This is a genomic window from Vulcanococcus sp. DEBay_Sum29NL08_54 (genome assembly GCF_017859255.1).
Lineage (GTDB): Bacteria > Cyanobacteriota > Cyanobacteriia > PCC-6307 > Cyanobiaceae > Vulcanococcus.
In genome coordinates this window covers 1-107236 of record NZ_JAFMNJ010000002.1, presented here as the reverse complement: position 1 = coordinate 107236, position 107236 = coordinate 1, and the positions used below count along the sequence as shown (strand labels likewise).

129 protein-coding genes and 2 tRNA genes (1 of these 131 cut by a window edge) are annotated in these 107236 nt (G+C 63.3%); 56 read left to right on the top strand and 75 right to left on the bottom strand.

Annotated features, from left to right (window positions below; translation table 11 throughout):
• A protein-coding gene (locus tag QZ186_RS01620; RefSeq protein WP_296415365.1) for an exodeoxyribonuclease V subunit gamma crosses the window boundary here: on the bottom strand, window positions 1-1663 show its 5' portion. It extends 1589 nt beyond the left edge of the window; the window shows 1663 of its 3252 coding nt (coding positions 1-1663); the start codon lies at window positions 1661-1663; its stop codon lies beyond the left edge, outside the window.
• A 3-nt stretch (window positions 1664-1666) separates the two neighbouring features.
• Entirely contained in the window at window positions 1667-2305 is a 639-nt protein-coding gene (locus tag QZ186_RS01615) for a metallophosphoesterase (RefSeq protein ID WP_296415364.1), read from the bottom strand.
• A gap of 104 nt (window positions 2306-2409) precedes the next feature.
• Between QZ186_RS01615 and QZ186_RS01610 the strand changes: the two genes are divergently transcribed.
• Complete coding sequence (locus QZ186_RS01610) at window positions 2410-2769, top strand: hypothetical protein (protein WP_247479025.1); 360 nt, start codon at window positions 2410-2412, stop codon at window positions 2767-2769.
• 2 nt (window positions 2770-2771) lie between these two features.
• Here QZ186_RS01610 and QZ186_RS01605 read toward each other — a convergent pair whose 3' ends face one another.
• On the bottom strand, window positions 2772-3092 hold the full coding sequence (locus QZ186_RS01605) for an MgPME-cyclase complex family protein (RefSeq protein ID WP_010317828.1): 321 nt from the start codon (window positions 3090-3092) through the stop codon (window positions 2772-2774).
• Window positions 3089-3838: a pyridoxine 5'-phosphate synthase gene (locus tag QZ186_RS01600; protein ID WP_296415361.1), complete on the bottom strand. Its 750-nt coding sequence runs from the start codon at window positions 3836-3838 to the stop codon at window positions 3089-3091. The genes QZ186_RS01605 and QZ186_RS01600 overlap by 4 nt, the downstream gene beginning before the upstream one ends.
• 132 nt (window positions 3839-3970) lie before the next feature.
• Here QZ186_RS01600 and QZ186_RS01595 point away from each other — a divergent pair, with 132 nt between their 5' ends.
• From QZ186_RS01595 to grxD, 4 genes are read left to right on the top strand one after another with little or no spacing between them, the layout of a single operon-like run.
• Window positions 3971-4690 (top strand): 1-acyl-sn-glycerol-3-phosphate acyltransferase, encoded by a 720-nt coding sequence (locus QZ186_RS01595; protein WP_247479021.1) that lies wholly within the window; start codon window positions 3971-3973, stop codon window positions 4688-4690.
• Window positions 4691-4692: 2 nt separating this feature from the next.
• Window positions 4693-5244 (top strand): hypothetical protein, encoded by a 552-nt coding sequence (locus QZ186_RS01590; protein WP_010317825.1) that lies wholly within the window; start codon window positions 4693-4695, stop codon window positions 5242-5244.
• 47 nt (window positions 5245-5291) lie between these two features.
• Window positions 5292-5525 (top strand): BolA family protein, encoded by a 234-nt coding sequence (locus tag QZ186_RS01585; RefSeq protein ID WP_010317824.1) that lies wholly within the window; start codon window positions 5292-5294, stop codon window positions 5523-5525.
• Window positions 5526-5541: 16 nt separating this feature from the next.
• Complete coding sequence (gene grxD, locus QZ186_RS01580) at window positions 5542-5865, top strand: Grx4 family monothiol glutaredoxin (RefSeq protein ID WP_010317823.1); 324 nt, start codon at window positions 5542-5544, stop codon at window positions 5863-5865.
• Between the two features lie 36 nt (window positions 5866-5901).
• On the opposite strand, the gene QZ186_RS01575 is transcribed toward grxD, so the two are convergent.
• A complete protein-coding gene (locus tag QZ186_RS01575) occupies window positions 5902-6168 on the bottom strand; it encodes a DUF6761 family protein (protein ID WP_010317822.1) in 267 nt (88 codons plus the stop codon).
• 105 nt (window positions 6169-6273) lie between these two features.
• On the opposite strand from QZ186_RS01575, the gene QZ186_RS01570 reads away from it, so the two are divergent.
• Window positions 6274-7026: a response regulator transcription factor gene (locus QZ186_RS01570; protein WP_156797984.1), complete on the top strand. Its 753-nt coding sequence runs from the start codon at window positions 6274-6276 to the stop codon at window positions 7024-7026.
• Here QZ186_RS01570 and QZ186_RS01565 read toward each other — a convergent pair.
• Window positions 6986-7537, bottom strand: coding sequence for a hypothetical protein (locus QZ186_RS01565; RefSeq protein ID WP_247479017.1), 552 nt, complete (start codon window positions 7535-7537; stop codon window positions 6986-6988). The two genes, QZ186_RS01570 and QZ186_RS01565, sit on opposite strands and share 41 nt — an antisense overlap.
• On the bottom strand, window positions 7534-7803 hold the full coding sequence (locus tag QZ186_RS01560; RefSeq protein WP_296415351.1) for a hypothetical protein: 270 nt from the start codon (window positions 7801-7803) through the stop codon (window positions 7534-7536). The genes QZ186_RS01565 and QZ186_RS01560 overlap by 4 nt, the downstream gene beginning before the upstream one ends.
• 31 nt (window positions 7804-7834) lie before the next feature.
• Here QZ186_RS01560 and QZ186_RS01555 point away from each other — a divergent pair, with 31 nt between their 5' ends.
• On the top strand, window positions 7835-9217 hold the full coding sequence (locus QZ186_RS01555; RefSeq protein ID WP_296415349.1) for a glycoside hydrolase family 13 protein: 1383 nt from the start codon (window positions 7835-7837) through the stop codon (window positions 9215-9217).
• On the opposite strand, the gene crtH is transcribed toward QZ186_RS01555, so the two are convergent.
• The 4 genes from crtH to QZ186_RS01535 form a co-directional block, all read right to left on the bottom strand.
• Complete coding sequence (crtH, locus tag QZ186_RS01550; protein WP_296415346.1) at window positions 9214-10755, bottom strand: carotenoid isomerase; 1542 nt, start codon at window positions 10753-10755, stop codon at window positions 9214-9216. The genes QZ186_RS01555 and crtH overlap by 4 nt on opposite strands.
• A 28-nt stretch (window positions 10756-10783) precedes the next feature.
• Complete coding sequence (gene trmFO, locus QZ186_RS01545) at window positions 10784-12154, bottom strand: FADH(2)-oxidizing methylenetetrahydrofolate--tRNA-(uracil(54)-C(5))-methyltransferase TrmFO (protein WP_296415343.1); 1371 nt, start codon at window positions 12152-12154, stop codon at window positions 10784-10786.
• A gap of 58 nt (window positions 12155-12212) precedes the next feature.
• Entirely contained in the window at window positions 12213-12335 is a 123-nt protein-coding gene (locus QZ186_RS01540) for a photosystem II protein Y (protein WP_010317814.1), read from the bottom strand.
• A gap of 86 nt (window positions 12336-12421) precedes the next feature.
• A complete protein-coding gene (locus QZ186_RS01535; protein ID WP_010317813.1) occupies window positions 12422-12940 on the bottom strand; it encodes a gamma carbonic anhydrase family protein in 519 nt (172 codons plus the stop codon).
• Between the two features lie 130 nt (window positions 12941-13070).
• Between QZ186_RS01535 and QZ186_RS01530 the strand changes: the two genes are divergently transcribed.
• Window positions 13071-13142, top strand: a tRNA-Lys gene (locus tag QZ186_RS01530).
• Between the two features lie 526 nt (window positions 13143-13668).
• On the opposite strand, the gene QZ186_RS01525 is transcribed toward QZ186_RS01530, so the two are convergent.
• Window positions 13669-14235, bottom strand: coding sequence for a PAP/fibrillin family protein (locus QZ186_RS01525; protein WP_296415340.1), 567 nt, complete (start codon window positions 14233-14235; stop codon window positions 13669-13671).
• On the bottom strand, window positions 14235-14906 hold the full coding sequence (locus tag QZ186_RS01520; RefSeq protein ID WP_296415339.1) for a hypothetical protein: 672 nt from the start codon (window positions 14904-14906) through the stop codon (window positions 14235-14237). The genes QZ186_RS01525 and QZ186_RS01520 overlap by 1 nt, the downstream gene beginning before the upstream one ends.
• Window positions 14907-14987: 81 nt before the next feature.
• On the opposite strand from QZ186_RS01520, the gene QZ186_RS01515 reads away from it, so the two are divergent.
• On the top strand, window positions 14988-16130 hold the full coding sequence (locus QZ186_RS01515) for a fatty acid desaturase (protein ID WP_296415338.1): 1143 nt from the start codon (window positions 14988-14990) through the stop codon (window positions 16128-16130).
• Between the two features lie 22 nt (window positions 16131-16152).
• On the opposite strand, the gene QZ186_RS01510 is transcribed toward QZ186_RS01515, so the two are convergent.
• The 5 genes from QZ186_RS01510 to QZ186_RS01490 form a co-directional block, all read right to left on the bottom strand.
• Entirely contained in the window at window positions 16153-16464 is a 312-nt protein-coding gene (locus tag QZ186_RS01510; RefSeq protein WP_296415334.1) for a hypothetical protein, read from the bottom strand.
• Between the two features lie 9 nt (window positions 16465-16473).
• On the bottom strand, window positions 16474-16890 hold the full coding sequence (locus tag QZ186_RS01505) for a sigma factor (RefSeq protein WP_247478998.1): 417 nt from the start codon (window positions 16888-16890) through the stop codon (window positions 16474-16476).
• Window positions 16891-17423: 533 nt separating this feature from the next.
• Window positions 17424-18119, bottom strand: a complete 696-nt coding sequence (locus tag QZ186_RS01500) for a DNA-binding response regulator (protein ID WP_247478997.1) — start codon at window positions 18117-18119, stop codon at window positions 17424-17426.
• Between the two features lie 67 nt (window positions 18120-18186).
• The gene (locus QZ186_RS01495; protein WP_296415330.1) at window positions 18187-18795 is read right to left on the bottom strand and encodes a sigma factor; all 609 of its coding nucleotides are present in this window, start codon (window positions 18793-18795) and stop codon (window positions 18187-18189) included.
• Window positions 18796-18829: 34 nt separating this feature from the next.
• Window positions 18830-20233, bottom strand: a complete 1404-nt coding sequence (locus QZ186_RS01490) for a glycosyl hydrolase family 57 (protein WP_296415329.1) — start codon at window positions 20231-20233, stop codon at window positions 18830-18832.
• A gap of 1018 nt (window positions 20234-21251) precedes the next feature.
• Here QZ186_RS01490 and cfa point away from each other — a divergent pair.
• Together cfa and QZ186_RS01480 are read left to right on the top strand one after the other, a co-directional pair.
• Window positions 21252-22457 (top strand): cyclopropane fatty acyl phospholipid synthase, encoded by a 1206-nt coding sequence (gene cfa / locus QZ186_RS01485; RefSeq protein ID WP_296415328.1) that lies wholly within the window; start codon window positions 21252-21254, stop codon window positions 22455-22457.
• Window positions 22458-22506: 49 nt separating this feature from the next.
• Window positions 22507-23349, top strand: coding sequence for a sigma-70 family RNA polymerase sigma factor (locus QZ186_RS01480; protein WP_296415326.1), 843 nt, complete (start codon window positions 22507-22509; stop codon window positions 23347-23349).
• Window positions 23350-23419: 70 nt separating this feature from the next.
• On the opposite strand, the gene QZ186_RS11710 is transcribed toward QZ186_RS01480, so the two are convergent.
• Both QZ186_RS11710 and QZ186_RS01475 read right to left on the bottom strand, forming a co-directional pair.
• A complete protein-coding gene (locus QZ186_RS11710; protein ID WP_363155625.1) occupies window positions 23420-23650 on the bottom strand; it encodes a hypothetical protein in 231 nt (76 codons plus the stop codon).
• Window positions 23651-23824: 174 nt separating this feature from the next.
• Window positions 23825-24472 (bottom strand): hypothetical protein, encoded by a 648-nt coding sequence (locus QZ186_RS01475; protein ID WP_296415324.1) that lies wholly within the window; start codon window positions 24470-24472, stop codon window positions 23825-23827.
• A gap of 659 nt (window positions 24473-25131) precedes the next feature.
• Here QZ186_RS01475 and QZ186_RS01470 point away from each other — a divergent pair.
• On the top strand, window positions 25132-26097 hold the full coding sequence (locus QZ186_RS01470) for a sensor domain-containing diguanylate cyclase (RefSeq protein ID WP_247478990.1): 966 nt from the start codon (window positions 25132-25134) through the stop codon (window positions 26095-26097).
• A gap of 57 nt (window positions 26098-26154) precedes the next feature.
• Here the strand turns inward: QZ186_RS01470 and QZ186_RS01465 are convergent, their stop codons facing one another.
• Window positions 26155-26610 carry an Hsp20/alpha crystallin family protein gene (locus QZ186_RS01465; protein ID WP_247478989.1) on the bottom strand — a complete coding sequence of 152 codons (456 nt, stop codon included), beginning with the start codon at window positions 26608-26610 and terminating at the stop codon, window positions 26155-26157.
• Window positions 26611-26785: 175 nt separating this feature from the next.
• Here QZ186_RS01465 and QZ186_RS01460 point away from each other — a divergent pair, with 175 nt between their 5' ends.
• From QZ186_RS01460 to QZ186_RS01450, 3 genes are all read left to right on the top strand, one after another.
• A complete protein-coding gene (locus QZ186_RS01460; RefSeq protein WP_296415319.1) occupies window positions 26786-28024 on the top strand; it encodes an RtcB family protein in 1239 nt (412 codons plus the stop codon).
• A 716-nt stretch (window positions 28025-28740) separates the two neighbouring features.
• Window positions 28741-28878: a hypothetical protein gene (locus QZ186_RS01455; RefSeq protein ID WP_247478983.1), complete on the top strand. Its 138-nt coding sequence runs from the start codon at window positions 28741-28743 to the stop codon at window positions 28876-28878.
• A gap of 87 nt (window positions 28879-28965) precedes the next feature.
• A complete protein-coding gene (locus QZ186_RS01450) occupies window positions 28966-29112 on the top strand; it encodes a chlorophyll a/b-binding protein (protein ID WP_247478981.1) in 147 nt (48 codons plus the stop codon).
• Between the two features lie 831 nt (window positions 29113-29943).
• Here the strand turns inward: QZ186_RS01450 and QZ186_RS01445 are convergent.
• On the bottom strand, window positions 29944-30084 hold the full coding sequence (locus QZ186_RS01445; RefSeq protein WP_296415378.1) for a hypothetical protein: 141 nt from the start codon (window positions 30082-30084) through the stop codon (window positions 29944-29946).
• Window positions 30085-30374: 290 nt separating this feature from the next.
• On the opposite strand from QZ186_RS01445, the gene QZ186_RS01440 reads away from it, so the two are divergent.
• Window positions 30375-30998 (top strand): response regulator transcription factor, encoded by a 624-nt coding sequence (locus QZ186_RS01440; protein ID WP_296415314.1) that lies wholly within the window; start codon window positions 30375-30377, stop codon window positions 30996-30998.
• Here QZ186_RS01440 and QZ186_RS01435 read toward each other — a convergent pair.
• From QZ186_RS01435 to ppsA, 14 genes are all read right to left on the bottom strand, one after another.
• Entirely contained in the window at window positions 30931-32052 is a 1122-nt protein-coding gene (locus QZ186_RS01435; RefSeq protein WP_296415312.1) for a HAMP domain-containing sensor histidine kinase, read from the bottom strand. The genes QZ186_RS01440 and QZ186_RS01435 overlap by 68 nt on opposite strands.
• A gap of 1297 nt (window positions 32053-33349) precedes the next feature.
• The gene (hypE, locus tag QZ186_RS01430; protein ID WP_296415309.1) at window positions 33350-34381 is read right to left on the bottom strand and encodes a hydrogenase expression/formation protein HypE; all 1032 of its coding nucleotides are present in this window, start codon (window positions 34379-34381) and stop codon (window positions 33350-33352) included.
• Window positions 34382-34384: 3 nt separating this feature from the next.
• Entirely contained in the window at window positions 34385-35437 is a 1053-nt protein-coding gene (gene hypD / locus QZ186_RS01425; RefSeq protein WP_296415308.1) for a hydrogenase formation protein HypD, read from the bottom strand.
• 16 nt (window positions 35438-35453) lie between these two features.
• Entirely contained in the window at window positions 35454-35645 is a 192-nt protein-coding gene (locus tag QZ186_RS01420; RefSeq protein ID WP_010317651.1) for a HypC/HybG/HupF family hydrogenase formation chaperone, read from the bottom strand.
• A gap of 60 nt (window positions 35646-35705) precedes the next feature.
• Window positions 35706-38012: a carbamoyltransferase HypF gene (gene hypF, locus QZ186_RS01415; protein ID WP_296415304.1), complete on the bottom strand. Its 2307-nt coding sequence runs from the start codon at window positions 38010-38012 to the stop codon at window positions 35706-35708.
• Window positions 37996-38691, bottom strand: coding sequence for a hydrogenase nickel incorporation protein HypB (gene hypB, locus QZ186_RS01410; RefSeq protein WP_296415302.1), 696 nt, complete (start codon window positions 38689-38691; stop codon window positions 37996-37998). The genes hypF and hypB overlap by 17 nt, the downstream gene beginning before the upstream one ends.
• The gene (locus QZ186_RS01405) at window positions 38691-39032 is read right to left on the bottom strand and encodes a hydrogenase maturation nickel metallochaperone HypA (RefSeq protein WP_296415300.1); all 342 of its coding nucleotides are present in this window, start codon (window positions 39030-39032) and stop codon (window positions 38691-38693) included. Before QZ186_RS01405 ends, hypB begins: the two co-directional genes overlap by 1 nt.
• Window positions 39025-39492 (bottom strand): hydrogenase maturation protease, encoded by a 468-nt coding sequence (locus QZ186_RS01400; protein ID WP_296415298.1) that lies wholly within the window; start codon window positions 39490-39492, stop codon window positions 39025-39027. The genes QZ186_RS01405 and QZ186_RS01400 overlap by 8 nt, the downstream gene beginning before the upstream one ends.
• Window positions 39489-40961, bottom strand: coding sequence for a Ni/Fe hydrogenase subunit alpha (locus tag QZ186_RS01395; RefSeq protein WP_296415296.1), 1473 nt, complete (start codon window positions 40959-40961; stop codon window positions 39489-39491). The genes QZ186_RS01400 and QZ186_RS01395 overlap by 4 nt, the downstream gene beginning before the upstream one ends.
• Entirely contained in the window at window positions 40954-41514 is a 561-nt protein-coding gene (locus tag QZ186_RS01390) for an oxidoreductase (protein WP_296415294.1), read from the bottom strand. The genes QZ186_RS01395 and QZ186_RS01390 overlap by 8 nt, the downstream gene beginning before the upstream one ends.
• Window positions 41511-42227, bottom strand: a complete 717-nt coding sequence (gene hoxU, locus QZ186_RS01385) for a bidirectional hydrogenase complex protein HoxU (protein WP_247478959.1) — start codon at window positions 42225-42227, stop codon at window positions 41511-41513. Before hoxU ends, QZ186_RS01390 begins: the two co-directional genes overlap by 4 nt.
• Complete coding sequence (locus QZ186_RS01380) at window positions 42224-43780, bottom strand: NADH-ubiquinone oxidoreductase-F iron-sulfur binding region domain-containing protein (RefSeq protein WP_296415291.1); 1557 nt, start codon at window positions 43778-43780, stop codon at window positions 42224-42226. The genes hoxU and QZ186_RS01380 overlap by 4 nt, the downstream gene beginning before the upstream one ends.
• The gene (locus QZ186_RS01375) at window positions 43777-44214 is read right to left on the bottom strand and encodes an NAD(P)H-dependent oxidoreductase subunit E (RefSeq protein WP_296415288.1); all 438 of its coding nucleotides are present in this window, start codon (window positions 44212-44214) and stop codon (window positions 43777-43779) included. The genes QZ186_RS01380 and QZ186_RS01375 overlap by 4 nt, the downstream gene beginning before the upstream one ends.
• A gap of 57 nt (window positions 44215-44271) precedes the next feature.
• Window positions 44272-46662: a phosphoenolpyruvate synthase gene (ppsA, locus tag QZ186_RS01370; protein ID WP_367268111.1), complete on the bottom strand. Its 2391-nt coding sequence runs from the start codon at window positions 46660-46662 to the stop codon at window positions 44272-44274.
• Window positions 46663-47174: 512 nt separating this feature from the next.
• On the opposite strand from ppsA, the gene QZ186_RS01365 reads away from it, so the two are divergent.
• Complete coding sequence (locus QZ186_RS01365) at window positions 47175-47363, top strand: hypothetical protein (RefSeq protein ID WP_247478956.1); 189 nt, start codon at window positions 47175-47177, stop codon at window positions 47361-47363.
• Window positions 47363-47593: a hypothetical protein gene (locus QZ186_RS01360; RefSeq protein ID WP_010317676.1), complete on the top strand. Its 231-nt coding sequence runs from the start codon at window positions 47363-47365 to the stop codon at window positions 47591-47593. The genes QZ186_RS01365 and QZ186_RS01360 overlap by 1 nt, the downstream gene beginning before the upstream one ends.
• A 130-nt stretch (window positions 47594-47723) precedes the next feature.
• Here QZ186_RS01360 and QZ186_RS01355 read toward each other — a convergent pair whose 3' ends face one another.
• Window positions 47724-47897, bottom strand: coding sequence for a hypothetical protein (locus QZ186_RS01355; protein ID WP_010317678.1), 174 nt, complete (start codon window positions 47895-47897; stop codon window positions 47724-47726).
• Window positions 47898-48086: 189 nt separating this feature from the next.
• A complete protein-coding gene (locus QZ186_RS01350; protein WP_296415283.1) occupies window positions 48087-48590 on the bottom strand; it encodes an MliC family protein in 504 nt (167 codons plus the stop codon).
• Window positions 48591-48994: 404 nt separating this feature from the next.
• On the opposite strand from QZ186_RS01350, the gene QZ186_RS01345 reads away from it, so the two are divergent.
• From QZ186_RS01345 to QZ186_RS01335, 3 genes are all read left to right on the top strand, one after another.
• Window positions 48995-49150 (top strand): hypothetical protein, encoded by a 156-nt coding sequence (locus tag QZ186_RS01345; protein WP_296415281.1) that lies wholly within the window; start codon window positions 48995-48997, stop codon window positions 49148-49150.
• Between the two features lie 49 nt (window positions 49151-49199).
• Window positions 49200-49463: a hypothetical protein gene (locus tag QZ186_RS01340; protein ID WP_010317684.1), complete on the top strand. Its 264-nt coding sequence runs from the start codon at window positions 49200-49202 to the stop codon at window positions 49461-49463.
• A gap of 62 nt (window positions 49464-49525) precedes the next feature.
• Window positions 49526-49702, top strand: coding sequence for a hypothetical protein (locus tag QZ186_RS01335; protein ID WP_010317686.1), 177 nt, complete (start codon window positions 49526-49528; stop codon window positions 49700-49702).
• Between the two features lie 149 nt (window positions 49703-49851).
• Here QZ186_RS01335 and QZ186_RS01330 read toward each other — a convergent pair whose 3' ends face one another.
• The 3 genes from QZ186_RS01330 to QZ186_RS01320 are packed head-to-tail and all read right to left on the bottom strand — an operon-like array spanning window position 49852 to window position 50765.
• Window positions 49852-50298, bottom strand: a complete 447-nt coding sequence (locus tag QZ186_RS01330) for a hypothetical protein (RefSeq protein ID WP_247478949.1) — start codon at window positions 50296-50298, stop codon at window positions 49852-49854.
• Between the two features lie 16 nt (window positions 50299-50314).
• Window positions 50315-50461, bottom strand: a complete 147-nt coding sequence (locus QZ186_RS01325; RefSeq protein ID WP_010317690.1) for a hypothetical protein — start codon at window positions 50459-50461, stop codon at window positions 50315-50317.
• A gap of 4 nt (window positions 50462-50465) precedes the next feature.
• Window positions 50466-50765: a hypothetical protein gene (locus tag QZ186_RS01320; RefSeq protein ID WP_029626373.1), complete on the bottom strand. Its 300-nt coding sequence runs from the start codon at window positions 50763-50765 to the stop codon at window positions 50466-50468.
• 111 nt (window positions 50766-50876) lie between these two features.
• On the opposite strand from QZ186_RS01320, the gene QZ186_RS01315 reads away from it, so the two are divergent.
• The 4 genes from QZ186_RS01315 to QZ186_RS01300 are packed head-to-tail and all read left to right on the top strand — an operon-like array spanning window position 50877 to window position 52764.
• Complete coding sequence (locus QZ186_RS01315; RefSeq protein WP_296415275.1) at window positions 50877-51539, top strand: L,D-transpeptidase; 663 nt, start codon at window positions 50877-50879, stop codon at window positions 51537-51539.
• A complete protein-coding gene (locus QZ186_RS01310; protein WP_296415273.1) occupies window positions 51520-51975 on the top strand; it encodes a hypothetical protein in 456 nt (151 codons plus the stop codon). The genes QZ186_RS01315 and QZ186_RS01310 overlap by 20 nt, the downstream gene beginning before the upstream one ends.
• 19 nt (window positions 51976-51994) lie before the next feature.
• Window positions 51995-52333 (top strand): phenylpyruvate tautomerase MIF-related protein, encoded by a 339-nt coding sequence (locus QZ186_RS01305; protein ID WP_247478947.1) that lies wholly within the window; start codon window positions 51995-51997, stop codon window positions 52331-52333.
• A 5-nt stretch (window positions 52334-52338) separates the two neighbouring features.
• Entirely contained in the window at window positions 52339-52764 is a 426-nt protein-coding gene (locus tag QZ186_RS01300; RefSeq protein WP_247478946.1) for a hypothetical protein, read from the top strand.
• 4 nt (window positions 52765-52768) lie between these two features.
• Here the strand turns inward: QZ186_RS01300 and QZ186_RS01295 are convergent, their stop codons facing one another.
• Both QZ186_RS01295 and QZ186_RS01290 read right to left on the bottom strand, forming a co-directional pair.
• On the bottom strand, window positions 52769-53065 hold the full coding sequence (locus QZ186_RS01295; protein WP_010317705.1) for a hypothetical protein: 297 nt from the start codon (window positions 53063-53065) through the stop codon (window positions 52769-52771).
• Window positions 53066-53090: 25 nt separating this feature from the next.
• Window positions 53091-53522, bottom strand: coding sequence for a secondary thiamine-phosphate synthase enzyme YjbQ (locus QZ186_RS01290; protein ID WP_296415271.1), 432 nt, complete (start codon window positions 53520-53522; stop codon window positions 53091-53093).
• Between the two features lie 45 nt (window positions 53523-53567).
• Here QZ186_RS01290 and QZ186_RS01285 point away from each other — a divergent pair, with 45 nt between their 5' ends.
• Window positions 53568-54086: a hypothetical protein gene (locus QZ186_RS01285; protein WP_296415269.1), complete on the top strand. Its 519-nt coding sequence runs from the start codon at window positions 53568-53570 to the stop codon at window positions 54084-54086.
• Here QZ186_RS01285 and QZ186_RS01280 read toward each other — a convergent pair.
• Both QZ186_RS01280 and QZ186_RS01275 read right to left on the bottom strand, forming a co-directional pair.
• Window positions 54083-54265 (bottom strand): hypothetical protein, encoded by a 183-nt coding sequence (locus QZ186_RS01280; RefSeq protein ID WP_010317708.1) that lies wholly within the window; start codon window positions 54263-54265, stop codon window positions 54083-54085. The genes QZ186_RS01285 and QZ186_RS01280 overlap by 4 nt on opposite strands.
• Window positions 54262-55254, bottom strand: a complete 993-nt coding sequence (locus QZ186_RS01275) for a lysozyme (protein WP_296415267.1) — start codon at window positions 55252-55254, stop codon at window positions 54262-54264. Before QZ186_RS01275 ends, QZ186_RS01280 begins: the two co-directional genes overlap by 4 nt.
• Window positions 55255-55360: 106 nt before the next feature.
• On the opposite strand from QZ186_RS01275, the gene QZ186_RS01270 reads away from it, so the two are divergent.
• From QZ186_RS01270 to QZ186_RS01245, 6 genes are all read left to right on the top strand, one after another.
• Window positions 55361-55540 (top strand): hypothetical protein, encoded by a 180-nt coding sequence (locus QZ186_RS01270; RefSeq protein WP_247478938.1) that lies wholly within the window; start codon window positions 55361-55363, stop codon window positions 55538-55540.
• Window positions 55541-55631: 91 nt separating this feature from the next.
• Window positions 55632-55868 carry a hypothetical protein gene (locus QZ186_RS01265; RefSeq protein WP_010317711.1) on the top strand — a complete coding sequence of 79 codons (237 nt, stop codon included), beginning with the start codon at window positions 55632-55634 and terminating at the stop codon, window positions 55866-55868.
• Window positions 55869-56297: 429 nt separating this feature from the next.
• The gene (locus QZ186_RS01260; protein WP_247478937.1) at window positions 56298-56543 is read left to right on the top strand and encodes a DUF1651 domain-containing protein; all 246 of its coding nucleotides are present in this window, start codon (window positions 56298-56300) and stop codon (window positions 56541-56543) included.
• A 334-nt stretch (window positions 56544-56877) separates the two neighbouring features.
• Entirely contained in the window at window positions 56878-57111 is a 234-nt protein-coding gene (locus QZ186_RS01255; protein WP_247478936.1) for a hypothetical protein, read from the top strand.
• A gap of 325 nt (window positions 57112-57436) precedes the next feature.
• Complete coding sequence (locus QZ186_RS01250) at window positions 57437-59611, top strand: cation:dicarboxylase symporter family transporter (protein WP_296415263.1); 2175 nt, start codon at window positions 57437-57439, stop codon at window positions 59609-59611.
• A gap of 107 nt (window positions 59612-59718) precedes the next feature.
• Complete coding sequence (locus QZ186_RS01245) at window positions 59719-59862, top strand: chlorophyll a/b-binding protein (protein ID WP_010317717.1); 144 nt, start codon at window positions 59719-59721, stop codon at window positions 59860-59862.
• A 79-nt stretch (window positions 59863-59941) separates the two neighbouring features.
• Here the strand turns inward: QZ186_RS01245 and QZ186_RS01240 are convergent, their stop codons facing one another.
• Window positions 59942-60616, bottom strand: coding sequence for a hypothetical protein (locus QZ186_RS01240; RefSeq protein WP_296415259.1), 675 nt, complete (start codon window positions 60614-60616; stop codon window positions 59942-59944).
• A gap of 61 nt (window positions 60617-60677) precedes the next feature.
• Between QZ186_RS01240 and QZ186_RS01235 the strand changes: the two genes are divergently transcribed.
• Both QZ186_RS01235 and QZ186_RS01230 read left to right on the top strand, forming a co-directional pair.
• A complete protein-coding gene (locus QZ186_RS01235; RefSeq protein ID WP_010317719.1) occupies window positions 60678-61844 on the top strand; it encodes a sirohydrochlorin chelatase in 1167 nt (388 codons plus the stop codon).
• Window positions 61845-62211: 367 nt separating this feature from the next.
• Window positions 62212-62565, top strand: a complete 354-nt coding sequence (locus QZ186_RS01230; protein ID WP_367268110.1) for a DUF2811 domain-containing protein — start codon at window positions 62212-62214, stop codon at window positions 62563-62565.
• A gap of 8 nt (window positions 62566-62573) precedes the next feature.
• Here QZ186_RS01230 and QZ186_RS01225 read toward each other — a convergent pair whose 3' ends face one another.
• Window positions 62574-64208 (bottom strand): GMC oxidoreductase, encoded by a 1635-nt coding sequence (locus QZ186_RS01225; RefSeq protein ID WP_296415255.1) that lies wholly within the window; start codon window positions 64206-64208, stop codon window positions 62574-62576.
• 44 nt (window positions 64209-64252) lie between these two features.
• Window positions 64253-64329 (bottom strand) — tRNA-Met (locus tag QZ186_RS01220).
• A gap of 73 nt (window positions 64330-64402) precedes the next feature.
• On the opposite strand from QZ186_RS01220, the gene QZ186_RS01215 reads away from it, so the two are divergent.
• Window positions 64403-65050, top strand: coding sequence for a transaldolase family protein (locus QZ186_RS01215; protein WP_029626377.1), 648 nt, complete (start codon window positions 64403-64405; stop codon window positions 65048-65050).
• Here the strand turns inward: QZ186_RS01215 and QZ186_RS01210 are convergent.
• From QZ186_RS01210 to QZ186_RS01195, 4 genes are read right to left on the bottom strand one after another with little or no spacing between them, the layout of a single operon-like run.
• On the bottom strand, window positions 65047-66021 hold the full coding sequence (locus QZ186_RS01210; RefSeq protein ID WP_010317723.1) for an asparaginase: 975 nt from the start codon (window positions 66019-66021) through the stop codon (window positions 65047-65049). The two genes, QZ186_RS01215 and QZ186_RS01210, sit on opposite strands and share 4 nt — an antisense overlap.
• A 1-nt stretch (window position 66022) precedes the next feature.
• Window positions 66023-66535 (bottom strand): CGLD27 family protein, encoded by a 513-nt coding sequence (locus QZ186_RS01205; protein WP_247478925.1) that lies wholly within the window; start codon window positions 66533-66535, stop codon window positions 66023-66025.
• A 12-nt stretch (window positions 66536-66547) separates the two neighbouring features.
• Complete coding sequence (rsfS, locus tag QZ186_RS01200) at window positions 66548-66976, bottom strand: ribosome silencing factor (RefSeq protein ID WP_247478923.1); 429 nt, start codon at window positions 66974-66976, stop codon at window positions 66548-66550.
• Entirely contained in the window at window positions 66969-67604 is a 636-nt protein-coding gene (locus QZ186_RS01195) for a DUF3318 domain-containing protein (RefSeq protein ID WP_010317727.1), read from the bottom strand. Before QZ186_RS01195 ends, rsfS begins: the two co-directional genes overlap by 8 nt.
• 125 nt (window positions 67605-67729) lie before the next feature.
• On the opposite strand from QZ186_RS01195, the gene carB reads away from it, so the two are divergent.
• Entirely contained in the window at window positions 67730-71023 is a 3294-nt protein-coding gene (gene carB, locus QZ186_RS01190; RefSeq protein WP_296415250.1) for a carbamoyl-phosphate synthase large subunit, read from the top strand.
• A 4-nt stretch (window positions 71024-71027) separates the two neighbouring features.
• On the opposite strand, the gene QZ186_RS01185 is transcribed toward carB, so the two are convergent.
• Both QZ186_RS01185 and QZ186_RS01180 read right to left on the bottom strand, forming a co-directional pair.
• Window positions 71028-71330, bottom strand: coding sequence for a HigA family addiction module antitoxin (locus QZ186_RS01185; protein ID WP_296415249.1), 303 nt, complete (start codon window positions 71328-71330; stop codon window positions 71028-71030).
• Window positions 71330-71608 carry a type II toxin-antitoxin system RelE/ParE family toxin gene (locus tag QZ186_RS01180; RefSeq protein WP_296415248.1) on the bottom strand — a complete coding sequence of 93 codons (279 nt, stop codon included), beginning with the start codon at window positions 71606-71608 and terminating at the stop codon, window positions 71330-71332. Before QZ186_RS01180 ends, QZ186_RS01185 begins: the two co-directional genes overlap by 1 nt.
• 142 nt (window positions 71609-71750) lie before the next feature.
• Here QZ186_RS01180 and QZ186_RS01175 point away from each other — a divergent pair, with 142 nt between their 5' ends.
• Together QZ186_RS01175 and QZ186_RS01170 are read left to right on the top strand one after the other, a co-directional pair.
• Window positions 71751-72428 (top strand): DUF3386 domain-containing protein, encoded by a 678-nt coding sequence (locus QZ186_RS01175; protein ID WP_247478921.1) that lies wholly within the window; start codon window positions 71751-71753, stop codon window positions 72426-72428.
• Window positions 72429-72477: 49 nt separating this feature from the next.
• The gene (locus tag QZ186_RS01170; RefSeq protein ID WP_247478920.1) at window positions 72478-73809 is read left to right on the top strand and encodes a sodium:alanine symporter family protein; all 1332 of its coding nucleotides are present in this window, start codon (window positions 72478-72480) and stop codon (window positions 73807-73809) included.
• Here QZ186_RS01170 and QZ186_RS01165 read toward each other — a convergent pair.
• On the bottom strand, window positions 73806-74513 hold the full coding sequence (locus QZ186_RS01165; RefSeq protein ID WP_296415245.1) for an SDR family NAD(P)-dependent oxidoreductase: 708 nt from the start codon (window positions 74511-74513) through the stop codon (window positions 73806-73808). The genes QZ186_RS01170 and QZ186_RS01165 overlap by 4 nt on opposite strands.
• Window positions 74514-74517: 4 nt before the next feature.
• Window positions 74518-75879: a glutathione-disulfide reductase gene (gene gorA, locus QZ186_RS01160; RefSeq protein ID WP_296415244.1), complete on the bottom strand. Its 1362-nt coding sequence runs from the start codon at window positions 75877-75879 to the stop codon at window positions 74518-74520.
• 93 nt (window positions 75880-75972) lie between these two features.
• Between gorA and QZ186_RS01155 the strand changes: the two genes are divergently transcribed.
• The gene (locus tag QZ186_RS01155; RefSeq protein ID WP_029626378.1) at window positions 75973-77229 is read left to right on the top strand and encodes a glutathione S-transferase family protein; all 1257 of its coding nucleotides are present in this window, start codon (window positions 75973-75975) and stop codon (window positions 77227-77229) included.
• Window positions 77230-77235: 6 nt separating this feature from the next.
• Here QZ186_RS01155 and QZ186_RS01150 read toward each other — a convergent pair whose 3' ends face one another.
• Window positions 77236-77409: a hypothetical protein gene (locus QZ186_RS01150; protein ID WP_010317739.1), complete on the bottom strand. Its 174-nt coding sequence runs from the start codon at window positions 77407-77409 to the stop codon at window positions 77236-77238.
• An 82-nt stretch (window positions 77410-77491) separates the two neighbouring features.
• Here QZ186_RS01150 and QZ186_RS01145 point away from each other — a divergent pair, with 82 nt between their 5' ends.
• Window positions 77492-78058, top strand: a complete 567-nt coding sequence (locus QZ186_RS01145) for a DUF2808 domain-containing protein (RefSeq protein ID WP_010317740.1) — start codon at window positions 77492-77494, stop codon at window positions 78056-78058.
• On the opposite strand, the gene QZ186_RS01140 is transcribed toward QZ186_RS01145, so the two are convergent.
• The gene (locus QZ186_RS01140; protein ID WP_296415243.1) at window positions 78039-79640 is read right to left on the bottom strand and encodes an NCS2 family permease; all 1602 of its coding nucleotides are present in this window, start codon (window positions 79638-79640) and stop codon (window positions 78039-78041) included. The two genes, QZ186_RS01145 and QZ186_RS01140, sit on opposite strands and share 20 nt — an antisense overlap.
• A 24-nt stretch (window positions 79641-79664) precedes the next feature.
• On the opposite strand from QZ186_RS01140, the gene QZ186_RS01135 reads away from it, so the two are divergent.
• The 3 genes from QZ186_RS01135 (at window position 79665) to QZ186_RS01125 (ending at window position 80736) form a co-directional block, all read left to right on the top strand.
• Complete coding sequence (locus tag QZ186_RS01135) at window positions 79665-79943, top strand: DUF427 domain-containing protein (RefSeq protein ID WP_247478913.1); 279 nt, start codon at window positions 79665-79667, stop codon at window positions 79941-79943.
• A gap of 73 nt (window positions 79944-80016) precedes the next feature.
• Entirely contained in the window at window positions 80017-80187 is a 171-nt protein-coding gene (locus QZ186_RS01130) for a hypothetical protein (protein ID WP_156797969.1), read from the top strand.
• 129 nt (window positions 80188-80316) lie between these two features.
• Window positions 80317-80736, top strand: coding sequence for a helix-turn-helix domain-containing protein (locus QZ186_RS01125; RefSeq protein WP_247478910.1), 420 nt, complete (start codon window positions 80317-80319; stop codon window positions 80734-80736).
• Here the strand turns inward: QZ186_RS01125 and QZ186_RS01120 are convergent.
• A complete protein-coding gene (locus tag QZ186_RS01120) occupies window positions 80733-81158 on the bottom strand; it encodes an SgcJ/EcaC family oxidoreductase (RefSeq protein ID WP_247478909.1) in 426 nt (141 codons plus the stop codon). The two genes, QZ186_RS01125 and QZ186_RS01120, sit on opposite strands and share 4 nt — an antisense overlap.
• A gap of 42 nt (window positions 81159-81200) precedes the next feature.
• Between QZ186_RS01120 and QZ186_RS01115 the strand changes: the two genes are divergently transcribed.
• Together QZ186_RS01115 and QZ186_RS01110 are read left to right on the top strand one after the other, a co-directional pair.
• Complete coding sequence (locus QZ186_RS01115; RefSeq protein WP_010317746.1) at window positions 81201-81860, top strand: ParB-like protein; 660 nt, start codon at window positions 81201-81203, stop codon at window positions 81858-81860.
• Window positions 81861-81893: 33 nt separating this feature from the next.
• Window positions 81894-82364, top strand: a complete 471-nt coding sequence (locus QZ186_RS01110) for a universal stress protein (RefSeq protein WP_296415237.1) — start codon at window positions 81894-81896, stop codon at window positions 82362-82364.
• Here the strand turns inward: QZ186_RS01110 and QZ186_RS01105 are convergent.
• Window positions 82361-83860: a peptide ligase PGM1-related protein gene (locus QZ186_RS01105; RefSeq protein WP_296415234.1), complete on the bottom strand. Its 1500-nt coding sequence runs from the start codon at window positions 83858-83860 to the stop codon at window positions 82361-82363. The genes QZ186_RS01110 and QZ186_RS01105 overlap by 4 nt on opposite strands.
• A gap of 90 nt (window positions 83861-83950) precedes the next feature.
• Between QZ186_RS01105 and QZ186_RS01100 the strand changes: the two genes are divergently transcribed.
• On the top strand, window positions 83951-85315 hold the full coding sequence (locus QZ186_RS01100) for a DUF2252 domain-containing protein (protein WP_296415232.1): 1365 nt from the start codon (window positions 83951-83953) through the stop codon (window positions 85313-85315).
• On the opposite strand, the gene QZ186_RS01095 is transcribed toward QZ186_RS01100, so the two are convergent.
• The 4 genes from QZ186_RS01095 to QZ186_RS01080 form a co-directional block, all read right to left on the bottom strand.
• Window positions 85299-86540: a carbohydrate porin gene (locus tag QZ186_RS01095; protein ID WP_296415230.1), complete on the bottom strand. Its 1242-nt coding sequence runs from the start codon at window positions 86538-86540 to the stop codon at window positions 85299-85301. The two genes, QZ186_RS01100 and QZ186_RS01095, sit on opposite strands and share 17 nt — an antisense overlap.
• A gap of 97 nt (window positions 86541-86637) precedes the next feature.
• Complete coding sequence (locus QZ186_RS01090; RefSeq protein ID WP_363159443.1) at window positions 86638-87684, bottom strand: phycobilisome rod-core linker polypeptide; 1047 nt, start codon at window positions 87682-87684, stop codon at window positions 86638-86640.
• A 109-nt stretch (window positions 87685-87793) separates the two neighbouring features.
• Entirely contained in the window at window positions 87794-88894 is a 1101-nt protein-coding gene (gene pyrC / locus QZ186_RS01085; protein WP_296415228.1) for a dihydroorotase, read from the bottom strand.
• Window positions 88895-88921: 27 nt separating this feature from the next.
• Entirely contained in the window at window positions 88922-89491 is a 570-nt protein-coding gene (locus QZ186_RS01080; protein ID WP_010317753.1) for a YqhA family protein, read from the bottom strand.
• Between the two features lie 146 nt (window positions 89492-89637).
• On the opposite strand from QZ186_RS01080, the gene QZ186_RS01075 reads away from it, so the two are divergent.
• The 5 genes from QZ186_RS01075 (at window position 89638) to selD (ending at window position 95758) form a co-directional block, all read left to right on the top strand.
• Complete coding sequence (locus QZ186_RS01075; protein WP_296415227.1) at window positions 89638-90702, top strand: amino acid ABC transporter substrate-binding protein; 1065 nt, start codon at window positions 89638-89640, stop codon at window positions 90700-90702.
• Window positions 90702-91658 carry an ABC transporter permease subunit gene (locus tag QZ186_RS01070; protein ID WP_296415226.1) on the top strand — a complete coding sequence of 319 codons (957 nt, stop codon included), beginning with the start codon at window positions 90702-90704 and terminating at the stop codon, window positions 91656-91658. Before QZ186_RS01075 ends, QZ186_RS01070 begins: the two co-directional genes overlap by 1 nt.
• Window positions 91658-92869, top strand: coding sequence for an amino acid ABC transporter permease (locus tag QZ186_RS01065; RefSeq protein WP_296415225.1), 1212 nt, complete (start codon window positions 91658-91660; stop codon window positions 92867-92869). The genes QZ186_RS01070 and QZ186_RS01065 overlap by 1 nt, the downstream gene beginning before the upstream one ends.
• Window positions 92870-92876: 7 nt before the next feature.
• Entirely contained in the window at window positions 92877-93620 is a 744-nt protein-coding gene (locus QZ186_RS01060) for an amino acid ABC transporter ATP-binding protein (protein WP_296415223.1), read from the top strand.
• Between the two features lie 83 nt (window positions 93621-93703).
• Window positions 93704-95758, top strand: a complete 2055-nt coding sequence (selD, locus tag QZ186_RS01055) for a selenide, water dikinase SelD (RefSeq protein WP_296415221.1) — start codon at window positions 93704-93706, stop codon at window positions 95756-95758.
• Here the strand turns inward: selD and QZ186_RS01050 are convergent.
• The 5 genes from QZ186_RS01050 to QZ186_RS01030 form a co-directional block, all read right to left on the bottom strand.
• Window positions 95755-96561, bottom strand: a complete 807-nt coding sequence (locus QZ186_RS01050; RefSeq protein ID WP_296415220.1) for a hypothetical protein — start codon at window positions 96559-96561, stop codon at window positions 95755-95757. The genes selD and QZ186_RS01050 overlap by 4 nt on opposite strands.
• A gap of 7 nt (window positions 96562-96568) precedes the next feature.
• Entirely contained in the window at window positions 96569-96853 is a 285-nt protein-coding gene (locus tag QZ186_RS01045; protein WP_247478889.1) for a 2Fe-2S iron-sulfur cluster-binding protein, read from the bottom strand.
• Between the two features lie 45 nt (window positions 96854-96898).
• On the bottom strand, window positions 96899-97585 hold the full coding sequence (locus tag QZ186_RS01040) for a response regulator transcription factor (RefSeq protein WP_010317762.1): 687 nt from the start codon (window positions 97583-97585) through the stop codon (window positions 96899-96901).
• A gap of 179 nt (window positions 97586-97764) precedes the next feature.
• Window positions 97765-98004 (bottom strand): DUF3136 domain-containing protein, encoded by a 240-nt coding sequence (locus QZ186_RS01035; protein ID WP_296415216.1) that lies wholly within the window; start codon window positions 98002-98004, stop codon window positions 97765-97767.
• A gap of 4 nt (window positions 98005-98008) precedes the next feature.
• Complete coding sequence (locus tag QZ186_RS01030) at window positions 98009-98227, bottom strand: CP12 domain-containing protein (RefSeq protein ID WP_296415214.1); 219 nt, start codon at window positions 98225-98227, stop codon at window positions 98009-98011.
• A gap of 91 nt (window positions 98228-98318) precedes the next feature.
• Between QZ186_RS01030 and QZ186_RS01025 the strand changes: the two genes are divergently transcribed.
• Complete coding sequence (locus tag QZ186_RS01025) at window positions 98319-98867, top strand: hypothetical protein (protein WP_296415212.1); 549 nt, start codon at window positions 98319-98321, stop codon at window positions 98865-98867.
• Complete coding sequence (locus QZ186_RS01020; RefSeq protein ID WP_247478883.1) at window positions 98867-99220, top strand: hypothetical protein; 354 nt, start codon at window positions 98867-98869, stop codon at window positions 99218-99220. The genes QZ186_RS01025 and QZ186_RS01020 overlap by 1 nt, the downstream gene beginning before the upstream one ends.
• Here QZ186_RS01020 and arsJ read toward each other — a convergent pair.
• A complete protein-coding gene (gene arsJ, locus QZ186_RS01015; RefSeq protein ID WP_296415210.1) occupies window positions 99217-100440 on the bottom strand; it encodes an organoarsenical effux MFS transporter ArsJ in 1224 nt (407 codons plus the stop codon). The two genes, QZ186_RS01020 and arsJ, sit on opposite strands and share 4 nt — an antisense overlap.
• Window positions 100437-101450: an ArsJ-associated glyceraldehyde-3-phosphate dehydrogenase gene (locus QZ186_RS01010; RefSeq protein ID WP_296415207.1), complete on the bottom strand. Its 1014-nt coding sequence runs from the start codon at window positions 101448-101450 to the stop codon at window positions 100437-100439. The genes arsJ and QZ186_RS01010 overlap by 4 nt, the downstream gene beginning before the upstream one ends.
• 85 nt (window positions 101451-101535) lie before the next feature.
• Between QZ186_RS01010 and QZ186_RS01005 the strand changes: the two genes are divergently transcribed.
• From QZ186_RS01005 to QZ186_RS00995, 3 genes are all read left to right on the top strand, one after another.
• A complete protein-coding gene (locus QZ186_RS01005) occupies window positions 101536-101832 on the top strand; it encodes a helix-turn-helix transcriptional regulator (RefSeq protein WP_232197326.1) in 297 nt (98 codons plus the stop codon).
• Window positions 101833-101922: 90 nt separating this feature from the next.
• Window positions 101923-102903, top strand: a complete 981-nt coding sequence (gene pstS / locus QZ186_RS01000) for a phosphate ABC transporter substrate-binding protein PstS (RefSeq protein ID WP_247478877.1) — start codon at window positions 101923-101925, stop codon at window positions 102901-102903.
• A 116-nt stretch (window positions 102904-103019) separates the two neighbouring features.
• Entirely contained in the window at window positions 103020-103643 is a 624-nt protein-coding gene (locus QZ186_RS00995; protein ID WP_296415198.1) for a Crp/Fnr family transcriptional regulator, read from the top strand.
• 3 nt (window positions 103644-103646) lie between these two features.
• Here QZ186_RS00995 and QZ186_RS00990 read toward each other — a convergent pair whose 3' ends face one another.
• The 4 genes from QZ186_RS00990 to QZ186_RS00975 form a co-directional block, all read right to left on the bottom strand.
• Window positions 103647-104786: a cell wall metabolism sensor histidine kinase WalK gene (locus QZ186_RS00990; protein WP_296415197.1), complete on the bottom strand. Its 1140-nt coding sequence runs from the start codon at window positions 104784-104786 to the stop codon at window positions 103647-103649.
• Between the two features lie 3 nt (window positions 104787-104789).
• Window positions 104790-105494 carry a response regulator transcription factor gene (locus QZ186_RS00985; RefSeq protein WP_296415194.1) on the bottom strand — a complete coding sequence of 235 codons (705 nt, stop codon included), beginning with the start codon at window positions 105492-105494 and terminating at the stop codon, window positions 104790-104792.
• 52 nt (window positions 105495-105546) lie between these two features.
• Window positions 105547-105717 carry a hypothetical protein gene (locus tag QZ186_RS00980; RefSeq protein WP_247478871.1) on the bottom strand — a complete coding sequence of 57 codons (171 nt, stop codon included), beginning with the start codon at window positions 105715-105717 and terminating at the stop codon, window positions 105547-105549.
• Between the two features lie 127 nt (window positions 105718-105844).
• On the bottom strand, window positions 105845-107236 hold a 1392-nt coding region (locus QZ186_RS00975), incomplete at its 5' end, for an iron uptake porin (RefSeq protein WP_296415191.1).

Below are 107236 nucleotides of genomic sequence, written 5' to 3'. Positions count from 1 at the left end.
CCCGCCGCGCCTGGGCGAACCAGCGCAGGCTGCTGAGCAGTTGCCGCAACAGGCCAATCCAGCGGCCCTGCTGCTCGAGGCTGCCGCCCAGGGCCATCGGCGCGGTGTCCCCGAGGGCCAGGCCCGGGAGATCCGGGAGCACCAGGCCCAGCACGAGCCGATCGATCGCCCAACCCAGGCTGTGGCTGGGGTCCCCGCCCCGGTCTCGTCCATCCAGTCCCCAGCGGAACCCCGCCCGCTGCAGCAGGGCCGTGAGCTCGCCGGCGTCGCCGGCTTCGAGCTGTTGGGCCGCCAGCAGGGGCCCGCAGCAGAGCACGTTCTCCAGGGCACTGGCCGTCAGGCGTTCGCCGCCGAGTTGCAGCAGGGTGAGCAGTCCTTGGGCAATCCCCGCCTCGCTCTGTTGGCTGCGGTCCGTCAGACGCCAAGGCAGGCGCACCCCGGTGGCCTCGGCATCACCGAAGACCGCCGGTACCAGCGGGGCGAAGGCCTCCACCTGGGGCGTCATCACCAGGATGTCCCGCGGCTCGAGGCTGGGGTCCGCGGCCAGCAGCTGCAGGATCTGATCGCGCACCACCTGGAGTTGGCGCAGCCGGCCCGGGCAGGCGTGGAATTCCAGGGAGCGATCCTGCGGGTCCCGATGCAGGGGTTGATCGGCCTCCGGTTCGCCGCAGACCAGCTGCTCCTGCAGTTGCTCCAGAAGGGACGGTTCCCGCTGCTCGTGTCGGGCGACGGTGGCGGGGGCAAAGAACAGATCCCCCTCCTGCCATTGGCCCAGTTGGCTCTCGCCGGTTCCCTCGAGCAACTGCTGAAATTCCGCCCCAAGCCGGCCAAAGCGGGCCTCCAGGCTCGGCACGCTCAGCAACCAGTCCGCCGCCAGGGGATCACTGAGGGCCGCCGGGCCGCTGCGCTGCCAGAGATCGCGGCAGGGGGTGAGCATGTAGAGCTCCACCTGGCGCACCGCCGAGAGGGCCTGCAGCAGTTCCACCTGCACCGGGGCCAGGCTGCTTAAGCCGAAGAGCCGCAGCGGTTGCGCGCTGGTCAGCTCCGGTCTCCAGCCGGCCTCGAGCCGGCGAATCAGCTGCCGTGCCCGCACGCCAAAGGGCAGGCAGCCCAGGCGTTCGACCAAACGGCGCAGCAACTCCGGCTGCCACTGCAACCCCTCCGGCAGCGTCTGGGGTTGCTCGCTCAGCCAGGCCTCGAGCATCGCCGGGCGATAGAGGCCGTAGTCGTCGATGGCATCGGCAATCGCTCGGGCCAATTGCCAGAGGGCCTGATCGAGTCGGTCCAGTCCGGAGGAGCGAACGGCCAGCCATTGGCGCAGGGGCTGAGCCGTTGGGCTTTGCAATAGCTCCGGCAGCAACTCCAGCAACGGCCAGACCAGGTTCTGGGCGCGCCAGGGATCGGGGCCGCTCTGCGGTGGGGCGTCCTCCAGCCATTGGTTGACCAACTGCCGCAGCAGGCTGCTGGGGAAGGGGAAGCGCAGGTTCGCCGCGATGCCGGCGGGGTTGGCCAGGGCCAGTTGCTCCCCCAGCCAGCGGCTGGTGGGCCAGGTGTTCACCACCACCTGGGCCTCCTCGAGCAGCCCCGGCGGATGCAATTGCAGGTTGGTGGCCAGGACGCGAGCCAGCAGCTCAGCGCGATTGCTGCGGTAGACCGTGAGCAAGGCTCAGACGGGGCTCAGGCTGGGCGACTGCAGGCTATGGGCAAGACCCGGAACTGACACCACCTCGCGGCTCTCGGGGCAGTAGGCGCTGAGGTCGCCGCCGTAGCAGGCGCCGGTGTCGACCATGACGATGTTGGGCAGGCGGCGGACGTTCGGGCCGGGGGTGTGGCCGATCACCACATCGCCAAAGCGTCCGTCGTACTGCTCCCAAAACCCCATGCGCACCCGTAGGTCCGGTTGCCAGGTGCTGGGGTTGAAGCCGGCATGGGTGGCCACCCAACCTTCGCCCCAGTAGGCCAAGGGCAGCTGCTCCAGGCGTTTGAGCCAAAGGGCGCAACCGTCACTGCCGAGTTGACGGCGGGTCTCGGCGCCGGCCTGTTTGTTGGCCCCTTCATCGCTGCGCAGGGCCTCGATCAGATCCTGCTCGTGGTTGCCCCGCAGCCAGATGGCGCGGCCGCTCTCCACCAGGCCCCAGATGCGCTCCATCGTCGCGGGGGTGTCGGGGCCGCGGTTGATGGCGTCGCCGCAAAAAATCAGACGGTCACCCGTCGGGAGTTGCGCCAGCAGGCGCTCGAGGGATCCCGAGCAGCCATGCACATCACCGATGACCCAGTGGCGGGCTTTGCGACTGACGGTCGTCATATCTCCCACTTTGGCTGGAGCCTTGACGATCTGTCAGCCCCTTTTGCGCATCCCCTCGCAGAGGTTGAAAACGGGATAACGTCCCCTTAACCACGCCCCTCTGGATGGACAGCCAGACCCCGGAGAGCCCCAAGCCGGTTGATCCGCGCAGCCTCTCGGTGGGTCGGCGGGTGGAGATTCTGGTGAAAGCCCTCGATGGGGCGAAGCGCACCAATGAGGCCCTAGCCAAGTGCGCCAACGGCGACGAGATGGTGGAGGTGCTCCTCAACGCCTCCTCCAAGTTGGGTCTGGGGCTGACCCAGGCGGAACTCACCCGCACCCCGCCGATCCGCGACTGGATCTGGTGGAAGAACAAAGAAGCGGTGCTCACCATTGGTGATGCCAAGCCCCGCTACCAGCAGGACGGAGCGCAGGGCCGATCCGATGGGGATGAGCCCCGCAAGAAGTTCCTCGGTCTCTTCTGAGCTCAGGCGGCGCTGGCCAGGGCGTCGGGGATGGAGCTGGAGGGCGCCTCAAAGCTGCCCTTGGCCACGAACTCCAGACGCAGCTTCATGAAGTCGATGAACTTCGGATCGGTGGAGACCACCGCGGCGGCGGGCTGGGGGACCTGCTCGGCAATGGCCTTGAGCTCGGGGGCCTGGAGGAAGGCGGGGCGCTTCACCAGCCAGAAGTCGATGGCTTTGCCCTGCTCGCCGTAATTACGGACACGCTCGCGCAGCACCTCATCGAGGGGCTCCTCCACGGTGAGGAAGGCCTCACTGGCGGCCACGAAGTGGTACTGGGTCATGAACTGGTGCTGCCGAAGAGGGGTTCCCGGCGGGGATTCTGGACCAAAGCCTTCATCTGCCGCACGGCCTCCTCCAGGCCCACCGCGAGGGCCCGGGCGACGATGGTGTGACCGATGTTGAGCTCCTCCATCCCCTCGATGGCGGCGATCGGCTCCACGTTTTGGTAGGTCAGGCCATGGCCAGCGTTGACCCGCAGGCCCAGGCTGCGGGCAATGAAGGTGCCCTCGGTGATGCGCGCCAGTTCCTTGGCCTGCTGCTGCCAGTTCGCCTCGGCATAGGTGCCGGTGTGCAGTTCCACCCAGCGGGCGCCGCTGGCCTGGCAGGCCTCCAGCTGGGCGGCCTCGGCGTCGACAAACAGGCTGACCCCGATGCCGGCGTCCTGGAGACGGCCCGAGATTCCTTTGATCGTGCTGAGCTGCGAGGCCACATCCAGCCCCCCTTCTGTGGTGACCTCCTCGCGCTTCTCCGGCACGAGGGTGACCATGTCGGGCTTGATCCGCAGGGCGATGGCCTCCATCTCGGCGGTCGCGGCCATCTCCAGGTTCAGGCGGCTGCGCACCACCTGACGCAACAACTCCACATCGCGGTCCTGGATGTGGCGCCGGTCCTCCCGCAGGTGCACGGTGATGCCATCGGCGCCGCCGAGCTCAGCCAGCAGGGCGTAGCTCACCGGGTCGGGCTCAACCGTGCGGCGGGCCTGGCGCACATTGGCGATGTGATCGATGTTGACGCCAAGGCTCGCCATGGCAATCGCTGCTTCTAGGCGGATCCTATGGATGGCGCCGCCAGGCCCGCTCGATCAACTGCCTGCTTGAGGGGCTTTCGGCAGGGGATCGCCCTTAGGTTGCCGGGACTTCAGGTCAGGGTGTTCAGTCCGATGGCGGCGGCAGGCACGGCATCGGTGGCCCTGACGGAACGGGAAAAGAGTCTCTGCAACGGCATCAACCCCTGGCTGGCGCCGGTGGCGATGGTGCTCACCCAGGACGTTGCCCTGAAGGGATTTTTTGGTGGTGGCCTGAGGGTCCTTGGCCGCGAGAACTTGCCCCATGAGGGGCCGGTGCTGCTGGCGCCGACCCACCGCTCCCGCTGGGATGCGCTGATGCTCCCCTATGCGGCCGGGCGCCGGGTGAGCGGACGGGACTGCCGCTTCATGGTCACCAGCGATGAGATGACCGGTCTGCAGGGCTGGTTCCTGCATCGCCTGGGCTGCTTCCCGGTGAATCCGCGCAAGCCGGCCGCCGCCTCCCTGCGCTTTGCCGTCGATCTGCTGGAGAGCGGCAATCAATTGGTGATGTTCCCGGAGGGGAAGATCAACCAGGACGATCCAGCCATGCGGCTGATGCCTGGGCTGGCGCGGCTGACGGCCCTGGCGGAAGGCCAGGGGGTGGCGGTTCAGGTGGTGCCCGTCGGGATTGCCTACGGCCATGCCAAGCCCCGCTTTGGCGATCAGGCCGCCCTCTGCTTCGGTCAACCCCTGCGTCTGGCCGGCGGGGAACGGGAGCAGATCAAGGCCCTGACGCTGGATCTGACGGAGAAGCTTCAGGCTGCTGAGGCGCTGGCGCGCCAGGCGGTTGGGCGCCCCTTGCAACGCCCGTAGAGTTGCCCCAATTCGCAAGTGCTCCTGTGCGCCGGCAACTCGCCGCCTTCAGCCTCTCCGCCCTGGCGGCGGTTGTCCCTGGTCTGGTCTCGCAATCCGCCCTGGCTCAGGACGCCCAAAAGGTCCTGGCTTCCCCCAGCTCGGGTCTGAACCTCAGTGCCATTGAGGCCAAGGTGGCGGCCGGTGATGCCGCTGCGGCCGCCGGCAATCTGGAGCAGGCCAAAGCCGACTACGACTCGGCCCGTGAAGGCGCCCAGAACCTGACCCGCTTCTATCGCAGCCTCAGCGGTTCCTTCCGCGGCCTCGATGCCCGGATCCCCCGGGAGATGGATGCCAAAGGCCGGGAGGCCCTGGAGCTGCAGGCCAAGATCGACCTGCGGCTGGCGGCGCTGCTGCGCCGGATGAATCAGCCCGCCGCTGCCGTTCCCCTGTTGGTGGAAGTGGTTCAGATCACCACCCCGGCCAACCCCATGGGTCAGAAGGCTTATCAGAGCCTGCTGGAGCTGGGCTTCGTCACCACCCCCTTCGCCGGTGGTTCGGCCGCGGGCAACTGATTCCGCAGTCCGTCTTCTTACAGTCCCAAGCTCACTGATCTGAGGTCATGGTTCATCCCGACCAGGTGAAGGCCGCCATTGGCGTCGCCCTTCCCGATGCCTGCGTTGAGGTGGAAGATCTCACCGGCGGCGGAGACCACCTGCAGGTGAAGGTGGTCTCCTCGGCGTTTGAGGGACTCAGCCGGATCAAGCAGCACCAGCTGGTCTACGGCGCCCTGCGCTCGGAGCTGGCCAGCGAGGCGATCCACGCCCTCGCCCTGCAGACCTCAACCCCCTCCTGATTTCACGATTCGTCCCATGGATTCCGCCCTCAAGCAGCGCCTCGATCAGTTGGTGGGCAGCAGCCCGATCTTCGTCTTCATGAAGGGCAGCAAGTTGATGCCCCAGTGCGGCTTCAGCAACAACGTGGTGCAGATCCTCAACGCCATGGCCGTTCCCTTCGAGACCTTTGACGTGCTCTCCGACATGGAGATCCGTCAGGGCATCAAGGAGTACTCCGAGTGGCCCACGATCCCCCAGGTCTATGTCAACGGGGAGTTCATCGGCGGCTCCGACATCCTGATCGAGATGTACAACTCCGGGGAACTCAAGGAAAAGCTCGCGATTGCCCTCGCCAGCTGAGCTCTCCAAGGGGCCTGAGGGCCCCTTTTTTTGTGCCTAGTTGCGGCCGGTCTCGTAGAGGGTGCTCATGTCGCCGTTGGGGCCGATGAAGCTGGAGGGATCCATGATCCAGCGGTCCACAACCTCCTCGAGGCGGCGCTGGGCCAGGGGGTCCAGCAGGGCCGAGCGCCGCAGGGCGTGCAGGTAGCCATCGGCGTACAGCCGCAGTTCCGAGGGCCCGTGGTAGCGATCCGCCAGGGACTGGCAGGCATCGCAGAGGGACTGGAAATGGCGAATGGCTTCGGGGTGCTGCAGTCCGTTCATGGTTCGGGAAGAGGGCCTCGACCCGGTGGCCAGATATCAAGCAGTGCTTGATACCGATGTGCCTCTGAAATTACCGATAGCGTAGAGAGAATCAAGGAGAAGGGCGTGTCCTCCACACCTCCAAGTCCTGAATCGAATCTGAAACGGGTTCTGGTGGTGGATCCTCACCCCACCCTGCGCACCGTTCTGGCCCAGCGTCTGCGGCAGGACGGTCACCTCACCGCCGCTGTCTCCACCGCCTCAGAGGCCATTGCCCTCTGTGAGGACCTCACCCCCGACCTGCTTGTTGCCGCCGAACTGCTGGAGGAAACCTCAGCCCTGAAGCTGGCCGGTCAGCTGCGCTGTCCGGTGATGGTGCTCACGGCCCGCTCCGGCTCAGAACCGGTGGTCTCCCTGCTCGATGCCGGCGCCGATGACGTCCTGCGCAAGCCCTTTGGCCTGGAGGAACTGGCCGCCCGCTGCCGGTTGCTGCTGCGCCGCAGTGGCACGGGTCTGCAGGAGCGGGTCTGCGTCGGTCCGCTCGAGGTGCATGTCCTGCTGCGCCAGGTGACCCTGCGGGATCAGCCCGTTGAGCTCAGCCCCCGGGAATTCGCCCTGCTCTGCGCCCTGCTGATGCCCCCCGGCATCATCCGCAGCCGCAGCGAACTGCTGCGCATGGCCTGGCCCCCCTTCAGTGGTGGCCCCCGTTCGGTCGACACCCAGGTGCTCACCCTGCGGCGCAAGTTGGAGCAGGCCGGCCTGGGCGAGGGCGGCGGCATCGAGACCGTGCGCCAGCAGGGCTACCGCTTCAGCCTGGACACCATTCCCTCCGATGGCCTCAGCTCAGCGCCGCTGACGGGAGCACCCATCGCCCGCTGAGCAGGGCCCAGCCCACCATCGCCTCAAACACCAGCATCGCCAGGCAGAGCCCCGCCAGGAGCTGATAGGTCCAAGGGGGGCTGATCCGGCCGATGGAGCTGGTGTCCAGGCCCGTCCGCTCGCTGAAGCGGCCCAGGAACTCCTCGAAGGCTTGCACCCGTTGGGGGAGCAGATAGGCCGAGCCGTCCTCCGTTCTGACGTAGAAGACGCGGCCCCCCTGGCTCGTGGCCACAGGCGTCAGGCCCTTGACCTGCTCCCAGGTCAGGGACCAACCGCGGCGCAGCAGCCAGGAGCACCAGCGCGGGTAGCCCACCTGCAGGCCGCCCTCGCCCAGGCTGACCTCCTCGCTCACCAGGGCCCAGACCAGCAGCAGCCCCAGGGGCAGGGCCGCGATCAGCCAGGGCTGGAGGTTGGCCGGGGCCATCCAGGGCAGGGGGAAGACCAGGGCCAGATAGAGGCTGACCAGCGTGAAGCGAATCAGCGGCGCCATCGGGTAGCGCTGGTCGCTCATCGGTCCTCGGGGGAGCCGGGGAGCGGTTCGATCACGCTCGAGGGTTGGTAGCGCCCGCCGAAGACCTCCTGCTCGCGTCCCTTCCAGAACTCACCCAGGCGCATCAGATCGGCGTGGGCCTCGTGGAGTTTCTGCTCGTACTCCTCGGGGTTCATCGTGTCCTTGGCCTCCTTCAGCTTCGTCAGCCGCAGCAGCTGCAGCATCCAGGGTTTGGAGAGTTCGCCCCGCTGCTCGAGGTAGCGGGCCAGCTCCTCGGAAGTCGGCATCTCGGCAGCTTGCGTCAAGAGGGGCCACCCTATGGAGATGGTCTCGGCTTCTGCGAGTTCGGGTTTCTGCCTGCCGCCGGCCTGGGCCGCGGAGGCCGTCGTCTACCAGATCTTTCCGGATCGTTTCTGCCGCAGTGGGCGCTCGCCCCAGCAGAGCGGCCTGCTGCTGGCGCCCTGGGGCTCCGCGCCCGATCCCCATGCCTTTCAAGGGGGTGACCTCTGGGGTGTGCTCGATCGCCTGGACCATCTCCAGGGTCTGGGGGTCAGCTGCCTCTATCTCAACCCGATCTTCAGCTCGGCGGCCAATCACCGCTATCACGCCTACGACTATTTCCAGGTCGATCCGCTGCTGGGCGGTGAGCCGGCCTTTGCGGCGCTGCTGGCCGAACTCAAGCGCCGGGGCATGCGCCTGCTGCTCGATGGGGTCTTCAACCATTGCGGCCGGGGTTTCTGGGCCTTCCATCACCTGCTGGAGAACGGGCCGGCCTCGCCCTACCGCGACTGGTTCATCAGCGAGCACTGGCCCCTGAGGCCCTATCCCGCCGCGGGGGAGTCCTGCGGCTACCACGCCTGGTGGTCTGATCCGGCCCTGCCCAAGTTCAACCACGCCAATCCCCAGGTGCGTGAGCACCTGCTGGCGGTTGGGCGCCACTGGATCGAGCGCGGGATCGACGGCTGGCGCCTGGACGTTCCCGATGAGGTGGAGCCGAGCTTCTGGCTGGAGTTTCGGCGGGAGGTGCGCGCGGCCAACCCCGAGGCCTGGATCGTCGGCGAGATCTGGGGTGAGGCGCGTCAGTGGCTCGGCGGCCAGCACTTCGATGGGGTGATGAACTACCGCCTCGCCTGGGGCACCCTCGGTTGGGTCGCTGCCGGGGCCCTGGCCGATGGGCATCACCGCGAGGCGATTCCCTACCAATGCCTCAGCGGCGAGCGCTATCGCGCGCTGCTGCTCGAGACCCTGGGTTGGTACCGGCCCGAGGTGAACTGCGCTCAGCTCAACCTGCTTGACAGCCATGACGTGCCGCGGGCGCTGCACATGCTCCAGGGGGACCTGGCGGCCCTGAAGCTGGCCCTGGTGCTGCTCTTTGCCCTGCCTGGGGTGCCCTCGCTCTATTACGGCACCGAGGCTGGCCTCGCGGGCGGCGAGGAGCCGGCCTGCCGTGAGGCCTTCCCCTGGGGGGCGCCCCTGGTCTTGGGCGATTTCATCGCTGCTCTGGCCCAGATGCGCCGGGAGCACTCCGCCCTGCGCTCGGCGGAACTGGAGCTGGAGCTCCTTGGTGAGGATGGGCTGCTGCTGATCCGAGGCAGCGGGGCCGAGCGGCGGCGGCTGGTGCTCAACCGCAGCCGGGATTCAGCGCTGGCGCTGCCCGATGGCAGCCAGCTGGCCCCCCAGGACTGGCGGCTCTTGGCCTAGTCCGGCAGGGCCCAGGGGTTCAGGCCCAGGTCCGCGCCGATGCGGTGGGCGCAGGCGAAGCCGCTGAAGGCCACGGCGTTCAGGCCCTGGCCGGGGAAGCAGGAGTCGCCGACGCAGTAGAGGTTCTGCAGCCCCGTGCGGTTGAAGGGCATCGGCAGCAGGCCCGGCAGGCGCAGGGCGGGGATCGGGCCGTAGCTGCCGCCCATGCGCCCGAGGAAGCGGCGGTGGGTGCGGGGCGTGCCGATCTCCTGGTGGCGGATCGCGCCGGCCAGACCCGGCAGGATTGCTTCCAGTCGTTGCACCAGCCGGGCTGCATCGGCGGCCTTCTTGGCCTTGTAGGCGCTTGGACTCAGGTCCTTCCAGGCCTGGATGTCGCTTGGGGTGAAGGTGTGGACGATGTGCCGGCCCTCGGGGGCCAGGGAGGGATCCAGCAGGGTCGGGATCGAGACGAAGATCACCCCCTGCTCGTCCTCCATCGCCGCCCAGTCCTCCAGCAGCAGGTGGTGGCAGTGGAAGCCCTCGGGAATGAGCGAGGCGTCGACCCCCAGATGCAGGGAGAGGAAGGAGGGGGAGGGTTTGTAGCGGCGGCGCCAGGTGCGCTCGGCCTTGGGGGTGTGGGCGGCATCCACCAGGGGTTGGCGCACCGAGCCCTCGCCGGCAAAGGTGTCCCAGCGGGTGGCATTGCTCACCACGCGGCGGGCCTTGATCGTCTCGCCATCGGCCAGCTTCACGCCCACGGCCTGGCCGTTCTCGATCAGCACCTCGGTGACGCGGGCCTTGTAGCGGATCGCGCCGCCATGGCTCTCGAGGCCGGCCACCAGTTTCTCGGCGATCACCCCAACGCCTCCCTTGGGGTAGTTGATGCCGCCGGCATGGCGATCGGAGAAGACCATGCCGGCGTTGATCATCGGCGTGAGGTCGGCCGGCATCACGCTCCAGCAGAAGCACTCCATGTCGATCAGCTTCAGCAGCTGCTCGTCCTTGATGTGCTGGCGGGCCACATCGCCGACGTTGAAGGGCAGCCAGCGGGCCAGCCCCAGGCAGGCCAGGGGCGCCTTGAAGAAGACCTTGGCCAGGTAGGCCGGGTCCTCGAGCGAGAGCAGCGGCATCGCATCGAGGCAGTTGAACACCTGCCAGCAGGTGTCATAGAAGGCGCGGATGCCCTTGGCCTCGTGGGGGAACAGCCCCGACAGACGGGCGATGAAGGCCTCGTAGTCCCGGTCCACCGCCACGTTCAGGCCGCCTGGCAGGTGGTATTCGAGCTGGGCTGGATCGGGCACCGTCTCGCAGTGCTGGCCCACATCGCCCAGGGCCCGGGTCAGCAGATTCGTGTGGCCCTTCTCGCCGAAGCCAAAGATCATCGAGGCGCCCACATCAAAGGTGTAGCCCTCGCGGCGGAAGCTGCCTCCCGATCCCCCGGGGATCAAATAGCGCTCCAGCACCAGGGTCTTGGCGCCCTTGGCCGCCAGCTGGGAGGCGGTCACCAGGCCGCCGATGCCCGAGCCGATCACGATCACGTCCCAGGAGGGCTTGGTCACGGCGGGACTGGCGGAAGCAGCTTGGACCCTAGGCGGCGACTAGGGCCTTCTCGCAGAAGGGCGCCAGATCCTCCAGGGCCCGGTCGCGGTAGGCGCCGTAGCGGCGGCGCTTGTCGCGGATGCGTTCGGGGAGTTCGGGCAGTAGGCCGAAGTTGGGGGGCATGGGCTGGAACTTCTCGCTGGGGGCCTCGGCGATGAAGTGGGTCAGGGCGCCGCTCATGGTGGTGGCCGGCAGGTTGATCGGCTCCAGACCTTGGGCCAGGCGGGCGGCGTTGGTGCCGGCCAGCCAGCCGCCGGCGACGGCCGCGGCGTAGCCCTCGGTGCCGGTGATCTGGCCGGCGGCCAGCAGGGTCGGGCGGCTGCGGAACTGCAGGGTGGGATCCAGCAGCTGGGGCGCCTCCAGGAAGGTGTTGCGGTGCATCACCCCGAAGCGCACGAACTCGGCGTTCTCCAGGCCCGGGATCATCCGCAGCACCCGCTTCTGCTCGCCCCACTTGAGGTTGGTCTGGAAGCCCACCAGGTTCCAGAGGCGGCCGTCCTTGTCCTCCTGGCGCAGTTGCACCACGGCGTAGGCGCGCTTGGCCCGGCGCACGTCCCGGTCGTTGACATCGCCCCAGCGGGGATCCCAGAGACCGATGGGCTTGAGGGGCCCGTAGCGCATGGTGTCCTCGCCGCGGCGGGCGAGCTCCTCAATCGGTAGGCAACCCTCAAAGAAGGTGGCGTTCTCTTTTTCGAAGTCCTTGAGCTCGGCCTGCTCGGCCGCCAGCAGGGCCTCGCGGAAGGCGAGGAACTGCTCTTTGTCCATCGGACAGTTGATGTAGTCGGCGTCGCCCTTGTCGTAGCGGGAGGCGCGGAAGGCGATCGAGAGGTCGATGCTCTCGCCCTCAACGATCGGACTGGCGGCGTCAAAGAAGTGACAGTCCCCCCGGCCGGTGAAGGCGCGCAGGTCCTCGGCCAGGGGTTCGCTGGTCAGGGGGCCGGTGGCCAGCACCGTGATCTGCTCAGGGCCGGGCAGGGCCAGTTGCTCATCGCGCACCACCGTCACCAGGGGGTGCTGCTCGAGGGTTTCCGTCAGGGCGGCGCTGTAGCGGCCGCGGTCCACCGCCAGGGCACCACCGGCGGGGACGGAATGCTGGTCCGCGGTGCCGATCACCAGGGAGCCAAGGCGGCGTAGCTCCTCCTGCAGCAGGCCCGCGGCCCGATCACTGCTGAGGGCTCCGAAGCTGTTGCTGCAGACCAGCTCGGCGAACTCGCTGCTGTGGTGGGCGGGGGAGCGGCGCACCGGCCGCATCTCCACGAGCCGCACCGGGATCCCAGCTCGGGCGATCTGCCAGGCGGCCTCGGTTCCGGCCAGGCCTGCTCCGATCACCAGGACGGATTGGGAGCTGGATTGAGACACGCGAAACCGGCTCCGCCTGAATTGATCAGGCTAGGAGCCGGTGGGTGGGCGCTTGGCCTCAGCCTTGGGCGCGCTTGAGCATCATCTGCAGTTGGCCCACGGCGGCGCGGCCGATGTTGAACACAGCCCAGCCGGCGGCCAGAAGGATCGGGGTCACAACAAGCAGGAGCCGTGCGTCCATGACTGGGGGAAAAGGAGTGCCGAGATCTTACGAACTTCTGTTCCTTGAACTCCGGGAGCTGATCGAATTCGCAGCAATTGGCCTCCTCAGTGGAAACCCAGGTCCGTGGATCGCCCCGCGTGGGCCATGGCCAGCTGGCGGTAGCGCCGGGCGTGCTCGCGCTGCTCGGCAGCTTTCTCCTCAGAGAGCTCCCGTTTGACCTGGGCTGGGGCGCCCATGACCAGGGCCCGGGGTGGCACGTCCTTGGTCACCACGGATCCGGCGGCCACCAAGGCCCCCGCACCGACGGTGACCCCATTGAGGACGATCGCGCCGATGCCGATCAGGCAGCCGTCTTCGAGGGTGGCGCCGTGGACCACAGCGCGGTGGCCGATGGTGACGTCCGCACCGATCAGCACCGGCTGGCCCGGATCGCCGTGGAGCACGGCGCCGTCCTGGACGTTGCTGCCCTCGCCGATGACGATCGGGCAGACATCAGCCCGGGCGACGGCGGTGGGCCAGAGGCTGGCGCCCGCGGCCAGCTGGACGTCGCCAATCAGCACGGCGCTGTCCGCCACCCAGGCGTCGGGATGGACCGATGGCGTGGGCCACGGAGCGCTGGCCATGGGCGTGCTGCAAACGAGGGGTAGGCCCGCATTCTCGGGGGGTTTGAAGGCGGGCACCTCTGGGTGATACGTTCACTCGGTGCCCAGTTTTGGGCGCCCCCCAACAACGGTGTCTAACCTGCGTTCGGGCGGGTCGTTAGCTCAGCGGTAGAGCACTCGGCTTTTAACCGATTGGTCCTCAGTTCGAATCTGAGACGACCCATTTTTTTGAAGGCTCGGTTGCTTCGGCAATCGAGCCTTCGTTTTGTCTGCGCTCAGCTCAGCCAACGGAAGACCAGTTGGAGCAGGGCAAAGCCCAGCAGGCAAAAGCCAGCCAGCAGGGACAGGGTTGGTGCCAATGGCAAGGCCCCAAACCAACCAGGCTGATCGATCTCTGGGACTAGGGCAATGCGTGTAATGGCTGATTGCCTGGCCCCGCCGGCGCGGCGATGCTGTGTCCATCGAACCCAGGAGGCGTCCTCAATGGACGACACGCCACCTCGCTAGCAGCAGAAGCACGCTGACTTCTGGCCCCTGCTCCAACAGTCTTCACCCATTCGTGAGGCAGGTCGTCGGATCGGACACTGATTAGGGACGTCTGAGCCGTCGACACTCCATCTGCACCGCCTGAGGTGCCCCAGGAGCACAAAGCCCCACACCTGGAATGTTCGGCCCCAGGCGCCAAACCAGCCGCTTCAACCAACTGCGCATTCCATCACCCCCGGCCGCTTGGCACGGGGGTTTTTGGTTTAGGGCTTGAGCAATTGATCGACGCTCAACTCCGGCCGCCGCAGCAGGGCAAAGAGGGTGCCGGCATTGCCGCGGCAGATCCTGAGCTCGCGATCGACAACGGTGATGTCCAGCCAGGCCGGGAAGGACTGCTGAACGTCCTGGAGCCACTGGAGACGCTTCCCCCCCAGGTTGGGTCCAACCCAGCCACCGCGGCGAAAGCGCACCTGGACCCGCTGGGCGCGATCGGGGTCCAGGGTCAACTGGGCTTCCACGGTGATGGCGCCCAGGGGCCCGGGTAGGCGCAGCTGGTTGACGCCGCGTCCTTGGGAGGGGGCCAGGCCCTGGAGGTTCTCCAGCCAGGGGGCGACCGTCAGATAGGGCTGCTGGCTGCTGCTCCAGCGCAACTCCCAGACTCCCTCCAACAGCGGCTGGGTATTCGGGTCCGAGAGGTCCGCGGGCTGGGCGCCCTCGAGGACGCCAATGAGCTGCTCGATCCGCTGGCGCTGCCGGTTGGCGCTGCCCCTGGGTTTCTGGCGCAGGAGCTCCAGCAGTTCCCTTCGCTCCGGGGGGCTGGTTTTGCCCATCAGGGCTCCAGCACCTGGGCGCGCGCATTCACGGTCAGGCTCACCTCGGCCTCGGTGTCCACGGTGAAGACGCTCCAGGTGGTCTGGCAAGCGGGCGTTCCTTGGCTGATGCCCCACTCGATCCGTTGGCCGCCGTAGGTCAGGCCGACGCAGGTCAGGCTCTCGTCATCGGCCAGCAGGCTCCAGAGCAGGGCGAGGTGGCTGCGCTCATAGCTCTCGGGGACCTGGCTGGCCCCCTCGGCGGCCACCACACCGGGCTCGAGGCGGAGGGCCAGATCCCGCTGCCAGCTCAGAAAACGACCGTCATGGGTGGGATAGAACCAGCAGGTCTCATTGACGGCGTCCTGAAGCGCAAAGCAATCGATGCAGCGCAGGACGTCTGGATCGCTGCTGCGCTCGTAGACGCCGATGGCGTTCTCCTGGGGAGCAAAGCCGGGGACCACCGCATCACAGATCAGCCTGCGCAGGGATCCACTGCCGCCTGGATCCAACTGGCCGTCCCAGGGCAATTGGGCGAGGCCATCGCTTGGCGTTTCGCCAGCCACAAACAGGCGAAGGGCGAAGCCCCTGCTGGGGCCCTGGTGCTGGAGCGCAACGAGTTCTGCCCAGCTGGTCTCTCCCTGCGGAAGCCCCGTCTGCGGAGCGATCACAAACACCAGGGGATGGTCCATGGCGGGCATTCTGGCCAGGGCGAACCGTCGGTCCATAGATTCTTAAGCAAATCCGAAGGCCGTTGTGTTCCTTTTGACCAGGTGGTCCGTTTGACCGCGGCCGTTTCTTCCCCTTCCCGGCGTTCGATCAGCCCCGCCGATCAGGACTTCCCCAGCAAGGCCGAACTGCTCGGCGCGCTGCCGGAGGAGTTGCTGCGCCATGACCCGCTGAAGTCCTGGGGGAGCCTGGCCCTCTCCTTGGGCCTGTCCCTGTTGGCCTACGGGCTGGGCACCTTGATTCCTTTGAGCTGGGCGGCCCTGCCGCTCTGGCTCGTCTACGGGCTGGGGACCGGCACCGTGGCCATGGGCTGTTGGGTCCTGGCCCACGAATGCGGCCACAACGCCTTCCACCCCAATCGACGGGTCGAGGGTGTGGTGGGCTTTGTGCTGCACAGCCTGCTGCTGGTCCCCTACTACTGCTGGGCCCGCAGTCATGCGGTGCACCACGCCTATTGCAACGAGCTCGAGCGGGGCCAGACCCATGTGCCGCCGCGGGCGAGCTCGCCCATGGGGCTATTCACCGAAGGACTGGCCCGCAAGCTCGGTCGCCCCATGGCGGGCTTGGTGGCCTTGTTCAACCACGTCGTCATCGGCTGGCCGCTCTATCTGCTGTTTGGTGTCACCGGCGGTGAGGCCTACGGCAGTTCGGTCTCCCATTTCCGGATGCCTGAGCAGGGCGTTCCCCTGAAGCGGCCCCTCTTCCCTGCGGCCTTCCGCCGCTGGATGCTGCGCTCCAACATTGGCCTAGTGGTGGTGCTGGCGGCCCTCGTCGTTGCCGCGATTCAGTTCTCGCCGCTGCGGGTGCTGGCGGTCTACGGCCTCCCCTATCTGGTAGTGAATGGCTGGCTGGTGGTTTACACCTGGCTGCAGCACACCGATGTGGAGATTCCCCACTACGACTCCCAGCACTGGACCTGGGTGAAGGGGGCGCTGCAGACCGTTGATCGGCCCTACGGCCCGCTGATCAACCTGCTGCACCACGGCATTGGCTCAACCCACGTCTGCCACCACGTGAACTCGGCCATCCCCCACTACAACGCCTGGCGCGGGACGGCGCTGCTGCGCCAGCGCTACCCCCAGCTGGTGCGCTTTGACCCCACGCCCATCCACAAAGCCCTCTGGCGTGTGGCGACCCGCTGTAAGGCGGTGCGGCAGTCCCCGGTGGATGGGGCCTTCTACTTCTGAGCCTGCAGCACTGCGAGGGTCTTTAGGCCTCGTCGGAGAGGTCCTCCTCCCACAGGCCCATGCGCACGAGCCATTGGTTGGATTGACTGCGCGGCCAGCCGTGGTCGAGCTCGAGCACATCCGCGATGGAGACCATCAGATCGAAGAGCTCGGCTTCAAAACCGCCGCGTTGATCGGCCAGGGCTTTGAGTTCCTGGGCCAGTTGCAGCAGCTCGAGCTCCGCCAGCCAGTCCCCCTGCTCAAAGGAGCGGCGGCGGGGGCTGGGGGCTGGGCGCCGCTGGCTGAAGAGGGGCAGCAGTCCTGTGAGCAGGTGGGTGAGGTCTTGGAGTCGCAAGGGTCCATGTCAAAGGCCCTCAAGGGTTCCGGGGCGCAGTCCGCAGGCCTGGCGGCAGTCCAGCCAGAGGGCCAGGGGCACCCCCAGGCGGATGGCGATCTCGGCGTCGCTGAGGTCCAGCTCGAGCCAGCGGCGGGCCTTGACCCAGAGCTCGCGGTAGCGATGGCTGATGCGCACGGCGAAGCCGGTGTCGCGCAGGTGATGCAGCAGCTCCCCTTTGACCTTGCTGACCAGGTAGCTGGAGGGGCGATAGCCCTTGGCGGCATCGAACTGGGCTGCTCCTTTGCAGAGCCCTTCGTAGGCCGGGCTGAGTAGCTCCTCGATCGGCATGCCCCAGCGCCGCGCATAGCGGTGGGCTTGTTGGTGGGCGAGACCGAGGTGCTGGCAGGCAAAACGGCGTTGCTCGGAGCTGAGGCGAGTGGGCATGGCGTTCAAACAGGTGCGGGAGGCTACCCGCGCCGGCCAATACCGAAAGAAGGCGAAAGACCAGAGCCGTCTGAGCCCGAAAGACTCCAGTGACGTCTGGGCGCTCCCCACAGCTGTGCAACAACGCGCCACGGCTGTGGGCGGCGCCGGGGGCCGGGCAGCAGCCAGAACCGGCCCAGAGAGACCGAAACCCATGGCCACCCAATTGCTGTTGACGGCCCACCACCACCAGGCGATGGCAATCGCCTGTGAACGGGGGATGTGGCTGCCTTTACCCCTGCCGGTGGAGAAGCTGCCAACGCTCTTCTATTTGGCGGCGCTCGCTCCAGCGGCCGAGGCGATCAGCGCCCTCGCTGAGATCAGCTGCTTTGAGCCCTGGTCTGAGGGGCGCTGGCTACCGATCCTGGGGCGGCTGTTGCCATTGCCCCGGCCGGTGCCGCTGGGGGATCGCCAAGTGCTGGCGGAATGGCTCCCAAGCCGGAGCGATCAGTTCAAGCTGCTGGACCTGCTGCCGGTGCTGGAGGCCGGGCGGCTCAGTGATCTGGTGTGCGGCAGGCCAGGTCGCGGGGGCGCACCAGGCCCTGTCCGAGCCCCCAGGCGAGCAAGGCGCGCTGGTCTCGCACACCGACTTTGCGGTACAGCGCACTGAGCTGACGGCGGATGGTGTCGCTGCGGCGTTGCTCCAGCGCCGCGATCTCCCGGCTGTTGAAACCGCGGGCGAGCAGCTCCAGCAGGTGCTGCTCGTTCCCTTGTAGGGGAATCAGCCGCGGTGGTTGCCCGCGCAGCCGCTCCCCCAACAGCGGATCGAGGGATTGCAGCCCGCGCATCAACATCAGCACCGCCTGGAGCAGACGACCGCCGCCGCAGTGCTGGCGGCAGCAGAGTCCCGCAGCGCCGCTGCGCCAGAGCAGGGCCAGACGTTCTTGGGGGATGGCGGCATCGAGGCAGACCAGGACCGTGGCCTGCGGCAGGCGCTGAATCAACTCCAGGGCGCCGCCATCGGCGAGCTCGTCATCACAAATCAGCAGCAACTTCTGCTGCTTGGGCAGCGGCAGGGCCAGCAGTTCTGCGATGGACCCCGCAGCAAAGTCGCAGCGATCGAGCAGTAGGCAGACGATCCCAATCAGCCGTTCATCCGCTGCGCAGACGGCAATGCTCCAGTCCTGCTGCAGAGTGCTGATGGCCCGCTGCAGCGCCTGAATCTGTTGGCGGAGTACAGCCGGATTCACGGCCCCTTGTTCACCCTCTTCGCTCTAGGGACGATGGCTGATGAGGGGCTGATCCTTTGGATTTGACTTAGAAAGCGAAGGCCTCAATTGAGCAGGTCTGGGTGTGATTCCAGCTGCGGATCAAGGCTTCTAATTGCGCTGGAGCGATGGGCTGTTTTCTCGTGCTCAGCTGGGCGGCGAGCCAGCTCAGGCTGGGGCCAATCCCATTGCAGCGCATGCGCTCTTCACTGAGTTGCTCGGCCTTGAGCACCAGCGCGGCCTGCTCGCGGGGGAAGGCAATGCAGCGCCGGTCGCGCTGGCAGAACCGCAGCAATCCGCGGCGGATCCAGAAGCTGGCGTAGGTGGAGAAGCGATAGCCCCGGGTTGGGTCAAATTTCTCTGCGGCCCGCAGCAGATTCAGGGCCGCCTCCTGCAGGGCATCGGCCGTTGCTGCATCCTCAGGGCTCAGGCCGCTGTGTTGCTTTCTCCAGGTGAATCCCACCAGGGCGAGGTTGTGGCGCACCAGTCGATCCCGCGCCCGCAGGCCCCGCTTTTGAATCGCTCTCGGGGCCTGGGCGGGACCGGCTGGATGTTGCTGCCAGCATTGAATCGTGCGGGCCAGCTCCAGCACCGTGCGCTCTGGCAGGGGTGCATGGCGACGGCTGCGCTCAAGCCACTGGCGAACGGATGGATGCATGGGAACACTCCAGCTGGTTGGAGTGTTCCCGCTTTTAGGCGCTCTGGCTGGAGTGGCTCAGCAGCGCCTGGCCGCGGCGATGGAGCTCGCGGGCGTAGTCGGTCCAGGTGCCCTGGCCCCAGTAGCGGAAGCAGCTGGTCTCCAGCAGCAACAGGTGCAGCAGGGCCTGCTGGTAGCTGGGATCACTGGGGAGGGCCGTCGGGTAGCGCTGGTGGAAGGCGGCGCTGAGTTGCTGCATCGGCTCGAGCACGCTCTCGTAGCCCTTGACCCAACTGAGGTCGTTGGTCCAGGAGGCCCCCTCGACGTTGCAGCCGGCCTCGATGCGCTCCTGCAGCTGCTGTGCTGACCAGCGCTCCCCGAGTCCCTGGAGCAGTTCCGCTTGGCCTGCGGCCTGGATCGAGGGGAAGGCGGCGGGGTCGCAATCCAGCAGTTCGAGGTATTCGCTGCCGTTAATGGCGGCGGTGCCCGGCTCAGCGGCGCTGCGCTGGTGGGCCTGGAGGAAGGCCTGGGGGAATTCGTTCATCATCACGCCGCCGTTTTCGCCATCGGCGATCTGGGAGACCAGGGACGGCACGCTGATGTCTCCCAGGGGGAGGCGATCCCGGCTGAGGGCTTCGTAGTAGGGCTGCATCTGGCCCACCAGCTTGGTGTCGGAGCCCTGGGTTTTGATCAAGGCGGTGATCTCGCGGCGCTCGCCCTGGCCATTGCGGGCGATGAGGCGATTGGGCAGATACTTCTGGGCCTCACTGAGGGGGCCGCCAGCGAGGGTCTCGACGCTGTGCTCCTGCAGCAGAACCCAGCGGTAGCCGGCTTGCTGCAGGGCATCGACCAGGGCGAAGAGGGTGTCGGGGTGATTGGGCAGGGCCATCTCCGGTAGGGAGAAGCCGCGCACCCGCTGCAGGGCCTCCAGGCCAAAGGCTGAGGCGAACTGGTGCTGCCAGGCCTCGATCTGCAGCCGTAGATCCGGGATCGGAGTCGAGGGGGCGACGGCATGGCCCCAGAAGGTGCCGAGCCACTCGACGTGCCGTTGCATCAGGGGATCACAGGCCAGGTGGCGCCAGGCATCTGTGATGTCGCTGCGGCCCATCTGCTCGGCCCCCCAGAGCAGATTCCCGGAGATGTCGAGCATGATCCGCGGGCTGCAGCCCTGCTCGATCAGCTGGGGGATCAGATCGGCCAGGCGGCGGTAGCACTGGGCAAAGGGCTCGGCGTTGTGGTTATCGCCCTCCCCCGGGTGCTCAAGCATGTACTGGAGGTGGGAGATCAACTCCCCGCCAGCGCCCGCTGGGATGGTGGGCTGGTGCATGTGCAGCGCGCAGGCAAAGCCCGAGCGCAGCTGATCGAGCTGCAGGGGCGAGTGCTCGCGCCAGTAGGCCCCGGGCTCGGCCATGGCGGCGCGGATCGCGGCTTCTTGGCCGCAGAGCCTGGGTTCCTGCATGAAAGGACGAGGTCGAGAGGTCTTGAAGGCGGTTTTGGTGCTGGGCTTGGGTTTCAGTCACGACAGAGTGAAAGAAGGGGACCCCCGGCTGCCTTCAGGTTCTCTGTTTCATCACTAGCTCTGGATCACCAGCGATGGTGCATTCGCTGCTTTGTCTTCTGTCCTCTTTAGAAGGTTGCCGTTCTGAAGCGTCCAGCCCAGGTCAGTGACAGCACAGCTGCTCGGCCCACATCTCCACTGTGATCCACATTCACTCCTGAAAGATTCACAAACAGTGGAATGCCCCGGGCCGGCACTCACTCCAACGTTGGGTGCCAATTCCATTCCGAAGACAGGCGGAACTGCTGCCAATGCCGGCCTCGCCAAGCTCCAGGGGAGTAGGGCGAGCATCAAGAGCCATTCAGACGGATCTAGGCGGACGCAGCGGACAAAGCTTCTGACGCAGCGATGGCGTAAAGGCATGGAGGAATTGGCAGTGGAGTGCGTTGGAGGGTGGAACTGACGACGCAAGACTCAAACTGTGACTAGGTGCCGCATTCTGTTCGTCTGGATGGGTATTAGCGACGGTATGCATGGAAGCGATCGCGAGCTCAAAAACCAGTAGAACTGTGCATCTAATGAGGCGGAGTGCGGCAGTCCTCAGTGTTCAGTCTCTGGGTTATCGCTCGTTCTATCTTTGTCTTAGGGTTCATTGGCATCTGCCAATTTGTTCTCTCGCTCCACGATCTCCATTTGATCTGCGATGCTGCTCAAATGGAGCAATTCAGTTGATTGGCGTGATTGTAAGCATCAGTTTTGGCATGTTCAGAAACGACTCTGCCAACGATGCCTCTATAGGCAGATGGATGTCATACAAGTCAAGAGGCCTGTGCTCTTGATCCTTGATTCAATCAACAATGCACCGAAATAGCAGTATGCGGGCGCCTGCGGCAATCTGACTGGATCGTGCAGCAGATCAGATCCTCAGTCAGACGTCAGCACAAACCCTGGATTACCTGGGAGCTCTTGATCAGAGTTCATGGCCATTCCTGCCACCCTGCTTGCCGCCACTGGTGCAGCTGATGTGCAGTTTAATGGCGACCGTCCCTGGGATCTTCAGGTGCATCGGAGACAGTTCTATGGAGAACTCTTGAGAAATGGTTCGCTCGCCCTTGGTGATGGCTATGTGCGTGGCGACTGGGACTGTGATCACTTAAGTGAAATGATCTCCCGCCTCCTGAAGTCGGGTGCGAATCGTCCTCTCGCTCTTCAGGGAAGGCTGTTTGAATCCATTCAATGGTTGTCTGATCAGATTCTAAATCCGCAAGGAATTACTCAATCACTACGAGTGGGGCGTCGCCACTACGACATTGATCCACGCGTTTACGAAGCGATGCTTGGTCCCTCAATGGCCTATAGCTGCGGATATTGGCGACATGCCACCAATCTCGATGATGCCCAGGAGGCAAAGTTGCACCTTGTCTGTAAGAAACTAGAACTCAAGCCGGGTGATCGTCTGCTTGATGTCGGCTGTGGATGGGGTGCCCTAGCTCGAGTCGCCTCACAGCACTACGGAGCAGAGGTGGTGGCAATCACTATTTCCAACAGACAGGCAAGCTATATTCGAGAGAAGTTCTCTGATACTCCAATCACAGTCGGAGTCTGTGATTACAGGAGTTTGCCTCAACTCAATCTTGAACCCTTTGACAAGGTGGCGTCGATAGGCATGTTTGAACATGTCGGACGTCGTAATGACCGGACATTCCATCAGGTGATGAACGATTGCCTGAATCCAGAGGGGTTGATGCTGTTGCACACGATTGGTTCTGCTTCAACGACTCATCGCACCGATCGATGGATAGATACTCACATCTTTCCTGGAGGACGACTCCCGTCGGCAATGCAACTCTGCAAGGGACTTGAAGGGATTCTGCTGATAGAGGACTGGGAATCTTTCGGACAGGACTATGAGCGTACTCTTCTCTCTTGGTGGGAGAACTTTGAATTGGCATGGCCAAGACTCTGTCAGGAGATAGGGCAAGACTTTTACCGCTTCTGGCGCTACTACTTGCTGAGTTGTGCGGGGTACTTCCGATCAAGGCAGGGACAGCTCTGGCAATTGGTTCTCAGCAGAGCTGACCGACAGAGCACTTATCGATCCATTCGCCCAAGTTCTGATGAATGGATCTCGACATCTTCGCCGCAAGATGCAGCAGACTCTGGGCAAGAGTGCTGCATCAATTGAATGCACTCAACCTAAGGGATGAGGATGTAGAGCCTTCATCCTCTCTTGTATGAGTGATGCATTCGGTGACTACTTGCGTCAAATCGGTCGTATCCCCCTTTTGACCCCTCAAGAGGAAGTTCATCTGGGAACGATCGTCAGGCAATGGAAGGATGACGAAAAGCCCTCTGCTGCCCTCGAGCGCAGAGGACGCAGGGCTTTAAAGCGGATCGTTACAGCAAACCTGCGGCTCGTCGTCACCGTCTCAATGCGCTATTCAAGACGCCTACAGCATCTTGGTTTCGATTCCATGGATCTTGTACAAGCAGGCAACCTTGGCTTGCTAAGAGCAGTTGAGAAATACGATCCTAGTCGAGGGTACAAGTTTTCTACGTACGGCTATTGGTGGATTCGCCAGTCGATTCATCGCTATTTGCAAGAACACAATGGAAGTATCCGTCTCCCAGTGAATGTTGTTAATCTGGCGACGCGTGCAGCTTCTATGCAAAGCAATAGCAGAACATACTTGTCTGTTGATGAGATGGCCCGCATCTTGGATGAGTCGCCTCAGCGTTTGCTTCATGCAATCAATGTGCACTACCGTAGCAACACCTTGTCTCTTGATCAGCAAATTGCAAGTGCCGACGGCGCAATGACGATTCTCGATACCGTAACCGATAAAGAAGAGATCGAAATTCACGACGACTACGCATGGATGTATAGCCTGATGCAGCATCTGTCTTGCCCAGAGGCAGATGTTATTAAGCTGCGCTATGGCGCAGAAGACCAACCTTCGTTCGCCGAGGTGGCAAGAACGATTGGACGCACAAAAGACCAGGTCCAAAGACTTGAGCGAAAAGCTCTTGCAAAGCTCAGGACAAGACTGACCCCAGTCCTCTTCCCTATTGGTTAGGAGAGCTGCCTCATCGGCTGAGTCTCCCTAGAGAAGCCCCGGCTACGAAGGTAGCCGGGGCAAGCTGTGTTTAATAGGAACGAGCTTTCAACTGAGGTCGCATTCCGTTGAGCGCTTGGCTCGCTGGATGGGTTTGAGGCTGGTTTGGCACTCTTTGTTGATGAGCACCTTTCAGGGACTCCTCTAATAGAAAAGCGCACAGGTTTGACACTGACCGCCCCTCTTCCTCTGAGCGATTCAATAAATCCTCGTGAACATTATAGCTCAACGTAATTGAAATGCGCCGGGGTTGACGCTGCATTACGCGAATACGGTCATTCATTTGGAATTTAATGTTGAAGGATTGAGCAAGACTGGGTAAAGAGAAATGATTGTTTCTCTATACCAAGATTAATGCAAGAGTCTGATCCGGGTTGCAGGTGATCACCTCGTTTGTTTCGCATATCTGCTGCAGCGCGGAGACGAACGCCGTGCATCACATTTCCTGCAGCATCCACTCTGCTGTTAAGTCTGCGACTAACTCCGTCGCTTTGGGTTCCGCTAGAAGATCGCTCATCTCTTGGAGAACGGCCAGTTCGTGCTTAGCCCTTAAGAAGCTCGTGGCCCAGGCATTCAGCTCTAAAAGGTCCACATCCAGCTTGCCTACTAAAAGTAGGATCGGGCATTCCAGAGTGGCCAATGACTCGAATGCCAAGTCAGGACGGCCAGCACAACTGACAATTGCGGCAACTCTCCCTGGCTCTCTCACTGCGGCCTCAATGACGACTGCTGCACCGCTGCCTGTTCCCAGTAGCCCTAGAGGCAGTGCAGAGAGCTCTTGATTTCGACCGATCCACTGGAGCGTGCTGACTAAGCGATCTGTCAGTACGTTCAGATCCCATGGAATCTCGTTCGTATGCCCTTCCGCATTCAGCAGGAGATTGACCTGAAGCGTTGATAACCCCCGTTCGGCTAGCGCTCTTCCGACCTTTCTGCTTCTAAACATCTGCCGGTTGCCTCCAGGCCCATGAACCAGCAGCACCAGTCCTAAGGCTCGTACGGGCTGCTGTAGGACAGCATTGAGATCACCGTCAGAAGTCGGAACCTTTAGCGGCTTGGAGACAATGTCAATTGCCAGCACCACAACAAAATTAGCGGATCTATTCGTGTCCTACTGCGTACTCCTTCTGCTTAGTTCTGCGGAACTGCTGCAAAGTTGCTGCGACCTACCTCGCAATTGTGCATTCTGAGGCCTAGTCGATGTGGCTTGCTTCATCCTGGCGCACCTTTGCCTCCTCATTCTTGCGATTGCTCCCCTTGGCTTTCACTCTGTAGTCAAAGTAAGTGATCTATTGCATTTATCTTCACTTTATCTTGTTGTCCTCTCACCCAATCTGCTGCTGATCTGACGCACTACGTCATCGGCTCTTGAATCAACATATTGAATGTACGCCGTACTTACCCCTTGTTGATCTGACAACACAGCGCCTTGATCTGCATGGTCCGACTTCCCTTGACTCTCAACAATGAGGTCGACTCCTCTTGCACTTCATCACTGGAGAATCAAGCCATGCTGTCTGCGCATGTCGTGCGATTAACCCCTTTCAGGCCCTTCGCAGCAGTGGATCTCTCCTGTTTGGATAAACCTGTACTGCAGTTTGCTTCTACTCCACAGTTGCTAGGCCTATCTCAATGGCCTTCTCTTCTTGTTCTGAGTGTCTTTTTTTTAGACATGACCCGCTCAGTTGCTGGCGGGGTCCTTCATGAGAGTGGCTCACGATGACCCCTTATCCCGACTTTCCCATGCCAGTTGATGAGGATCAGAGGTTGCGCGATCTTCAACGCCATGACCTCCTTGATACCCCACCTGATCCACATCTTCAGCGGTTAGTCAAGCTAGCCGCTGACGTGTTTCAGGTGCCCATCGCTTTGGTCTCCCTCGTTGATCAGAACCGCCAATGGTTTCTGGCACGTTATGGTCTCAACGCTACGGAGACCCCACGGCAAGCTGCTTTTTGTGCACACGCCGTCACCCAGAATTCAGTCTTGCTCGTACCCGATGCACTTCAGGACGATCGTTTTTCGAATAATCCACTGGTTTTAGGAGAGCCCTATATCCGCTTCTATGCAGGCGCACCTTTGCTCTCTCCTGATGGGCATAGGCTTGGCACGCTCTGTCTGATTGACCGTGACTCTCGTCCATTCGATGATCATCAGCAGACGATGTTGCAGCAAATGGCTGAACTTGTCATGCGTGAGATTGAACTCCGTCAGCAGAGTCTGCTTTGCCCTGTCACCCATCTTTTTACTCGCAATAGCTTTTTCCACCTCGCATCAATCGAACTGGAGGGGGCTCGTCGTAACGACATACCCCTGGCTCTTCTGAATCTTGATATCGATAACTTTAATCAAGTGAACAATCGCTGGGGGCACCAGGCTGCGGATCAGGTCCTTCTTGACGTTTGTAACTCCGTTAAGCAGCATCTGCGAATCGAAGACTTATTCGGACGGATTGTCGACGAAGAGCTCTCGGTTTTGTTTGTGAACGCCGATGAGTGTCATTCTCTTGCTCTGTCCGAATCAATACGACATGATCTTGAGATCCTTCCGGGCATCTTCGATCATTCTGATTACCGGCCACGAATCAGTGGAGGTCTCGTCAGCCTCTCTCCAAATGACAATGAATTTGCGGATCTCTTCGGTCGTGCTGATCAGGCTCTGTCAATGGCCAAAGGAAATGGCAGAAACCAGATCGTTCGGATTATTTGACGATCGATGGAGTGGCCGATGGTTTTGATTCTCGACCACTCGCTTTGACGATCAACTCTATTGATGCTTTGACTCTCCTATTGTCACCGGAACTTTCTGTGTTCTAGGCTTTTCAACATCACTCTTCTTGGCAATCGTTACGGTCAACTCTCCATTTTCGTAAACAGCATTCACGGTATTGCCGTCTGCATCTTCCGGTAACGAAAAGCTTCTGCTGAAGGTGCCATGATATCGCTCAAGGCGGTGAATCCGAGACCGGCCTTCTAAGCTTTCACGTCCACGCTGGCCTTGGATGGTCAGCATCTCCCCTTCGATGCCCACCGACAGTGCTTCCTTGTCTACGCCTGGCATGTCGGCCTTGATCATATAGCTGTCGTCGCTTTCATGGATATCCACGCGTGGTCCAAACCCGCCCAGTGGTAGTGCAGGTGTGAATCGTGCGTTCGACCAATTCAGAGCGCGATCAACGATATTCTCAATGTCCATCAATGAATCCCACTTGGTCAGATCCACTTGTTCCTCCAAGATGCAAGTATTTGCCTGACCAGGCTAATTCTCGATTACGAATCTCATTCAGCTATTCGCTTATCTGCTGCAGAACCTGCCCTAATCTGCTTCTGATGTGTTGCGTACACATTTTAGTCACTGCTTTTCGATCACTCTTCCATGTGTTGGTTGGACGGCTTTGGTGGATCTCACTCATTGGAAGCAGATCGACCAGTACTGCTGGTCATATTCCGATGCTGGTTCGTTCCCATTGATCGCCTATGGCGACCAGCAGTGCCTTCTCCGCATGCATCCTCAGGTCCTTGAGCAGGCTTGGACTCTGTCTCAATTGCCTGGTCTTTCAACCCCTGTGACTCTGCTTCCCGATGCCCATCCAGGGTTTGCAATGCCCAACGGCTGTGTTGTCGGTTTCGATGCCAATCATGGCGGTGCGATCCTTTCTGGTGACATTCACCTTGATCATGCCTACGGCGTTCGCTGCCTAAAGACGGGGCTCCAACTCTCGCAACTTGAGCCACAGCTTGAGTCCCTCTCTGAAACGTTGCAATCGGGACTAGCTGCAGGATTGATTCAACGTGGTCTGGCCCATTGCAATCAAGACTCTTTTGATCTGATGTTGCGAAGTGGAGCCCATTGGGCTGTAGAGGAGGGTTGGGGTTTTCTTGAGGATCTTCAATATTGCGAACATCAAGGCTTGATGCCTTCTGCTGACCCAGGCGCAGTGTCCGCTCATGCAAAAGACTACGTACGACAGCGTCTAAAACATTTTGGAAATGGCAACCACCATGTAGAGCTTCACGTGGTAGAGGATGTCTATGACCTAGCAACCGCATCCCATTTCGGCTTGCACGTCACCTCTATCGTTGTCGTGATCGAGGCTGGTTCAGCTGGCCTCAGTCAACAGACCTGTCGAGACAACCTTTCCGCACTGCATGGTCTGACCTGGACACCTTTGCACTCAGAGTTAGGTCACCAGTTGCTCGCCTCCATCCACGTTTCTCTTAATTGCGCTCTTGCTTATCGACAGATCCTGACGCACCTAGTCCGAGATGTTTTTCGCCAGTACTGGCCTGATCTCTGTCTGCCCCTACTTGTTGATGCTTCGCACAACAGTGTTCAGGAGGAATCCCATCTTGTCGGTCATGACCCCCGTCATCTTTGGGTGCAGCGACAAGGTTCCACTCGTGCTTTCGGCCCCTGTCATGGCCACGTCCCAGATTTGTACCGTCAGGTTGGTCAACCAGTTCTCTTGGGTGGGGGAATGGGATCTTTTACTGAGGTTCTCTGCGGTGTTGATTCATCTGAACAGAGATCATTGTCGACGAGTTGTTGGAATATCAATGGATCGCTCCTTAGCGAGAAGGCTGGCTTGGTTAGGCGTGTCGCACGTCTAAGGCCCCTGCGTTGTATTCAAGGTTGACTCACGCGATCAATATGTGCAGCGTACCTGTTGCTTCGCTGCACATATTGATCGCTCTTGCTGCAACTACTGTCCGTCGCACTTCCTACCCGTCAGCATGACGTGACGTCTACCCTCTGCCTCCTTGTGTAGAACCTTTTGAAAGGACGAACGCTCTTTTAAAACTCTCTCTTGAGTCTTGGTGCCAGTCCATTTGTCTTGTTGACCTTTCTCGCTGATTCTGGTTTCTCTTGTCTCTTCAATCGATTACCTCTTCTTCAGCGTTTCTCTTTTGAGGTCTCTTTCTTTGTCTAAGTTCCGCCGCAACATGACCTTTGCTGGCCTCTCGACCACATGCATCAGACTGCATCACCTAGCATCACCATGCATCGCTTAGCTTCCCAGTGGCCGACACATCTGTGCCTGCTATGGGCGATCGAGGTCGGCCCCCGTTGAAATCAGAACCTCGCAAGCAGCTTTCGATGGTTCTGCCGCCAATGCTGCTTAATGCCATCAAGCAGCGCTCCAGAGAGCTCAGTCTCACCGTGACTGCGTACATCATTCAGCTTGTGCGGCAGGACCTCAACTGGAGCGGCATGGGTGATCCTTCCACCCAAGAACGCTTGGACCAGATTGAGCAACGGCTCCGGTCGCTAGAGCATCACGATCGGGATCTATAGAATATGTAGACCCATGCTTACTGCTTGCGCATGCCCCGGGCAAACCCGCAAAAGAATGTGCGTGCTTGCATCAGCATCCGTTCGGACATTCACGAACGTCTATCGACCCTGGCGGAGCAGGAGGGCCGCAGCTTCAGCAACCTGTGCGCCTATTTGCTTGAGCAGGCGATCGACAGTCTGAATCAGGACGATTGAGTTTGCGGCACCTTTGAGTCATATTTGCTTTCTCTTCCGTCGAGTTCAAGAATGTTGCTTTGATTGAGTTGGTTTCTTCATTGCTCAATGAACTCAATTCGCAACTGGGGTTTTACCGCCGAGGCCGAACTCTTGAATGGCCGTCTCGCGATGCTTGGTTTTGTGATTGCGATCGCTACCGAATTGCTTACCGGCAGTGGTGTCGCCCATCAGTTGAGGGCTCTATTGCCTTAGTAATCTCTCCTGACGACTTGCGTCTCTGATGTGTTGCCTCTTTTGAGTGTCACATTCGATTATTACTTACGCCAATACCAAATCTGCTTGAACGATGGACAATACCGATTGGGAAGTTGGATTTAGGGGGCTTGACTTTGATGAGCTCCTCAAAAACGACCAAGCCGCTTCAACGCTTTGGTTTCTCGCAGGCTACCTCAAGGGTGTCACTGACTGTAATGATCTTCGCGATGGCGAACGTTGCATGGTGCACGAACCTGATGGTGAGCCTGGTTGGAGTCTTAGTACCTCTCGCTGATCGTCCCTTCTCTTTGACTTTCAGCTCATAGCACGTTGGCTCCATCTACCTACCGCTTTGTCATCCCCTATTCACCATCAAATTCTTTTGTCTAGGAATGACCTCACTGCCTGTCACGACATCCTGCTATTCCCTCCGGATCTCTTCTCTTCAGGCGCAGCTGATTCAACTTCTCGAGGAAGCTCGTCTCCAGCACTGTGCTCCTGATCGCCTCGAAACCTTGCAGGATCAGATGAAGCCCCTTTACCGATCTCTTTGGGCCATCTACTCAGAACTCGAGCAGGACGACCCTTGAATGATCGATGCCTCAGGTTCCTGTGTGCAGCTGGCTTCTCGAGTTTGTTTGCTCAGCCGAGCCACCGACGATTTACGTCTTTCCCCATTCCTTTTGGAACGTTCGCTTAGTCGCGATCCGCGATGGCAACTTTACAAGGAATTCTGTTGCCATCAGATGTTGTCGTTCCTGACTTTCTCTTGCGTTGGTTCAACGCTTGAGTTGGAAATAGCCACGGGTCGTCTGGCCTCGATCAATCCTAGTGATCTTCGAGGGCATTCTCGAGTAAGTATGCAGCCAGGTTGCTGAGGGAGCGTCCCTCCTGCTGGCTGCGATCAACAAGTGCTTCGAGTGTCGAGTGAGCCACGGTGATTGTTAGCCGTTGACTCGATCGAAACATCAGGCGTTGGTGCTCGGCATAGATCGCCATCTGCACCTCCTTAAGACTTTCTTTAGTCTGGCTTTGTTGATATTTCCTGTTCAAGGTCCCAATTCAGGGCCACCTGTATTGGGACCCCCTTCGCAGCAGACTGCTGCAAATCTTTTTGGGTGATGGGCTGCCTACTGCCCCGTGATCTCTCTGTTCTCACTCAATTGTGCCATTCTCCTCGTCTCCGTAAATCATCCCACTATTGGGACATGACATCTGGCGCCTGATGGTGTTATCTGATATCGAAGTGCACCCCAAGCTTGGACGTTATTGTTCTCGATGACCACCAGATGGTTGGTCAGGCCATAGCTGGGATCCTTTCAGAGGTCGCTGGCTTTAATGTTCTCGGGGTTAGCTGTACCGTTGATAATGCCTGCGATCTGATTCGCGCCTCTCCTCCAGATCTTCTTGTTATTGATGTCCAGCTTGGTGGCGATTCCTACCGCCCCGCTCCGGACCTCTTGCTTCAACTTAATCCCAACGCGGCGCTCCTTTTTGTGACTGCCCTGGCCGAAGAGTTTCTGGCGCCAACGGATCTACAGCCTTTCACAATCGGCATTGTCAATAAGTCACAGGCTTGGGACTCCATGCTCGAGGTTCTCCAGTCATGGTGGCGCCACCGAACGGATGATCTCTATTTGCCTTTGCCGGGATGCGAGCAGCATCTTAGGGCGATCACTACCTTGAGCCCCAGGGAGCAGCGTGTCATCGAGGCCCTCGGCCGAGGCCTTCTTAATAAGGAAATAGCAGTAGAGCTCAATCTGTCATTGGCTACCGTTGAGACTTATCGTAAAGGTGTTGCTTCTAAGCTCGGAATCAGTGGTTCTGAACTTGTTCGGATTGCCACGCTTTATCGTTGTTGGCGCTGGGGGCGCATGGATTAGCTGGAAGACTCAGGCATATCTGTGCACCGCCAAGTTGTTTGGAGCTGCCCAGGATGAGCTCCCCGCTGTGCCCTAAAGCAATTGTCTCTACACACAAAATTCCAACGCCCATCCCACTCTCGCCCTTGCTCTCAAGGAGTAGTTCCTGACTTCTCTTGCTTGGCAGTCCCTTCCCGCTATCGGCGACCTGCAACAGGACATTGCCTCTCTTTCGAGTAACCGAGACTTGAATCCTACGTTTTCGTCTGTAGTTCTTATTGGCGGCATCGCTTGCATTCTTCAGTAGATTATCGACCGCTAATAGGAGCTGATCCTTGTCCCCGTGTACACATTGATGGTTCATGCTGCGTTTGAACTCAATATCGATCTTGGTATTCTCTTCTTTGTGCTTCCACCTTTTTAAGCGGTTTTCAACCAAACTTGTTACGTCGACTGTTTCGAAACTATTCTTGTCCTCTCGCAATAGGCGTGTGACTGTTCCCACCAGCTGATCGACCTCCTCGGCGCTTTGCTGGATTTGTCTGATCTCTGTTCTGACTTTTGTTGGTAGATCAGATTTCTGTGCTGTGCGGAAGCACAGTAATTTGCACTCAATAATTACGTGACTCAGCGGTTGCCGTATTTCATGAGCAAGTATTGAGGCTCTCAGGCTTTGCTCCAGCTTTGATTGCAGGCGGCCTTGCTGCTTCACCTGCTCGGAGTGCTTCTGCTCCAGTTGGCTTCTCAAATATGCAGCCCAGATGCACACCGCTATCAATACAAGCCGGCGCAGGACCAACAGAGTCCATTCGTTTTGCGTTAGTTCGATTTCCTGGGTGATCAGGAACGATCCCTGCATGCCCATGGACGCAATCAGGAGAAGGCTTTCCTGCCAATGGTTCAGCACCAATATCCCTGCAACTGCTACCAAGAACGCCCATGGCGGTGATCGCAGAGCGAAGTCACTCAGGTAACGGCTGTCGACCTGGGTGTGTACCAGTACCGATGTGCCAAGAAGAACCCCTGTTATTCCCCAGCCGTTTTTAGCTGTTCCCCGTAGCCCTGCCGCAGACATGGCATCCCTTGGGTGAATCTACATCCAATCTGCACCACCGCGGGACCTGCCGCCACGGCAGGCTCCCCTGACGTCACTGCCTTTCCTTGAGTTCCACTGCACTGCAACGGTTCTTGGTGATCAGCGTCTGCCTGGATGCCCTGTTTGGAGCGCCTCTGTTTGTGTTCCACGGGCTCTGTGGTTTTCGTCATTGAGGCCGATCGGGGCCGTCTTTGACCTTCTCCATTTCAAGTCGACACTGCTTCCTTGTTGCCCGTTTGTCTTGACTAGGAAGGACTCTATGTAGCCGCGGTGGTGAATGCTATGGCCTGTCTTTGTGACGTGATGGTGGTAGTCGCACAGGTTCGTTCTGTACATGAGCGATCCTCTCTCGACTTCTTTCTAGTCATTGACCACCCTCTTTCTCCTGCCCTGTGTCCGATCTCCCGCGCCATCGAATCTGATTTGCTGCGCCTTCGTCTTCTTGGCCTTCGGTGGTGCTTTTGCCTGGCCCAGCCTGGGCAGTCTTGCACTCGTTCTGCTGTCTCTTGGTTCCACTTCTCGCCGCTGGCCAGTTGCCTCGATCGCTTTACTTCCTTCTCGCGTGATTGGATCTCCCGTTTCTGTGTCGACCCGTTCTTCGCGTTTCAGGTTTTCGGTTGGCGCTTAGATGCGGCCGGCAGAAGCGTTGATGTGTCCTGTTGTTTTCCTTCTGCCTCATTGCTTTGTGTGCTTTCCAGAGTCCTTCGATTATGGCGCAATTGAGATCCTTGTCGCACACACGATAATTGCCGTTTCCAATCGATTCAATGGTGCCTCCATTCGGTGTCCTGTGAATCTCCTTAGGATCAAGCATTGCAACCCTGTCTCTTCTCTTCTGTCCTAGCCCGTGTTTTCCTCCTCGCCTATTTCCTTCCGGAATCGCGGCATCATCGCGGCGTTGAGCGTTACCTTCTGCTCGCTTGTGGTCAGCTTTTTACTTCTTCTCTGATGTTGGTTGGCACCACGCTTCTTTCTACGCTGCGTCTACGACTCCTGCCTCGGCCAATGCCTGCCTGAGTTTCCTTAGCAGCACCCCCATCCACGGTTGCCATACCACCCGGCCGTAGGGGTGCTTTATCGGCCGATAACGTGATCTCGCCTGGATTGTGTTGAAGAGTAGTCGCGCTTCCTGTTCATTGAGCTGCACTGTGATCTGTCTGTCCACGAGGTCCTTCAAGCATCATTCAAGTGTGGCTTTGATTCTTCGTTCTTTCCGTTTTTGATCACATCTGCATTGCATCTGCAGCCGATCTCTCCGTTTCACGTCCCTCTGCGGTCAACAGATTCTCGGTATCTGCTCCCCTTCAGCGAGAACCATTGGGCAATTCACCCCCAGCTCGCTGATCAAGCTGACCGGATAGCGCGCGTCTAGAGATGATCCATCGGCCCATCTCTGTCCCACCGTGCCAACCCTCGCTGCTTCTGGTTGATATCGCTGAAGCACCGTCAAGGCCAGATCCTCCTGCTCGGCAGGGCAGATCACCAGCATCCGACCTTCGTTCGCCATTGCTAGTGGATCCAGCCCAAGGACCTCGCAGGCCGCGTTCACGCTTGGATGCACTGGAATGCGCTGCTGCTCGAGCTGCAGGGTGCACTGACCACTTCTTGCGATCTCATCGCTTGCACTCGCCAAGCCCCCCCTCGTCAGATCACGTAGGCAGTGCAGCTCCACTCCGGCTGCCAGTAGCTCCATCACCGGCTCCAGCAGGCAGCCCAGATCACTCTCGATTGGGCTCCTCAAACCCAACTCAGCGCGCGCCGACAGCACGGCCAATCCGTGGCGCCCAAGGTCGCCACTGACGATGACGGCATCACCTGGCCTGATGGCGCTTGGACTGATGTTCAGCGGGTGTTCCACCACTCCAATGGCTGTGCTGTTGATGAACAACCCATCACCCTTTCCCCGTTCCACCACCTTTGTGTCCCCGGTGATCACCTCCACGCCGATGCCTCGGCAGGCCTCGCCCACTGAATCGATCACCCGAGCCAGACAGTCGACTTCAAGACCCTCCTCGATGATCAGCGACAGGCTCAGGGCGAGTGGTCTTGCCCCCGCCATGGCCAGGTCGTTCACGCTTCCATAGACCGCCAGTCGTCCGATGTCTCCCCCGGGGAAGAACAAGGGCCTCACCACATAGGAGTCTGTGCTGAACGCCAGTTGCGGGCCGGGTGTGTAGAGGAGTGCCGCATCATGCAGCACGTTCTTCTGGTGGCCGAGCTTTGGCACCACCAACTCGGTGATCAGCTCCCGCATTAGGCGGCCGCCACCCCCATGCCCCATCTGGATTCTTCCGTCGGGTGGCTGCATCGCTCAGTGATGAAACCTGAAATAGGCGGCACAGGCCCCCTCGCTTGAGACCATCGGTGCCCCCAATGGGTGAGCGGGAGTGCAGGCGTCTCCAAAGCTTGGACACTCGCCTGGCCGCATCAAGCCCCTGAGAACCTGACCACTTGGGCATTGCCCATTGCCGTAGGGCTGTCCGTCCAGCTCCTCCGGCTCCACCGCCAGAGCTGTATAGGGATCACGCAACCGATATCCGCCTTTGCCGATGACCCCGAGACCTCGCCACACCCTGTCGACGGGTTCAAAGACGGTCTCAATCAACCGGCGAGCGTCCCTGTTCCCCCCCTGATCGACGACCGCCTCGTAGGCATTCCTGAGGTCATGGCGTCCTTCCTCCAGCTGCTTGATGCAGCACAAAATCCCTCGTAGCAATGCCTCCGGGCTGAACCCAGTCATCACGATCGGGCGTCTGTGCTGCGCCGCCAGATCCACGTACTCAGCCTCTCCCATGACCGCACAGACGTGCCCAGCAGCCAGTAAGCCCTGCACAGTGCAGGCCGGGTCCCCGAGCAATTGATCCAGTGCTGGCGCAACCCGGACATGGGCCATCAACAGTCGAAGATTCGTGAGCCTCTGCTGATGGGCCTGTTGAACCAGCAGGCCCGTCGCGGGGGCCGTGGTCTCAAAGCCCACTGCCAGAAACACCACCTGACGATCCGTTTCCCGCCTTGCGATCTCCAGCACATCAAGGGGGGAGTAGATCACGCGTACATCGGCACCTTCCGATCGGCACCCCAGCAGATTGCTCCCATCGCTCCCAGGCACTCGAAGCATGTCGCCGTAGGAGCAGAGCGTGACCTCAGGCTTTTTGACCAAAGCAATGGCCTGATCAATGCGTTCGCTGTCTGTCACACAGACCGGGCAGCCAGGCCCGTGGATCAGCTCGATCGAGTCCTCCAGCAGCCGATCCAGCCCATGGCGCAGTAGGGCATGGGTCTGACCGCCGCAGACCTCCATCACTGTCCAGCGCTGGCTGCAGCAGCCCCGTATTTGCTCGAGCAAAGCGACGCATTCACTCATCTGCCCAGCTGCAGCGTCATCGCTCCGGCTCCATCACCTTCAGAGCCACCCCGACATGCACCAGCAGCTGGTCCCCGATCTGAGCCGTCGGGACGCAGGCCAGGCTGACCTGGCGCAGGACCCCTGCAAAGGAAACATCCCCCACACGCCAGAGGGGGTCGGGGTGGTGATTGCTGCTGACTAACTCACCAGCGACGGCCAGGCACATGCCTTCCTAGTGGCGTTCAGCTCGTTCTATATGGGGTTTTGGCGCCCGTTGGCCGCTGCCTCAGATCTGCGGCACAGCCAGCAGCTGACCGATCGGGAGGCTGGCGTCATTGCAGGGCAGTTGCTGACACCAAAGCGCACGGACACCGACCTGTTGCAGGCCCAGAACGCAACGTTCCAAGAGCAACTTGTTCTGGAAGCAGCCCCCCGCCAGAAGCAGTTGATCAACGCCCTGGGACTGCGCCAGGTTCACGACCGCCTGGGCCAGGCTTTGGTGAAACGCCAGTGAGAGCGCGGCCGGGGAGATGTGCTCCCCCAAGCCATTCAGAACGGCCTCGAGCAGTGGCGCCCAGTTCCACACCCAGATCCCTTCAGCGGCAGACCACTCCAGCGGCAGGGGGTAAGTCGGCGAGGCCTCTCCCCTCTCCAGTGCCTGGGTCGCCAACCCCTCGAGTGCCATCGCCGCCTGGGCCTCGAAGCTGCAGGTTTGCTGCACCCCAAGCAAGGCCGCGAAGCCATCAAACAGCCGCCCCATGCTGGAGCAGCGATGGCGATTCACCCCGCAGACCAGGCTCTGTTCCAGTAGCGCACGATCCGCCTCAGGGAATGCGGACCACCAGGGCGTCTCCAGTGGCTGCAGCCTGGCTCGCCAGTTGGGTCCATAGGCCTCCAGCAGCATCCCCAGGGCCGCCCGTCGCGGTTCCCGTAGGGCGCGCTCGCCTCCTGGCAATGGGAATGAGCGAAGGGTGGCGACCCGCCGGTAGCCGTCGCCTTCAAGCTCCAGGGCTTCCCCGCCCCAGATCGTGCCGTCATCTCCGAGTCCAGATCCATCCCAGGCCAGTCCGCATTGCGCTCCGCTCAGGCCGTGTTCGGCCATCACCGCCAGCAGATGGGCCTGGTGATGCTGCACCTGCAGTCGCCTCGCTGGAAGGGACTGGCTGAGGTGTTCGGCGTAGGCACTGGAGCTGTAGCTCCGGTGGCGATCACTCACAATCCACCTTGGAGTGACGGCGTGGCGCCGCATCCAGGTGCGGCTAGTGCTCTCGAAATGCTCGGCACCGCAGCGACTGGAGAGATCACCAAGATCGGGGCTCAACACCCGATGCGTCTTCAGCTGTAGGGCAAAAGCACCTTTGACCTGTGCACCCACGGCCAGTTGCACCGGAGCGGAGCATGGCTGGGCTTGGGTTGGAAGGGCGAGGGGCGCGAGACCACGCCCGAGCCGCAGCACCAGGGGGGCACCGGCGGCCCAGCGCATCACGCTGTCGTCGATGCGGTTGACGATGCGTAATTCATGACTCAGCACACCATCCGCCAGGGAGGCGAGCAAGGCCTCATCGGCGTTGACATCGGCCGCAATCGGCTCCCCGGAACGATTGGCGCTGGTGCAGACCAAGGGGGAACCAACGTGCTCGAGCAAGAGCTGTTGCAAGCCACTGGCCGGGCGCATCACCCCCAACCAGGGACTTGATCCCGCCACCCGTGCATCCACACCCGCATCAGGGCTACGGCGCATCAGCACGATCGGGGCGAGAGGGGACTGCCAGAGCTCCAGTTCAGGCTCTGATGGTCGACAGATCTCCTCGAGCGCTGCTCTGCTGCTGAGTAGGGCCAGGGGTTTTTCAGGCCGCCCCTTTCTGCTCCGCAGCCTGGCCAACGCTTGGCCGTGGGTTGGATCAGCCAGGAGTTGAAAGCCACCGACCCCCTGCAGGGCGAGGATGCCCCCTGCCTGCAGTAGCTGCGTCGCGGCCTGCAGGCCTTCCCCGTAGTCCGCAATCCTTTGGTTCCAGCTCAGGCTTGGTCCGCAGGCCGGGCAGCTAATCGTCTGAGCATGAAAGCGGCGGTCCTCGGGATTGGCGTATTCCGCAGCGCAGGTGGCGCACGGCGGGAAGGCGGAGAAGCTGGTGTTGTCCCGCTCAAACGGCAACGTCTGCAGGAGGCTGTAGCGCGGTCCGCACTGGGCGCAACTGATGAAGGGATAGCCGAAGCGTCGGTTGCTCGGATCCAGAAGCTCGGCCAGGCATGCCCTGCAGAGGGCCAGATCTGGTGCGATCAGTGCCGAGGAACCCGGTGACGGCTGGGAGGGCACAATCCGGAACGGTCGCTTGCCGCAGGGGATCTGCCGCCAACCCGGTTGCACCTGGTCCATCCGACTGTGTGTTGGGGGATCCCTCAGCAGCTGTTTGAGAAACACCTCGAGTTGAGGCCTCGAGCCATGCAGCTCCAGGATCACGCCGCTTGTGTTGTTGGCGACCCAGCCACCCAGCCCCAGTCGTGTGGCCCTGCGATGGATGGCCGGGCGAAACCCAATGCCCTGCACCCGCCCACTGAGCTGCAGCTGCAGCGCCCACTCAGTTCCGCTGCTCATCCTGCAGCCAGGCCATGACAGCCTCTACCCCGACTCCCGATCGAGCAGAGATGGCAAAGACCTCTGCCTGGGGAGCCGTGTCCCTGAGATTGGCGAGGGCGGCGCGGCGATCAAAGCCCACCACCTCCTCCAGGTCGATCTTGTTGATCAGCACTGCATCGACACTTCTGAATAGGGCCGGGTATTTCAGGGGTTTGTCCTCACCCTCGGTGACCGAGATCAAGGCGATCCGCAGGTGTTCCCCCAACGCAAAAGCCGTGGGGCAGACGAGATTGCCGACGTTCTCGATCATCAAGAGATCCATCCCTTTGGTCTCCAGCTGAACAAAGGCGCGAGCCACCAGATCGGCCTCCAGATGGCAGAGATCCCCTGTCTGGATCTGCACAGACCGTGCCCCTGCACTCTTCAGACGCTGGGCGTCGTTATCGGTGGCCAAATCGCCAACGATCACCCCGATGGGTGGTCGCGGCCACTGGCGCGCCAGCTGCTCGAGAAAAGCGGTCTTCCCTGATCCCGGTGCGGAGACCAGATTCACCGCGAGCAAACCGTGTCGCTGGAAGTGGATTCGGTTGTGCAAGGCCTGTTGCTCATTGCGCTCCAGCAGGTTGCGTTGGAGAACGATCCGCGTTGGCTCTGGTGTGAGTGGAGCACCCTGCTCACAGCCGCACTGGCCACACATCAGGAGACCTCCATCGAAACCAGCTCAAGCTCGCGGCCCTCGAGAACGTCGCTGGAGAGCGCACCGCAGCGGCTGCACTGATGAATCAGATCCGTTGGCCGAAAGGCCTGGCGGCAGTGAGCGCAGAAACAGCGGGTTTTCACCACCTCCAGCTCAAGACGAGTGCTGCTCCAGGGGGGGGCTGTCGCCACCACGGCAAAGGCCTGACGCAAGGCTTCCGCATCCACGCCGGAGAGGTTGCCGATTCGCAACAGGAGCGAATGGATCGTGCTGGCTCCCTGATCCCTGGCCGCCTGTTGGGCGATGCGGCAGAGCTCATCGATCAGCGCTAACTCATGCATGACCTGATCCCCAGGCGCGGACCAGGGGCACGGCCATGGCCGCCGCTGTTGAGGTCAAGGGGGAGAGTTCCATTCCATGCTCCCAATGCAGGGAGGGGATCAGTAGCTGCCAGGCCGGTGGTCTCGAGCTGTACAAGGCCTCAGCCAGGGCCAAGAGATCCTGGGGGGTGCCCTGATGGCTCAAGGACGTCTTCGTCAGGGGGAGGCACCCCAGGGGCTCGAGTTGGGGAGAGGACCAGCGCGAACATCGCTCCGGATCGATGGTGGAGTCGATGAACAACACCCGGCTTGCGGTGGCAATCGGCTCTGCAAACTCCGGCATGAGCTGGTGGCTCGCAATCACCCGGCAGGGCACCGCTAACTCGTCCTGCAGGGCAGCAGCGATGCGATAGCCGGCGCTGTCATCACCCCTCTGCAGGTTGCCGATGCCAATCACAAGGGGCTTCAGCGCAGTGCTCATTCGCGTTTCAGCTCCTGGAGTAGATCTCCCTCTGCACTCAACAGCTGCACCTGCAGGGGCATGGCTCCTGCGGCATGTGTGCTGCAGGACAGGCACGGATCGAAGCAACGAATCCCCGCTTCGATGCGGTTGAGCAGTGCCTCGTTGAGCTGGGCCGCCTGGGTCTGCGTTGGGGTGAGGTAATGCCTGGCGATCTGGGTCACCGTGCGATTCATCGCCCCGTTGTTCTGGCCGGTGGCAATGATCAGATTCACCTTCTCAATCAGCCCATTGGCATCCACCCGGTAGTGGTGCAGCAGGGTGCCGCGGGGTGCCTCACTCACGCCCACGGCCTCCAGGCAGTTGACCTCTGCTCGGGCGCGCACGTGGGGGGAGCACAGCTCGGGATCATCCAGCAGCTGCTCCATCTGCTCTAGGCAGGCCAGGATCTCCACCAAGCGAGCCAGGTGATAGAGGAACGAGGCCGTCACCACGCGCCCCCCCCGTTGGCGGAACTCCAGCAACTCGCGATCGGCCCGTTCCGTGCCAATCCGCGTGCAGAGGTTCAGCCGGGCCAGGGGGCCGACGCGATAACTCCCGGCCTCCAGGCCTAAGGGCCGGTAGTAGGGGAATTTGAGGTAGCTCCAAGGCTCCACCGCTTCGGCGATGAAGGAGGCGTAGTCGTCTTCCCGCAAGCCATCGGCAAGCACGCCACCTTGGCTATCGATGACCCGGATGCCCTGGCAGAGGGATCCACTGGTGTGCTCCCAGCGATCGCCATGGCCGATCAACCCCACAAAGAGCGAGGGAAAGTGGCCAAAGACCTCGAGTTCTTCACGCAGTTGTCGATCGAGCAACTCTTTGAACACCCTCAGCCCCTGCTCGACAACGGCGAAGGCCTCGGGCAGTCCGGCTCGGATTTGATCGCGGGTCTCGATCGCTAATGGGCTGCGCACTCCCCCCGGGACGGCCCAGGCGGCATGGATTTTGCGCCCCCCCAAGGCCTCGATGACGCCCTGGCCGAATTGACGTAGGCGGATTCCACTGCGGGCCAGATCAGGGTTCGCCGCGATCAGACCAAAGATGTTGCGTCGTGCCGGATCACTGTTCCAGCCCAAGAGGAAATCGGGACTGCTGAGGTGAAAGAAGGACAGGGCGTGCGATTGGGTGATCTGCGCCAAGTTCATGAGGCGGCGCAGCTTCTCCGCCGTAGGGGGGATCGAGACCCCGAGGATCTTGTCTCCGGTTTTGGCTGCGGTCAGCAGATGACTGACCGGACAGATCCCGCAGATCCGGGCCGTGATGGCGGCCATCTCGGTGAAGGGTCTGCCCTCGCAGAACTTCTCAAAACCGCGGTATTCAGTGACGTGGAAGCGGGCCGTCTCCACCGCCCCCGAGGCATCGAGCTGGATCGAGATCTTGGCGTGACCTTCGATTCGGGTCACTGGATCGATCTGAATCCGGCGCCGTTGCTGGCTCGCTTCAGCCAAAACGGATCTCCCGGTTGGCCTGGAGCGGAGGCCGCTGATCCTGCAGCAGTGCCTCTAGCGCTGATCGGATCTGCGCCGCACTGGGCGGACATCCCGGCAGGAACATCTCCACGGCGACCAACTCATGGACTGGCAGGACCCGATCGAGGAGCTCAGGGATGAGACCTGGTGCATGGGGGCGTTGGGCGCTGCTGTCGGCTAGATCCAGGTAGCCGCGCCGGAGCACGGGATCGGCGCCCTGGAGCATGTTGCGCATCCCTGGGACGTTGGCCGTGATGGCGCAATCGCCAAAGCTCACCAGGATTTGTGAGTTGGCCCTCACCTGCAGCAGCAGTTCCAGGTTGTCCTCGTTGGCGACCCCTCCCTCCACGAGGGCGATGTCGACATTTTGGGGATAGAGCTTCTGGTCCGATCCCACCGGGCTGTAGACGATGTCGGCTTGCTCGGCGAGCTCCAGGAGCCATTCATCGAGATCGAGAAACGACATGTGGCAGCCCGAACAACCCGCCAACCAAACCGTGGCCAGACGCTTGCGGGGGGAGGAGGTGCTCATGGCTGCCAGTGCTGATGGGTGCGTGCCTCGACCAGGGCCTGGAGCCGCTCTGGATGACCGTGCTTTTCTGCGCTGTTGTCCCCCTTGTGGAAGAGGGCACCGGTGGGGCAGACCTCCACGCACTTGCCGCAATCGGTGCAGGCCTGGACCTCCCCCCAGGGCTCAGCCAGGCCGGAGATGATCTGGCACTGCTCGCCCCGCCAGCCCACATCCCAGACGTGGGCGCCCTCCACTTCATCGCAGACCCGAACGCAACGGGTGCAGAGAATGCAGCGGTTGTGATCCAAGCCAAATCGCGCGTGGGAAAGATCCACTGACCGCTCTGGAAATCGATAGGGGAGGCGGCTGTGATCCATGCCCACCTGCACCGCGAGGTCCTGAAGTTCACAATCCCCATTGGCGACACAGATCGCACAGACATGGTTCCCCTCGGTGAACAGCATTTCGATCACCGAACGTCGGATCTCCTCCAATTGCGGGGTGTTGGTCTTGACCCTCATCCCCTCCTGCACACTGGTGACACAAGCGGCCTGCAGCTTCTCTGTTCCTTCCAGCGCCACCAGGCAGAGACGGCAGGCCGCCACCGCTGACACCCCCTCGAGAGCGCAAAGGGTGGGAACGGAGAGGCCCTCGGAGCGGATGGCCGCCAAGAGAGTCGTTCCGGATGAGACCGCTACATCGCGGTCGTCAATGCGCAGGGTGACGATGCTCATGGGCGCCGGTCCCTCTGCAGCAAGGCGAGAAAGTCGCCCCGGTAATGACGCAGGCTGCTCAGCACTGGATTGGGCGCGTTTTGGCCCAATCCACACAAACTGGCCTCTTTAACGGTGTGGCAGAGGCTCTCCAACTGGCTTAGGTCGGAGCCTGTCCCTTGGCCCGCCAGCAGCTTGCGCAGCAGCATCTCCAGCTGGACCGTGCCGCAGCGGCAGGGGATGCATTTGCCGCAGGACTCTTCTCGGCAGAAGGCCATGAAGAAGGCGGCCAGATCCACCATGTCGGTGGTGTCATCCATCACCACCATCCCGCCCGAGCCCATGATCGTGCCGAGCTCACGCAGGCTCTCGTAATCCACAGGGGTGTCCAGGTGGCTGGCGGGGACACAGCCCCCCGATGGCCCTCCGGTCTGGACCGCCTTGATCTGATGGCCGTTCTTTGGGCCACCGGCCATCGTCTCCACAATCGTGCGCAGGCTCGTGCCCATGGGCACTTCGACGACTCCACTGCGTTGCACGTGGCCTGTCAGGGAGAAGACCTTGGTGCCTTGGCCGTAGGCCTCCAGTCCCAGACGCAACAACGCAGGGATGTTGGCGAAGGTTTCGACGTTGTTAATCAGTGTGGGGAATCCATGGACCCCTTGCTCTGCCGGAAAGGGCGGACGGGGTCTGGGCACACCCCGCCGTCCCTCGATCGAATGGATTAAGGCGGTTTCCTCTCCGCAGACATAGGCGCCGGCTCCCACGCGAAGCTCCAGATCAAAACGGAAGCCGCTAGCGCCCACCGAGCCACCAAGCCAACCGCTCTGCCTGGCCTGCTCGATTCCCCGCCGCAACCGCTCAATCGCCAGGGGGTATTCACCGCGGACATAGATCCATCCCCGCTCTGCCCCCACAGCGAAGGCTGCAATCACCATCCCCTCAAGCAGGGTGTGGGGGTCTCCCTCCATCACCGTGCGATCCATAAAGGCACCGGGATCGCCCTCATCGGCGTTGCAGACCACGACCTTGGAGTCCCCCGGCATGGCGGCGACGGCGGCCCACTTCAAACCCGTGGGATAGCCCGCGCCGCCGCGACCCCGTAGCCCACTGCGCCTGACGCGCTCGATGATGGCCAGGGGATCGTTCTCCTGCAGAACACGCCGCAGCTGGAGGTAGGCACCGGCTGCCTCGGCCTCCTCCAATGACTCGGGGTCAATGCGCCCGCACTGCGCCAGCACCAGGCGCCGCTGCAGGGCGAGGAAGGGTTCCTCAGGCAGGATCTCTCGACTCCCGGAGGGTTGCCATGCGATCAGGGCACCGCGACTCAAGGTTGTCTCAAGCTCCGTGGGGAGGGACTCCAGCGCAGAGTGCTCAAGAGCCATCAACCGGGATCCAGCCTCGGTATCGATGACCATCAACGGCCCTTCGCTGCAGGGGCCCAGACAGCCGACCCCTTTGACCGATAGGCCTGCTTCACCCTGCCTGGCGACGGCAGCGCAGTGCTGCAGCAAGCCCTCACTCCCTCGGCTGCGGCAGCTGGTGGACGTGCAGAAACGAAGGCCGCTTCTCATGGCTTCAGCCTTCGAAGACCAGCAAGCGCTGTGGCACTGGTCTGGTGAGTCCAGATGTCGCCATCGACAACCAGCAGTGGTCCTCCGCTGCAGCTGCCAATGCAGCGCACCGAGCCCAGCTCGCACCAGGGCTGCTTGAGGGTCGTCTGGAGTGCCTTGAACAGGAGGCCTGCGCCCTGAACATGGCAAGCCGTGCCGGTGCAAACCAGGCACTGATGCCGAGGTGGAGGACTGAGGCGAAAGAGGTGATAAAAACTCGCCGTGCCCTGCACGCGGCTCAAAGGCAATCGCAGGAGACCGGCGACATGGCGCAGCAGGCTGGGGCTGAGGTGGCCATAGATCTGTTGAGCGGCGGCGAGCACCTCCAGCAGGGCCTCGGCTCGGTAGCCGTGACGCCTCAGAACTGGATCTAACGCATCAAAAACAGGCGACATCGCCCCAGCTCGCTCATCTCCGCAAGGTATTGAGGAGATGACTGGCGAACGGCAACCTCAGCAGAGCTGCTGCTCAATGCTGGCAATGGCCAGTCGTGTCTTGATCACAGCATCGGGATTGAGGCTGATGGAGTCGATGCCTTCCTTGACCAGGAACTCCGCGAACTCTGGATAGTCACTCGGGGCCTGTCCGCAGATTCCGATCTTGGAACCGCATTGCTTCGCGGTCCGAATGGCCAAGCGCACCATCTCCAGTACTGCTGGGTGACGTTCATCAAAGAGCTCGGCCACCAGAGCGGAATCCCGGTCCAGGCCCAAGGTGAGCTGGGTGAGGTCATTGGAGCCGATGGAGAAGCCATCGAAACGCTGGGCAAAGGCTTCGGCCGCCATGACGTTGCTTGGCAGTTCACACATCACATAAACCTCAAGACCCTGCTCTCCTCGCACCAGACCATGGAGGGCCATCTCCTCCAGCACCCGATCCCCCTCTTCCGGGGTGCGGCAGAAGGGCACCATTGGGATGACATTGCTCAGTCCCATGTGCTGGCGAACAGCGATGAGGGCCTTGCATTCCAAGGCGAACGCCTCACGAAAGGCCGGTGAGGTGTAACGCGATGCACCACGCCAGCCGAGCATCGGGTTCGCCTCGACTGGCTCAAATCCGCTGCCCCCCAGCAGCTTGGCGTACTCGTTGCTTTTGAAGTCGGAGAAACGCAGGACCACAGGCCTTGGGTAAAAGGCTGCGGCCAGACGTCCGATTCCCTGCGCCAGTCGATCGACGTAGTAGTCGGCGGGGTTGGCGTAGCCGGCCGTGAGCTGGAGGATCGCCTGCTGCTCGTCCTGGCTCACCACCCGGTTGAGGTGGAGCAACGCCATCGGATGCACACGGATCTGATTGGCGATGATGAACTCCAGCCGGGCCAGGCCCACGCCATCGCATGGAATGGCCGCAAGGTTGAAGGCCTCCTCCGGGTTCCCCACATTCATGAGGATCTGGGTTCGAGTCGCGGGCAGATCCCCCACAGCGCTCTCCTCCACCCGGAAGGGCAGGGCACCGCGATAGACGCGCCCCTCATCACCTTCGCAACAGCTCAGCGTGATGGTTTCTCCATCCAGGATGCGCTCTGTCGCCTGGTCCGCGCCGACGACGGCCGTGATGCCCATTTCCCGAGCAATGATCGCCGCATGACAGGTGCGGCTGCCTCGATTGGTCACCACACCGCTGGCCCGCTTGAGCACCGGTTCCCAGTCGGGATCGGTGCGATCGGTCACCAGCAGGTCACCGCTTTGAAAACGGTGAATCTCACTGGGGTGATGCAGGATCCGTGCTGCGCCACTACTGACCGATGTCCCGATGGCGCGTCCTCTGCAAAGCAACGCCGCGTCATGGGGGTCGAGATGCCAGCTCCGCAGCACGTTGACGTCTCGGCGAGATTTCACCGTTTCAGGTCTGGCCTGAAGGATGAAGAGTTCTCCGGTCTTGCCGTCCTTGGCCCACTCAATATCCATCGGTGTGGCTTGCCCGTGTCGCTCGCTGTAGTGGGCCTCGATCTGGCAAGCCCAGCGGGCCAATTGCAGGACCTCCGCTTGATCGAGGGCAAAGCGTTGCCGATCGCAGGCCGGCACCGATTCGTTCCGGGTTGATCCCGCTTGCGCGTAGACCATGCGAATGGCCTTCTCTCCCAGCCGTTGGCTGACGATCGGTGCAAAACCCTCGAGAAGGGTCGGTTTGAAAATCAGGTATTCATCAGGATTGACGGCTCCTTGCACCACGTTCTCGCCCAAGCCGTAGGCCGCCGTGAGAAGAACCACATCACGAAACCCCGACTCGGTATCGAGGCTGAACATCACCCCCGAGCAGGCCAGATCGGAGCGCACCATGCGCTGAATGCCGATCGAAAGGGCCACATCGAAGTGATCAAAGCCGTTCAGTTGCCGGTAGGAAATGGCCCGGTCGGTGAACAGTGAGGCATAGCAACGCCGGCAGGCCTCTAGCAGTGCTGCCTCGCCCTCCACATTGAGATAGGTCTCCTGCTGACCGGCAAAGGATGCCTGTGGCAGATCTTCAGCAGTGGCGCTGGAACGCACAGCCACAGCAGGTGATCCCAGCTCTCGGTAGTGCAGCAGCAGTTGCTCCTCAAGCTCGATCGGCAGGGGTGCCTTGAGAAGGAGGTCGCGAGCGGCGGCTCCAGCTTGTTGAAGTGCGGGGAGCTGCTCTGCGTCGAGACCATCGAGGCAGTCATGCAGGCCTTGGCTGAGATGGGCGGAATCCAGGAGAACTCGGTAGGCGTGAGCGGTCGTTGCAAAGCCCGAGGGAACCTTGATGCCTTGGTTTGATAGCTCTCGGATCATCTCGCCGAGAGAAGCATTCTTGCCGCCTACAAGTGAGATGGCTTCGAGGCCAACCTGCTCAAACGGGAGGACTAACCGGAGTGCTGGAGAACTGATTGCTTTCACTTCGGTCACTACACTCTGTCTTCAAAGTAGTGAGAACCGCTTTCTCTGAACGCAGCTTTGATGCTGAGTTGGCGGCGAATCTAATCGACCTTTGTTTCTCTAGGACAGCAGGTTGACCGCTGGGCGATTCATGTTGCTGTGGATGTGCAGCATTGAACGCCAACGCCTTCGATACTGCTGAAGGTTGAGAGGTGAATGAATGTGGGTCAATGGATGATTGGCGCGTCTGTGGTTCGTTTTTAGTTGGTGCTGGAGGTGCGGCAAAGCTTCCGCCAACGTCTGAGCCCCCAGCACGGCTGACCTGGTCGAGGTCCCATGGAGAGGAGTTGGACCAGAGCCTGTCTGCAGATGGAGCCCATGACGCAGCCGATTCGTTCCTCGGCGGGAGTCATCCGCTGACGAGACGGGACGAGCCAGTCGCGGCCTTGCCGGGGCGCTTCCTATTGGATCAGGACGGTTCTGCCTGGGATTGTCTTTGCGGCCAGGGTGGATATCAAGGTGACTTGCAAGGGTTTCTGCTGGAGCTGGAGCAGAAGCCTGAGTTTCGAGCCGGCGTGATGCTGCAGGCCCTGAGTCGATTGAGGGATGTACTGAAGTCCGAGCCAGAGGATGCGGCACTGGAGACGATGGTGCCATTGCTGATGCGTGACGCACTGGTGATCTCTCGGGCGCTGTTGGAGCGGTTGCGCTGATGGAGAGCGTCTCAAGCGATCAGGTCGATGAGCTGATTGGTTTGCTGGTGGCCCTGGCCATCGAGCATGTGGTGCAGGAGCGGTTGACCCATCAAGAGGCACGCCTGATTCGTGCAGCTCTTGCGGATTCAGAACTGGATGCGCAGATCAATACAGCAAAGGAAACGGTGCTGGCGGCCTTGTTAATTACCGTGCCAGATGTTTTCAATGCAGCCCTAGGTTTTGATTGAGCCGAGGCTCTGCTGAGGGTGGTGCATGTGACCTCTCAAGCACGCCTGCTGCAGCGTTGAAAACCAAGTCCTAGAGACGGACAAGTTCCTCCGAGTCAGGGGAACCTGTCTGGGTTGATTCAGAATTGAACTAGCCCTCGGATCCATCCACAAGGACGAGTGCTTCCATCAGGCTGTGTTCAATGCCACGCAACGTGTCGACCAGTGACAGGGCGGCGTCTTCGTCACTCCAGCCATGAATGCCCATCAGCTCATTGTGGATGGCTTCAATGGACAGCGACAGTTCATCGGTGAGCAAGGTCAAGCTCTTGCTGTGTTTTACGGCGGCATTCAGGCGATGTTTTAGCAAATCACGCCTTGATAGAGCTTTCATTGGGCTAGGCCAATTGGATCTATTGCTAGTCAACACAATCCATCTGTTCAATCGATGGTTGATGCCAGGGATACGCCTCAGAAGTGCGGCCGAATGCCGCACTTCTTGCACTCCTTGCCGTTATCGACAGCTGATCACTTGGCCCAACCAATCGATCCGGGTCGTGCCTTGATGCTCCCAGAGTTCAACGCCTGGCGCCCTGTAGCGGGCGCCGCTGCCGGTTAGAGCGATGTGTTGATCGCCGATGGCCAGATCTGCCCCTGTTGGTGTGTAGGCCACCGAGACTGGTTCGCTCCTGCCGGCGCACTGCAGGGAGTGCCGCCAGAAGACGCTCAAGGTGTAGTCCCCCTCGCGGGTAAAGCGCAGGCCCTGCTCGCTGTTGCTGCGCTGATAGCTCTGTCCTTGTTGATCGGCCGGGAAGTGAAAGGCCCAGCGCTTGCCCATCTGAACGTTGACGTTCCCCTGGTGTTGGGAGAACTGGCAGGGACCGGACTCCAGGGCAATGGTGTGGTCGTGGCGGCTGAGCTGGCAGTAGGCGACCGTGTTGTCGGCGCGGGCCGGAGGCTGCTGGCTCAGGGCGGCGATCCCGATCAGGGTCAACAGCGGCAGGACTGAGCGGCGCATGGCTCCTGGGCCGGTTCTCCCTGCTATAGCCCAGCAAAAACCCCTGGACCCAAACGAGCCCAGGGGTTGCGGTTTCCTCTGGAGCGTCAGTCGCTCACTTCTTGGTCAGGGCAGCGGCTCCGCCGAAGGCTGCACCGACGATGGCGATGACGGCAAGGATTTCCATGGCAGGGGGGTGAGGTGGTGGTTGTGCGTTGACTGTCTCCCCCGATGGACCTTTGGGTTTGTTCAATCTGAACCCCGTTCACAGAATCCGGTTGTCGTTGCTACGGATGGGGAAAGTCGTCGGCAGTTGCGCTCTTTCTCGGTGCGCACTTCTACCTGTTTTTCAAGAGGTGTTTAAAGCGGACAGTTCGCTGCTGTTGCGCTGCCAACCCTGAATAGACCATCCCCGACAACCGCTCATGCCTGCGTCCCCACGTCCTGCTTCCCAACACGATCGCCCTGCGGTGCAGCAGGCCATCTGGAGCTGGCGTGAGGAGGTGATGCGCCATCCCCACTGCCATCCGGCTGCGCTGCAGCGCGCGCTCAATCCCAGTGAGGGCGTTCCCGTGCGCTAGGTCCTTCTGCGGCTTGCTTTAGGCCCCGGCGCTGTGCCTGGATGGAGGCATGACGCCTGAACTGGCTGCTGACGTTCTGGAGGCTCTGCTGCTGCTCCATGAGGAGCTCTCAGCGGATCCGGAGGCCCCTTGGTACGTGGGAATGCCGGATCAGACCCAGGTGCTGCATGACGAGCTCTGGCTGCTGGCTGGGGCCAATCCCGGAATCAAGAGCGCGGCCTTAGTGGAGCTTTGGTACGGCAAGGGACGCTCCAAGCTTCTGCCGGTGGAGTGCACCGGTGAACTGGTGAGCAGCCGGCATCAGTTGGTCTGAGCCTGCCCCCTGGTGATCGGCATGCAGCCGCCCTAGCTTGCGGTCAGCAAGAACGTTGAACCATGCAACGCAGCGATCTTGATTCTTGGATTCAGGAAATCCCCTCGACCTATCACGCCAAGATCACAACCCTGAGCGAGAAAGCCTCAGAGGTTGATCAGCTCAAGGCCCGGATTCAGGCTTTGGAGGATGAAAACGAAGACCTCAAGCGCAAGCTCGCGATTGCCTCACCGCAATAGCGTCCTACGAACTGCTAAGGCCGATGGACGTGTTGTTCCTGGTCTCTAGCGTGCGTCCGTAGCCAGAACTTGTGGAACGCAGGTCATGGGTACGGGATGTAGCGCCGCCGGTAGGAGTACCGGCGGTTTTTTATTGGCGAAAGCATTGATTACTCGTCAGCTGTGCCTGAGCCACCCCAGTTCGGGCTGTGCTTGATCACAGCAGTGCAGAACTCCAGCAGCTCCTGCGGCGTCATGTCGTGCTTGGCGTCATTGGTGCGCCAGGCGCAGATCACGAAGTTGGGTTCCGGTTGCTTGGAGGGTTGATCAAGGGTGGGGAGCATCGCGTAGCGCTTCTTGCTCTCACCTTTGCCCGTGGCCGCATCGCGGTTGTCGTAGGTGCCGATCAGCTCCCAGGCGAGCCATTCGCCGGTCCAGTGGTCGCGGCCTTCTGAGGCCAGCACCGCCTCGTGGATCGCCAGGCGGTACTGCTGCACGTTGCCCACGCCACCGCGTTTCTGGTCTCGCTTGGACAACGTCACCGCCTTGCGCTGCACCCAGCCCGGGTAGGTGCCTTTCGCGGCATCCGGCATCCAGTCGGGGGCGGGAGTGTTCATCGTGAAGCCTCCTGATCTAGGCCCGCTGGGCACTCATGGCCTTGTAGCCCGGGTACTGGTGTTCAGCGATGGTCCGTGCTTCGGCTTGGGTGTGGGCCTGCACTTGAACCTGCAGGGTGCGGCCCTTATCGATCAGCTTCACTGCCCAGGTCGCCTGTGCCATCGCCCTAGTCCCCGCTGCTGAAGTTCAGCACCAGATCACCGGCGTCATCGCGCTCGATCGTGAACTTGAAGGAATCGACCGTGCCGCTCCAGACCCCTTCCTCGGGATCGGCCGACTCCCCGCGCTGTTGGGAGACGTCGTGGTCAAAGAGCTGCTCAAAGACATGGGCCGCGACGATCGCCGCCTGGTCCTCATCCATCTCATCGAGCTCATGGGGCTCGACCGTGCAGCCCTCGAGGGTCTCGGCATCAAGCACGTTCCCCGATCCCAGATCTTCCACGAGGGCCAGCAGTGCGTCGTCCATCGGTTCAGGGTGCCTGCCCTCATGGTGAATCCAGCGGCCCCGGCCGTCCAGGGTTGCTGCATGCAAATCCAGGCGTCCTCGCCAACATGGAGTGAGTGCGGTTGGTCTTGGATGCGACGTCTCCTCTCGCTGGCCGGGATCAGCCTGGCTCTGGCCCTGAGCGGTTGCGGCGGCAGCTCTCCCAAGACCACGGCCAGTGGCGCGCCGGCCATCACGGCTCCGATCACGATTGAGCTGGATCAGAACATCCCCGCCAAGAGCCAAGGGGTGATGGTGCGCGGCGATGAGCGCACCACTTTTCAAGTGGGCTTTGGCCGGCTTGGGGTGACCTGTGCCAAGACCCGTTTCGAGGAGGGCTACACCCCCCTGGGTTCCTTCAAGGTCAACGCGATCCTCAGCAAGGACCGCTTTGAGATGGATCCCAAACTGATCGCCCAGTCCGGCAAGAGCAAGGCGGAGCTCAAGGAGACGCTCTTCAAGAACATGAACGCCATCGACTTCAAGGGCGATGGTGAGGTCGGTGAATACGGAATCGGCTACATCAGCCTGGAGCCGATCGACAGCGTCAAGCAGCCCTTTGCCTTCAACACCTACGACGGCAAATTCCGCTGGTACAGCTTCGCTATCCACGGCAGCAACAACGAACAGCGCATCGGCGAGCAGGTCACCGGCGGCTGCCTGAACGTCTCTGAACCCACCCTCAAGGCGATGCTTGCCTCGGTGCAACTCGGCGATCAGGTGGAGGTGAAGACCGATGGCCCCTGTACCCCGTAGGCCGCTGAGCATCGATCACGCCCAGCGCGTGCGGAGCCTCTGGACAGCCTGGTTTCTGTGCCTGCTGTTTCACACCGATCTGGGATTGATGCCGCTTTTCCATGGCCTCTCCCCTGAGATCGAGAGCCATGTCGCCACCGAACGTCTGCCCCTGGTGTTCTGGGCGATGCTGCTCTACTTCCTCGTTCCGCTTGGGGCCTATGTCCTGAGCAGCTACGCCTCCAGTGCCCCGGGCTGGCGGCGCTGGCGCTGGTTTCAGTTCGGTCTGAGTGTCGTCTACACCCTGACCAACACTGCCCATTTCGTCGTTGACATCCTGATCCCTGATTCGCGCTCCGATCAGGTGCTGCTGATGGCAGTGATGTTGGTGCTGGGGTTACTGATCAACGTCGAGAGCTGGCGTTGGTGCCACACCAAATCGTCGTGGCAGATTTGAGGCAGTGCCCTGAGCTGCGATGCCCCTGATCAACGTGCGTACCTCGTTGCCTGAGCTGGCCGATGCCGCTGGGTTGCTGAAGGAACTCTCGGCGGCTCTGGCCCAGCAGACCGGCAAGCCGGAGTCCTACGTGATGACCCTGCTGGAGACGGCGGTGCCGATGACCTTCGCCGGCAGTAGTGATCCCTGCGCCTACGTCGAGATCAAGTCGATTGGTGCCCTCAAGCCCCCGGCGATGACCGCGGCCTTCTGCGATCTGATCGAAGCGCGAACGGGTATCCCGGCCAATCGCATCTATGTGGCCTTCGAGGATGTCAAAGCCAGCAGCTGGGGCTGGAACGGCAGCACCTTCGGCTAGGGCTGATGCAACGTCTGAGCGGCTTGCTTCCTTTGGCCTTGCTTCTGGTCTGGGGGTGCACGCCCTCTCCCTCCTTGAAGCGCCTGGTCTGCAGTGGACCCGGCCGCCAGGAGGTCGTCTTTGATGCGCGCAGCGGCCGCCTCTATGCATTCATTGAGCCCCTGAACGCCTACCGGCCGACGCCCGAGCTGCGCTTCTCGGTGCAGACCGCCTCTTCCCTGCGGGGTGATGAGCTGCGGATTGAGACGCGGGTGGGTGAGTTCAGCCGTGAGGGTGACGCCTCCAGCTGGCAGGCCGTGGATCCCCCGGTGGGCAGCGATGAGACCTTCAACCTCAAGAGCCTGACGTCCCAGCTGCGGATGGTCTCGGATCGGCCCGTGCGGCCCGTCGACAAGGAGGGCCGCTGCGAGCTCGCCCCCCTGCAGACCTGAGGACCTACTCCAGCCCGGCGCGCACCTTCTTGACCGCCAGACCGGCTTCGGTGGCAGTGCCGCCGGCCAGCAGCAGCAGGCCGATCAGCCCCACCAGCTGGTTCTGGGCTTCGGCGGCGGGTTCGGCGTCCTGGCCGAGCACCGCTCCGGCGACAAACCAAGCGGTGGCCAGGGCCGAGGTGATCCAGTAGGCCTTCCAGCGCCGTTGGTAGAGGTAGCCCGCCCCCAGGCCCGGCACCACGTTCAAGAGCACCGCCACCCAGCCGGCGGAGGCGGCCAGGATCTGTTCGCGGCTGGGCATGGCTGGATGTCGTTGGGCGCAGACCCTAGGCAATCCACTGCAGGGCGACCGTTCGCTGACGCGGCCCGTCCAGCTCCACCAGGATCACGTCTTGATAAGTCCCCAGCACCGGCGTCCCGTCTTGGACGGCCACCATCACCTGGTTGCCGAGCAGCAGCGCCTGCAGGTGGGCGTGGGCATTGCGGGGTTCATCGGCAGGGATGTTGGGCCGAAGCTCGAGGTCGTTGTGTTTCCAGGGGCGCTGGGCAGGGGCGATCTCAGCAAGCCAGGCCTCGAGGTCCCAGATCAGACGCTCCTCCATCTCGTTGATGATCACGGCCGTTGTGGTGTGCTGCCCGCTGATCAGCACCGTTCCGTCCTTCTCCCCTTGCTTGGCGATGAAGCGCTCCAGGGCTTCGGTGAGAGCGATGCACTGAAAGGGGCGTTGTGTTGGGATCTGCAGGCGTTCAACGGTCATCGCGGCACCCTCTGGCTACGGTCAGCATGAGCGGTGGCAGGGGCGATGGAGCGTTGGCGGTCCTGCCCAGCCCTGGCTGACAAAGACGAGGCTTTTCTGGCGGCCGTCGCGGACTATCTCGTTCAACTCGAGGCCCTCTCTCCAAAGCAACGCCACTGTCTGGCGCTCTTCAAAGCTGCCGAGTTGGTCAATGCCTTGATCCAGATCAAGGAGCGCCGCGAAGCGGAGGATCGAGTCGGCCCGGAATTGGCCCATCGCTCCTTTGCTCTGGTTCGTTCTGTCATCCGCAACCGCAGCCTTCCCTATGCCGGCAGCGAGAGCCAGTGCCTCAGGGATCCGCAACTGACGGCGGTCATCGATGAGGGTTGTCGTTTGTTCCATCTCGGCAAGACGAACAAAGAGCTCTATCAACAAGCCTTAGCCCTTTCGGCGGCCCAGTGCCTGGCCTTGCAGGATCAGCTCGGGCCAGCACTGGATCAGTACCTCCAGGGGGCGGGACTGGAGCTGCCTGAGACGTTGATCGCATCCGTGCGTGCGAGCTTCATCGACGCCTACCGCAGCTAGCGCCGTTTGCGTTTGTCCCGCTCGCGTCGGTTGGCCTTGCGGGTGCCGCCGTACTGATAGCCGGGCTCTTGGCTCTGGCGTTGCCAACAGGCCGGACAGGCGAAGCGCCAGCTGCCACTGGCCTGCGTGCGGATCCGGTAGTGCAGCTCCCCGCTCTGCAGGCAGAAGTCGCAGTTCATGGCTGGCTGAATTCCATCCACCAGCCGCTGCCGGGACCCTCGACCATCCAACGCCGGCCCCAGTTGCGCTCGGAGTAGCGCTGCGCCCGGCCGCTGCCGAGGGCGGTGCTGACGTAGCCGCCGCCCACGAGATCCGCCTCGCCGTTGGGGTCGTGCATCAAGAAGGTGCGGCTGCTGGGCTCCCAGCCCACGACCACACTCCAGTGGCCCACGCCCGTGGGTTGCTCCACTGGCCCGAGGTGCAGCCAACCCACCGGTGCCGGGATACCGCGTTCCAGCTGGTCAATGAGGTCCTGAATGGTTCCGTCCTGGCGGAAGCGGGCCGCCAGCCCGCAGGCCTCGATCGCCAGCAGTTGGGCAGAGGCCTCCGTGCTTTCGCCATAGCGCTGGACGATCGCGAGGTACTGGTCGTCGATCTGGCCGCTACCGCTGAAGCAGCCCGGCCGCAGAAACTCCACCGCCATGGCGCAGCTGGAGCTGAAGCACATCCGCGGGCCGTGCGCCGTGGCGCTGTTGTTCTGGCAGCAGTAGGGCACCGCCAGGGCAGTGGCGCTGTGGCGTTCAGCGTGTCGGATCTCGGCGGCGCGGCGCTGGATCAAGCCTGGCAGGGGATGAATCCAGCGGGGCAGTTCCTCGCGGATCACCCGCCCTGCGGGCTCCCCGGCCAGCAGTCGTCTGCGCAGGGTCGAGCGCCCCAGGGCTCCAGCTCCGACGTTGAAGCAGAAGCTCAGCAGCGCATCAAATTGCCCCTGGTTCAGGGGCACGCCCGCCAGCAGCGTCTTCAGGGCCCGCCCGCGGTCCTGTAGATCGTCCAGCAGCCAGCGTTCGGCCTGCGCCTGGCTGATGACCAGACCAGGCCGGACCTCGGCTCCGGTGTGGCCGTAGCCAATGGTCCAGGGCTCTGCGCCGCTGCCGGGATCCGGGTAGGCCTCGAGCCGGCAGCCCTCAAGGCGTCTGAGCAGGTCCAATCCGGCGGCGCTGATCTCCATGGCGAGGGGGTGCAAGGACCCCAAAGGGTTCCGGCTCCCATGGCTATCGATGTTGCAGACGCGATCCCTCCCAGCCCTGCAGCATGGTCCTATCGAGCGCAGCGTCATGAGTCCGATCTTTCCCTGCCGCCGTTGCGGGACCTTTATCGAGCGCTCCACCCAGCACTACCGCAGCGTCAAAGGTCAGGTGCTCTGCTCGAGCTGTCTGGATGCCCAGACGGTGGCTGGAGCGACAGTTCTGCAGCGTCTCAAGGCGAGGTTGGTTCGGCCGTTTCAGCTGAAGTGAGAGCGGATGTCGCCTGGGCGGTTATCTCGTCCTGGCCGCCTCGCGCCAGCAGATTTCGGATCCATAGGGTTGCGCCAGTCACACCCGAGCGATGAGCGAAGCGAACGACAGCCAGCAGAACTGCGGCGGCAAAAAGAAGGCGATGCTCGTCTACGGCGTGGCTCAGATCTCGGCCACGGTCGTCTCCGCTATCGCCCTGGCCTCGATCGCCGTTGGCGTCTGCGCGCTGAAGCAACAGAGCAAGCTTTTCAACGGATGTGTGGAAGAGGTGGTGGCCGAGGGCAAAACCAACGCCCAGGCCGTCCGCTACTGCAACGGCGGCAACTGATCGTTTGTTTTTCATAAGGTCCGCCGCAAACGCGGTGGTGGCCTCACGGCTGGCCAGTGGAGCCGGTCAGCGCCCTTGGTTTGCCCTTGTTCTGTCGCCCAGGGGGAGTTAGGGCGGGGATAGCTGCCAGCTCCGGATGCCGGAATCACGCATCGCGCACACGGCGAAGGGTTCAACCCTGGATTCGTTGGGGGGGAACTTCTTCAGGGTCTGCGACCCGCAGGGGCACTGCCAATCCGTCGAAGGCCTGTGGAACGCCGAGGAGGTGCTCCGGCGCAATGAGCGACCCAGCACCACGAAGCGCAATTGCCTGATGCCCAAGCCGATCAGGCGACCTGTTGGCGAGTGGTGAGCCGCTGATCCCTGCGGCTGGTCCCTTGCAAAACCCATCCTGCTGTAGTACACCTGTACTCTGCTTGTGGTGGATTGATGGAGGAGGCTTGGCTGCGGGATCCCAGGGCCGGTTGGCAGGTTCGCTTTCACAAGGATCAGCGCACCTGGGGCCGTGAGACCTGGGTGTTTGTGGACACGGGTAAGGCCATGCCTGACCACCTGCCGCTCCTCAAGGAGCGCTATCACCTGCGTCGCGCCGATGCCCGGGTCCTCTGGGAAGGCTTGATGGCCCAGGGTTGGCTCAAGACGCGCCCCGCCTGGGGCGTCTATGCCGAGCCGTAGGCAAGAAAAAAGCCCCGCCGAAGGCAGGGCTAGGGGTCAGGAACGATCCGGGCGTCTGTCCTCGTTTCGACTCCGGATTGGAGTTCCTCACTCCTCACACAACAGAACTATCCCGCCCGAGCAGCCGGAGGCAAGTCGCCTGTGTGCGGAGCTCTGACTGCCACTCTCCGGGGAGGCGCCATGAAAAAAGCCGGTCACCAGTCCGGCTTTGTTCTCCCTGTGCTTGCCAAGGCACACAACAGTCATGGCTCAACTCGGTGGCCAGGAGCGATGAGCCGAAGTACCTGAATCAGCAGGGCCCCGGAACCCTCCGGTGTTCAGTCACGGAACACCGATGGACTCACGCCGTTTAGTCGTCTGGATCTCCGCTGGGATCTTGAGCTTCCAGGGCTTCGCTCTGGCCTTTGATCTGCTCAATTGCACCGCCCTGACCTGGGTGCAACTGCATCGCTCGGTTCCCCTGGAGCCCTGCAGACGTCCCAATGGCCGGATTGATGCCGCGGTCAACCATGGTCTGAGCGTGCTGGCTGGTTTAGCCCTGGGCAGTCAGTCCAAGCCGGCTCCTTAGATCACCTGCAGCGCGAGCAGCAGGATGACCCCTCCAAGCCCAGCTAGACCCAGCAGCAGGGAGAGAACACGTCCCTCCAGCAGCCAGGGCAGGAGGTTCGTGGCGTGCAAGCCGATCAGCGTGCCCGCACCGAGCAGCAACACGACGAAGGACGTTCGCCGTTCCCTAGTTGGTGACTGTTCCACATCCACCAACTAGCCAGAGACCAGCTCTTTAAACAGTTGCGAGGCTGCGGTTGGCGATCTCGCGGCCTCTGCGCATCCTGCAGGCAGGGCAGGACTTGGGTGTGGTGAGAATCGATCGAGGGGCCACCTGGCTTGCTCCGGTGCGGCTGTTTCTGCGCCAGAACCTGGCCATTCAGATCCTGGAGGGCCTGGTGGCCGGGATCCTGGTGGGCCGGCTGCTGCCCGCCTCGGCCCTGGCGCCGTTGAGTGGCCTTGGGGATGGCTTCATTCGGCTGTTTCAGATGCCGGTCCTGCCCTTTTTGAGCGTGTCCTTGATCGCCGGGGTGGGGCGCCTGCAGTTCGCTCAGGCCAGCCGGTTGCTGGGCCGCTCGGCCCTGGTGCTGATCGGCTTTTGGCTGGTGGTGCTGCTGGCGGTGTTGCTGGTGCCCTTGGGCTTCCCCAGCTGGCATGACGCCTCGTTCTTCAAGCCGAGCCTGCTGCAGGCCCCCAAGCCCCTGGACCTCACCGAGCTCTTCATTCCGGTGAACCCCTTTGCGGCCTTCGCGGAGACCCAGATCCCGGCGGTGGTGCTGTTCTCCCTGGCGCTTGGCATTGCCCTGATCGCCGTTCCAAAACGGCAACCGCTGATCGACGTCTTTGACCGGATCGCCGAGGCCCTACTCGGCATCTCCGCCTTTGTGGCCCGTTTCACCCCGCTTGGGGTGTTCGCGATCCTGGCGACAGCCAGCGCCTCGATCGAGAGCTCCCAGCTGCCGCGACTGGCGGTCTATGTCGTGCTGCAGGGCGGGATCGCGCTGCTGCTGGCTGGCTTGTTTTTGCCCCTGGTGATTGCCGGGGTGACGCCGATTCCGGTGCGCCAGTTGCTGCGCAGCTTCCGCACCCCACTGACCATCGCCTTTGCCACCGCGAACATGCTCGTGGTGCTGCCGATCTTGGTGGAGCTCTCCAAAAAGCTCCTCTACGAGGCCCGTGCGGCGCACCTGGCTCCAGGGGTGAGCGAGCAGGAGCTCAAGGATCAGGTGGACCTTCCCGTTGAGGTGCTGGCGCCGCTGGCCCTGGTCTTTCCGGACATGGGGCGCCTGCTCTCCCTCGCCTTTGTGCCCTTTGCCGGTTGGCTGACGGGAAACTCCATCAGCCTGCAGGAGATGCCGGGCTTCCTGCTGACGGGTCTGGCCAGTGCCTTCCTTGAGGGGATTTTGGCGATGACCTTTCTGCTGGATCGCATGGGCCTGCCGAGCGATCTGGTGCAGCTCTACATCGCCATTGATCAACTGGCGGTGGCGCGTCTGGGCACCCTGCTGGCCTGCATGAGCGTCATCGCCCTGGTGATCATCGGCACCTGGGTGTCGCTTGAGGGGTTTCCCAAGCGCTTCAGGCGCCTGGTGCCGGCGGCCACTGCCCTGGCGGTCTTCCCGGGATTTGTTCTCTTGAGCCGTGTGGGCTTCCAGCTGCTGCCCAAGCCGGTCAATAGCGCCCGCGACCAGTTGATGCACCAGGACTTTGCCCTGGCCAAGGGCCGCGCCCCTGTGGTGCAGGGCTGGTCGCCCGTGGATCAGCCGGGGGATTGGCAGGCGATTCGCCGGGCCCGGGCGATTCGCTACTGCGTCCATGAGCAGGACTATCCGATGGCCTATCGCAATGCCGATGGCGAGCTGGTGGGAGCCGATGTGGAGATGGGGATGCTCTTTGCCAAGCAGATGGGCCTCAAGCCCAGTTATGTCCTGATCGACCGGATCGGCAACGCGAACGACCCCCGCCCTGATGGGCTGCAGGCCCTGGAGCGGGGCTACTGCGACCTCAAGCTCTCCAGTGACGTCATGGCGCCGATGCAGGCGGCCCGCACTCGCTTCACTGATGCGCACCTGACCTACGGCGTTGCCCTGCTGATCAAGGGCTCAGCCCTGAGCAGCAAGCGCCAGTGGAGTGATCTGGTGGAGGTCCAAGGTCTGCGGGTGGGCCTGGGGTTTGAAGCCCCATTCCTGCTGCGCCTCGTTGCCGGCTGGTTGCCCCAGGCCAAATTCATCAGCTCCCAGGGGACCGATGCATTGCTGAAGGCGCTGCAGGAGGGCCGGCTGGATGCGGTTTTGGTGACGGCGCAGCAGGGGGCGTCCTGGAACGTGCTCCAGCCCAACCTCACCTTGTTGGTGCCCCAGCCGCTGAAAAGTCTTCCGGCGGCCCGGCAGTTGCCGTGGAAGAGCGCCGCCTTGGCGGGGGTCTGGAATGCCTGGCTGCGCTTCCAGGAGATGGATGGCACCCGTCAGACGGTCTACCGCCACTGGGTCGAGGGCATTGAGCTCCGCAAGGACAAGTCCTGAGGCCAGGGAGTGCCGCTTGAAAAGCACGGGAAACCGTCGCCCCCAATACCCCCAGGTCGCTTCACAAGGCTTTACAGTTCCTACACGTTTCGTAACGACGCCTTCCAATGGCTGACTCCAACACCCGTTTCGGCTTCGTCGCTTTCGCTGAGACCTGGAATGGCCGCCTGGCCATGATGGGCTTCGTGATCGGCCTGGGCACCGAACTGCTGACCGGCCAGGGCATCCTGACCCAGATCGGCCTCGGCTGATCCCGTCGTCATCGACAAACGAAAGCCCCCGGTGCACTGCACCGGGGGCTTTTTGCTGTCTGGAGCGTGGGGCGCCCGCTCAGGGCTGCCAGTCGGCAGCCGGGGGTTCCTTGTCGCTGTCCTTCAGGGAAGGGAAGAGCTCCCGGATCGCTGCGGTCAAGGTGGAGCGGGCTTCCTGGCGGAAGGCCTCAGCGGCATCGGCCGGCAGGACCGGATAGCTGGTCTCGCTGTTGCCATCCCCGCGTAGGGGTTTCCAGCTGGTCTTCTCGTTGCGCTTGAGTTCCTCGAGCACATCGACGAAACCGAACTGGGCGACTCGGCCGGCGGCGGCCGCCTTGCTGGCGAGCTGCTCGCGCACGGCGATTAGTCCCTTGGCCTTGAGGGTGTCGGGCAGACCCAGCACGGGCTGGTAGTAGTCGATCGCCCGCAGTTCCTCCTGCAGCAGGATTGGCCAGGCGGCCACTTCGCTCTCACCCAGACCAGCGGCGCTATCGCTGCTGGCCATGGCATCGCGGTAGAAGGCGAGCCAGCGGTAGTAGGACTTGTCCTGGAGCTTTTTCTTCTCGGCCTTGCCGGTGACGATCTTGGGCAGGGCTGCCTCAGCCTTGCGCAGGAAGATCCGGTCCTCGCGCTCCAGGTTGATGGCGCCCCAGCGGTGGCGGTATTCCCAGAGCTCTTCGTATTTACGGCAGTCTTCGGGGCTCCAGCCCAGTTCCTTCAGCTCGCCGGACCGGTGGTTCTCGCTCGTCTGCACGCTTTGACGCTTGGCTTTGGGTCACCCTAGGCCGATAGGGTCAAGGCAGGCAGGCCTTCCCATGACAGACCCCTCGCAGCAACTGGATCTTCAGGCGGTCGACGGCGGTCCGATCGGGGTCATGATCTGCGGCCACGGCAGTCGCAACAAACAGGCCGTCACCGAATTCGCCCAGTTGGCCCAGGGACTGCGCCGCCAGCTGCCGGATGTACCGGTCGAATACGGCTATCTGGAATTTGCCCGCCCGATCCTGCGGGACGGCCTCGACAGCCTGCGCTCCCAGGGGGTCAAGCGGGTTCTGGCGGTGCCCGGGATGCTCTTTGCCGCGGGCCACGCCAAAAACGACATCCCCTCGGTTCTCAATAGTTACGCCGCCGAGACCGGCCTGCGCATTGATTACGGCCGCGAGCTGGGGGTCGACCTCAAGATGATCCAGGCCGCCGGCGCCCGGATCCGCGAAGCCCTCGATCGGGCGAACGCCCAGGCCGAGGTGCCCCTGGCCGAGACCCTGCTGGTGGTGGTGGGCCGGGGCTCCTCCGACCCCGATGCCAACTCCAACGTCTCCAAGGTGACGCGGATGCTCGTCGAGGGGTTTGGCTTCGGCTGGGGCGAGACCGTCTATTCCGGTGTGACCTTCCCCCTGGTGGAGCCCGGCCTGCGCCATGTGGTGCGCCTGGGCTTCAAGCGGGTGATCGTCTTCCCCTATTTCCTCTTCTCTGGGGTTCTGGTCAGTCGCATCCGCCAGCACACCCAGCTGGTGGCCGCCGACCATCCCGAGGTGGAGTTCGTCGATGCCTCCTACTTAGGGGATCACCCCCTGGTGATCGACACCTTTAAGGAGCGGGTTGAGGAGGTCGTGCGCGGCGAGACCCAGATGAACTGCTCGCTCTGCAAGTACCGGGCTCAGGTCCTGGGCTTTGAGACCGAGGTCGGGGCTCCCCAGCAGAGCCACCACCATCACGTCGAGGGGCTGATCGAGGGCTGCACCCTCTGCGAGCTCGAGTGCACCGGTGCCTGTCAGCCCGATGGCATCCCGATTCCCCTGGGCCACCACCACCATCACGACCACGACCATTCCCACGAGCACGGTCACAGCCACGACCACAGCCACGATCACGCGCACGATCACGGGCATACCCACACCCCCTATCCCCACGCCGAGCACCCCCTCGGCCCGAAGACGCTTTACAAACCGCGTCCCAAATCGGAAGAAAACCCCTCGGAATAAGCCCGCTCAACCGTCTCGAATCCAGGCGCGTCCCACGAGACTGGTCTGCATAAGCCCTGCTTATCTTTTCCGGCTTTCCCCAGGGGGCTGAGCTTTTCCCCAGGGGAGATTGATCTTTTCCACAACTTGCGCGACCTGCTTGCGCGCGGTAAGGGCATTCCTGGGGAATGCGCGCTTTCGTCCGCAGGTCGCTTGACAGGGGGATGCCCATGGCTAGGCGACGCGCTGAGCGGTCTGGGAACCAGTTCGAGACCCCAGTCAGAGACTGCTGTCTCAGCCTGTCTCTCCCACGGTGTCGTGGATGCAACACGCTTTGACGGGGGCCGTCGCTTTGTGGCTTGCTGGTTGGCGTCGCAGGAGTGAATTGTTGGAGCCCAGCCGCTTGAACCACCAGGGTGTTGAAGGCCTGCAAGAGCGAGAGGTTTCCGATCACCCCTTGTTTGGTGAGGACCCTGAGCGGGCGCATCTGAACCGCTGTCTGGAGCAGTCGGAGCCGGAGATCGATCAGCCCCAGGGGGCACCTCGCATCAGCCTTGAGGCCGAGGTGCCGGAGGCCCTCTTTGATGGGATGAAGTCCTTCTTGAGCAATCGACCCGATTGGGATCAGTACCGGGTGATCACCTCAGCCCTGGCTGGTTTTCTGTTCCAGAACGGCTGCAGCGACCAGTCCGTCACCCAGCACTACCTCAACGGTCTGTTCGTCAGCGCAGCTGACTCCTGAGTCCCGCCTCAGAGTTCCCCGCGCTTCAGCGCTGCCGCAGCGTGGTCACAGGCCCTCCAGGTGAGGGCCATTTCTGTGAGGGTGGGGCTCTGCCAGCCGGCGCTGGGCCAGCAGCTGCCGTCGGTCACCAGCAGGTTGGGGGTGCGCCAGAGCTGGTTCCAGCGGTTGAGAACGCCCAGCTCCTCGCGTTCCGCCATGGGCGCTCCCCCGAGTTCATGGATGTAGTAGCCCGGTGGGGCAGCCCCAGGCGAGAGGGCCAGGCTGCCTTGAACAAGCGGCTCGATCAGGGGCATCACAAAGAGGTCGGCGAGCGGTTTGATCTGGCCGCCGGCGGCGTTCACGACCGCCTCCATGCGCTGCCCCATGTGGGCCACCATCGCCTCTTCATTCGCGTCCCAGCGGCAGTCGATATGGGCGATGGGAATCCCCCAGGCATCCCTGCGCTCGGGGTGCAGGCTGACCTGGTTGTGGCTTTGGCTGAGGACCTCGCCATGGCCGATCAGGAAGCCCACGGCACTGCCGCGCTCGCGCTGCAGCAGTTGGGGCGGATCAAAGCGTTGGATGCCGCACCAGAGGCCATAGCCCCGTTTGAAGTCCCGTGATTCCAGGGTGTTCGGAATGAAGCAGCTGCCCGCGCCGGAAAGTTCGCTGCTCCCCGCGGCCGGTTGATCGGGGATCGAGAAGAAGCAGCTGCGGGAGATGTGGTCCATCAGCCCCTGCCCGAGCCTGCCGCTGACGTCCTCCAGGCCGCTCTGCTGCTGGGAGTGCAGCAGCAGCCTGAGGCTCTCAATCGTGCTGGCGCAGAGCACCACCAGGGGGGCCTTGGCGCAGAAGTGCTCGCCGCTCTGGCGATCAATGGCCTCGACGCCCTCGGCGCGGCCGCTGGCGCGGTCGATCAGCACGTGGCTGACCACGCTGTTGCTGCGCAGCTCCACCCGGCCGCTGGCCAGGGCAATGGCCAGGGCGCCGCCCTGGGAGCAGGAACGGGGCCAGGGAGTCTGGGCGCTCTTGCTGAGCTCGAAGCCGCGGGAGTGGATCAAGGGCAGCTCCAGATCCCGGCGAATCGAGCGGCCCAGGTGCTCCTCGGCGGGGGTCAGGGGCATTGGCTCCTGGAACTCCCCATCGGGCAGCTGCGGTAGGCCATCCCGCTGGCCCTTCACGGCCAGCAGCGTCTCGAGCTGGCTGTACCAGGGGGCCAGGTCGTCATGGGCGATCGGCCAGTCCTGGCCATGGCCATCCCGGCTTGCTCCCTTGAGCTCGTAGTCGGAGAGCCGCAGGGTGATGCCTCCCCAGGTGAGGCTTTTGCCACCCACTTGTCTCCCCCGGGTCCAGAGGAAGGGGCGATCGTCGGGGGTGGAGTAGGGGTTGCGCTGCTCATCGACGAACAGCTCCGGGTTGGCCTTCCAGTAGCCCGGGTGATTCGCGGCGATCCGCTGCCGGCCGCTGCTGATGTTGGCCAGGCGTTTGAGGCTGTTGAGGGGCTCGCTGCCAAAGGCCCGCTTGGCACTGAGCTCCGGGCCGGCCTCCAGCACCAGAACCCGCAGGCCCGCCTGGGCGAGGGCCATGGCTGCCACCCCACCGGTGGCCCCGGAGCCGACGACGATTGCGTCAGGGTTGCTAGCAGCCATCAGGGTTTCAGCCATCAAAAAAGCCCCGGCACTTCAGAGAAGGCCGGGGCTTTTGGAGTTGGTGGCGGGGGGCGGATTTGAACCACCGACCTTCGGGTTATGAGCCCGACGAGCTACCAGACTGCTCTACCCCGCGGCGACCCAGAAACCTTACAGCACAGCGGATCCCTCCGGCAATGGAGCCAGGATGGACTCAGCCCCTGACTCCTATGGCACTGCATCTGCTGCTGGACTCGGCCGACCCCAGCGCCTGGGAGCAGTGGCTGCCCACGGGGCTCTTTGGCGGGGTGACGACCAACCCGACGCTGCTGAAACGTGCGGGCCAGCCCTGCACCTTGGAGAACCTCCGGGCCTTGAGCGAGCGGGCCCTGGCGATGGGTGTGCAGGAGTTGCATCTGCAGGCCTGGGGGGCGGATCTGGTGGGCTGCGGAGCTGCCCTGGCGGCGATCGCGCCCGATCGCATCTGGGTGAAGCTGCCCATCACCCGCCCTGGCCTGGAGGCCGCCCGGGAGCTGCAGCAGCAGGGCTGCCGGATCACCTTCACCGCCTGCTACGAACCCCAGCAGGTGCTGCTGGCGGCAGCCCTTGGGGTGGACTACATCGCCCCCTACCTCGGGCGCATCAGTGACCTGGGCCGCGATGGCCATGGGGAGCTGATCGCGATGCAGCGCTGCATCGATGCCTTGGGTTCGACCCTGCGTCTGCTGGTGGCCAGCCTGCGCAGCGCCTCAGATCTGCCGCGCCTGGCGGCCGAGGGCCTGAACACCTTCACCATCAGCCCAGCGATCGCCCAGGCGCTCTTCAGCGTTGAGGCCACCGAGGCCGCGGCGGCCCAGTTCGAGCGCGATGCGCTCTAGTTGCCGTTGTCGAAGCGCAGTTCGCCGCTGACCTCGAGCTTGACCGCGGTGTTGGGCACCAGGAACTGAGTGCTGAGTTCTTCGAGGGTCATCGGCGTGAGCCACTCGAGCTGCTCCATCAGGTGCAGGGCGACGGCCTGCTTGGCGCGGCGGGCTCCGTCCTCCACCTTGATCGCCAATCCCAACCCTTCGCCGACTCGGCTGAGGCATTGGATCCCCTCGGCGCCCCCCTTGCTCAGCACCTGGCCGTGGCTGCTGCGCATCACGGCGGTGTCAAAGCGACCCTCGCCGGCCACCAGGTCGGGGTGGGCGAGCATCGAGCGGCAGAGGCGCTCGAGTTCGGGGTTCTGTCCGGCTCCGAGATGGGCAAAGAGCAGTGCCATCTGAGCCAGCTGCAGTTGCAGGGTCGGTGCGCCGCAGTCATCGCGGGCCGTGATCAGTTCCGCGGCGGGCATCCCCAGCAGTTCGGCGACGCGCTTGAGGACCTGCTGCTGCAGCGGGTGCTCGATCTGGAGGTAGGTCTCCAGCGGCCAGTGCATCTTGCGGCAGGTGGCGAGAAAGGCGGCGTGCTTGCCCGAGCAGTTGTGCTCCAGCGGGCTCTGCTTGCCGGCGGGGGTGGGGCACTGCAGCTGCTCGCTTTCGAGGTCGGCCTTCCAGAGGATCTTGAAGGCCTCGCGGGCCTGGCCCGCTTCCCCGGCGTGGGAGGCGCAGGCAATGGCGAGGGCGCGGTCGTCGTGTTGCCCCAGATCGGCCGCTCCACTGCTGACGAAGATCTGGGCCTGGAAGGGCTTGAGCGCGGAGCGGATGAAGCTCAGCTGCTGCGGATCACCAGCGCGCATCAGGATCCGGCCGCGTTGGTCACAGACCACGGCATGGACGCGGTGCAGCGATTCGCCGATCCCGTTGCGGGTGAGGCGCACCTCCAGGGGGGGCACCCCAGGACGGCTACCGAAGCTGCTGGAGAAGGTCATGTCAGAGAGCCTGACAGAGTCCCGTCGAGAGCAAGAGCAGTCCGCCGGTCGCGGCCAGGGCGAGTTGGATCTTGCGCAGGACTGGCTTGACTTCGTGGGTGGCCACCAGCAGATCCTGCTGTCTCCAGGCGAGTGGCTTTTCCCAGACCTGCCCGTCGTACCAACCGGATTCTTCGTACTCCACCTGGGTGGAGGTCAGGCGCCGCAGCACGGTTCTCCAGCCCAGCCACTGGCGCGTCAGCATCAGCAGCGGCACGACGCAGGCGCCGGCGGCTCCGGCGGCGGTGAGGGCTGCGGGGTCGTGGCGTAGGGCAAAGCTGCCGGTCGCCAGGTAGAGCGTCAGCGGCATCGCAATCAGCCAGCTCTGGATCAAGGGCTGGGCGATGTTCTGCTGGGCCCAGGCAAAAAACAGGGAGTCCTGCAGTTCCTTGTATTGCTCCAGCGGGCGCTGCTCTGGCGGGACCGGACAGGGCGTGCTGTTGCTGAGCCCCGGCGAAGGATCGCTAGCAGCCATTGCGTGTCCGGCTCAGGCCGGTGGAGCCTCGGCCGAGCCTACGAAGCTCTCCACCTCACCGTGGCCCCAGAAGGACTCCAGGTCGTAGTAGCTGCGCTCATCCGGGGTGAGGCAGTGCACGATCACCTCGCCGTAATCCAGCAGCACCCAGCGCCCCTCGTTCTGCCCTTCCTTGCGCAGGGGCAGGCGGCCGGTGTGCTCCTCGAGCTTGTCCTCAACGGAGCGGCCCATGGCGCGCACCTGGACATCGGTGAAGCCACTGGCAATCACGAACCAGTCGGCGATCGAGGAGATCTCCTCCACCCGAATCAGAACGATGTCGGTGGCTTTGCGGTCGTCACAGGCATCGGCGGCCAGCAGCGCCAGGGCTTTGCTGTCGTCGAGGTCGAGCCGGGGTCGGTTGGGGTCGGGACTGGGCTTGGCGGCTTGGGCCTCAGCCATAAACGTTCTCGCTGCTCACGGAGTGTCGGGAGCCCTGTTGCTGGGCCATCTCAGCCCGGGCTTTCCCTGCACTCTTGCGCAGCGCCTCCAGGCGGTCCTCGTAGAAGCTGCGCTTTTTCTTCTTGCGGGTCTGCTCCACCAGCTCCTTGAGGGCCCCGCCGAGGCTCTTGTAGGCGTTGGGCAGGGTGTAGCCGAAGCGGCAGGCCAGATCAATCGCCCGCTCATCGGCGGCGATGGCGTCCTGCAGACGCTTCTCGGAGTTGTTCTTGAGATAGAGGCGGTAGCCGGCAAAGCCGGATAGGCCCATGGCCATCAGCAGCAGCAGGCCGTCCTGAACCCAGAGTTCACCGATGGCGCCACCCAGGCCGATGGCCAGGGCCGCCATCTCCCAGCCGTCCCGGGGGACGGAGTCGTTCTGGATGCGGCCGACCTCATGCCAGAAGAGCAGGTTGCGGTGGTCGATCGCCAGGGCATCCCACTTCTGGAGATCCAGCTGAACCTCCACCTCATCGCGGCCGATCTCCTCGATGGTGATCAGCGGCGGGTCTGCTGAGGCCGCGGCTTCCACAAACACCCAGCTCTGCATCTCGGGAGGCAGCAGCCCCTTCAGGCGCTGGAGTTCGCTCATGAGGACGCTTCGGCCGTGTTGAAGACAACACTAGCCACGACGGGATCGTTGGCTGGGTCTGGCTTAACAGCAAGGGGTTTCAGCCACGTGAGAGGCTGGATGGGTTTGGCTGCCGGCCCCCTGCTATGCCCCGTCGCACGGATCTGCGTCGCATCCTGCTGCTGGGGTCAGGCCCGATTGTGATCGGGCAAGCCTGCGAATTTGATTACTCGGGAACCCAGGCGTGTAAAGCCTTGCGGGCCGAGGGTTTTGAGGTGGTGCTGGTGAACAGCAACCCCGCCTCGATCATGACCGATCCGGACATGGCGGATCGCACTTATATCGAACCTCTCACCCCTGATGTGGTGCGCCGGGTGATCGAGCTGGAGCGTCCGGACGCCCTGCTGCCGACCATGGGCGGACAGACCGCCCTGAACCTGGCGGTGGCCCTCTCCAAGGACGGCACCCTGGAGAAGTACGGGGTGGAGCTGATCGGCGCCAACCTCGAGGCGATTGAAAAGGCGGAAGACCGGGACCTCTTCAAAAGGGCCATGGGTCGCATTGGGGTGGGTGTCTGCCCCTCCGGCATCGCGACGACCTTGGAGGAGGCCGAGGCTGTCGGGGATCAGATCGGCAGCTATCCGCGGATCATTCGCCCGGCCTTCACCCTGGGGGGCAGCGGCGGCGGCATCGCTTACAACCCCGAGGAGTTCCGGGCGATCTGCCTGAGCGGCCTGGACGCCAGCCCGGTGAATCAGATCCTGATTGAGCAGTCCCTGCTCGGTTGGAAGGAATTCGAGCTGGAGGTGATGCGCGACACCGCCGACAACGTGGTGATCGTCTGCTCGATCGAGAACCTCGATCCGATGGGGGTGCACACCGGTGACTCGATCACCGTGGCCCCGGCCCAGACCCTGACGGACCGCGAGTACCAGCGCTTGCGGGATCAGTCGATCGCGATCATCCGCGAGATCGGTGTGGACACCGGCGGCAGCAACATTCAGTTCGCGATCAATCCCGCCAATGGCGACGTGATCGTGATCGAGATGAATCCGCGCGTCTCGCGGAGTTCGGCCCTGGCCTCGAAAGCCACGGGTTTCCCGATCGCCAAGATCGCTGCGCGTCTGGCCGTCGGATACACCCTCGACGAGATCATCAACGACATCACCGGCAAGACCCCGGCCTGCTTCGAGCCCACGATTGATTACGTGGTGACGAAGGTCCCCCGCTTCGCCTTCGAGAAGTTCCGCGGCAGCCCCGCCGTGCTGACCACCGCAATGAAGTCGGTGGGCGAGGCCATGGCCATCGGCCGCAATTTTGAGGAGTCCTTCCAAAAGGCCCTGCGTTCCCTGGAGACCGGACACGCCGGCTGGGGTTGCGATCGCCCGGACCCCAGCCCCGAGCGCTCGGACCTCGACCGGGAACTGCGCACCCCTGCACCCGATCGGATCTTTGCGGTTCGCACGGCGATGGTGAACGGCTACAGCGATGCCGACATCCATCGGATCTCCGCCATCGATCCTTGGTTCCTGGCGAAGCTGCGCCGGATCATCGAGAGCGAGCAGCGTCTGCTCAAGGGCCAGAACCTGACCGCCCTGGATGCCGCCGCCCTGCTGGAGCTCAAGCAGCTGGGCTTCTCCGATCGTCAGATCGCCTGGGCCACCGGCAGCAAGGAACTGGAGGTGCGCGCCCATCGCCAGAACCTGGGCGTCAATGCGGTGTTCAAAACCGTGGACACCTGTGCCGCGGAGTTCGCCTCCAGCACGCCCTATCACTACGCAACCTATGAGCGGCCGATGGAGCGTCTGCTCGCCGACGGCAGCCTGGAGTTGATCGCTCCGGAGTCCGAGGTTCAGCCGGAGTCCAGGCGCAAGGTGATGATCCTGGGCGGTGGCCCCAACCGGATCGGCCAGGGCATCGAGTTCGATTACTGCTGCGTCCACGCCTCCTTTGCGCTGCAGGAGGAGGGGTTCGCAACGGTGATGGTGAACTCCAACCCCGAGACGGTCTCCACCGACTACGACACCTCCGATCGCCTCTACTTCGAGCCCCTCACCTTTGAGGACGTGCTCAACGTGATCGAGGCCGAGAAGCCTGAGGGGGTGATCGTTCAGTTCGGCGGCCAGACCCCCCTCAAGCTGGCGATTCCCCTGCTGAACTGGCTGCAGTCCCCCGCCGGTCAGGCCACGGGTACCCGCATCTGGGGCACCTCGCCCGAATCGATCGACACGGCGGAAGACCGCGAGCAGTTCGAAGCGATCCTGCGTCGCCTGGACATCCGTCAGCCCCGCAATGGCCTGGCCCGCAGCGAAGCGGAGGCCCGCGTGGTGGCCGAGCGCGTTGGTTATCCCGTGGTGGTGCGCCCCAGTTACGTCCTGGGCGGCCGGGCGATGGAGGTGGTCTACGGCGAGGACGAGCTGAACCGCTATATGAACGAGGCGGTGAATGTCGAGCCGGATCACCCGGTGCTGATTGACCAGTACCTCGAGAACGCCACCGAGGTCGATGTCGATGCCCTCTGTGATGCCACCGGCAAGGTCGTCATCGGCGGCCTGATGGAGCACATCGAACCGGCCGGCGTGCACTCCGGTGACTCGGCCTGCGCGCTGCCCTCAGTCAGCCTGGAGCAGGAGGCCCTAGCCACGATTCGCCAGTGGTCTGAAGCCCTGGCCCTGGCCCTTCAGGTCAACGGCCTGATCAACCTGCAGTTCGCCATCAAGGACGGACTCGTCTACATCATCGAGGCCAACCCCCGGGCCTCCCGCACCGTGCCCTTCGTGGCCAAGGCCACCGGTGCGCCCCTGGCGAAGATCGCCAGCCGGATCATGTCGGGCAAGACCCTCGATCAGATCGGTCTGACCAGCGAGCCCAAGCCGCCCCTGCAGGCGGTCAAGGAGGCGGTTCTGCCCTTCAAGCGCTTCCCCGGTGCCGACTCGATCCTGGGTCCGGAGATGCGCAGCACCGGTGAGGTGATGGGCACGGCCACCAGCTTCGGCCTGGCCTACGCCAAGGCGGAGTTGGGTGCCAGTGAGGCCCTGCCCACCAGCGGCACGGTCTTCCTCTCCACCCATGACCGCGACAAGTCAGCCCTGCTGCCCGTCGCCCAGCGCCTTGATCAGATGGGCTTCCGTTTGGTGGCCACCGAAGGCACCGCCCGCGCGCTGGCGGAGGCCGGCCTCAAGGTTGAGACCGTCCTGAAGGTGCACGAGGGCCGCCCGAATATCGAGGATGCGATTCGCTCCGGTGAGATCCAGTTGGTGATCAACACCCCGGTCGGTCGTCAGGCCGCCCACGACGACAAGTACCTGCGCCGCGCGGCCATCGACTACGCCGTCACGACCGTCACCACCCTGGCCGGTGCCCGTGCCGCAGTTGAGGGCATCGCCGCCCTTCAGGCCCAGGAGATGCAGGTGCGCGCCCTGCAGGACATCCACGGGTAGGGACTCAGCTGCTCACCAAGGGCTGAATCTTGGCGATCTCCTCAGCGAGCTCCGCTCCGGCAATCTCTGTGTCGTAGGCGGCTTGAGCACGAAGCCAGTACCCGGGACTGAGGCCCAGGAAGCGGCAGAGTCGCAGGTCGGTATCCGCACTGATCGATCGCTGACCGGAGACGATTTCGCTGATCCTGGATGCCGGCACCTTGATGGCCTTCGACAGTCGGTACTGGCTGACCCCAAGCGGAACCAGAAACTCCTCAACGAGCAGTTCACCTGGGGTAATGGGGCTTAGGCGATCTTTGGAAGTCATCAGTGGTAATCAACGATCTCAACGGCTTCAGGGCCGGAATCTGACCAAACAAAGCAAAGGCGGAATTGGTCGTTGATCCGGATGCTGTGTTCTCCAGCTCGGTCGCCGCGCAGTGCTTCCAGTCGATTGCCGGGGGGAATGCGCAGATCCTCCAGGCGCGAGGCAATGTCCAGCTGGCGAAGCTTGCGCCGGGCCACCCGTTCGAAGGCCTGAAAGCGGGGGATCGCCCATCCCTGCGCTAGTCGCTCGGTGTCTGCGCATCGAAACGAGCGGATCACCAGTTCATCTTAGTTCTGTTTCGCAGAAGCATTGGTTCCTGCTCCCATGGCTTCCACGCTATGGGCTGTCTGGAGCAACGTCGTCCGTGAAATCACCGATCGCTTCATCCCCCTACGCTGGTTCCTTGCTGAATGCGTATCCGTGACCGTCGCCCCTAGCTCTGCCCCGGTTAGCTCTGGTTCCGACTGCACGGCTGCCTTCCGGGCGGCCTATGAGAACCGCTACACCTGGGCTCCTGGCTTTGGTGGCTACAGCGGCCGCTGCATCTGGGAGCAGGAGGACCAGCGCGTCGAAGGCAGCTTCAAGGTGGGCGCTGATCTGAAGGCCCAGGTGGAGGGCATCGAGAACGAGGAGATCCATAAGGCGATCGCCTCCCAGCTCTGGGAGGTCTGCATCCACCGCGTGCGCCGCAGCTTCGAGCAGACCCACGGCGAGAACACCTTCACCGCCGGCGAGACCGATGCGGTTGGGACCGAGGTGATCGTCGGCGGTAAGAACGCCGGCGACCGCTACCGGATCAAGGACGACGTGGTGACGATGGTGCACCGCCACATCCACGGCACCGTGGTGACGATCTTCACCGAGAGCACCACCGACACCGGCAGCGGCTACCTCAGCCACAGCTACACCAGCCAGTACGCCGATCCCGCCAGCGGCGAGGCCCGCGGCGGCAAGAGCCGTTTCACCGACACCTTTGTTCCCCTGGCCGGTGAGGGTCCCTGGGTGCTGAGCGAGCGGGTGGTGGAAACCGAGGCCTTTGGTGACACCCCGGCCGGTCGTCAGGTCTTCCGTTTCGAAGCCCTCAACGCCAATAGCTGAACGCCAGCAGATGTGACACGATCCCGCCAGGTTTGACCGGCGGGATCGGATGCAGGATCTGCTCAATCAGATCAACTCAGTGGTGTGGGGGCCCTACACCCTCTGGTTGATCGGCCTGACGGGGCTCTACCTGATGGTGGGCCTCGGCTTCATGCCCCTCCGCCGGATCGGCTATGCCGTGCGGCAGACCTGGGCCTCGATTCGTCAGTCCGACGGCGAGGGTGATGTCACGGCCTTCCAGTCGTTGATGACAGCCCTGGCAGCGACGATCGGCACCGGAAACGTTGCCGGTGTCGCCGGTGCCATTGGCGTTGGTGGTCCGGGCGCGGTCTTCTGGATGTGGCTGATTGCCCTGGTGGGCATGGCCACCAAGTACGCCGAGTCGCTGCTGGCGGTGCATCACCGCGAGGTGGATGAGCTGGGCGAGCACGTTGGCGGTCCGATGTACGTGATCCGCAATGGCCTTGGCCGCGGCTGGGGTTGGCTGGCCGTTCTGTTTGCGCTCTTTGGCACCCTCGCCGGCTTTGGCATCGGCAATGGCGTTCAGGCCCATGAGCTGGCCAAGGCCTTGAACGTGAGTCTTGGGATTCCGCCTCTGGTGACCGGTGTGGTCTTTGCTGCGATCACCTTTGCTGTGATCATCGGCGGCATCGAACGGATTGGACGGGTGGCCTCGGCGGTCGTGCCGTTCATGGCCATCGTCTACGTCGGCGGCGCCCTGACGATTCTCTTGGCTCACCTGGGTGAGATTCCCGCGGCCCTGGCGCTGATCATCCAAGACGCCTTCTCGGCCCAGGCCGTGGCCGGTGGTGCCATCGGCGTGATGATCCAGAAGGGGATCGCCCGCGGCGTGTTCTCTAACGAAGCAGGCCTGGGGACCGCGCCGATCGCCCAGGCGGCGGCCAAGCCCGGTGATCCGGTGCTGCAGGGCTCCGTCGCGATGCTCGGCACCTTTATCGACACGATCATTGTTTGCACGATGACCGCCCTGGTGATCGTCATCAGCGGTGCCTGGCTGCCCATGGAAGGGGCAACGGCTCCCCAGGGCGTTGCCTTGACCATGGCCGCCTTTGACTGGGGTCTGCCCGGTGGTGCCTGGCTGGTGACCTTCGGCACGGTCTTCTTCACCGCCACGACCATCCTGGGCTGGGGCTACTACAGCGAGCGTTGCCTCGAATTCCTGGTGGGTGTGAAGGGCATCAAGCCCTTCCGTCTGGTCTGGGTTGCCGTGGTGGTCTTGGGCTCAGTGGCCAGCTTTGATCTGATCTGGACCGTCGCCGACATCCTGAACGGCCTGATGGCGATCCCCAACCTGATCTCCCTGCTGCTGCTGAGCGGCACGGTCTTCCAGCTGACCCGTCAGTACAAGTTCGAGCGCTAGGCCTCGAGGTTGCAGTTCACCGCCAGCTCAAAGGGCACGCAGCTGTTGGGTTGCTCCAGCAGCTGGCTGGTGAGGGCGGCCAGGTCTTCGCTCTGGGTCATCTGCTCAGGGGGCAGGGCCTTCACCGCGGCGGCCATGTCGGTGTTGACCCAACTCGGGCAGACCGCCGTCACCCGGATCCCGCTCTCCCAGCCCTCATTGCGCATGGTCTGGCAGAGCCCCATCAAGGCGAACTTGCTGGTGCTGTAGGCCGCCAGGCGGCCCTTGGTGCGTTTGCCGCTCATCGAGACCAGCACGACGACGCGGCCGGAGCCATGGGCTTGGAGCTGCGGCCAGGCGGCCCGGGTCAGCCACCAGGGCCCCATCACGTTGACGTCGAACAGCCGCTGGATCTCCTGCTCCTGGCCGCTCTCAAACACCAGCGGCACCCGCGAGAAGATCCCAGCGCAGTGGATGACGCTGTCGAGCGCTCCGAAGTGCTCCAGCGTCGCCTGCACCCAGGCCTCGGCGCTCGTGGGTTCGGCCGCGTCATAGGGGTGCAGCAGCACGCGCTCGGCGCCGGCCTGCTCGGGGTCGAGGGGGCTGCCCTTGAGGTCGCCTGGGTTGCGCAGGCCCAGGCTCAGGCGATGGCCATCGCTCAGGAGCCGCTCGGCCATGGCCCGGCCGATGCCGCGGCTGGCGCCGCTGATCAAGAGTGTGCGCATGGCCTTAGTTGGGCAGCGTGACGAACTCCTCTGAGATCGTCGGATGCAGCGCCATGGTGCGATCGAAATCCGCCTTGGTCGCTCCCATGCCGATGGCGATGGCCGCCATCTGAATGATCTCGGCCGCGTGCTCGCCCACCATGTGGCAGCCCAGCACCTTGCCGCTGCCGGCCTCGAGCACCAGCTTGAGCAGCACCTTGGGATCACGGGCCGGTAGGGCCTGGCTCATGGGACGGAAGCGGGCCCGATGGACCTTGATGCCGTCCTTGCCGTAGCGCTCGACCGCGGCCTCTTCGCTGAGGCCAACGCTGGAGAGCTCCGGCTGGGAGAAGACCGCCGCCGCCACCAGGTCGTGGTCCACCTGGCGCGGCTTGTTCCCCCAGATGCTGTCGGCCAGGGCCCGGCCCTCATCAATGGCGACCGGGGTGAGGTTGACCCGGTCGGTGACGTCTCCCACGGCGTAGATGTGGGGCACGTTGGTGCGCTGATCCGCGTCGACTGGAATGCGATGGCCTTCCATCGCCACCCCAGCGGCTTCGAGGTTGAGGCCCGCCAGGAAGGGGCGGCGGCCCGTGGCCAGCAGCACGCCGTTGCAGGCGATGCGCTCGCCGCTTTGGGTGACCACCGTCAGCGCCCCCGGTTCGCCTTCGATGGCGGCGGGGCTGTGGGCGAGGCGCACCGTGATGCCCTCGGCCTCCATCGCCTCCAGCACGGCCTGGCCGCACTCCCGATCGAAGCCCCGCAGCAGGTGATCGCCGCGCACCAGTTGGGTCACCTGGACCCCCAGGCCATTGAGGATGCAGGCGAACTCACAGGCGATGAAGCCGGCGCCGACCACGACCACCTGCTTGGGGAACTGCTCGAGTTCAAACAGGTCGTCCGAGATCCAGCCCAGCTCGGCGCCCGGGATCTGCGGGCGATGGGGGCGTCCCCCCACGGCGATCAGGATTCGCTCGGCGCTCAGCCGCCGGGTCTCCTTCCCGCTGCTGTCCTGGACGCTGACGCTGCGGTCGTCGGCGAGACGGCCCCAGCCGCGCACCAGCTCAACGCCAGCCTTCTCCAGGAAGCCAATGTGCAGTTGGTTGAGGCGATCCACCTCGGCGCGCACCTTGCTGAGCAGGACGCTGCTGTCATGGCTCACCTCGCCCAGGCTCCAGCCGTAGCTGGCGGCATCGCTGAGTTGGTGGCGAACGGCGGATCCGTAGACCATCAGCTTTTTGGGAACGCAGCCGCGGATCACGCAGGTGCCGCCGACCCGATCCCCTTCAACGATGGCCACGCGGGCGCCATAGGAGGCGGCGCGCTTGGCGGCGGCCAGTCCGCCTGAGCCTGCGCCGATCACGATCAGATCGAAGTGGTCGCTCATGCCCTCGCCCTTGCTTGCCCCAAGTGTTGCCTAGAGGCACCCGCGCTGCCGCTTTGATTCCCTAAAACAGAAGGCCGTCCCGCCCTCCCGTTGATGTTCAGCTCCCCGGGCCCGCAAGCATTGAGCTGGGAGGACCTGGCTGAGCTGCTGCCCCTGCAGAGCGAAGAGCAACTGCTGCAGCTGCGTCAGGAGGGTCCCACCAACGCCCAGGCGCGGCTGAGGCTGTTCGGCCGGCCGGAATCGGAGGTGCGCGTCACCCTCTATCGCGATCACCACGCCTGGTGTCCCTATTGCCAGAAGGTCTGGCTCTGGCTGGAGGAGAAGCGGATCCCCTACCGGATCCGCAAGGTGACGATGTTCTGCTACGGCGAGAAGGAGCGCTGGTACAAGCAGGTTGTCCCCTCGGGAATGCTGCCGGCCCTGGAGCTCGACGGGCGTCTCTACACCGAGAGCGATGTGATCCTTCAGGCCCTGGAGGATGCCTTTGGGCCGCTGGAGGCTGGCCTGAGTGATCCCGATGTCTTCCCCCTGCGGCAGTTGGAGCGCCGCCTGTTTCGCGCCTGGTGCCAATGGCTCTGCTACTGCGAGGGCCAAGGGGCGCACAGCGCTCCGGCTGAACAGCACTTCGCCCGGATCGCGACCCTGGTGGAGGAGGCCCTGGAGGCCACCCCTGGTCCGTTTTTCCTCGAGCGCTTCAGCAGTGCCGATGTGATCTTCATCCCCTACCTCGAGCGGATGAACGCCTCCCTCGCCTACTACAAGGGCTACGGGATTCGCCAGCAGCACCCGGCCATCGACCGCTGGTTCACGGCGCTGGAGCAGCGCCGCACCTACCTGGGTACCCAGAGCGATTTCCACACCCATGCCCATGACCTGCCGCCGCAGATGGGTTGCTGCTTGGCCAGCGGCACGGCCGAGCAACGCCGCGTCGCTGAGCTGATCGACCAGGGTCCCTGGCCCGTGGAGGATCCGGCCGTGATCGAGACCCGCCAGCCGGCGCCCGAGGGGGCCGCCCTTGAGGCCGTGGCCCGGGTGCTGCGCCACCGCGAGCGCTTGCTGGCGATCAATCCCGCCCCCTCAGCGGCTTTTGATCAGGCACTGCGCGCGGCCCTGACCCTGCTGTTGAAGCCGGCCAACGGCGCGATCACTCCACCCGCCGGCACGGCCGCGGGTCTGCGTTACCTGCGCGATCGGATCTCGGTGCCGCGGGACATGTCCCTGCATGCCGGCCGCCTGCTGCGCGCCGCCCTGGAGACCACCGCCGCCCTCGATGGCAACGCCCAAGCGGAAGCGCTGCCGGTGCAGCACCGCCGCGATCAGAACCCCGTTCCCTTTCTCGTTGAGGCCTAGGCGGAATTAGCGGCCGCTGATCTGGGCCTTCTTGGCCATCAGGTACTGCACCAGTTCCTGCTGCAGGGTGACCAGTTCGCGGGTGCAGCCGCGGAAGGCCGCCCGGTGGCGGATCTCTTCGTGGCGGGTGTTGAGGTCCCGCAGCATCAGTTCGATGGCATCGAGTTCAGCCCGGTTCATCGAGGTGCGCTGCAGTGCTTTGAAGATATCAACTGCTCTCAAAAACGCTGGCTAGCGTTCAACCATCCACACCAATGCAGCTATGGCCGCCTGGAGAGCGTCATCGGCCGCCGCCTGCACGGCGCTTGGTTTGTTGCTTGGTGCAGCGGCCGACGGCATCCGGCCTGAGCCCGCGGCGGCCCTGGAGCTGCGGGGCCAGACCTATTTCACCAATCCACCCTGGAAGGTGGATTTCACCAACTACTACTGGTACGTCAACCAGGCCCAGGGGGAGTACTACTTCACCGTCACCCTGGCGGAGAACGCCGGGGCCGGACTGGGGGGCTTGGTGATCACCCAGATCCGCGGGGTCGATCGCAACTTCTCCTTGGCGCCCCAGCGTGCCCATGCCTTCATCGGTCGCCCCCGGCGGGAGGGTGCTGCCGTGCCAGTGGAGGCCACCTTTGATCAGGCCACGCGCACGCTGCGGGCGGTCTTCCCGGAGCCGCCGCAACCCGGTCAGGAGGTGACCCTGGCCCTGCGCCCGCCGCTGAATCCCACCTGGGCTGACACCTATGTCTTTGCGGTGCAGGCCCTGCCCGCGGGCCCCGACCCGGTGCCGGCACCGCTGGGGGTCGCGCGGCTGGAGATCATGAGCCGTTTCTGGTGAGGCGGCCCTTGAGGCTGGCGGCGGCAAAGACCGCGGCCATCGCCAGATAACCCTGGGCCCAGGCTGCGCCCACGCCCCAGCCCAATTGCAGGGTGGTGTCGCTGGCGCTGAATTGCCAGGCGTGGATCACGCCAAACCAGGAGCAGGCGGCGGCCACCAGGGCCGCCAGGCAGGCGGCCTTGAAGCGCTGCTCGATCGCGTAGACGACCATCGCCGCTAGGAGCATGGCGGTGATGATCTGGCCCTGCTCCAGGGCAAAGGCACCCGCAGCCCAGACATCGGCCTGTTGCAGCCCCTCCAGCAAGCCAGGGCCAAAGGGGGTCTCGGCACTGCCGGCTCCACCGGCGCGGAGCCCCGCCTTGATCAGCAGGGCCCCCCATCCCGCCAGGCCCGGCATCAGCCCCAGGGCGACCGCTGGCGCATGGGCGCGGGGTGTGGCCTCAAAGGCCTGGGCCGTGATCACCAGGCCGATGTAGAGCACGATCGCCATCCCGGCTTCGATCGGCACGATCTGGCCCACCACGCCAAACAGCCCCAACAGGCAGGCCGCGCCCATCAGCAGGCCGTTCAGCCAGGAGTAGCCAATGCGGGCCCCCATCCCCTTCCAGCCGGGATGGCCGATGTAGATCGTGGTGGGAAAGCAGGAGCCCAGGCCAGCGGCGACCATGGTTCCCAGGCCATTGATCAACAGTGAGCTGCGTACGGGGTAGCGATCGCCGGCGGCCTCCGCGCTCTCGATGTTCTGCAGTGAACCGAGCACGTTGAACAGCCCCATCGGAACAATCACCCCGAGCCAGGGCAGCAGTTGGCCGCGGGCATCCCAGAGGCTCCCGAGCTGCAGCTGGGGCGAGCGCCAACCGATCTGGGCGGCCTCCTGGGCCCAGCGCTCCGGGTTGGCGTCAATCAGTCCACTGCTCCAGGCCAGGGCGCTGCCCACCAGCACCGCCAGCAGGCCGCCTGGAATCGGGAAGCGGACCTTGCCGTAGTAAGTCGCCAGGATCACCGCCAGCACCGCCAGACCCACCAGCGGTTGGGCATAGGTGCGCAGCAAAAAGCCCAGGGCGATGTAGCCCAAGGCAATCCCCGCCAGGGTGGAGAGCAGGGCGGCCCGGGGCAGCCAACGCCGCAGCCAGCCTGCGCAGAAGGCGCCGCAGGCCTCGATCAAGCCCGAGCCCAGGCAGGCCACCAGGCCCGCCTGCCAGGAGAGGCGGACGGCGCTGGCCTCATCCAGCCCCTGGCCCAGGGCGGTGAGTTTCACCGGCAGCATCACCAGAAAGATGTAGGCGAAGAGGCTGACGGTGTTGATGCCGTAGGGCAGGGCCGTCCGGTCGCTGCGTCCCTCCCGTTGCGCCAGCCGGTAGGCCTGCAGGGCGTAGGCACCATTGCCGATCAACAGGCTGATGCCGGTGGCGGGAAGGATGGTTCCAAAGACCAGGGCATCGGGGTAACCCAGCACCCCGCGGCAGAGCCCCAGGATCAGCAGGATTTGGATCAGGTTGTCCAGGCTCAGGCCGAGAAACCCATCCAGATCTCCGCTGACAAACCAGCGGGGCCCCGACTTGCTTGGCTCAGGCGAGATCATGGCGGCAGTGGCATCCCCTCAAGCATGCAAGCCAGCTGGAACGGAACCGTCATCGCCGAGAGCGACGACATCGTCGTGGTGGAGGGCAACCCTTATTTCCCCCGGGCGGCTTTGAAGCAGGAGTTCTTCCGCGACAGCAGCCACACCAGCAGCTGCGGTTGGAAGGGCACCGCCCGCTACTGGGATGTGGTGGTCAATGGTGAGGTCAATGCCAACTGCGCCTGGAGCTATGAGACCCCCAAGCCCGCCGCCGCAGAAATCAGCGAACGGGTGGCGTTCTGGAAGGGGGTGAAGGTCGCCTGAAGCTCGGCACAAATGCCGATTGACGGGTGATCAGGCGCCGCTTGGATGACGGGGTTGCGCGTTGACCCTGGTCATGGCGAGCTCCAAAGATGCCGCGAGCTTGGTGTTGCTTGGCCTCTACGGCTTCATTGCCCTGCGGCTGCTGTTGACCTGGCTGCAGCGCCGCCGCCAGCGGCGCTGGCGCGGCGCACCCCACTGCTTGTTGGCCCCGACAACCGTCGCCGCTCGAGGCCGTTCACGCTGAGCGTTATGCAGGTTTTGCATGGTGCGCAGGATTCCGTGATATTCGCCCTCTTGGGATAGCCGGCTCCCTTAACTTCCTCTCGCAGTTTTTACTCCCCCTCGGTTGGAGCGCTCTGTTCAACAGCGAGCGATGGATCCAGCCGACGCGGCGGTGATGCGCGCATTGGCCTTGTATGTCGCTGAGCATTACGCCAGCGATCTGCGGATGCCGGATCTGGCGTCCCATGTTCACGTCAGTGTTCGCACCCTGCAGAACCTCTTCCATAGCCATTGCGGTGAACCACCGCTCAAGGCCCTGAGACGTTTTCGTCTGCATCAGCTGAACAGCCTCGTCCTGGACCGGCCCTGGACTCCTCTGCGTGAGCTCTACCGCCTTTGTGGTTTGACGGGCTCGGTGGCTGATCGCGATTTCTTCCTCGAGATTTATGGCCTCACCATCCGTGAGCACCAAGAGGGAGCACGGCTGAAGTCCACCCCGGTCCCCTCGCCCTCCGCCCTGACGGAATTCCCGAAGGGCGAACTGCGGCACATGCTCAAGGCCGCGGCCTAGGGAAGCAGCGAGGAGTGGTGGTGCTCGATGCTCCAGGCTCCATCCTGGTAGGCGTAGACAAAGGTGTAACGGGCCCGAACCCAGCCCTGACCGTCCAGTTCAAAGCTGTAGTTGCCGGCGTCGATGGCCACGTTGCAGTCGCTTTGGATCACCCGCTCATCAATGCGGCCGGTGGGGTGTTTGCTCAGGAAGCCCTTGAAATAGTCCTCGATTCCCGCCGTCGTGGTGCGTGCCTGGTTCGAGAGGGTGGGCAGCAGCAGCGCATCCGGGCGGTAGAGGGCGCTGACCTGGGCGGGATCCCCAGTGGCCAGGGCCGCATTCCAGCGGTCAAATAGAGCGGCTACTTGGGGATCCGTGAGGGTGTGGCAGCTGGTTGAATCCGCAGCCCAGGCACTGTTCACGCCGACACAAAAAACGGCCAAGAGTGACAGCAGCAGTTGAAAAACCCGGTTTAGGTTCGGTCCATGGCCCTGCGTTTGCCTCCGTTTCATCCCTTGCCACCCCCGAAGGGCGGAAAGAACGCGCTGCTCGAGGTTCCGATTCAGGATCTGCATCCGACTCAGCTCTGCGTGGGCATGGCGGAGATCGTCAGCCGCCAAAGGGATTTTGCTGAGGATGACCCCAAAGAGCAGCGTCAGTACTTAAAGCGCAAACCCACGCCGCTGGTGCGCTCAGCCGCCGGTGAGCTCTGGATGGTGGATCGTCACCATCGCCTGCGCGCCCTGCTTGAGCTGGATCCCCAGGCCACGGCCTTCGGCTATGTGGCGCTGGAGGTGGACAGCGCCGATCCCGCGGTGGTCCTGGCTGAATTGCAGCGCCGGGGATGGCTCTACCTCTATGACGGTCGCGGCCTGGGGCCCCAGCATCCGTCGGTCTTACCCCCCACGCTGCTGGGAACCCAGGACGATCCCTACCGCAGCCTGGTCTGGAAGTTGAAGCGCGAGAAGGTGATCACCTCGGCGCCTTTGATTCCCTTCCATGAGTTCCGCTGGGGGGCTTGGTTGCGCAGTCGCCAACTGCCGCCCTTCAGCTCAGCAAAGCTGGAGCCGGCCCTGCCCGCGGCCCGGGCTTTGGCTCGCTCCCAGGCGGCCTCACGGCTGGCCGGTTGGATTGGGCCGTCCTGACTAGCTTTCGGGTAGAGCAAAGGACTGCAGCCGATGTTTCGTCATCTTCTGGTGCCAACCGATGGCTCGGAGCTGTCCCAGTTGGCGGTGGATCAGGCGGTGCAGATGGCCAGTGAGATCGACGCCAAGATCACCTTTTTCCATGTGCAACCGAGCTACTACGGTCGCCCCGATGTAGCCCTCTATGGGGAGGGTTTGGTCCTGGATCCGCTGATGACCGAGCAGTTCAGCAAGGCCAATGCGGACTACGCCGAATCGGTACTGGGGGCGGCCAAGGCCAAGGCCAGTGCCAAGGGGGTGGAGGCGGATGGGGCGACCTCGGTGAATGCCGTGATTTATGAGGCGATCCTTGAGGCCGCCAGCGATAACCAGTGCGATCTGATCTTCATGGCCTCCCATGGCCGCCGCGGCTTGGCGGGCCTGGTGCTCGGCAGTGAAACCCAACGGGTGCTGACCCACGCGGAGTTGCCGGTCTTGGTCTATCCCGGCCGCGGGCAGGACTAGCCCCCGCCCTGGACGCTGGTGGCCTGTTGGATCAGTTGCCCCGCCGTGGCCCCGTAGACCTGCTTGGCTTCCGCGGCGCTGCGACCCACGCAGGTCATCCCCAGCTTTCCGTACTCCGAGAGACAGCCCAGCAGGTGAAAGACGCTGCCCCGTAGACGTGCCGGGTCGTAGTGCAGATCGGCTTCGGCGACGATGTCGATCAGGTCCGCCGGCAGCAGCCCCCGCAGGTTGGGATGCGTGAGGTTGTCGGTGGCCATGTAGTGCAGGGCCTGACCGGTGGGGGAGAGAAACTCACCCGTTCCCGGATCGAGCTTGCCGGTGGTGATGGCCCGTAGGGCCATGTAGGGGTGGGTGGTGCCGCCTTGCCTGAGGTTCACCTCGATCGCCTGTAGGTCCCATTGCCCATCGATCAGGCGGGCAATGAAGTCGACGGCGTAGCGCTCCAGGGCCCCTTCGGCTCCGAGGGCCTCGCCAATGGCCTGGCCATGGCGCATCAGTGTGAGGCGATAGGCCTTGTCCGCTGGGAAGCGGCAGCCGTGATAGGTCTGCCCATTGCTGCCCCCCAGGATCTGTTCGTGGGTGGAGAGCACCTCAACGCGCCCCCCGGGGTGGATGGTTCCTTGCACGCTTGGGGAGCTGAGTTGATCGCCCCCCTCCAGCCAAGCCTCCACCAGGGCGCCCTGCTCCGCCAGCAGGGTGAGCCAGCCTTGGGCGGGCATCGGCAGGCGCTCCAGTTCTTGCCGCAGCCGCTGGCGCCGGGCAGCGGCAGAGCGCTCCTGCAGTTGCAACGGGGCGAGATCCAGGGCGCCATTGCCCTCACCGCTGATCCCCTCGTTGAGCTTGACCACACAGCGCTTGAGCTCAGGGTGCGCTTCCCAGAGCGTGGCGGTGACTTCGGCCAGGTCCTCGAGGTTGTGGACCAGATCACTCCCAGGTGGGTGCGGCACCCCGCAACGGGCAAAGAGCTCACGGCTGCCGGCCTTGCTGCCCCAGTGGCCCAGGGCGGGGTCGGTGCCAAGCAGCGGGATCTGCAGCGCTTCGGAGAGACGTTTCTCGAGCTCGGTCACGACGAAGCAACTGATGAAGCTGCGTCCCGGGCGCAGTTGCTCCTGGATGCGGGCCAGCAGGGCGGGCCGCTCCAGCAACTTTTCGGTCAGGGGCCGGTTGGAGGCGTCATCGGTGTCAAAGAGCTGGAGACGCCGCCGGGCATGGGAGGTGGGGACACCGGGCAGAAGCTCGAGGACCGCATCGACCACCAGCTCCGGCAGCAACTTGCTGGTGACATAGATCGCCCTGACCCCGGGATCCCGAAGCCGAATCAGCGAAAACAGCTGCCGCTCCTCGTAATGGTGCGCACCGGTGACTAGGGCCATCAGCGCCCTGTCCATGCTCAGGGAGGGCACCACCAGCACGTCGAACTGGCCGCCCTTGCCGCTGTGCTCACAGCCCCAGCCCGGCTGCAGTTGGGCCTGGAGTTCCCGAAAGGAGAGGGCCATAGGGCGAGGCGCTTGTCTCCATGTTTGCCAGATTCTTCCGTTTTGCCCGGCGGCTCGCTAAGTCAGTAGGAGGTGCACCTCCCAGGACCGTTGCGTGCGAGCGACCCCAACGCGGCTGGATGGGAGGACCTCTCGCTCTGGCAACCGCTGCTTGATCGGCGGGACCCGATCAGCCGAATCGAGGAACAGAACAGCACCCGCTTGCCCTGGTTGATCGCCGAGCGGCATCGGCGCATGGCCGAGAGTCCCTTCGCCTGGTTCCGAGGGACGGCGGCCCAGATGGCGGCCGATCTGGCGCCCTTGCCCCGTAGTCCCCATTGGGTGCAGCTGTGTGGTGATGCCCACCTGCTGAACTTCGGTTTTTATGCCTCGCCGGAGCGCAGCCTGGTCTTTGACATCAATGACTTTGATGAGACCGCACCCGGACCGTTTGAGTGGGATGTCAAACGCCTCCTGGTCAGCGCCGTCTTGGTGGCACGCCAGTGGCAACTGGATCGCGAGGAGCAGTTCCGCCTCGCCCGCAAGGTGGCCGCGGCCTATCGCAAGGCGATGGCGGAGTACGCCAACCTCCCCACCCTGAAGCTCTGGAACTGTCTGCTCCATGTTGAGCGGTTCGTGGAGGAGCTGCCGGCCACGGCCTTCCGTTCCCACCTTGAGGCGGCGGTGGCCCAAGCCCTGCGGCGCTCGGGACGCCAGGCCATTCAGAAGCACTGTGAGTTCCTGCCGGATGGAACCGCTCAGATTCGCCATCAGCCGCCCTTGGTCTGGCGCCATGCCCTGTTGGATCCCACCGCCCTGTGGGCCTCAGAGCCGGATCTGGATCCTGCGTCCATCCCCAGCCACAGCGAAGCGATCGCCTTCCTACTGGCGGGGTATCGCGAGAGCTTGCCACCCCACCGCCGCTACCAATTGCAGGACTTTGCCTTGGTCGACACCGCCCTCAAAGCCGTTGGCGTGGGTTCGGTTGGCACCCGCTGTGCCATTGGCCTGATGAAGGGGCCCCATCCGGAGGACTGGTTGTTGCTGCAAAGCAAGCAGGCCCTGCCGTCCTGCATCGACCAGCAACTGGGGAATGAGGCGGGGCATCAGGGACAGCGGGTTGTCGAAGGCCAGCGTTTGATCCAGTGCGTCTGCGATCCCTTCTTGGGCTGGACCTCAACGCCCAAGGGCATTCCGATGTACTGGCGGCAGCTGCGGGACTGGAAGGCCTCGGTCTCCCTCGCCTCGATGAAGCCCCCCTCCCTGAAGGCCTACGCCAAGCTCTGCGCCATGGTCTTGGCACGGGCCCACGCCCGCAGTGGTCAGCGTCAAACCCTCCATGGCGCCCTCGGGGATGACAAGGGCTTTGATCGGGCGATGGCCAACTTTGCCCTGGGCTACAGCGATCAGGTGGAAGAGGACCATCGGGCGCTGCTGCAGGCCATGGCCTCCGGCCGGCTTACAAGCTCAGACTGATCTGGACGCTGGTGGTCAGGATTCCCGGTGTGGGGATGTCTCGGCCACTGGGGTTGAAGATCCACTGCAGGGTGGGCTGCAGATTCAGATTGGGGTTGAGCTGCAGGCGATAGCCCAGCTCCAGAACGCCCTCGTAGGGCTGGTTGGGGTAGCCCGGTGGGGCCGCGGCGCTCAGACCAGCGTGCCCGCCACCGAGGATCAGCAGGTCCTGGGGGCGCTTGGGGAAGACCCCTTGGATCACCAGGCCGCCGCCGAGGAAGCTTGGTGCCTGATTGAGATCAAACTCCGGCGAGTAGGCCCCGCCGATCCAGACCCGGTCATCGAGGCCCAGGGGTAGACCGCTTTTCCAGGTCGCACTGCCGAACAGTCCTTCGCCTTGGTAGTCCGTGGTGAAGCCGCCGATGGAGAACAGCTCACCGGGTAGGACGCTGCCTGCGGGCTGGCTGCGCTTGGGGCTGTAGTTCAGCTGCAGGATGTGGGCGTCTCCGACCTTGGTGGGCGTGATGTTGACCGGCGCGCCGAAGGCTTGGATGATCGGGATGGCGGTCGTCAGATCAAACCAGCCGTAGTAGACGTCGAGATCCTTGTGGGGATGGATGTCGAGCCTTGCGGCCAGGCTTGAAAAGGGTGAGATCGGTAGGTTCCCCGCAAAGATGTTGTAGGTGTTGTTCAACGCCGAGTGCACGTAGTTGTTGAGGATCGGCGCACTCAGCAGCGTTCCATCGAAATCACCATTGATCGGAATCACACCAGCGCGGACACCGATCCAACCTTCTCCGGCGCTGCGCTCCAAGGACAGTTCCGTCGGATAGAAACCAGCGGGGTAGGACAGGGTTTGCGGGGCTAGGAACGCGCCAATGCGAGTGCCATAGCTCACATCGCCCGCGACGTGATTGATGTTGGCGTTGATGTGCCAGTGATCTGGCTCATTCCAGTCCTGGACCGCACGGCTCAGACCTGTCCCCAGTTGGAGATCAATCGACGTGTCCTGGATCCAGGCCGAGCTTTGAGCAGCCCCTCCCAGGGGGTTCGCCATGGGCTCGGCGGTGTAGCTGATCGAGAACCGCAGCCAGTCGGGCAGCTTCAGCGCCTCTTGCAGGCTGAAGGCCTGTTGGGGTTGTTCGCTCGGGCTTGTTGTGCTGTCTTCGCTTGCCCAGCCGTTGCCGCCAAGCAGCAGGCTGAGCAGGAGCGTTAGCGATCCAGTGGCAAGGCCCCGCAGGATCACCGTGGCTCACGCAGAGGTCGTCCCATCTTGGCGGGGACTAGCAACAAAAAGCCCCTGGCCGTTTGGCCAGGGGCAGAGGTCATGGGGAGGGGTTTAATCAGCCCTTGGAGCGGCCACGGCCCTTGGCTTTGGCCTTGGGTTGCTCGTCGGCAGCAGGAGTCGGCGCGGGGGCGGGTGCCGAGGAGATGTCGCTGTCGCCACTGACGACGACGCTGACGACGCGGCCGCCCTGGCGCAGGACCCGTTGCAGGGCCTCGTTCATCCGGCTGTAGGGCACGCGGGTGGTGTAGGCGCCGTGGCGGATGAAGCGGTTGTTGGCGATGCCCGTCGCGGTGATCGTGACCACCCGGCTGCCTTCGGCGGCGCCGGTATTCGGTGCTGAGACCAGCAACTCGTTGCTGCGGAAGCCGTAGGCGGGGCTGCCGTCGATGCGGCGGGCGCTGGGCAGATCACCGCTGGGCAGATCGCTGCCGCTGGACATCGAGGCCTTGAAGGGACCATCGGTGCTGATGTGGGCGTAGCGGGCCACGCTGACCGCAGCGCCAGCACCGGGCACCGGAATGGCGCGGTTTTGGTGCAGGGCTTGGCCCAGCTTGAACTGACTGCCGTTGCGGTCGCCCTTGACCGAGGCGGCGGCGCCCCGGGCCAGTTGCATCAGATAGGAAAACTGACGCCCTTCGTGGCCAACCGAATAGCCCCAACCATGCATGTGGGGAACGCGGTCGTTGCCGAAGTTGCGGCTGTATTCGTCGCTATCGATGTAGGAGTCGATCTCCGCGTCGTAGCCCTGCTCCTGCAGGATCGTGAAGTGGTGCAGCATCTCCTCTTTGTTGTGAGGAGCGCGGCCCAGCAGATGTTTGTGGTTGAGCTCGATGAAGCGGTAGGGGTTGCAGCTCTCAAAGAAGCGAGCGCGGTATTGGGCACTCTTGGCCACCAAGCGCACGAACTCGCGCACGTTCAGGTAGCCGTTGCGGAAGAGCGACTCGGTCCCTTCGAGTCGATCGCTCTTCATCACATGCTGACCGCCCAGAACCTGCTGGTAGACGGCACGAATGATGGTGCTCTTATCGCTATCGGAGGCCTGCTGCCTGTGTTCTTTGTTCTGACCGTTTGCAAACCTCTCGATACCCAGAGCGGGCGCCATGACAAGAGACATGTGGATCGGGCGGACTATGGAAGAAGCGCGTGATTCACGCAGCCGCTTGGAAATTAGGCGGATTCTTTTGAGCCGTCGTTGAAAGATTGCGAGCTCTTTACGCTGCTGACGCGCGCCATTGCGCCTGCTTCAGGCGCCAATTCAGGGTTTCCCCGGCGTGAAAGGGCACCAGGGTTGTCGGCGAGCTGCTGCCGTTCTCCAGTTCCATTAACCCTGGGATGAAGTCGCTGTCGCTGCTGCGCTCCAGTTGGATCGTTCCGTTGTTGAGCGGCAGCCCGTAGAAGTTGGGCCCATGCACGCTGGCGAAGTTCTCCAGGCGATCGAGAACGCCCTCCTCTTCAAAAACCTGGGCGTAGCTCTCAATGGCGAAGGGGGCGTTGTAGATCCCGGCGCAGCCGCAGGCCGATTCCTTGGAGCCCCTGGGGTGGGGAGCGGAGTCGGTCCCCAGGAAAAATTTGCTGCTGCCGCTGGTGGCCGCGGCCCGTAGGGCCAGGCGATGGCGCTCCCGCTTGGCGATGGGCAAGCAATAGAAGTCCGGCCGCAGACCCCCCTGGAAGAGAGCGTTGCGGTTGATGTGGAGGTGGTGGGGGGTGATCGTCGCCGCCAGGTTGGCTGGACCCTCCGCCACGAACTGGGCGGCGTCGGCGGTCGTGATGTGCTCCAGCACCACCTTCAGGGCCGGATGACGCTGGAGCAGAGGGATCAACTGCCGTTCGATGAAGACCGCCTCGCGATCAAAGATGTCGACGGCGGGATCGGTGACCTCGCCATGGATCAGCAGCGGCATGCCAATCCGCTCCATGCAGGCGAGCACGGCGCTGATGTGGGCGAGATCGCGCACGCCGGCGTCGGAGTTGGTGGTCGCACCGGCGGGATAGAGCTTGGCGGCGCTGAAGACCCCTTCGCTGAAGCCGCGCTCCAGCTCGGCTGGCTCGATCGTTTCGGTCAGGTAGGCCGTCATCAGCGGCGTGAAGGCCGCGGCGGCATCAGGCCCTTGGCTTGCTGTCAGGGCGGCCGTGATCCGTTCTCGATAGGCCCGTGCCTGCTCCACCGTCGTCACCGGCGGTTTGAGGTTGGGCATCACGATCGCCCGGGCGAACTGCCGTGCCGTGTGTCCAACCACGGCCTGCAGCATCTCCCCATCGCGCAGGTGGAGATGCCAGTCATCCGGGGTGCGGATCGTGAGGGTGCTGCTCATCCCTTCGTTTTACACAATGCGCGAGCCCTACTCAAAGGGGGTTTCCCGGGGCTGATTCCAGGTGGAGCGGTTGGGACCGCCGGAGACCAGATAGGCCGAGAGGGCCAAGAGCAGCACCGAGCCTGAGAAGACCAGCAGGTTGGTGGTGTTGTCGATCGGGAAGATCAACATCGACTTGAAGGCAGCCACGATCAAGGCCACCAGGATCACCTTCACCAACTTTTCCTTGAGCACATCCAAGCTGCGGATGTCCAGAAGCCCATTGCCACCAGCTCCGGGGCTGCGCGCCGCCTCGATGTCGGAGATCAGCAGCTCATAGACGCCGTAGCCAAAGATCATCAGGGCGATCCCGATCAAGTAGAGATCGACGCCGCCGACCAGTTCACCCAGCAGTAGGGCCACCGTGCGGCTGTCATCGGGCGAGGCATCGAGGAGCAGCCCCATCGAGTGCCAGATCTCGGAGGTGCCGCTGATGAAGGTCGCCCCGCTGCCGAGCAGGCTCATCACCACGGGCACGATCGCGATCAAACGGAATTTCCAGAGCCAGCGCTCAAAGACGTTCTCAATGGCCCAGCTCAAGCGCTTGATGGAGCTCATCGACGCGTTGCGTTCAGCGATAGATGGGCTGACCCTAGGCAGAGCGCGTCGGCGTTTTGATGCTCCGATCGGGAGCTTCATGGCCTCATTGGCGATGGCCCAGCCTTAAAAACCGGTGGCACAATTCGCGAAATGAGCCCTGGTTGATGCCCTTTTCCCCCCGCAAGGTCCTTCGAGCGCTTCCTCTGCTCGCTGGTCTCGTCCTCACCGGCTGCGCTGTGGAGGGCTCGGGGCCCCAAAGCCAAAAACTGGCCGCGGTGAAAGCCCGCGGGCAATTGGTCTGCGGCGTTGATGGCAAGTTGCCGGGCTTCAGTTTTGTCGCTCCCGATGGCCGCTACCAGGGCTTTGAGGTGGACCTCTGCCGTGCGGTCGCCGCTGGGGTGCTCTCAGATCCCGCCAAGGTGGAGTTCCGCGACCTGAGCGCCAGCGAGCGCTTTGCGGCGGTCAATAGCGGTGAAGTGGATCTGCTCTCCCGCAGCACCACCATGACCCTCAGCCGCGATGCGGCAGGGGGCAATGCCCTCAGCTTTGCGCCGATTCACTTCTATGGCGGTCAGGCCGTGATGGTGAACGCGGGCAGCGGCATCACCTCCTTGAAGCAGTTAGCCGGTAAGCCGATCTGTGTGACCACCGGGACCACGACCGAGCTGAACCTGGCGGATCGGATGCGGGAGCTCAACGCCGCCTACATGCCGCTGAAGTTCCAAAACGATGGTCAGACCTATGGGGCCTACCTCCAGGGCCGTTGCGTGGCGGTCACCAGTGACCGGGCGCTGCTGGCCGCCAAGCGCAGCAGCTTTCCCGATCCCAAGGCCCATGTCCTGCTCGCCGGTGACCTGAGCAAAGAACCCTTGGCCATGGGCACGGTCAACGGTGATCCGGCCTGGGCCGATGCGGTGCGTTGGATCGCCTATGCCCTGATGCAGGCGGAAGAATCCGGCATCACCCAGGCCAACGTCGAGGCCAAGCTCGCTGAGGCCCAGGCCGATAGCAACCAGGCGGATCTGCGGCGCTTCCTGGGGGTCGATGGCCAGCTGGGGCAGCAGCTCGGATTGCCGGCTGACTTTGTCGTTCAGGTGATCAAGGCCGTCGGCAACTACGGCGAGATCTTTGAGCGCAACCTGGGTGTGAACACCCGCATCAACCTGGAGCGGGGCAGCAATCGCCAGTGGACCGATGGCGGCCTGATCTATTCGCCGCCCTTCCGCTGATGGCTCCGTCTGTCACCCCTTGGTGGCGCAACCGCCGCCTGATCCCCTGGTTGGTGCAGGCCGCGGTCGGTCTGCTGGTGCTGGTTCTGGTGGCTTTCCTGCTGGGGAACCTGGTGCAGAACCTGGCGGCGGCCGGGTTGCTGCTGACCTGGCGCTGGATCGGAAACCCCGCCGGTTTTGACATCGCCGGCAGTTGGTTGCCCTTCAGCGCCGATCAGCCCTACTGGTGGGCGCTGCTGGCGGGACTGGTCAACACCCTGCGGGTTGTCGTCATCGGTCTGATTGGCGCCTCGATCGTCGGCACCGCCGTCGGCGTGGCCTCCTTTAGTGGCAACGCTCTGCTGCGCGGCCTGGCGCGGGTCTACGTCGAGCTGATCCGCAACATCCCTCTGCTCTTGCAGTTGGTGTTTTGGTATTTCGTCGTCTTCCTCTCCTTGCCGGGTGGTGCCCAGGCGATCCAGTGGCCGGGCGTCGTCCTCGCCCAATCGGGCCTCTACCTGGGCATGCCTGAGTTGGTGAATGGGGTCTGGCAGGCACCGATTCGCCTGAGTGTTGAGTTCGCGGCCCTGCTGACCGGTCTGATCGTCTACATCTCGGCCTTCATCTCGGAGGTGGTGCGCGGCGGGATTGCTTCGGTGCCCAAGGGGCAGTGGGAGGCCGCCCGTGCCCTGGGCTTCAGCCCCCTGCAAACCCTGCGCCAGGTGGTCCTGCCCCAGGCCCTGCCGGTGATCGTGCCCGGTTTGAACAACCAGTACATCTCCCTGGCGAAGAGTTCCTCGCTCGCCATCGCCTGCGGCTACGCCGATCTCTATTCGGTGGCGGAGACCACCCTCAACCAAACCGGACGGGCGGTGGAGGTGATGGTGATCCTGCTGGGGGCCTACCTGGCCATGGACCTGGTGATCTCTGCCCTGATGAATGCGCTGAACCGCGCGGTGCAGCTGAGGAGCCGTTGATGGAGCGCTCCTCTTCTCTGCAACGGCTACGGGCCGCCCTGTTCGCCTCTCGCCTCGATGGGCTGATCACCGTGGTGCTGCTGGCGGCCTTGCTGGCTGGCGGCCAGGCCCTGCTGCACTGGTTGGTCTTTAAGGCCCAGTGGGCGGTGATTCAGGCCAACAGCACCCTGTTCGCCATCGGCCGCTATCCCCTGGATCAGCAGTGGCGTCTCTGGCTGCTGAGCGTTCTTCTGGCGGCAGCCACGGGGTTGAGTTGGGGATGGCTGCGGGCCTTCCCTCGCCCCGATCGCCGGGCACTGCTTTGGCCGGCGAACGACCGCCTGGCCGCTGCAGTGCTCGCCGGCCTGGCGTTGCTCCTGCCCCTGTTTCTTCAGCTCAGTGCTGCCATCAGCCAGCGTTGGTGGGGGATCACGGCGCTGCTGTTGGCCTGCCGCTGGTGGGCCGGGCGCCTTGGCCCGGCCCTTCCCGCTGCCTTCCGCCGCGGCTGGCCCGTGATCTGGCCGCTGCTCTACCTGCTGGGGATGACCCTGATTGCGGGGGGATTGGGTCTCCCGGTGGTCTCCCCCTCTCGCTGGGGGGGGCTGCTCTTGACCTTGATCGAGGCCAGTTTCGCGATCCTGCTCTGCTTCCCCCTGGGGGTGTTGCTGGCCCTGGGGCGGCGCAGCCGTTTGCCGCTCTTGCGTTGGCTCTCGGTGCTCTACATCGAGTTCATCCGCGGGGCACCGCTGATCACCCTGCTCTTCCTCGGGCAGAACATCCTGGGCTTGCTCTTGCCCGGTGGCTTCTCGCCGGATCGGGTCTGGCGGGCGGCCTGGGTGCTGACCTTCTTTGCGGCGGCCTATGTGGCCGAGGCCGTCCGCTCTGGTCTGGTGGCGTTGCCGCCGGGGCAGATGGAGGCAGCCCGCGCCCTGGGCTTGCCGGTCCATCAGGCCATGCTCAAGGTGGTGCTGCCCCAGGCCCTCCGGGTCGCCCTTCCGGCGATGGTCGGGCAATTCATCAACCTGCTGCAGGACACCACCTTGCTCTCGCTGATTGGTCTGTTTGAGCTGCTGGGCACGGCCCGGGCGGTGATGGCCAATCCCGCGTTCCTCGGCAAGGACGCCGAGGTTTATCTCGTGTTGGCGGTGCTGTTTTGGTGCTGCTGCGCTGCCTTGGGTTTGGGGAGCCGCGCCCTGGAAACCCGCCTGAACTCCAACCCTCAACCCGCCTGAGTCCCCCATGACGGATCGCGACCTGATGATCGAGGCCCGCGGGGTCGAGAAGTGGTACCCCAATGGCTACCACGCTCTGCGGGGTGTGGACCTGAACGTCTACCGCGGTGAGGTGGTGGTGATCATGGGGCCCTCCGGCTCCGGCAAGAGCACCTTCATTCGCACCTTCAATGCCCTGGAGGACATCCAGGGGGGATCGATCGTCGTCGATGGGATGACCCTCTCCGATGACGTGCGCAACATCGATGCGATCCGCCGGGAGGTGGGGATGGTCTTCCAACAGTTCAACCTCTTCCCCCACCTCACGGTGCTGGAGAACCTCTGTCTCGCTCCGGTGCTGGTGCGCAAGCGGAAGAAGGTGGAGGTGGAGCAGGAGGCCTTGGCGCTCCTTGAGCGGGTCAACATCCGCGAGCAGGCCCACAAGTACCCCGGGCAGCTCTCCGGCGGTCAGCAGCAACGGGTGGCGATTGCCCGCTCCCTCTGCATGGAACCGCGGGTGCTGCTCTTCGATGAACCCACCAGTGCCCTTGACCCCGAGATGGTGCAGGAGGTGCTCGAGGTGATGCAGGAGTTAGCCCGTGAGGGGATGACGATGGTGGTCGTCACCCATGAGGTGCGCTTTGCCCGGCAGGTGGCCAGTCGGGTGGTCTTGATGGCCGAGGGGGAGGTGGTGGAGATGGCCCCGCCCGAGCAATTCTTCACTGCGCCGCAACACGAGCGCACGCGGCAATTCCTGAGCCAGATTGCCTAAATGGAGAGCCCTCAACCGCGCCAGGTTCAGGCCTACAGCGAAACCAAGGGCATGGATCTGGGCGCCTCGGCCCAGGGGCGACCTTGAGCGATCCCGATCAGCTGCTGCTGCTGGCGGGGGGTGGCCACAGCCATGCCCTGCTGCTGCGGCGCTGGTTGATGCGGCCGCAGCTCAAGCCCAAACGCACCGCCGTGGTGCTGGTCAATCGGGGCAGCACCGCCCTGTATTCCGGCATGGTGCCGGGGCTGGTGGCGGGTCTCTACAGCCACGAGGACTGCGCCATTGATCTGCGCGATCTCTGCCAGCGGGCGGGCGTGGCCTTTGTGCGCGCTGAGATCACGGGACTCGACCTGCCCCGCTCCCAGTTGCTGCTGGCCGGGCGGCCGCCGCTGCAGTTCGATCGCCTCAGCCTGGATCTGGGCTGTCAGACCCAACACGCCGAGGGGCAACTCGGGGTGAAGCCGCTGGAGCCCTTCCTGCAGTGGCTCAAGCAGGCACCGCCGTCGCTAACCATCCGCGGGGGCGGTGCCGCTGCGGTGGAGGTGGCCCTGGCCCTGCGGGCCCAGGGGCATCAGCCCGAGCTGCTGTTGCGCGGTGAGCAGCTGCACTTGGGATCGCCAGCGGCGAACCGCGCCGGAGAGCGCCTGTTGGCGGAGGCCGGCATCCCCCTGGGCCGCGGCGTCGGTCCCGAGCGGCCTGCGGATCTGGCCTGCACCGGCAGTGAGGCGCCGCCCTGGCTGGCGGCCAGTGGTCTGCCCTGTGATCCCCAGACCGGGCGGATCTGGACGGAGCCGAGTCTGGCGGTGGAGGGCCATCCCCGGATCTTTGCCAGCGGCGACTGCGGGCTGATTCGCCGGGATCCGCGGCCGGCTTCCGGGGTCTGGGCTGTGCGTGCGGCGCCGCTGCTGGCGATCAACCTCAAACGCAGCCTCGAGCAGCCCAAGCGAGCGCTGAGGCCTTGGCGTCCCCAGGCCAGGGCCCTGCAGTTGCTGGGCGATGGCCGCAGGCGGGCGGTGGCCTTCTACGGGCCCTGGTCCCTGGGTCCCTCCCGCTGGCTCTGGCGCTGGAAAGAGGCGATTGATCGACGCTTCATGGCCGGATTCGCCCGCACCGGAGCCATGGCCGCTGGGGCCGTGATGGCCTGCCGGGGCTGTGCCGCCAAGCTGGCGGCCGACCCCCTAGAGGGCGCCCTGGCCCGCCTGCAGCCGGGGGGGGACTGCCCACCGCCGGAGGACGCCGCGGTCCTGGCCGCCACGTCAACCGGCGGGTTGTTGCTGCAAAGCCTCGATGGGTTTCCAGCGTTGCTGGATGACCCCTGGCTCAATGCCCGGCTGACCACCCTGCATGCCAGCAGCGACATCTGGGCCTGTGGCGCCCAGCTGCAGAGCGTTCAGGCCCTGGTGACCCTGCCGGAGGCCGCCGCGCCGCTCCAACAGGAGCTGCTCTTTCAGACCCTGGCGGGGGTGCGTTCGGTGCTTGATCCCCTGGGGGTGCCCTTGCTGGGTGGTCACACCCTGGAGGGGCGCGATGGCGCGGGCTTGGCCTTGAGCCTGAGCGTGAATGGATCGGTTGATCCGCAGCGGCATTGGCCCAAGGGGCCCCTGCAGAGCGATCAGGTGTTGCTCTTGACCCGGCCCATCGGCACCGGGGTGCTCTTCGCGGCGGCCATGGCCGGGGTTGCCAAACCCCAGTGGATTGACGCGGCCCTGGAGACGATGCAGCAAAGCCAGGCTCCCCTGGTGGAGCTGTTGCAGCACTACGGCTGCAGTGCCTGCACCGACATCACTGGCTTTGGCCTGCTCGGCCACCTCGCTGAAATGCTCGGCGCCGGCCAAGAGGTGGAGTTAGACCCGGGGGCCATTCCTGCCCTGGCCGGTGCCCGCACCCTGTTGGAACAGGGACAGGCCAGCACCTTGGCCCCCTCCAACGCCAGGGCCCTGGCCCAGCTGGATCCCGGGGGTGGGGTGCGTCTGAGCGCCCCAGCCTCCGCCGTCGATCAGCAGCTCTGGATCGACCCGCAGACCTGCGGTCCGCTGTTGGCTGCTCTGCCGGCTTCCCGCGCTGAGGCAGCCCTTGAGCATCTGGGGCAGTTGGGCTTTGCGCAGGCCGCGGTGATCGCCAGGGTGCTGATCGTTTAGTCGCGCACCAGCCAACCGACCGTCAGGTCCCCTGGATCGCGCTGGAGGTAGAGGTAGCCGCGGGCCCCATTGCTGCGGCGGCCATTCACGATCAAGGCGCTGTAGTTGTAGGCCCGTCCCTTCTCGTCGGTTTGCTGGATGGTGCCCCAGCAGCTCTTGGGGTTCAGGCTGAGCTGGCCGCTGTAGCGCGCGGTTTCGCTGTCAGCCCCATAGCTGGAGAGGGCCAGCCCCTCCACCCGGCCGTCCTTCCACTGCTCGCGCTGCACGACGGCATTGGGACTCCAGCCGCCTTGGACTTGGCTGAGCCCCATCTGCCGGCTGACCACCAGGCCGTTGAGGTTGGCGCTGTTGCAGCGCCCGGTGGCCATGGGCAGCCAACTGCTGCTGATCACTCGGCCTTCGGTGCGGATCAAGCCATAGACCGGACGACCGCGACCATCGAGCACCACCTCGCTGCGGTCGATGCCCCAAGGCAGTTGCCGTTCGATCACCGCCACGCAGTTGTCCGTGATCCTGCGCTGGCCCCGATAGGCACTGCGGCGTTCTTCGCTGCCCAGTCGTTCCACCAGCAGGCCCTCGACCTGCCCCCCGGGCAACCAGCGCTCCTCCATGAGGCGAGCGGTTGGGGTCTTGCTGGCGGTGACCACGCCAGCTCCCCAGACGGCGAAGCGTCCGCTACTGCTCGGGCAACGGCTCTCGGCGGCCTGAAGCGGATGCATCGGAACTGCCCCGGCAAGCAGTGCTGCAGACAGAAGAATGCGAGCGGTGCCCATGGCCGTACTCCCCGGGATGGCTTGGCGCATCTTGGTGTTAATTCAGCTCGGCGGCTACGTCCGTGCGCAGGAGGCAGTCGCTGCGTGGATAGCTGACGCAGAGCAAGGCATAGCCCTGCTCGATTTGTGGCCCATCGAGGAAGCTCTGATCGGCTTGATCCACCGTCCCCTGCAGGACTTGGGCAGCACAGGTGCTGCAGGCGCCGGCCCGGCAGGAGAAGGGCAGGTCGATGCCGGCAGCCTCCGCCGCATCAAGGATGTACTGCTCGCTGTTGCAGGGAAAGGAGCCAGCCGCCTCAAGCGTGATGGTGTGGCTGGCCATGGCAGGCGGCGCGATCAGATAGTTGGGTTCTAGCCACGCTTTGGCCTAGATCTTCACCATCCCGCAACGCATTCCCTTGAGGACCGCCTGAACCCGGTTGTTGACCTCCAGGGTTTTCAGCAGCCGCTTGGTGTAGGTGCGCGCGGTCTCCTCGCTGACCACCAGCTGTTCAGCAATTTCACGGTCCGTCAGGCCGCTGGCCAAAAGGTCCAGGACTTCATATTCCCTTGGGGTCAGGCGCGGGCAGCTCAGGTACGGCAACTGGCCAGAGCGCAGGGAGGGACTGCGGTAGGCGTGATGGCCCATCACCGCCAGGACAGCAGCCTCCAGCGGTTTTTGGTCTTCGATGAAGTCCGCCTCGGCCACGACCGCCTCCAGCCAGGACGCCTCGGCATGTTCCACCGGAATCGCATCCCCCAAGGCGAGCATCACCACCTTCAGCTGGGGTTGTAGTGCCTTGGCCTTGCGGGCGAGATCGAAGCCGCTGCCGCTTTCAAGAAAGTCGGTGCAGATCAGCAGCTCGTAGGGCTCTTGGCTCAGATAGTTCAGGCAGCTCGCTTCATCGGTGACGGCGCAGCCGATGAGCTCGGTCTCACGGAAGCTCTCGCAGAGGCAGCGCAGAAAAAAGCGCCCTTTCATCGCCAGCGCAACCTTCCCGCTGACGGCAACCGAGAGCAGGACCTCATCAAGGTTGCTTCCTTGCAGCGTCTCCAGATAGGGGGTGAGATCCATCGCTCACTCCGAGCGGTGCATCCATCATCGACCTGCGGCGGCCCCGCCAGTTGGATCGTGTGAATTCGACTTATTTCGTGTCTAATCCAATCGCGCGCTCAACAAAAAAATCCCGCACAGCGCTTTTGTGCGGGATTGAGTGATTGACCTCTGTCGCAAGATCGAACACAAAGCCGGTCTCACGCTTTTGGTGTGGACTGTGCTTTGAGCAGTTGGGCGTAGAGGTAATCGGGTGATTTGTACTGCCTAGGAAGACAGTGGTGGAGGGTCGCCAGCTTTCCCCAACACACCGTTTTTTGGATCTTGTTGAGGGTGCGCTTTTCTGCAATCAGCATCTTCAGTGCCTTGCAGTAGAGCTGATAGTTGGCCTCCAGTTCACCAATGGTGATGCTGGGTGGTTGGGGCGCGGTAGCGGTCATCGCACTAGTCGTCATAGACGAGGCAGCCGGGCGCCTCAGGATTCAGATCGCAGTAGACCTCCATCGGGGTGGGGTCTTTGCTCTCGCCGGGGTGGTGAGCCTTGTAGGTCTCGAGGTCCTTGAGTTCGGCTTCAAGGTGAGCGGCCTTGGGTTTGTCGCCTTCGTTGCGGGCTTTCTCCAGCTCGCTGCGGTCCAGGGCGATGTGGGCGTCGATGCTGTCCAAGAGCTGGTCTTTGCTGCGGTGTACAGCTAGATCTGGCCGCGTGTCCCTCGATACCCCCAAATGGGGTCGTTGTCGCTCGAGTCCTGCGAGCATGGGCGCACTCGTCCGGATGGTTCGGATGCCTCACCCTCGGCTAGGGGCCGCGGTACTGGTGTTGCTGCTGTTGGCCGGTTGTTCAGGGCCCGCAAGCAAGAACGCTCCTCAGCAGGACAGCGAGGCGCAGCGCCAGGCTCTGGTGCAATGCCGGCGCTATCGCGAGAGCCTGCCGCCGCTGGTGGAGCGCTACCGCGAGACCGAGTCGCGGTTGAAGGCGCTTGAGGAAGAGTCGTTCACCTCGGCCTTGGCGCCCCTGCCCCTGGACCCCGAAGAGCAACGTCTACTGACGATCTACGACCAGCAGACCGAGCAGGAGCAGTACGAGCAGGCCGTGGCGGAGTGGCGGCGCAGTGAAGCCAAGCGCCGTCTGGTCTGGCAGGAGGCCCTGCAGCAGCGCCAGGAGGCTGCGGTGACCGAGCGCGATCAGCTTGCGGATCAACTGCGCACGATTCATCCCGCCCTGTTGACCGCTGCCAAGCCCCCGAGCCTGGATGCCAAGGAGTTGGAGCGCTTTCTGGCCTGCTCAGCGGAGCGCCAGCGTTAATGGCATTCCGCCTGCGTGCCCCCCTGGGGGAGGCGATCTCCTTGCTGTTGCTGGCTTGGCCCTGTGCTGGTTGGGCGCAGCCGCAGCCTCCAGAGCTTGTGGGCGATTGCGTGCGGCGCTTTGGCCACACCGGCTGCGCAGCGCGGCTCTATGCCCAGCTGCTCTGCGACTCGTTTGATCAGCCTGCGCTGCTCTTGGCCCAGCAACAGCGCCTCAGCGAGGCCTTTGAGCGGGAGGGGGTGTCCTTTGCCGGGATCCTGCCTGAGGAGGTGGAAACTGCCGCCGTTCGTTATTACACGCCGATGCTCTGCCCGGAGCGCAGCCCGCAGATCCGTGCGCTGTTTCAGCGCTAGGCGCTTCGCACTGGCGGCAGCTTCAGGCTGAACAGCCAGGCCAGTCCCACCATCAACGCCGAGCACCAGAGACAGGCCTGGAGCCCGCCGATCAGAAAGATCGCTCCCGAGAGCAGGGTGCCAAGCAGCCGTCCTGCGGCATTGGCCATGTAATAGAAGCCCACGTCCAGGCTCACTGCTTCGCCGTCGCTGTAGGCGAGAACCATGTAGCTGTGAATCGAGGAGTTCATCGCAAAGACCACCCCGAAGGCGGTTAGACCTGCCACCACCGCCAGACCTGGATCGGCGACCTGTCGCCATAGGGCAATGGCAATCAAGGCGGGAATCGCCGTGAGCAGGGCGCTCCAAAACTGCACGGCCGATGCGCCAGGGGACCTGGTTTGCCCCCAGCTGCGACGCAGGGCCGGAGCGGATCCCTGAACGATTCCGTAGCCAATCACCCAGAGGCCCATGAAGCTGCCCACTTCCCAGAAGCGCCAGTTCAGGGTCGTCTCCAGGAAGACCGGTAAGGCGACCACAAACCAGACATCCCGAGCCCCAAAGAGGAACATCCGCGCCAGTGAGAGCACGTTGATGCCCTCGCTTTTGGAGAACAGGGAGTGGACTTTGGGCTTGCGTTTCATCTGTCCCATGTCGGCCGGCAGCCCCAGGGTGACCAGAAAGGCCAATATCAAACCCGCCGCCATCACGCCCACCGACGCGTTGAAGCCCAGGGCGGTCAAGAGGACGCCCCCCAGGAAAAAACCAACGCCCTTGAGGGCATTTTTGGAGCCGGTCAGGATCGCCACCCAGCGGAAGAGTTGCTGATCGCCGTCATGGCTCTTGACCACGGTTTTGATGGCGCTTTTGGCGCTCATCTTGTTGAGATCCTTGGCGATCCCGCTCAGGGCTTGGGCGGCCATGACGTAGGCGACACTCCACCACTTCGGCCAGGAGTCCGCCACCGGAATCAGCATCAGCAGGGCGCCGATCTGCATCCAGGTGCCGAGCCAAAGCGTCAACCGCAGGCCAAAGCGTGCCCCCAGCCATCCGCCGTAGAGGTTGGTCAGGATCCCAAAGAACTCATAGAAGAGAAAGAGAAAGGCAATCTCCAGGCTGGTGTAGCCCAGCTGATGGAAGTGGAAGACCACCAGCATCCGCAGGGCCCCATCGGTGAGGGTGAAGGCCCAGTAATTGGCGGTGACCCGCTGGTACTGCTGCAGGGCGGAGAGTCCGCTCATCCTTGGGGCTCCAGCTGGACGAGATGGCTGACCAGATCGGCCATGCGGGAGCTGTAGCCCCACTCGTTGTCGTACCAGCCGTAGACCTTCAGCTGGGTCCCGTCGACCACCATCGTGGAGAGGGCGTCGATCACCACGCTGCGGTTGTCGTTGACGTAGTCGATGGAGACCAGCGGCCGGGTTTCGTAGCCCAGGATTCCCTGGAGGGGCCCCTGCGCAGCCTGCTGGAAGGCCTGGTTGACTGCCTCTGCGCTGGTGGGTCGCTCGAGCTCAAAGACCGCATCGGTCAAGGAGGCATTCAGCAGGGGGATACGAACGGCATGGCCGTTGAGCTTGCCCTCGAGCTCCGGGAAGATCATGGCGATGGCCTTGGCTGATCCGGTGGTGGTGGGGATCAGCGATTGCAGGCAGGAGCGGGAGCGCCGCAGGTCGCTTTTGAAGGCGTCGACCACCACCTGGGTGTTGGTGACGTCATGCAGGGTCGTGATCGAGCCATGGCGGATGCCGAACTGCTCATGCACGACCTTCACGATCGGGGCCAGGCAGTTGGTGGTGCAGGACGCCGCGGTCACCAGCCGGTGCTGGTTGGGGTCATAGAGGTCATGGTTGATCCCGTAGACGATGTTCAGTGCGTCTTTGACGGGGCAGCCCACGACCACGCGCTGGATGCCGCCTTGGCTGAAGTAGGGCTCGAGGGCCTCGGTGGTCTTGAAGCGGCCGCTGCACTCGAGCACCATCTCCACACCTGCGGCAGACCAGGTCACCTCGGCGGGGGTGCCGTTGCGGCTGAAGTTCAGGCGCCGCCCATCGATCAGCAGCTCGGTCTCGCTGAGGGCCTCGGCCTGGCGATCCCAGCGACCATGGACGGAGTCAAAGCAGAGCAGGTGGGCGGCTGACTCGGCCGTGGCCTGGTTGTCGTTGATCTGAACGATCTCAATGCCTGGCCGTCCCCAGAGGGCGCGGCAGACCAGTCGTCCGATGCGTCCGAAGCCGTTGATGCCAATGCGCATGACCAACCCCAATCAACTGATCAACAAAGTTTGATGCATCAAGGTTTCTTGATTGGTTAAGGTGCGGTTAGGCCTGCTCCGAGCTGTGTCCCAAGCCCTCAGCGCGTTGTTCAAGGCCCTGGCGGATCCCCATCGCCTGGAGGTGGCCCTGGCGCTGGCGGGGGGTGAGCGCTGCGTCTGTGAGCTGACCGAGCAGATGGGCCTGGCCCAGTCCAAGCTCTCCTTTCACCTCAAGGTGATGCGCGAGGCGGGCCTGCTGGAGTCCCGGGTTCAGGGGCGCTGGGTCTACTACCGCCTGAGCCCTGAGGCCCTGGCCGAATTGAGTGATTGGCTTCAGCGTTTGCAGACCAGTAGGCCCCTTAAAGCCCAGTCCTGCTGCTGATTCACGCAACGTTCACGAGGCCTTAACCAGCCCCTAACGCAGGACGGATCATCACTTGCGTAGATGGATGGGAACCACAAGGTTTTATCCATGACCTTCGCGAAGAAGGCCCTCCTGATCGGCTCCCTGCTGGCCGTCGGCACCGGCATGTCCGCCTCCGCCGCAGATCGCCTCAGTGCTGCTGGCGCAACCTTCCCCGCCAAGATCTATCAGCGTTGGTTCGCTGATCTGGCGAAGGCCGGTGGCCCCCAGGTCAACTACCAAGCCGTTGGCTCAGGTTCTGGCCGTAAGGCGTTCATCGACCAGACCGTCAACTTCGGTGCATCGGATGATCCGATGAAGGCCAAGGACATCGCCAAGGTGACCCGCGGTCTGGTGCAGATCCCCATGGTGGGCGGCACCATCGCCTTCGGTTACAACAAGCCCGGCTGCAACCTGAAGCTCACCCAGCAGCAGGCTGTCCAAGTGGCGATCGGCAAGATCACCAACTGGAAGGACCTGGGTTGCGCCGCTGGTCCAATCACCTGGGTGCACCGCTCGGACGGTTCTGGAACCACCAAAGCCTTCACCGAATCCCTGGCTTCTTTTTCTCCACAGTGGAAGCTCGGGACTGGTAAATCCGTCCGCTGGCCGGGCTCAAATTCAATTGGAGCTAAAGGTAACTCTGGTGTTGCTGGTGTGATTAAAAACAAGCAGGGTGCGATCGGTTACGTCAACCAGTCGTACATCCGCGGTGCCGTCAAGGCCGCTGCGCTGCAGAACAAGTCGGGTGAATTCATCAAGCCCAGCCACACCTCCGGTGCCAAGGCCCTGAACGGCATCAAGCTCGATCAGAACCTGGCTGGCTCGAACCCCAACCCCACCGCCAAGGGTGCTTACCCGATCGCGACCCTGACCTGGGTTTTGGCTTATCAGAAGGGCAATGGTGCCAACACCGACACCATCAAGAAGACCTTCAATTACATGCTGAGCGATCAGGCTCAGGCCAGGGCTGATGCCCTTGGCTTCGTCCCTCTGAATGGTTCAATCTTGAATAAGGCACGTGCTGCAGTGAACAAAATCTCTCGTTAGTTCAGTGTGATCCAGATGGTTCAAGGGCAGGTCTGATCTGCCCTTTTTCTGATCTGAATGCACGCATTGTTCTTGACAGACTCCCAATCACTCTTGATGCAATGACGTCCATATCTTTGACATCGAGTCCGCCCTTAAGTCTTCGCGGCAGCCTCGAAGACACGTTCCAGCGCCGCGATCTGGTCAGCCTGACGGCTGGCAGTCGCGTGCCCATGCTTCGCCACCACGTCTGGCTGGTGGCCCGCGGGATGGTCAAGCTGAGCTCGATGAATGAGCAGGGCGAAGATGTTCTCCTGGGCCTGGCGGGACCGAATGAACCCTTCGGTGAACCGCTCAGCAACCTCGATCTCTACGAAGCCACGACGCTGAGCGATTGCGATCTGCTCTGCCTCTCGATGGACGAGATCCAGCAGACCCCCCACCTGGCCAGCACCTTGATGCTGGCGCTGATCAGCCGGACCCGTCAGTCCGAGGCCTTGATTTCCCTGTTGGGTCTGCGCCGCGTCGAAGACCGGGTCCGGGGCTTTCTGGAATTGCTGGCTGAGGAGTATGGCCAGCCCTGTGAGGACGGTCTGCGCCTGAACCTGCGCCTGACCCACCAGGACATTGCCGGTGCCCTGAGCACCACCCGCGTCACGGTGACTCGGGTCTTGGGTCTGCTGAAGGAGGAGGGTTGGCTGAAGCTCAGCAGCCAGCGGCAGCTGGTGATCAGCAACCTGCCGATCAGCGCTGCCGCCTAAGGCTTAGGCCTTGGGGAGGAGCAGCTCAATCACCGCTCCTCCCTCCGGGTGGTTCCGGGCCCGCACCAGGCCCCCTTGGCTGAGGGCGATCTGGCGAACGATGGCGAGCCCGAGTCCGCTTCCGTGTCTTGGGCCTCTGGCCCGGGCTGGATCCCCTCTGTAGAAGCGCTCGAACATCCGCTCGAGGTCCTCTTCGCTGAGCCCCGGGCCCTGGTCGCGCACGGCAATCAGGCACCAGCGGTCCCGCTCCTCGATCGAGAGCTCAATGCTGCTGCCATCGGGGCTGTAGCGCAGGGCGTTGTCGATCAAATTGAACAGGGCCTGGTGCAGGCGAGCCGGATCGACGGCCACCTGTCTGGCCTGATCGCGCATCGGCTGAACGCTGAGGTCAATGCCCCGGGGCTGAGCCAGTTCCTGCAGGGTGGACCAGGCCTGGCCAACGACATCCCTTGGGTCGATGCAGGCGGGTCGCTTGCGGCGGCTCACCAGGGTGTTGTCGAGTCTGGAGAGATCCAGCAGATCCCCCACCAACCGCTGCAACCGCTCGAGTTCCTTCTCCAGTCGCTCCACCAGGACCGCCTGGCGTCCCTCGGCCCTGAGGGCCAGGCTCTCACTGACCAGCCGCAGGGCCGTGATCGGGGTTTTGAGCTCATGGGCCACATCACTGACCCACTGCTCCTGCTGCTTGAGCTGATTGTTTAGGGGGTTGCTGCCGTCGATCTGAAGGGCCAGCCAGCCCCTCTCGCCGGGCATCACCCGCACCGAGAGGTCATTGCGCCCGAGGCTCCATTCCCCGCGTTGGGCCAGGCGGGTGTTGCGGCTGAGCTCCAGCAGGTGCAGCAGCTCGGCGCTGGGCTCCAGGTCATTGAGGTGTTGGAGCTGGGGAGCGAGCGAACTCTCTTTGACCAAGAGGGACTCAGCCCGCTCATTGATGATCTCGATTCGGTTTTGGGCATCGAGCACCAGCCAGCCCTGCGGTGCGGCGCTGATCCATTCGCGCAACTGCAGTTCAGGGATCGGTTGGCGCCGCCGAAAGCGGGTGGCCACGACGTTCTTCTTTCGGTTCCCTTCGCGCCAGAGCCCCACGCTGAGGGCGCCCAGCCCAAAGCCCAGGGCCAGCGGTAGGGCGGTCTGCATCGTCATCGCCTAGCCGAAGCGATAGCCGAATCCCCGCACCGTCACCAGTTTGCTCGGGTTGGAGGGGTCCTCTTCAATCTTTTCGCGCAACCAACGGATGTGCACATCCACGGTCTTGTTGTCGCCGATGTAGTCGAAGCCCCAGACCTGCTCAATCAGTTGCTCGCGGCTCCAGACGCGTTTGGGGTTTTGCATGAAGAGCTCGAGCAATTTGAACTCCTTGGGGGAGAGCTTCAGCTCAAGACCATCGAGGCAGACGCGGCATTCAGCCGGGAAGAGGCTGAGGTTGTCCGCTTTGAGTTCGCTGGGCTGTTGATCGCTGGCTTGGTGGCGGCGCAGGAGCGCCCGGCAGCGGGCCACGAGTTCGCGGATGCCAAAGGGTTTCACCAGGTAGTCATCGGCCCCGAGCTCGAGGCCGAGCACTCGATCGGTTTCGGTGTCCCGGGCGCTCACCATCAGCACCAGGGGCCGTTGCGGCAACTCGATCAACTTGCGGCAGAGATCCAGCCCGTTGATGCCCGGGAGCATCACATCGAGAACGATCAGTTCGAAGGGTTCCCGTTTCAGCCGATCCCAGGCGCTCTGGCCGTTGGTGGCTGGGGTGACGGAAAAGCCCTCGAGCTCCAGCGCTTCGCAGACGGTTTCGCGGATGGTGTCGTCGTCTTCGACCACCAACAGACGCGCGGCGTTGCTGGCTGGTGAGGGCGTGCTCATCCGTCCATTCTCTCGGCCGGGCCCTGTAGCCCACGACACCTTTTTGTCTGGATCAGCTCTGGTTTTGCTGCTCGAGCTCGCACTGGGTGAGATCAGGGTTGGTCAGCCGCTCGAGCACCTTCTGCAGATCCACCGGAGAGAGCTCGCCATCGCTGCCCCACTTGAGGCTGGTGTTGGAGGCTGAGCGCTGCTGGCTGTCCTGGCTGATGCTGTCGGGCCCCATGCCGTCGGTTTGTTCTGAAACCCACACTAAAGCGGCGGCGTTCACTCGGTGGTTGGTAATCGCAAGAAAAAACCCCCTGCCGAAGCAGGGGGCCGTTGGTCTCGTGCGTGAGGAGTGGTTCTGAAGATCAGAACTTGAAGCGGGTGGCCAGGATGCCGCCGAACACGCCGGGGTTGTCGCCCTGGGTGCTGGTCTGGCTGTAGCCGGCTCCAGCGGAGCTGGGGTTGCTGGAATAGAACAGCATCGGGGTCACAGCGATGTTGTCGCTGACCTGGAACTGATACCACCACTCCCAGACGTAACCAGCGTCGAACGGGGTGGTGCCGTTGCGGGTGCTGGTGACGAAGGTGGGCTGACCCACGGACATGCCTGCCTTGTTGCCCTTGACGAAGGCGTCATCCCACTTGAGGGCGACGGTCCAGGACTGGGTGGCGGCGATGTTTTCGTCTTTGAGGTTGCCAGCGATCTGGGTTGCGCCATCGCTGGTCAGAGCGGCGCCGGTCTGGTTACGGCTAGAGCTGGTGTAGTTCAGGTTGTCGTAGGAGACAGCCTGATAACCCCAGCCAAGGCTCACAGCGGGCATCAGGGTGCCGCCGTTCTTGGGACGACGGGCCAGAGCCACAGCGAAGGAGTTGCGCTCACCGCCGGTCTTCACGCCGTTGTAGGAGCAGGCTTGGCTCTGGACCCGGCCAGCGGCTTCAGTGCCGCGGCGGGACATCTTGCTGCCGCACTGTTCGTAGTTCCAGCCGAAGGTGCCCTTCCACTGCTGGGCTTGATAGCCCAGTTGGGTTAGCCAGCTGGCCTTGCTGCCGCTGGTGAAGATGCCACCGTCTTCAGGGTTGCCGGTGTTGCCGTCCGGTGCGACGTAGCTGGTGGACGCGGCGAAGTAGGGCTGACCCTTCTTGACCTTTTGCTTCCACTTGAAGCCCAGCATGCTGCCGGTGGCCTTGTTGTAGACCGCGGGTGCACCGCCCAGCTGGAAGAAGTCCAGACCCTTGAAGTCGTCGCCGTAATAGAAGGGTTTGACGGCCAGGAACTCGGTGTTACGTGAGATGGGACCGGTTTGGACTGAGAAGCCCTTGCCGAGGGGGAAGCGGTAGTAGAGGCGGTTGATCTTGACGACGCCGTCCGAGGACTCGGCGCGGTCGAGGTAGGTGATGTTGTAGCCCTTGCCGCCGAAGGGGCTGCTGCCGAAGTTGCCGGCGCGCAGGCGGGTGTAAAGCAGGTCCTTGCCGGTGAAGCTGGTCTTGAGGTTCAGACGAGCGTCGTAGACAAAGTTGGTGGCGCTGTAGTTCTTCTTGTACCAGTCAGCGCTGCCGGTACCGGCGGCGTTGCTGGTGCCAGCGGTTGGAACCACGGCACCGATCGCCCAGTAGTAGTCACCCTGGAGCTTGGTGGTGGTGGAGAACTGGGTGGCTTCCAGTTCGCCCACGCGGGCCTCGAGGCCATCGACGCGGCCCTTGAGGATGGCGAGCTCACGCTCGAATTCCTTCATCAGGCGCTTGAGCTCGTCGGTCAC

Coding starts and splice junctions, on each gene's coding strand:
- QZ186_RS01040 (WP_010317762.1), bottom strand. CDS start 97,585: ATGGATCTCACCCCCTATCTGGAGACGCTGCAAGGAAGCAACCTTGAT.
- QZ186_RS01340 (WP_010317684.1), top strand. CDS start 49,200: ATGACGCCTGAACTGGCTGCTGACGTTCTGGAGGCTCTGCTGCTGCTC.
- hoxU (WP_247478959.1), bottom strand. CDS start 42,227: ATGAGCATCGTCACCCTGCGCATTGACGACCGCGATGTAGCGGTCTCA.
- QZ186_RS01260 (WP_247478937.1), top strand. CDS start 56,298: ATGGAGGAGGCTTGGCTGCGGGATCCCAGGGCCGGTTGGCAGGTTCGC.
- QZ186_RS01035 (WP_296415216.1), bottom strand. CDS start 98,004: ATGACCGCTACCGCGCCCCAACCACCCAGCATCACCATTGGTGAACTG.
- QZ186_RS00985 (WP_296415194.1), bottom strand. CDS start 105,494: ATGAGCACGCCCTCACCAGCCAGCAACGCCGCGCGTCTGTTGGTGGTC.
- QZ186_RS01155 (WP_029626378.1), top strand. CDS start 75,973: ATGTTCAGCTCCCCGGGCCCGCAAGCATTGAGCTGGGAGGACCTGGCT.
- QZ186_RS01145 (WP_010317740.1), top strand. CDS start 77,492: ATGGCCGCCTGGAGAGCGTCATCGGCCGCCGCCTGCACGGCGCTTGGT.
- QZ186_RS01600 (WP_296415361.1), bottom strand. CDS start 3,838: ATGGCGAGCCTTGGCGTCAACATCGATCACATCGCCAATGTGCGCCAG.
- QZ186_RS01295 (WP_010317705.1), bottom strand. CDS start 53,065: ATGCCCAGCCGCGAACAGATCCTGGCCGCCTCCGCCGGCTGGGTGGCG.
- QZ186_RS01450 (WP_247478981.1), top strand. CDS start 28,966: ATGAACTCAATTCGCAACTGGGGTTTTACCGCCGAGGCCGAACTCTTG.
- QZ186_RS01445 (WP_296415378.1), bottom strand. CDS start 30,084: ATGTTTCGATCGAGTCAACGGCTAACAATCACCGTGGCTCACTCGACA.
- QZ186_RS01585 (WP_010317824.1), top strand. CDS start 5,292: ATGGTTCATCCCGACCAGGTGAAGGCCGCCATTGGCGTCGCCCTTCCC.
- QZ186_RS01310 (WP_296415273.1), top strand. CDS start 51,520: ATGGCCCCTGTACCCCGTAGGCCGCTGAGCATCGATCACGCCCAGCGC.
- QZ186_RS11710 (WP_363155625.1), bottom strand. CDS start 23,650: ATGCAGCGTCAACCCCGGCGCATTTCAATTACGTTGAGCTATAATGTT.
- QZ186_RS01025 (WP_296415212.1), top strand. CDS start 98,319: ATGGGCGCACTCGTCCGGATGGTTCGGATGCCTCACCCTCGGCTAGGG.
- QZ186_RS01105 (WP_296415234.1), bottom strand. CDS start 83,860: ATGGCCCTCTCCTTTCGGGAACTCCAGGCCCAACTGCAGCCGGGCTGG.
- grxD (WP_010317823.1), top strand. CDS start 5,542: ATGGATTCCGCCCTCAAGCAGCGCCTCGATCAGTTGGTGGGCAGCAGC.
- QZ186_RS01305 (WP_247478947.1), top strand. CDS start 51,995: ATGCCCCTGATCAACGTGCGTACCTCGTTGCCTGAGCTGGCCGATGCC.
- QZ186_RS01610 (WP_247479025.1), top strand. CDS start 2,410: ATGGACAGCCAGACCCCGGAGAGCCCCAAGCCGGTTGATCCGCGCAGC.
- hypE (WP_296415309.1), bottom strand. CDS start 34,381: ATGCAGCCACCCGACGGAAGAATCCAGATGGGGCATGGGGGTGGCGGC.
- QZ186_RS01330 (WP_247478949.1), bottom strand. CDS start 50,298: ATGAACACTCCCGCCCCCGACTGGATGCCGGATGCCGCGAAAGGCACC.
- QZ186_RS01315 (WP_296415275.1), top strand. CDS start 50,877: ATGCGACGTCTCCTCTCGCTGGCCGGGATCAGCCTGGCTCTGGCCCTG.
- QZ186_RS01275 (WP_296415267.1), bottom strand. CDS start 55,254: ATGGAGATCAGCGCCGCCGGATTGGACCTGCTCAGACGCCTTGAGGGC.
- QZ186_RS01525 (WP_296415340.1), bottom strand. CDS start 14,235: ATGGGCAAAACCAGCCCCCCGGAGCGAAGGGAACTGCTGGAGCTCCTG.
- QZ186_RS01080 (WP_010317753.1), bottom strand. CDS start 89,491: ATGAGCTCCATCAAGCGCTTGAGCTGGGCCATTGAGAACGTCTTTGAG.
- QZ186_RS01345 (WP_296415281.1), top strand. CDS start 48,995: ATGCCTGCGTCCCCACGTCCTGCTTCCCAACACGATCGCCCTGCGGTG.
- QZ186_RS01215 (WP_029626377.1), top strand. CDS start 64,403: ATGGCACTGCATCTGCTGCTGGACTCGGCCGACCCCAGCGCCTGGGAG.
- QZ186_RS01225 (WP_296415255.1), bottom strand. CDS start 64,208: ATGGCTGAAACCCTGATGGCTGCTAGCAACCCTGACGCAATCGTCGTC.
- QZ186_RS01255 (WP_247478936.1), top strand. CDS start 56,878: ATGGACTCACGCCGTTTAGTCGTCTGGATCTCCGCTGGGATCTTGAGC.
- QZ186_RS01070 (WP_296415226.1), top strand. CDS start 90,702: ATGGCTCCGTCTGTCACCCCTTGGTGGCGCAACCGCCGCCTGATCCCC.
- QZ186_RS01060 (WP_296415223.1), top strand. CDS start 92,877: ATGACGGATCGCGACCTGATGATCGAGGCCCGCGGGGTCGAGAAGTGG.
- QZ186_RS01280 (WP_010317708.1), bottom strand. CDS start 54,265: ATGAACTGCGACTTCTGCCTGCAGAGCGGGGAGCTGCACTACCGGATC.
- QZ186_RS01300 (WP_247478946.1), top strand. CDS start 52,339: ATGCAACGTCTGAGCGGCTTGCTTCCTTTGGCCTTGCTTCTGGTCTGG.
- QZ186_RS01285 (WP_296415269.1), top strand. CDS start 53,568: ATGGAGCGTTGGCGGTCCTGCCCAGCCCTGGCTGACAAAGACGAGGCT.
- QZ186_RS01270 (WP_247478938.1), top strand. CDS start 55,361: ATGAGTCCGATCTTTCCCTGCCGCCGTTGCGGGACCTTTATCGAGCGC.
- QZ186_RS01595 (WP_247479021.1), top strand. CDS start 3,971: ATGGCGGCGGCAGGCACGGCATCGGTGGCCCTGACGGAACGGGAAAAG.
- hypF (WP_296415304.1), bottom strand. CDS start 38,012: ATGAGCAGCGGAACTGAGTGGGCGCTGCAGCTGCAGCTCAGTGGGCGG.
- QZ186_RS01115 (WP_010317746.1), top strand. CDS start 81,201: ATGGCCCTGCGTTTGCCTCCGTTTCATCCCTTGCCACCCCCGAAGGGC.
- QZ186_RS01540 (WP_010317814.1), bottom strand. CDS start 12,335: ATGGACGCACGGCTCCTGCTTGTTGTGACCCCGATCCTTCTGGCCGCC.
- QZ186_RS00980 (WP_247478871.1), bottom strand. CDS start 105,717: ATGGGGCCCGACAGCATCAGCCAGGACAGCCAGCAGCGCTCAGCCTCC.
- QZ186_RS01065 (WP_296415225.1), top strand. CDS start 91,658: ATGGAGCGCTCCTCTTCTCTGCAACGGCTACGGGCCGCCCTGTTCGCC.
- QZ186_RS01575 (WP_010317822.1), bottom strand. CDS start 6,168: ATGAACGGACTGCAGCACCCCGAAGCCATTCGCCATTTCCAGTCCCTC.
- QZ186_RS01565 (WP_247479017.1), bottom strand. CDS start 7,537: ATGAGCGACCAGCGCTACCCGATGGCGCCGCTGATTCGCTTCACGCTG.
- arsJ (WP_296415210.1), bottom strand. CDS start 100,440: ATGAGCGGACTCTCCGCCCTGCAGCAGTACCAGCGGGTCACCGCCAAT.
- hypB (WP_296415302.1), bottom strand. CDS start 38,691: ATGTGTGGCCAGTGCGGCTGTGAGCAGGGTGCTCCACTCACACCAGAG.
- QZ186_RS01420 (WP_010317651.1), bottom strand. CDS start 35,645: ATGTGCCTGGCCGTCGCTGGTGAGTTAGTCAGCAGCAATCACCACCCC.
- QZ186_RS01075 (WP_296415227.1), top strand. CDS start 89,638: ATGCCCTTTTCCCCCCGCAAGGTCCTTCGAGCGCTTCCTCTGCTCGCT.
- QZ186_RS01400 (WP_296415298.1), bottom strand. CDS start 39,492: ATGAGCACTGCGCTGAAGCCCCTTGTGATTGGCATCGGCAACCTGCAG.
- QZ186_RS01125 (WP_247478910.1), top strand. CDS start 80,317: ATGGATCCAGCCGACGCGGCGGTGATGCGCGCATTGGCCTTGTATGTC.
- QZ186_RS01045 (WP_247478889.1), bottom strand. CDS start 96,853: ATGGCCAGCCACACCATCACGCTTGAGGCGGCTGGCTCCTTTCCCTGC.
- QZ186_RS01470 (WP_247478990.1), top strand. CDS start 25,132: ATGCCAGTTGATGAGGATCAGAGGTTGCGCGATCTTCAACGCCATGAC.
- QZ186_RS00990 (WP_296415197.1), bottom strand. CDS start 104,786: ATGACGATGCAGACCGCCCTACCGCTGGCCCTGGGCTTTGGGCTGGGC.
- QZ186_RS01235 (WP_010317719.1), top strand. CDS start 60,678: ATGACAGACCCCTCGCAGCAACTGGATCTTCAGGCGGTCGACGGCGGT.
- QZ186_RS01535 (WP_010317813.1), bottom strand. CDS start 12,940: ATGGCCAGCGCTCCGTGGCCCACGCCATCGGTCCATCCCGACGCCTGG.
- QZ186_RS01110 (WP_296415237.1), top strand. CDS start 81,894: ATGTTTCGTCATCTTCTGGTGCCAACCGATGGCTCGGAGCTGTCCCAG.
- pstS (WP_247478877.1), top strand. CDS start 101,923: ATGACCTTCGCGAAGAAGGCCCTCCTGATCGGCTCCCTGCTGGCCGTC.
- carB (WP_296415250.1), top strand. CDS start 67,730: ATGCCCCGTCGCACGGATCTGCGTCGCATCCTGCTGCTGGGGTCAGGC.
- QZ186_RS01435 (WP_296415312.1), bottom strand. CDS start 32,052: ATGTCTGCGGCAGGGCTACGGGGAACAGCTAAAAACGGCTGGGGAATA.
- QZ186_RS01390 (WP_296415294.1), bottom strand. CDS start 41,514: ATGAGCACCTCCTCCCCCCGCAAGCGTCTGGCCACGGTTTGGTTGGCG.
- QZ186_RS01405 (WP_296415300.1), bottom strand. CDS start 39,032: ATGCATGAGTTAGCGCTGATCGATGAGCTCTGCCGCATCGCCCAACAG.
- QZ186_RS01490 (WP_296415329.1), bottom strand. CDS start 20,233: ATGCAGGAACCCAGGCTCTGCGGCCAAGAAGCCGCGATCCGCGCCGCC.
- pyrC (WP_296415228.1), bottom strand. CDS start 88,894: ATGAGCAGCACCCTCACGATCCGCACCCCGGATGACTGGCATCTCCAC.
- rsfS (WP_247478923.1), bottom strand. CDS start 66,976: ATGGCTGAGGCCCAAGCCGCCAAGCCCAGTCCCGACCCCAACCGACCC.
- gorA (WP_296415244.1), bottom strand. CDS start 75,879: ATGAGCGACCACTTCGATCTGATCGTGATCGGCGCAGGCTCAGGCGGA.
- QZ186_RS01350 (WP_296415283.1), bottom strand. CDS start 48,590: ATGCGCCGCTCAGTCCTGCCGCTGTTGACCCTGATCGGGATCGCCGCC.
- QZ186_RS01605 (WP_010317828.1), bottom strand. CDS start 3,092: ATGACCCAGTACCACTTCGTGGCCGCCAGTGAGGCCTTCCTCACCGTG.
- QZ186_RS01615 (WP_296415364.1), bottom strand. CDS start 2,305: ATGACGACCGTCAGTCGCAAAGCCCGCCACTGGGTCATCGGTGATGTG.
- QZ186_RS01380 (WP_296415291.1), bottom strand. CDS start 43,780: ATGAGAAGCGGCCTTCGTTTCTGCACGTCCACCAGCTGCCGCAGCCGA.
- QZ186_RS01130 (WP_156797969.1), top strand. CDS start 80,017: ATGGCGAGCTCCAAAGATGCCGCGAGCTTGGTGTTGCTTGGCCTCTAC.
- QZ186_RS01020 (WP_247478883.1), top strand. CDS start 98,867: ATGGCATTCCGCCTGCGTGCCCCCCTGGGGGAGGCGATCTCCTTGCTG.
- QZ186_RS01165 (WP_296415245.1), bottom strand. CDS start 74,513: ATGCGCACACTCTTGATCAGCGGCGCCAGCCGCGGCATCGGCCGGGCC.
- QZ186_RS01195 (WP_010317727.1), bottom strand. CDS start 67,604: ATGAGCGAACTCCAGCGCCTGAAGGGGCTGCTGCCTCCCGAGATGCAG.
- QZ186_RS01135 (WP_247478913.1), top strand. CDS start 79,665: ATGCAAGCCAGCTGGAACGGAACCGTCATCGCCGAGAGCGACGACATC.
- QZ186_RS01555 (WP_296415349.1), top strand. CDS start 7,835: ATGGAGATGGTCTCGGCTTCTGCGAGTTCGGGTTTCTGCCTGCCGCCG.
- QZ186_RS01265 (WP_010317711.1), top strand. CDS start 55,632: ATGAGCGAAGCGAACGACAGCCAGCAGAACTGCGGCGGCAAAAAGAAG.
- QZ186_RS01495 (WP_296415330.1), bottom strand. CDS start 18,795: ATGCATCCATCCGTTCGCCAGTGGCTTGAGCGCAGCCGTCGCCATGCA.
- QZ186_RS01010 (WP_296415207.1), bottom strand. CDS start 101,450: ATGCGCATTGGCATCAACGGCTTCGGACGCATCGGACGACTGGTCTGC.
- QZ186_RS01325 (WP_010317690.1), bottom strand. CDS start 50,461: ATGGCACAGGCGACCTGGGCAGTGAAGCTGATCGATAAGGGCCGCACC.
- QZ186_RS01245 (WP_010317717.1), top strand. CDS start 59,719: ATGGCTGACTCCAACACCCGTTTCGGCTTCGTCGCTTTCGCTGAGACC.
- QZ186_RS01210 (WP_010317723.1), bottom strand. CDS start 66,021: ATGACCTTCTCCAGCAGCTTCGGTAGCCGTCCTGGGGTGCCCCCCCTG.
- cfa (WP_296415328.1), top strand. CDS start 21,252: ATGGCCATTCCTGCCACCCTGCTTGCCGCCACTGGTGCAGCTGATGTG.
- QZ186_RS01140 (WP_296415243.1), bottom strand. CDS start 79,640: ATGATCTCGCCTGAGCCAAGCAAGTCGGGGCCCCGCTGGTTTGTCAGC.
- QZ186_RS01320 (WP_029626373.1), bottom strand. CDS start 50,765: ATGGACGACGCACTGCTGGCCCTCGTGGAAGATCTGGGATCGGGGAAC.
- QZ186_RS01050 (WP_296415220.1), bottom strand. CDS start 96,561: ATGCGCCAAGCCATCCCGGGGAGTACGGCCATGGGCACCGCTCGCATT.
- QZ186_RS01360 (WP_010317676.1), top strand. CDS start 47,363: ATGGAGAGCGTCTCAAGCGATCAGGTCGATGAGCTGATTGGTTTGCTG.
- QZ186_RS01185 (WP_296415249.1), bottom strand. CDS start 71,330: ATGACTTCCAAAGATCGCCTAAGCCCCATTACCCCAGGTGAACTGCTC.
- QZ186_RS01560 (WP_296415351.1), bottom strand. CDS start 7,803: ATGCCGACTTCCGAGGAGCTGGCCCGCTACCTCGAGCAGCGGGGCGAA.
- QZ186_RS01375 (WP_296415288.1), bottom strand. CDS start 44,214: ATGTCGCCTGTTTTTGATGCGTTAGATCCAGTTCTGAGGCGTCACGGC.
- QZ186_RS01170 (WP_247478920.1), top strand. CDS start 72,478: ATGCAGGATCTGCTCAATCAGATCAACTCAGTGGTGTGGGGGCCCTAC.
- QZ186_RS01520 (WP_296415339.1), bottom strand. CDS start 14,906: ATGGACCATCCCCTGGTGTTTGTGATCGCTCCGCAGACGGGGCTTCCG.
- QZ186_RS01150 (WP_010317739.1), bottom strand. CDS start 77,409: ATGAACCGGGCTGAACTCGATGCCATCGAACTGATGCTGCGGGACCTC.
- hypD (WP_296415308.1), bottom strand. CDS start 35,437: ATGAGTGAATGCGTCGCTTTGCTCGAGCAAATACGGGGCTGCTGCAGC.
- QZ186_RS01090 (WP_363159443.1), bottom strand. CDS start 87,684: ATGGCGCCCGCTCTGGGTATCGAGAGGTTTGCAAACGGTCAGAACAAA.
- QZ186_RS01505 (WP_247478998.1), bottom strand. CDS start 16,890: ATGCCCACTCGCCTCAGCTCCGAGCAACGCCGTTTTGCCTGCCAGCAC.
- QZ186_RS01290 (WP_296415271.1), bottom strand. CDS start 53,522: ATGACCGTTGAACGCCTGCAGATCCCAACACAACGCCCCTTTCAGTGC.
- QZ186_RS01480 (WP_296415326.1), top strand. CDS start 22,507: ATGAGTGATGCATTCGGTGACTACTTGCGTCAAATCGGTCGTATCCCC.
- QZ186_RS01205 (WP_247478925.1), bottom strand. CDS start 66,535: ATGGCTGCTAGCGATCCTTCGCCGGGGCTCAGCAACAGCACGCCCTGT.
- QZ186_RS01335 (WP_010317686.1), top strand. CDS start 49,526: ATGCAACGCAGCGATCTTGATTCTTGGATTCAGGAAATCCCCTCGACC.